Origin of the sequence: Flavobacterium sp. (assembly GCF_047602195.1) — a bacterium.
In the GTDB taxonomy this organism is placed as follows: Bacteria; Bacteroidota; Bacteroidia; order Flavobacteriales; family Flavobacteriaceae; genus Flavobacterium.
The window spans coordinates 115,344-230,686 of sequence record NZ_JASGHW010000002.1 but is presented as its reverse complement, the minus strand read 5'-3'; the positions used below and the strand labels follow the sequence as shown (position 1 = coordinate 230,686).

The following is a 115,343-nucleotide window of genomic DNA, read 5'->3' as shown; positions in this document are numbered from 1 at the left end:
CTACCAGAAGTCATGGCAAAGTTAAGTGTAAACATCAATAAAATAGCCACTTTGCGCAACGCCCGCGGCGGCAATGTGCCCGATTTGCTGCAGGTTGCCAAAGACATTGAGCGCTTCGGTGCCCAAGGCATCACGATCCATCCGCGTCCCGATGAACGCCACATCCGGTACCAGGACGCGCGCGATCTCAAACCAATCGTCACCACCGAATTCAACATCGAAGGCAATCCGCAGCACAATTTCATCGATTTGGTCCTCGAAACCAAACCCGATCAAGTCACGCTCGTTCCCGATGCCATCGGCGCGTTGACCTCGAATGCTGGTTGGGACACGATCCAACACCAGGATTACCTGATTGATGTGATTGCCGAATTCAAACGCCACGGCATCCGCACCTCGATTTTTGTCGACCCTGTAATCGAAATGGTCGAAGGCGCCAAAGCTACTGGAACGGATCGCATCGAACTCTACACCGAAGCATTCGCGCACCAGTACGGCCTGGGCAATAAAAATGCGATCGAACCTTACGTCAAGGCCGCCGAAAAAGCCAACGAACTCGGGCTCGGCATCAACGCCGGACACGATTTGAGCCTCGACAACATCCAGTTTTTCAAGCAGAATATTCCGGGATTGCTCGAAGTTTCAATTGGCCACGCGCTTATTTCCGAGGCGCTGTATCTCGGGCTCGAGAATGTCGTGAGTATGTATTTGAATAAATTGAAATAGTTGGGCGTGCCCCTGCGGGTCGCGCTCTCCGCGGTGCACGGCACCTTGCTGCGATCGCTCACGCGAAAGTCCTTCAATATTCGATATTCGTTGTTCATTATTCGAACTTCAAAAAAAAAAATTAAATGTCGAATGTTGATTAACGAACAATGAATGTCGAAAGTAATAACACCAACAACCATGTTATATTCCAAAATAGAAGGCCAAGGCCAACCGCTCTTAATCCTGCACGGCTATCTCGGCATGTCCGACAACTGGAAAACGCTCGCCGGGCAATACGTGAATGCCGGTTATCAGGTACACGCACTCGATTTGCGCAACCACGGCCGCAGTTTTCATTCCGACGAGTTTACCTATGAGGCCATGGTACAGGACGTTTACGACTATTGTCTCGAACACAACCTGACCAACATCGACCTGATCGGGCATTCGATGGGCGGCAAGGTCGGGATGTTTTTCGCGATGACGCATCCGGAAATGTTGCAGAAATTAGTCGTCGCCGACATCGCGCCCAAATACTATGCACCACACCACCAGGACATCATGGCCGCGCTCAAGGCCGTCGATTTTTCGAAAAAGCCGTCGCGCACCGAGGTCGACCACATCATGGAACCGTTCGTCCCCGATTTTGGTACGCGCCAATTCCTGATGAAAAATCTGTACTGGAAGGAACCGGACCAACTCGCCTTTCGATTCAATTACCCGGTTTTTGAAAAGGTGATCGACAACATCGGGCAGGAATTGCCTCCGGCTTCTGTTTTTGAAAAACCGACTTTGTTCTTGCGTGGCTCAAACTCCAATTACATCAAGGATTCGGATTACGGCAACATCAAAAAACATTTTCCCGATTCGGCGATAGAAGTGATTTCGAATGCGGGACATTGGCTGCATGCCGAAAACCCAAAGGAATTTTTTGACAAAACCATCGCTTTCCTAAAATAGAAAAGGCCCTCCCCATGACAAGAAGGCCCTTTCAAGAAAAAAACAATACTTACTCTTTAATGATTTTTACCGATGCGGTTGTGCCATCGGACGAAGTGATTTTGGCCAGGTAAAGCCCATTTTGCCAAGTACTCACATCGACCGTTATTTCGCGTTGGTTATGGTAGTCTTGAACCAATATTTGCTTTCCGCCCAAGTCGAAAATTGCAACCTGATCGATATCGCTGCCGGATAATTTAATGATGTCTTTTGATGGATTGGGCATCGCGTGGAAGACCTTTTCGGCGAGGAAGCTTTCTTTTTTGAGTAATCGGCTCATCTCATCGGTCAGGCGGAAAAATCGTCGGTAGTCGCTGCCATTATAGCCTGAGCAATAACCCACCGACGGGCTGTAGAATTTCGCGATGACCGGAAAGACCACATGATCGATTTCGTTGAGGCTGTTCCAGTTGTTGCCGCCATCGGTGCTGTAAGCGGAACCTCTTTCTTGCTCGCCGTCAAAATTTCTTCCGAGCGAAAAATAGGTGTTGGTGGTTTGCGGAACACGATAAGTACTTCTGTTCCAGGCAACGCCGTTTGCAGTTGTCATTTCAGTCCATGTCAAACCGCTGTCGGAAGTGCTGTACAGCGAACCGTCCTTCAGGGTCAGTATGCCGTCGTTGTGGTTTTGGAATGCAAAAGGCGTAATGGCGCCGATGCTGTCAAAATAAAGCGCAGGCTGGTTTTCGGGCATTTGCGAAACAACCCAAGTGTATCCGTAATTGTCTGAACGGAAAAGCCTGTCCTTGTTGGTGCCAAACCATAAAGTGTTTCCAACGGCGGTGAATTGGCCGACATTGACATATTCGCCATCAAGCGGTTGCGGGATGTTCGATGACGGCACGCGGATCCAATTGGTTCCCGCATTGGACGTCATATAAATTTCAAAATAACCGCCTGCCGCATCGCCGATCACTACACCAGTATTCTGGTCAAACATATGGATGGCGCCTGGAAAAGATTCAGTCCCATTGGAATAAATGGCCGGTTGTTGCTGTGTCCATGTCGCTCCCGAATCAAAGGTAACCCAGATCCCGCCTTGGACTGTACTGGTGTTGGGATAAAAAAGCACATAAGCCGTCGTGGCCGAAACCGCAGCGATGTTGCACACCTGCAGGTCTTCGCTAACAGGCAAATAACCGGTCGTCCAGGTTTGTCCACCATCGATCGAAATGCCCCAGGTGCTTGGGCCATTTCCGGTTTCGTCGTAATTGGTGCCGGTAACCCAGACCGCATTTTCATCGACAATTGAAATGGAATTTACATAATAGCCCGAAAGCGGATTGAACGGAACACTTTCTGTCCAGAAATCCTGTGCGTTCAAGGTCGTAGAAACAACCAAAATAAAGTAAAGCAATAGTTTTTTCATAGGGTTATTTCTTGATGATTTTTGCAATTGAAGTCGCTCCATCGCCGGTGCTGACTTTGGCCAGGTACATTCCATTGTGCAAAGCCGATAAATCCAGAACTGCTTCATGGACGGCATTGTAGTTTTGTTTCAAGACGACTTTGCCCGAAAGGTCGCAAACCATTACCGACTCGATGTTGGCACCGGTCAATCGGATCAATCCCGAAGTAGGATTTGGCAGGACAACCAAGGATGGGCTTGTCGCAAACGAATCGTTTTGGAGCAATCGATCCAATGGGTCGGTCAGCCTGAAAAATTTAAGCTGGCCGGGATTGACGTTGTAGTATCCGGTGCAATAGCCCACCTGCGCGCTGTAAAATTTGGCGGTAATCGAAGGCGAGACCTCGCTGATGATTTCGTTCCAGTCCATACCGCCGTTGACCGAATAGGAGGCGCCGGTATTGTTCTCCAAAATATCCATGCCCCAGCCAAAATAGGTGTTGGTGGTTTGTGGGACAAAGACCAAGTTGTAGTTGCGCAACAGGCCGTTGTAAAAATCGGTTTCGTTGTTCCAGAAGCCGCCGCCGTTGCCGGAGCGCCAAAGCTCCCAGGTGTTGCTTACCATCAGGCCGTCAAACGGATTCCTGAAGGCGAAATGGGCAGATTCAGAAGCGCCGCCAAAATCGGGATAGGGTGATTGGAATTTGCCCCAGGTGTACCCATTGTCAAACGATTGGTAAATATTTCCTTTGTTGGTGCCGAACCAGACCGCGTCGAGTTTGGCGTCGTAATGCCGTGCTTCATAGATGTATTCGCCGTCAGCAGGTGGCTGTATATTTGACGATGGCACACGGATCCAATTGGTGCCGGCGTTTGAAGTCGTATAGATTTCGAAATAACCGCCGGCCACATCACCAACCACAACACCGTCATTGGCGTTGAAGAAATGCAGAAAACCGACATTGGAGTCTGTTCCGGTGTTGTATAAAGCAGAAGATTGCTTGGTCCAGGTTGCCCCTGAATTTTCCGTAACCCAAACACCTCCTTGAACCGTTGGGGTATCGGCATAAATAGCAAGGTATGCTTTATTGGCGGAGATTGCATGAATATTGCTGCCGACATGCGAAGCCGATGCACCCCCGGTCGAAATTGGCCCGTCTGCCCAAGTCAATCCACCGTCGAGAGAAAAGGCGTAACGTTTCCAGTTGTTCGTATTGTTTACCCCGAGCACCCAAACCGTATTGGCATCCACAATCGAAATGCTTTTGACGTAATAATCCGGATTGTTCGGGAACGGCGTGGTCTCGGTCCAGAAGTCTTGCGCATCCGCAAATGACCAAGTCAAAATGATTAGTAATAAGTAGCGTAATTTCTTTTTCATAGCGGTTATTTTTTGACAATTTTTACAGAGGATGATGCGCCGTGTTCGCCTGAAATTTTGGCCAGGTACATTCCATGCGGCAAAGTAGACACATCCAAAACGGCTTCATTTACCAAACCATAATCTTGGGTCGAAATGACTTTTCCGGACAAGTCGCAAACGACGACTTGGGTAATGTTGGCTCCCGAAAGTTTGACAACATCGGTCGTCGGATTGGGTGCTGCTTCGAATTTTGAGGCGGCGATGAATGGCTCGTTCTTGAGCAATCGGAACAACGGATCGGTGAGTTTGAAAAAGCGCGCACCGCTTGGGCCATTTTGATATTGGCCGATGCAAAACCCAACGGTTCCACTTTGGAATTCGGCGTCGAATGGAATCACGGGATTGGTGTCTTCGGTGTTGAGGTCGATCCAATTGTCGCCACCGTCGGTGGTGTAAGTTGCGCCGTAGATGCCATCAACAACTCCTTCTCCCCAAGAAAAGTAAGCGTTGTTGGTTTCAGGCACATAAACAACATGGTGATTTCTTGGTGCATTGAAAAAAGGGACGGAAATCAGTGACCAAGTCAGGCCGCCATCGGTAGTTTCACCCCATGACCAATCGCGATAAACCACCATTCCTTCCTGGTCGTTTTTAAAAGCAAAACTGGCACCCAAGTCCGAGTCCCCAAAATCTTGACAAGGCGACTGATTAACACTCCAATGCAAGCCCAAGTCTTCGGAATGGTAAATTCTACCCCTGTTGGTTCCGAACCAAAAATGGTTGCCGCGTGCTTCAAATATGGCAGTGTAGCCGTATTCCGCTATGGATATAGGCGCAGGAATATCGGTTTGCGGTACCTGAACCCAGTTCGTACCGCCATTAGATGTTGTGTAAATCTGAAAACCACCATTGACAGGATCGCCCACCGCAACACCATTGTTGAGGTCAAAAAAATACACAATGTTGGCAAAAGATGTGGTCGAATTGAACGCAGTCGTTTGCTGTGTCCAGGTCGCGCCTGCGTCATCGGTCATCCAGATGCCGCCGATGGTGCCAGGCGTGTTTGGAAATCCGGCAACATACGCCCGGGTTGCAGAAACGGCATGCAGCCACGCCACGCCCAGTGAAGTGCTGCCGAGGTTGATGTCACCGCTGGCCCAAGTGATGCCGCCATCGGTTGAAATGCTGTATTGGTTGTAAGCCGGTCCGGCGTTCGGTAAGGCTCTTGCCCAAACCACATCGGCATCTACAATCGAGATTTGACCGGGATGGTAATTGGAATTGTTTCCAAATGGCGCGACTTCTGTCCAAAAGTCCTGTGCGTTCACAGTGGCCGAAGCCGCAAAAAGTAAAGTGAGTAAAAGTTTTTTCATAAGCAAAAGTTTTGGGTTGGTTGTGTTGTTAATGTTATTGAGTTGTAAACACCCATTGTGAATTAATCTGTGCGAAGCATCTCTAAAAAACAAGGCTATTTTGTTAACTTTGTCTTACACTAAACACACGATCATGAATCTACTCATCCGCATTTTAGTCACCGCCGTTTTGGTAATGATCATCGCTTATTTCATGCCCGGCGTGGTTGTAGACAGTTTCAAGACTTCTGTTATTGTAGCCATCGTACTCGGTTTGCTCAATGTTTTCATTAAACCGTTACTGGTGTTGTTTACCCTACCTGTCACGATATTCACCTTCGGACTTTTTTTGCTGGTCATCAACGCGATCATCATCATGCTGTGTACCGAAATCGTCACGGGCTTTGAAGTCAAGACATTTTGGACGGCTTTGATTTTCAGTATCATCCTTTCGATTTCGCAATCGGTCATGTTCTCTTTGTCGGGCAGCAAGGATTAATTTTTACGTCTTTTATACAATAGGTTAAAAACTTTGTTGGGTGGTAAAAAAATACTAATTTTGCCACCCAATTTTAGTATGTAAAAAGATGAATATCACAAGAAAGAATACCGATGCGCTCAATGCGGTGGTCACCGTGGCGGTTTCCAAAGCCGATTACGCGCCTCAAGTTGAAAAAGTGTTGAAGAATTACGCCAAAAATGCGACCATTCCAGGATTCAGAAAAGGTGCTGTGCCGATGAGCCTCGTCAAGAAGCAATACGGCAAAGCGGCTTTGCTCGAAGAAGTCAACAAAGTATTGCAGGAAAACCTGAACAAATACTTGCAGGACGAGAAACTCGACATCCTTGGAAACCCGCTGCCAAAAATCGACGAGAACTTCAACTGGGATTCTGAAGACTATACATTTGAATTCGAATTGGGGATGGCGCCAACTTTCGACGTGAACCTCGAAGGCGTCAAAAACCTGACCCAATACAAAGTGTTCGCCGACGACAAAATGCTCGACGATCAAGTGTTGCGCATCCGCAAACAATACGGCAAGATGAGCGCGAAAGACACCGTTGAAAAAGACGATGACATTTCGGGAACGTTCATCAATGAGGAAAAAGGCATCAACAGCCCGTCTCATTTTACACTAGATGTTTTCAAGGCCAAGAAAGAAGCCGATAAATTCGTCGGTAAAAAAATAGGCGATGTTGTGACGCTCAAGACCAAAGGTTTGTTCGACGACGACCACAAACTGATGGATTACCTCAAACTCGGACACGATGAAGTACACGGACTCGACATCGAGGTCGATTTCAAGATCGAGGAAATCAACCAAACCGAACCGGCTGAACTCAACCAAGAATTGTTCGACAAATTGTTCGGGCCTGGAAACGTTAGCTCTGTAGAGGAAATCAAGGAAAAAATCAAGGAAGATGCCGAGCGACAGTTCGCTTCGCAGGCCGACCAGAAATTCCTCAACGACGTCACCGAATCGTTGTTGGGCAGCACCAAATTCGACCTTCCGGCGGAATTCCTCAAGAAATGGATCCAAACCGTAGGCGAGACGCCATTGACGCCAGAGCAAGCCGAAGAAGAATACGCACGTTCAGAAAATGGATTGCGTTACCAGCTCATCGAAGGCAAGATCATGAAGGACAACAACCTGCAGATCACTTTCGACGACTTGAAGAACTACACCGCGCAAATGATCCGCAAGCAAATGGCGCAATTCGGGCAAACCAACCCGACGGACGCCGATGTAGACGGAATCGTGGCGCGCGTGCTCCAAAACCAAGACGAGATCAAACGTTTGTCTGACCAAGTCATGAGCGAAAAAATGCTCAACCTGTTCAAGGAAAAAGTCAAGGCAAAAACCAAAGAGGTTTCCTACGAGGATTTCATCGCGGCCTCTTACGGGCACTGATTTTTCAAAAATAATTAGTATATTTACGGCGTCAAAACAATATTGACGCCGTTCCTATTTTACTAATGCTTAAAAAATTCCATAAAAAACCATGAACTACGGTAAAGAATTTAAAAAGTTTGCTACAAAACACCACGGCGTGAACTCGATGTACTACGACAAGATCGTGGGCGCGATGAACCCAACCGGAATGACTCCTTACATCATCGAAGAAAGACAACTCAACATCTCGCAACTCGACGTGTTTTCGCGTCTGATGATGGACCGGATCATCTTCCTCGGGACCGGAATCGACGACCAAATCGCCAACATCGTACAGGCGCAATTGCTTTTCCTCGAAAGCGCCGATGCCTCAAAAGACATCCAAATCTACATCAACTCACCGGGCGGAAGCGTTTACGCGGGTCTCGGAATCTACGACACCATGCAATACATCAAGCCTGATGTGGCAACCATCTGCACCGGAATGGCTGCTTCAATGGGCGCCGTTTTATTGTGTGCCGGTCAAGCCGGAAAACGTTCGGCCTTGCCGCATTCGCGTGTGATGATCCACCAGCCATCTGGCGGCGCGCAAGGCGTGGCTACCGATATGGAAATCAACCTGCGCGAAATGCTCAAACTGAAGGAAGAATTGTACAAGATCATCGCCCAGCATTCGGGTCAATCTTACGACAAGGTCCACAAAGACAGCGAGCGCGACTACTGGATGAAAGCTGATGAAGCCAAGGAATACGGAATGATTGATGAAGTTTTAAGAAGAAGCTAAATTCAGTTTGACGCTTTTGGAAGATTCGGAATTCACAACCAAAAGCCGGGACTGCTAACTACTCAAAATATGGCAAAAGAAATATTGGATTGCTCGTTTTGCGGACGTAAAAAACCCGAAACCAATCTGCTCATAGCCGGAATCAATGCACACATCTGTGACAAATGCATTGAGCAGGCGCATGGAATTGTCCTAGAGGAACTCAAGACCAACGGGAATTCCAAGATGGTCGCCGACCTGATCCTCAAGAAACCGAAGGAAATCAGGGGCTTCCTGGACCAATACGTTATCGGGCAGGACCAAACCAAAAAGGTCATGGCCGTTGCCGTCTACAACCACTACAAACGTCTGATGCAGCAACAGCTCAATGATGACGTCGAAATCGAAAAGAGCAACATCATCATGGTGGGCCAAACCGGTACCGGAAAAACTTTGGTTGCCAAAACCATTGCCAAAATGCTCGACGTGCCATTGGCCATAGTCGATGCAACGGTACTCACCGAAGCGGGTTATGTGGGCGAAGACGTCGAAAGCATCCTGACGCGTTTGCTCCAGGCCGCCGATTACGACGTGACCAAAGCCGAACGCGGTATCGTGTTCATCGACGAGATCGACAAGATTGCGCGCAAGAGCGACAATCCATCGATTACGCGCGATGTATCGGGTGAAGGCGTACAGCAGGCGCTTTTGAAATTGCTCGAAGGAACGGTGGTCAATGTGCCGCCAAAAGGTGGCAGGAAGCATCCGGACCAAAAATTTGTAGAAGTCAATACCAAGGACATTTTGTTCATTGCCGGTGGCGCATTCGATGGCATCGAAAGAATCATCTCGAAACGTTTGAACCGTCAGGCCGTGGGTTACAGCACGTCCAAAAATGCCGACCAGATCGACAAGGACAATCTGTTGCAGTACATCATCCCGAAAGACATCAAGGATTTTGGTTTGATTCCCGAGATCATCGGCCGTTTGCCGGTTCTGACGCATATGGATCCGCTGGATCGCGAGACTTTGCGCGCGATCTTGACCGAACCGAAAAATGCCTTGATCAAGCAATACCAGAAATTGTTCTCGATGGACAACGTCGATTTCAACATCACCGAGGAGGCGCTCGATTTCATCGTAGACAAGGCGCTCGAGTACAAACTCGGCGCGCGTGGTTTGCGTTCGTTGTGCGAGGCCATCCTGACCGATGCGATGTACGATTTGCCGGGAACCGATGATTCGGTGCTCCGGATCGATAAAAATTATGCGAAAGACGCGTTGACCAAAAACTTGCTCAAGCGTTTGGAAATCGCTTCTTAAAAACATTCAGATTCTACAATAGAAAAGTCCCGTCAAAGCGGGACTTTTTTTGTGGCAGTTGTCTAAAAGACCGATCTTAACTACCGGCCTTGCTTCATTAATCTCATTTCAACAGACCGCCACCTTGTTTCATCTTTTCGGTATCGATGTTCGTATTGTCCTGTTGCAGTTTGGAGTTCCCAAAATTCCATGTCAACGAAACGCGGAAGTGGCGCGAATCGTTTTTCTGGCGGTAATTGGTATTGAGGTTCTGGCCCGCAATCAGCGCGTTGACTTCATTGGCATTGAACACATCGAAACAGTGCAGTCCGATCTTGAGGTTCTTGTTCATAAAGTCGCGGTTGAACGAGACGTCGAATTGCTGGATCGGTTTGCTGATGCCGTAAATTTCCCAGGTTCCTTTGGGCAGGATGAAATAGGACATCGTATTGGTGATTTCCCAAGGCAACATCAATTGCGACTGGAAACTGTAGTTGACAACCGGTTGCACGTCGAACGGGAAGCTCAAACCTTCGATTTCCGATTTCACATAATTGACATTGACGAAAATGTAATTCATCTTGTCCATCGTGTTGATGCGCTTGAGGAATTCGTCTTTGCCCTTGAAGATATAATCGAGCGGAATCGGGAACGACAGATACGCGCTGAAAATATTGAGTTTGTCGAACTGCTGCGCGCTCGCATTGCTGACCAATTCGCCGGGTTCGGCATTGAATACAAAACGGTTGTTGTCCTTGGAAACCGTATAATTGGCGCCGACCGACACAAACTGGAACGCGGTGTATTTCAATTCGTAATTGTCGAAAAAGGTCGGGTCGAGCGACAAATTCCCCTGCGAGGAATTGTAGCGGTCAAAAGCCGAGTTGTTGTTCGGGTCGAGCACGTTGTAATCGGGCTGGGCAATTTTGCGCGAATAGTTGCCGCTCACGTTCATGTTGTCATTGATTTCATACATCAGGCTCGCATTCGGGAACAAATTGGTGTTGCTGTATTTGATGCGTTCGATGGGTTCCCCGAAACTTCTCGTGGCATTTCTTTCGACCTGGAAATCCTCAAAACGCAAACCGGCCGTAAAATGGAATTTCTTGATCTTCTTGCGCGCCTCGATATAAAACGCGAGGTTATTCTCGGAATAGTCAAAGTCGATGCGGTCGCCATAGATTCCCGAATCGAAAATCGCCGCACTGCCGCTGTTGAAATTGTACTGCCCGTTGTTCTGGACCTCGATGATGTTGTATTTTCCACCCGTGTTGAGCGTAAAATCCCATTTCTGGAACGGGAAAGACAAATCGTATTTGAGGTAATAATTCTGCAACCCGAAATTGATCTTGCCATTGTTGAAATTGTAGCTCTGGTCGGTCCAATCGTGTCCCGTGGAACGCGTGGTCGGCGTTTTGTCGAACAGGTTCATGTAAGCCGTCACATCGAGCGTACGGCCCAAAGTGTCGAGCTTGGTCTTGTACTGCAAACTGAGTTCGTGCACATTGTTCTTGTCTTTGGACAAACTGTTGCTGCTGAAATTATTGTTGCCGCCGATCACGCTTCCGTCGGTGGTCGTGCGGTTATTGGCCAGGTTGACGTTGTAGTTGAGCAAAAGGTTCGAGTTGTCGGTCAGCTTGTAATTGGTCCCGGCGCGGAAATAAAAATTGCGCCAGATGTTGTTGTTGAAGTTGTTTTGGACGATGTGCTGCTCGGGGTTGAACGAAGTAAACACCTGGTCGTTGGTGTTCTTGGTTTCGCCTTCGATGTAATTGTAACCCGTCATCGTTTGCCAGCTTAGCCTTTTTTCTTTTCCGTTGACGAGGATTTGCGGGCTCGGTTTCTGGTATTTGTTGAAATTGTAATTGATGTTGAAACTGGCATTAACACCTTTCATGCGCTTGGTCGTCGTGACGATGTTGATTACCGAACCGCTCGAATTCGCATCGTAGGCCGCACCAGGATTGTAAATCAACTCGACTTTTTCAATGGCACTTGCGGGAAGGCTCGAGAGGTAATTCTGCAAATCGGTACCACTCATTGTGCTTGGCGCGCCGTCGATGTAAATCGCCACACCTTTTCCGTTCAAGGTCAATCCGCCGGTGGGCGAGGCGACGATTCCGGGCAATTTCTTGACAGCGTCATAGGTGCTGCCGGTACTCAGCATCGGGTTTTCCTTGACCGATACGATGGTTTTGTCGGCTTCGACTTTGATAAATTGCCGTTTGTTGCCATAGACCATGACTTCCGAAATGTTGTTGGTTTTTTCGGACAAGGTGACCGGGTTGAGGATGATTTTTCCCGGATGGTCGGGCCGGACTTCAAATTCTACCTTTCGGTCTTCATAACCCAAAGTAGAAACGGTCAAAGCATATTTTCCCGCCGGAAGCGTCTGCGACAATACAAACAAACAACCGATGCTGCGGTAAGTGCCTATTTTTTGAAGGGAATTGTTAGTGATTTCTTCCAAAAAAACTGTTCGCTCGTTGAGGTCGTTTTCACACGGAAGATTGGGAATACTGTTGTTCAATTCGAGGAAAGGTGGGTTTCCTTGGGCAAAGAGTTGGCTGGTTACAAGAAAGGCCAAGGCCAGTAAGACTGATTTACGACCAAAAAATGATTTTTTTTGGAAGTCGTGACCCGAGCCTGAAAGGCGAACGGATGAAATATTCTTAGAATTCATTGATTGGATGATTTTTTCCGTTGCGCGCCGAACAGTTCGGCGGTGCTTCGGTTGATTGATGATGACAGCCATTAAGACTGGTTTTGCCGCCAAACGTTACAGCAATGAAAGGTTAATTTATTGATAGTAATGAAAAAACACCGTTAAACGGTCTTTTCGGAAGAAGCGGACGGTTTGTCGCAAATGCCGCGAGCACCACATTTCATGCGGTGTGGCCCGCAAGAGGCGAGCAGTGTCAGCGACAATAATAGGAAGAATATTTTTTTCATCTTATTTTTGGAACACCTGCAGATTTTTGAGCTGTTCGAGGTAATCGCGCTGGTTCGACAACCGCGGAATTTTATGCTGTCCGCCGAGTTTTTTATTTTCCTTGAGCCAATCGTAGAACAAGTTTGGCCTCGCGATATTTAATATTAACGGATTCAGCGTCATGTTATTGTATCGTTTGGCCTCGTAATCGGAGTTGAGCGTCTGCAGGGTTTCGTCTAGTGTTTTTCGAAACACTTCCGGATTTTCGGGATTGTTCTTGAATTCGATCATCCATTCGTGTGCGCCTTTTTCCTTGTCTTTCATAAAAACGGGTGCTACGGTATAATCGACGACTTCGGTTTGCGTAAGCTGGCAGGCTTTGGCGATGGCCATATCGGTATTCTCGACCATGAGTTCCTCGCCAAAAACATTGATGTGGTGCTTGGTCCTTCCCGTCACGCGGATGCGGTACGGACTCAGCGAGGTAAACCGAACCGTGTCGCCAATCAGGTAACGCCACAAACCGCCGTTGGTCGTAATGACGATCGCGTAATTTTTGTTGAGTTCCACATCGGCCAAACGGATCGCTTTCTGCTCGGGCGTCCCGAAAATATCCATCGGGATGAATTCGTAAAAGATTCCATAGTCGAGCATCAATAACAAATCATTCGAATAATTCAAGTCCTGGATCGCAAAAAAACCTTCCGAGGCGTTGTAAATTTCATAGTACTGGAAATCCTTCTTCGGGACGATTTTTTGGTATTGTTCGCGGTACGGGTCAAAACTCACCCCGCCGTGGAAATACACTTCGAGGTTCGGCCAGATTTCAAGCAGGTTGTCTTTGCCGGTTTCGGCCAGCACGCGGTTCATCAGCACCAGCATCCATGACGGGACGCCTGCAAAACTGGTTACATTTTCGTTGCGTGTTTCGTTAATAATGGCCGCCAATTTCGATTCCCATTCGCTCATCAACGATACCTTGTTGCTCGGCGTGCTGCTGAATTCGGCCCAAATCGGCATGTTCTCGATCAGGATCGCCGAAAGGTCGCCGAAATAGGTATTGTTGTCTTCGTAAATCTGCGAACTGCCACCAAGCCTTAAACTTTTACCAATAAACAATTCCGAATTTTCATTGTTGTTCAGGTACAGGCACAACAAGTCTTTACTGCCCTTGTAATGGCAATCCTCGAGCGCCTCGTTGCTGACCGGAATGTACTTGCTTTTGGCGTTGGTCGTGCCGCTAGATTTGGCGAACCATTTGATCGGCGTATGCCAAAAAATATTTTGCTCGCCTTTGCGTGTGCGCTCAATCAAGGGTTCGAGGTCTTCGTAGCTCGATATCGGGACGCGCTCGGTAAAAGTTTGGTAGGATTTAATCGAGGTGAATTCGTATTCTTTCCCAATGACCGTTCCTTCAGAGCCGCGCAGCAGGTTCATGAGCAATTCTTCCTGGACCTCGTTCGGGTATTTGAGGAACAATTCAATCTGGTGGATCCTTTGCTTGAGGAACCAAGAGGCGATCGAATTGATGATTGGGAATGGCATTTTTTAAAATTGATTTGCGATAATGACCGATGAATTCTAACTTTACCAAAATTAGCAAAATTTGGCTGATTTCCTAACCCATAATCAAATTCCCCCGATGCAATACCAAGGCACACTCTCGAAAATGGAAACCGAATTCGGCAACCCGATCCAATATTATTTGGTTTTCGAGACCAGTTTTTTGAATGTCAACCAATTGCTCAACAAGAAAATCGAAATCAATTTCGAAGGATACCAATGCCTCAATTGCAAAAAGAACAAAAAAATTTACCGCCAGGGATTTTGCTACGATTGTTTCTACAGCAGCCCAGCCGTGGGAGATTGGATCATGCGCCCCGAATTGAGCACGGCGCACCTTGGCATCGCCGACCGCGACCTCGATTATGAAACGCGCGTGCAGGTGCAACCGCACATTGTTTATTTGGCGTTATCGAGCGAAGTCAAAGTCGGGGTGACGCGCAAAACACAGGTGCCGACGCGGTGGATCGATCAAGGTGCCTGCCAGGCGGTTTCGATTCTCGAGGTCCCGAACCGCTATCTAGCCGGAATCACCGAAGTCGAACTTAAAAAGCATTACACCGACAAAACCAATTGGCGCAAGATGCTCCAGAACGACGTGCTCGATCTCGATTTATTGATCGAGAAAACCAAAATCTTCGATTTCCTGCCCGAAGAAGTCAAGCCGTATTTCAACGCAGATCTCGACGAACATGTCGTGTTGCATTATCCCGTATTGCAGCGTCCGGCCAAAGTCACCGGACTCAACCTGGACAAGTCGCCCCATTATGGCGGGAAACTCGTCGGCATCCAGGGGCAATACCTCATTTTTGAGGACGGGACGGTGTTCAATATCCGCAGTTTCAAAGGCTACATCGTCAGTATCGCGATAGTGTAAAAAAGAAGCCCGACTTATCGCCGGGCTTTGCTTATTTCTTTTCCTCTTTCTTCTTTTTGCCGAATAGGCCGTTCAGCACTTGGTTGGCCGCGTTTTTGACGTCTTCGTTTTTCGTCGGCGTTTTGGTCTTGGTCGTGTCGGTCGATTTCTTGCCGCCGCCGCTCAAAATATTGCCGAGCGCATCGGTGCCTTGGTTGACGAGTTTGTCTTTTTGCTGTTTCACCAATTGGGCCGTCAAATTCGTCATCGCCTGTTTCATATCGGTGGTGATTTTCGGATTTTTGAAATTGCCCGACAGCACCGCATTGACCGGAATATTTTCGAGTTTTTTCGATTCGGCCGGCGTCAATTTGGCAATCAATTTATTGGCTTCGGTACCGAGGTATTTGGCCGGGACGTCAAACTTCAAATTGTAATTCATCGACTGGTCGAAACCATGCGCCCCGACAATATTGACCTTGATGTCCTGGTATTTGAGTTCAATCGGTTTCAAGCTCACTTTTCCGTTCTGGAACGTCAGCGCTGCCTTCAAATCGTTGAGGTTTAATTTGTTCAAGTCGATAAAGCCCACGCTTTCGTCCAGTTTGCTCAGCAAAGGCGAGGTTTTTTCATTGACCGTAGTTGAGAGCAATTGCCCGATCAAATCACCCGAAAGCGTATTCAAATCCGGCGTCATTTCTTTGGCATCGAGGTTTCCGTTGACCTTGATCGTCGTGTTCAATTTCCCGTTGATGACGCCTGCAATCGGTGCGATGTTTTTCATCATGTCGAGCTGCGTAAACGTTTGTTGGATGTCGACGCCGTTCATCTTGAGGTTCATGTTGAAATTCGGGACTTTTTCCTTGGTAGACACCGCACCGTCCACACCAATCTGTCCGCCGAAAATCGAGGTCTTGACATTTTCCAGCGTTGCTTTTTGGTCTTTGATGATGACTTTACCCGACACATTTTTGAGTACGAGATTGTCATACAAAACCGTATTGGCCTTGGCGTTGAGCGTGCAATTGAGGAAAGCCGGAATCTTGACCGCTTCGCTCGATTTCTTCGCCTCTGCGGCTTTGGGTTGGTCGGCGGTCATGAAATCGGAAACCGCAAACTGGTTCGACTCCATATTGAAATTGCCTTTCAATTCCTGGTTTTTGAGCATGAAGCCGTAGAAGTTTTCGAGTGTCCCGCTCGCGCGCAAATCGGTTTTTCCGGTCGTCGCATCGAGTTGCTGCAGGTTGATTTTGGTATTGGTAAAATCGAGTGCGGCCTTGTTGATGTTGATCGTTTTGTTTTCCTCGTCCACATATTTGAATCCGGTCAGCACCAAATTCCCCGAATTCTGCATGTTTTGGTATTGGTTGGTCTCGACCGATTTCATGTCGAATTTGGTATCGATATCGGCGACCAAAATCCCCGAAAGCGGCTTGTCGAGTTTGATCGGGTAGGCTTTTGACAGGTTTCCAAGGTTGATCGTTCCTTTCAAAGCCGCATCCACGAGTGCATTTTCGCTGATGTTTTTGATGTTCGCTTTCGCATTGAATACATCCTGGTCGATGCGGAAAGACAATTGGTCGAGGTTGACATAAGTGTCGTTCATCACACCAGTTTCATTGATGATCTTGGTGTCGATGACAATGCTTTGCACCGATTTTGGCAAATCAGGATATTGGAACGACGCGTTGTTCGATGCAATGGCGATATTGAATTTCGGAACCGTCGTATCCGATAAAATCCCTTTGGCAAAACCCGCAATCGTAAAATCGCCCGTGGTCTTGATCTTGTCGAGGCTTCCGGCATACGCGCCCGGAATCAATCCGAGGAAATTTTGGAAACTCGATGTAGGCGTCTTAAATGTCAAATCATATTGCTGGCCATTTTCCAATAATTGGATAAAACCGTCAAATTCGAGCGGTAACTTATTGATGAGCGCCTTGTTCTGCTTGAATTCGTATTTGCTCTTGTCGAGGTCGATCCCGAGCACCGCGTCCAAGGTCAGCGCCACGTTGTTCATGTAGTTCATTTGGTCCATGTCGAGCGATACTTTCGCGGTCGATTTGGTGACAAGGTCCAATTTAGAAGCCGCAAAATCGCCCGTGCCTTCATGGTTCAGGCTGTCGATGACCATCTTGATTTTGGAACGCTCGTCGTAGTATTTGAAACGCAGGTTTTCGAATTTGTATTCCTTGACCTTGAGCGACAACGGATCGCTTTTGCCATCGGAAGGCTTGTCGTCCTTGAGCGCGATGTCGAAATTGCCCACGCCGTCCTTGTTGAACAAGATGTTGACCTTGGCATCTTTGGATGAAAATGCCTCGATGTTCATCGGCTCGTCCTTGCCCTTGAACAATTCCTTGATCGACATGGTCAGGTTGATTTCGCCCATCGAAACCAAGGTATCGCCTTCAAACGGCGCCTTGTTGATGATGAGCAGTTTTTCTACATTGACGCTGGCTTGCGGGAAATTGCGGAACAAACTCAAATCGGCGTCGGCAAACGAAACCTTCGCATCGACTTTCTCGTTGATCGCATCGGCAATCTTGGCCTTGATCGCATCCTGGAAGAAAAATGGGATGGCAAACAGTGAAAGGATGAGCAGTAAAAGGACAATTCCGGTGATCTTTAAAATTTTCTTGACCATGATTTTGGGCTTTGGTTATTGGATTCGGCGGCAAAGGTACCGCAAATTTTAACAGATTCAAATGTAACGACAAAGTGCGGTAAATCTTGAAATTCACCGCACTTTTATCAAAAATTTAGCACCTGCTTTACCGGATGTTAATTTCAAAAGGCAAAGCCGCTTGTATGCCCACTTTTGCAGTAAGGCGTTTGATTTTTTCGAGTGTTTGGTAGTTTTCTTCACCGATTTCCTCGCGCAACAGATCGGCTGTCGATCGAACAAACGGAACGCCCATGTTCGACAGGAAATCCCTGAAATTCTTTTCGTATTCTGGGAAATCTTCGGTGCGGTATTCCTTGATCTTGGCCAGTTTCGCGGCATGCGCAATGGCAGCATCCATTCCGCCGATCTCATCGACCAATCCGATTTTAAGCGCTTCCGAACCCGACCACACACGGCCTTGTGCAATCGAATCGACGGCGGCAAAATTCATTTTTCTGCCCGCGGCAACACGATTCACAAATGTATTGTAGATGTGCTCGACATCTTCCTGGGTGAATTTCCTGAAGTTTTCATCCAACGGTTTGAAAGCACTGTAGCCGGCGGCATTGGCGTGCGTCGAAACCTGTTCGGTATTGATTCCGATTTTGGTGGCCAATGGGCTAAAGTTGGGCAGTACGCCAAAAACCCCGATCGAACCCGTAATCGTATTGGCTTCGGCAAAAATGCGGCTGCCGTTGCAGGCGATGTAATAACCACCCGAAGCGGCGAGATTGCCCATCGAAACCACGACCGGCTTGACTTTCTTGGTCAGTTCGATTTCACGCCAGATCAGATCGGAGGTCAGCGCGTTTCCACCCGGCGAATCGATACGCAAAACAATGGCCTTGACATCGTCGTCTTTTCTGGCCTGTTGCAACGAACGGCGCATCGCACCTTCACCGATGACATCGACATCGCCTTCGCCGCTCTGGATTTCGCCCTGGGCGTAAATGATCGCGATGCGGTTTTGGGTCGTATAATCGGCCGAAGTGATTGCTACATTTTCGGCATAATCGAGGATGTTGATTTTATTGTAATCCTCATCTTTCGGAACGTCGAGCATTTTGCGGATGTCGTCGTGGTAAATGTCCTCGTAGGCGATTTTGTCCACGAGTTTTTCGGCTTTGGCCATTTCGGGCGTACGCGCCAAGAGTCCGTTGGCGATGGCATTGAGGCGTTCCACCGTAACCTTTCGGCTTTTGGCGATATCGGTTACGGTCGCGTTCCAAACCGAATGCAACAAGGCCGAAATCTGTTCGCGGTTGGCCTCGCTCATCTTGTTTTCGAGGAACGGCTCGACGGCGCTCTTGTATTTGCCGTGACGGATGACTTCCATCTTGATACCTGATTTTTCCTGTAAATCCTTGAAGAACATCAATTCAGAAGAAAGTCCCTTGAAGTCCATCTGGCCGACCGGATTGAGGTAAACGACATTGGCCACCGAATTGAGGTAATATTCTTTTTGCGTGTAATAATTGGCATAGGCATAGACGAATTTGCCCGAATTCTTGAAATCCTCGAGCGCGTCGCGAAGTGCCTTGCTTTGCGCCATGCCGAGTTGGGAATTGTCGTTGAGGATTGAGATTCCTTGGATGTTGCTGTCGGTTTTGGCTACTTCGATTGCGTGGATCACATCCGAAAGCCCGTCGTGGTTGTCCTCGAAATAATCGAAATCCTTGTAATTGAATTTTCCTCCGTAATCGTTCGTGACTTTCGAAAGATCGAGTTCGATGACCGAATTGTCGTTGACGCGCACCGTTTCCGAATCACTTCCGGCAATCGCGGCAATAAAAACAAATCCGAAGAAAAATAGCATCATGAAGATAAAAAGACCCACGATGGTCGCCAATACATTTCCTAAAAACCGCATAATTTATTCTTTGTGAATGAGTTCAAATACGGCCGTCAATGTTACAGGATTGCCCCGAAATAAATTTATCAACAGCCGCAGCAAATATAAGCTGTTTCTAAAATTCTTTTAGTTAATTTGTCATTAATATGAGTCAACATCAAGTCATTTTATCCATAGGCAGTAACCAAGGCGACCGTCTGCAACACATCCAATCGGCAATCGCGTCGGTCCACCGCAAAGCAGGAACCGTGGTCAAGGTCTCGAGATTGTATGAAACACCTTCCTGGGGTTTTGAAAGTGACTCCTTCTACAATTGCGCACTGCTTTTGCACACGACCCAATCCGCGCAACACATCCTTTCCAAGGTGCTCGAAATCGAGGCCGAAATCGGGCGGGTGAGAAGCCAGGGCGATGGATACGAGCCGCGCATCATCGACATCGATGTCATTGCCTATGACGAGGAAATCATCCTGACCGAACAATTGCAGGTACCGCATCCGCAGATGCAAGCGCGCATGTTCGTTTTGTTGCCGATGCGCGATTTGAACCTCGATTGGCGCCATCCGGTGTTGCAGAAATATTTGCCCGAATTGTTGCAGGCTTCTGAAGACAAGAGCCATTGCAAAGTCATCGGGAAATTGGAGGCACCATTGGCACAGATCCAGTTGGAACATTTCAATTACATCGCGATTGAGGGAAATATCGGCGCCGGAAAAACCACGCTGACCAACAAGATTGCAGAAGATTTCAATGCCAAGACGGTGTTGGAGCGTTTTGCCGACAACCCGTTTCTGCCCAAATTTTACGAAGACCAAAGCCGTTACGCCTTTCCGCTCGAGATGTCGTTCTTGGCCGACCGTTACCAGCAGATTTCGGATGATTTGGCACAGTTCGATTTGTTCAAGGATTTCATCGTGGCCGATTACCACATTTTCAAGTCGCTTATTTTTGCCAAGGTGACGCTGACCGAAGACGAATACCGTTTGTACCGCAAGCTGTTCGAAATCATCTACCGCGAAATGCCCAAACCCGACCTGTATGTGTATTTGTACCAGAATACCGAGCGTTTGCTGGCCAATATCAAATTGCGCGGACGCAGTTACGAACAGGAAATTCCGGCGGATTATCTGGACCGCATCAACCGCGGTTACCTCGATTACATCAAATCGCAAACCGACTTGAATGTATTGATCATTGACGTCTCCGACCGCGATTTTGTCAAGAACCAGCAGGATTACGTATTCATCCTAGAAGAAATCCAGAAAAAAACGGGCTGATTATTTCGCGCCCATTTTCTGGAACAAATCCCAAACGACAATCCCGGCACTGACCGAAATGTTTAAGGAATGTTTGCTGCCGAGCTGTGGAATTTCGATGCAACCATCGCTGGCCGCCACGGCATTTTGATTGACCCCGAACACTTCGTTGCCAAAAACCAACGCATATTTTTTACCCGTTTCGGGTTTGAAATCCTGTAGGAAAATGGAGTTCTCCACTTGTTCGACGGCAAAAACGGAAACGTTTTCTTTTTGCAAATCCGCAATCACTTCCAAAACGTCTTTGGCGTGTTCCCAGGCCACGGTTTCGGTGGCACCCAAGGCCGTTTTGTGGATTTCTTTGTTGGGCGGAGTGGCGGTGATGCCGCACAAATAAATCTTTTCGATCAAAAAAGCATCGGCGGTACGGAACACCGATCCGATGTTGTGCAAACTGCGGATGTCGTCAAGCACCAAAATCAATGGTGTTTTTTCGGCAGATTTAAAATCTTCAACCGATTTGCGGTCGAGTTCACTGTTGTCAAGCTTTCGCATAAAATAAGGGGATAAAAAAAAGCTCCCTGGAACCAGGAAGCCTTTTCAATATGTTTTTCAAATATTATCCTTTCGGAGCATCGTCACCCAAAACGGTTCCTTTGATGGTCAAGACTTTAGAAGCCTGCCCTTCGGCGTTTGAAGTGATGGTTACGGTTTTGGTGAAAGCACCGACACGGTCAGTGGCATATTTCACACCGATTACCGCTTTAGCACCTGGCGCGATTGGCTCTTTTGGGTAAGTCGGAACGGTACATCCGCAAGATCCGGTAGCGTTGGTGATGATCAACGGCTTGTTTCCGTTGTTGGTGAAAACGAATTCACGTTTTCCGTCGGCGTTGTGCGGGATGGTTCCGTAATCGATGGTCTCGTTTTCGAATAACATTCCAGCGCCTTCTACTTTTGGTGCTTCAGTAGCTTTGGCAGCAGGGGCTGCAGCTTCTTTTTTGGCAGGTTGTTTTTTGTTCTTTTTTGCCGTCTGTGCATTGGCAAAAGTCGCACTAAAAACGGTCAGTACAGCTACTAATAATATTTTTTTCATTGTTGTTTTAATTAGAATTAAAGGACAAATCTATTGAAAAAAATTATACATGGATGCAATTGTGTCTTAAAATTAAATTAATTTTTGGATTGCCATTTATTCGTGTCAAAATTTTTAAATTCGCCCAATTAATTTTTTCACCATTTAAATACCAAAAAGTCTTGGCAGCCAAAGAAAAAGAAGCGAAGGAAACCCCGTTGATGAAGCAGTATAACGAGATCAAAAGGAAGTATCCCGATGCTTGCCTGCTGTTCCGTGTGGGTGACTTTTACGAGACTTTTGGGGAAGATGCGATTCGGGCTTCCAAAATCCTCGGCATCGTATTGACCAAACGCGGTGCGGGCTCGGAAACCGAAACGGCTTTGGCAGGATTTCCACACCACTCTTTGAATACTTATCTGCCTAAATTGGTCAAGGCCGGATTGCGCGTGGCGATTTGCGACCAGCTCGAAGACCCGAAAATGACCAAAACCATCGTCAAGCGTGGCGTGACCGAACTCGTGACGCCCGGTGTTTCGATGAACGACGAAGTATTGCAATCGAAATCGAATAATTTTTTGGCTTCGGTTTATTTTGGCAAGAAAACAATTGGGGTTTCATTCCTCGATGTTTCCACAGGAGAATTCCTCACGGCACAGGGCAATGATGAATACATCGATAAATTGCTGCAGAATTTCAGGCCGAGCGAGGTATTGGTCCCGAAGCACAACAAAAAAGAATTCGCCGAGATTTTCGGCGACGATTTCCATACATTTTACCTCGAAGACTGGATTTATAAGGCAGATTACGCGCTGGAAACGTTGACCGGACATTTCCAGACGAACTCGCTCAAAGGCTTTGGAATCGAGGAATTGGCCGAAGGCATCATTTCTTCAGGGGCCATTTTGTATTACCTGTCGGAAACTCAGCACAACAAACTCCAGCACATTTCTGCCATCCAAAGAATTGCCGAGGATGCCTATGTTTGGATGGACCGTTTTACGATCCGCAACCTCGAATTGTACCACAGCTACAACCCGAATGCGGTCACGTTATTGGATGTCATCGACCGTACGCTTTCGCCCATGGGCGGACGTTTGCTCAAACGCTGGCTCGCCTTGCCGCTCAAGGACGCCCAAAAAATCAAGGAGCGCCATGAAGTCGTGGCTTATCTGAAAGAAAACAAAGACGTACTCAAGAATATCCAGCAACAAATCAAGCTCATTTCCGATCTCGAGCGTTTGATTTCCAAAATCGCCACAGGGAAAGTGAGTCCGCGCGAAGTGGTGTATCTCAAAGACTCGCTCGACGCCATCATTCCGATCAAGAAGCTCGCGCTCGAAAGCGATAATGAAGCGGTCAAAACCATCGGTGACGATTTGCATGCCTGCGATTTGCTGCGCGAGAAAATCCAGACGATGCTCAATCCCGACGCGCCGGTGGCGATTGCCAAAGGAAATGCAATTGCCCAAGGCGTACATGCCGAACTCGACGATTTGCGCGCGATTTCGACTTCTGGCAAAAATTACCTCGAAGGCATCGAAAAAGCAGAGTCGGAGCGTACGGGCATTTCGTCGCTCAAGATTTCATTCAATAATGTCTTCGGTTATTACATCGAAGTCCGAAATACGCACAAAGACAAGGTTCCGGCCGAATGGATCCGCAAGCAGACTTTGGTCAACGCCGAGCGTTACATCACCGAAGAACTCAAGGAATACGAAAGCAAAATCCTCGGTGCAGAGGAAAAAATCTACAAGCTCGAAGTCGAATTGTTCGAGCAATTGGTGCATTGGATGGCGACCTATATCAAGCAGGTGCAACGCAATGCGAACCTGGTTGCGCAGCTCGATTGCCTGACCTCGTTTGCACAACTTGCGATCGAAAACAAATACGTTTGCCCGGAACTCACCGACGATTTTGCGCTCGACATCAAAAACGGACGCCATCCGGTGATCGAAAAACAATTGCCCGTCGGCACGCCGTACATCGCCAACGATGTGTTTCTCGACCGCGAAACCCAGCAAATCATCATGATCACCGGGCCGAACATGTCGGGTAAATCAGCCATTTTGCGGCAAACCGCGCTCATTGTCTTATTGGCGCAGATGGGCAGTTTCGTCCCGGCGGAAAGCGTCAGGATGGGCGTAATCGATAAGATTTTTACACGGGTCGGTGCTTCGGACAACATTTCGATGGGCGAATCGACTTTTATGGTCGAGATGAACGAAACCGCATCGATCCTGAACAATATTTCGGACAGAAGCCTGGTGCTGCTTGACGAAATCGGGCGCGGAACCAGTACCTACGACGGGATTTCGATTGCATGGGCGATAGCCGAATTTTTACACGAACATCCCGCCAAACCCAAAACGCTGTTTGCGACACATTACCACGAGCTCAACGAAATGACCGATATTTTCGACCGCATCCAAAATTTCAATGTGTCGGTCAAGGAAATGAAGGACACTGTTTTGTTTATCCGCAAATTGGTGCAGGGCGGCAGCGCACACAGTTTTGGGATCCATGTGGCCAAGATGGCCGGCATGCCGCAAACGGTGATTGCCAAGGCGCAGAAGCTACTCAAGAAATTGGAAAAAGACCATTCGGGGGAAGCGCTCAACGGTGTCAAACAGGAGAAACAGGAGATGCAGATGAGTTTTTTCAACCTCGACGATCCGTTGCTCGAGGAAATCAAGGACGAAATCCTGAATCTGGACCTCAATACGCTGACACCGATCGAGGCCATGATGAAGCTCAATGAAATCAAAAGAATGCTGACCAAAAAATAATTGGGCAATTACCGATTCGTTATCAATAGATTAAACTTTTTAGGTTTAATTTTTATAAAAAACGTTTGCAATATTGAATTAATGTTTTAAATTTGCCCTCGCAATACAGCAATGTAGCGCAGTTCTTTAAATAATGACATGCGAAAATAGCTCAGTTGGTAGAGCGCGACCTTGCCAAGGTCGAGGTCGCGGGTTCGAGCCCCGTTTTTCGCTCCAGTGATGCTCGGATGGTGAAATTGGTAGACACGCTGGACTTAAAATCCAGTGAACAGTAATGTTCGTGCGGGTTCAAGTCCCGCTCTGAGTACAAAAAAACAGAACCGCAAAGTTTTTCTTTGCGGTTTTTTTATTGCCTTTTGTTTTCCGTCTTGGATAAACTTTCTTCCCAATTCAAATTTCATTCAAAATTGGATTGCTAAATTGCAGCATGAAAATTCTAATCATCGAGGACGAGCCTGAAATCGCATCGGGCATTGTGGACTATTTCAAGCCCAACGGGGTGCAATGCGAAACATCGGCCAATGCCAAAAGCGCGCTCGAGAAAATCGGCTTGTACGACTACGACTGTATCTTGCTCGATCTGATGCTGCCCGACGGCGATGGTTTTGACATCCTCAGGGAACTCAAAAAACGCGACAAGACCGAGGGTGTGATCATCATCTCTGCCAAGGAAAATCTCGAAACCCGGCTCGAAGGATTTAACCTCGGCGCCGATGATTATTTGACCAAACCTTTCCATCTGGCCGAATTGCTGGTCAGGATCCAGGCGTTGATCCGCAGGAAGAATTTCAAGGGCAACAATACGGTGGTCTTCAATGAAATCACCGTCGATGTGATGGCCAAAACCGTCAGTGTCAACGGAAACAAACTCGATATTACCAAAAAAGAGATAGATTTGTTGTTGTTTTTGATCGGCAACGAAAACAAGGTGCTGTCGAAATCGGCGATTGCCGAACATCTGTCGGGCGATATGGCCGACATGCTCGACAACCACGATTTTGTGTACGCCCACATCAAGAACCTCAAGAAGAAATTGACCAAGGCCGGGGGCGAGGACTACATCAAAACCGTCTATGGGCTTGGCTATAAATGGCAAAATGACTAAGAAACTGCTTCATAAAACCACGCGGAGCTTTTTGCTGCTCGCCGTCATCATCTTGGTGATTTCGGCACCGTTGTTTTATTTCGCTACCCATTTTTTGTACATCTACGAAACCGATGAGGTACTTATTTTTCACAAAGAAGATTTTGTCAGAAAGAGCAAGAGGAACCATTTTACCGAGGCCGATATCGCCACCTGGAACAAATACAACCGCAATGTCGACATTATTCCCGATATGGGAATCCGACACGATTCTATCGTAGACAAGGATTACCTCGACAGTACTTCACACGAATACGAACCGCTAAGGGAATTGTGGTCGCCTATCGAGGTAAACGGCAAAAAATACACCTATACCGAACAGGCCAACTTGGTCGTCATGGAAGGCATGGTCATCAGTATTGCGGTGATGTTCTTGCTCGTGATTGCTTTTTTGATGACCGGAATCATTTGGTTGTCGAAGCGGTCGGCGGCTAAGTTATGGGCGCCGTTTTACAATACTTTGGCGCAAATCCAGAACTTTGAGCTCGACAAAAGCAACCTGCCCAATTTCCCGCATACCGATATCGAGGAATTCTCACGACTCAACAGAAGCCTGGAGAAACTCATCGAAAAGAACGTGGCCATTTACAAAAGCCAGCGCGAATTCGTGGAAAATGCCGCGCATGAGCTGCAAACGCCATTGGCTTTGTTCCAGACCAAAATCGATTCGCTGTCGCAACTCGAAATGACGCAGGAACAATCGCAGCTTTTGGCGTCGCTCAACAACGATGTCGCGCGGCTCAACCGGTTGAATAAAAACTTGCTGTTGCTTTCCAAAATCGAAAACGACACTTATTTTGAGGTCGAGCAAATCGTGCTCAATGAATACCTGCACAAACACTTCGAGTTTTTTGCCGAACAGGCGTCTTCCAAAAACATCACCATTATTACCGACCTGACCGAAACGATCAAGGTACAATCGAATCCGACGCTGCTCGATGTGCTGGTCAACAATCTGTTCCTGAACGCGATTCGGCACAACGTAGAAAAAGGGCGTATCGTCATTACGATTGCCAATGGGTCGCTGTCGTTTGCCAATACGGGAAACAAATCGGGGCTCGATGCCGAACGCATGTTCAGCCGTTTTGCCAAGATTAATCCGTCGGGCAAAGGCAACGGGCTTGGATTGGCCATCGTCAGGAAAGTTGTGGAAGTCAACCAGTGGCAAATCGAATACAGTTATTCGAACAACCTTCATTTTTTTGACGTGAAATTCTAAAATTCAAATTTCCTGCAAAATCCAATCCCAGATTTGTCTTTCTAAATTACAAGACCGATGGGATTCAGATGGAAGGCATTCCTTTTTTTAGTATCATTTTATTGTCTCCAAGCACAAGCGCAAGACCGGCACGTTACGGTGTCGGGCGGCGTCAAGGACCGGCATACCAAAATGTTTGTCCCGTATGTAAATGTTGTGCTTCAATCGGGGGACGGTGTTTTTATGCAAGGCACTGTAACGCAAGACAACGGCCGGTTTGTCTTGGCTGGAATCATTCCCGGGAATTACCATCTGCAATTCAGTTTTATTGGTTACAAAACCATTGCGCAGAAACTTTTTGTGGGTTCGATGACCGATTTTTTGGATCTCGGAACCATCGAAATCGAAGAAGAAGCCAATGCACTGGATGAAGTTACGGTTGCTGCAAAAACAGAGACGAGCGTTGTGAAAATGGACAAGAAAACATTTGCTGTCGCGGACAATATTGCGCAAAGCGGCGGATCGGTGTTGCAGGTTGTACAGAATTTGCCTGGTGTCACGGTTCAGGACGGAAAAGTGCAACTGCGCGGCAACGATAAGGTGACCATCCTGGTAGACGGTAAACAGACGGCCATGACGGGTTTCGGAAACCAATCGGGGCTCGACAACATGGCTTCATCGGCCATTGAAAGGATTGAAATCATCAACAATCCGTCGGCTAAATATGAGGCCAATGGAAATGCGGGAATCATCAACATCATTTACAAGAAAAACAAACAGGAAGGCTGGAACGGAAAAGCCGGATTGGCTTCTGGATTGGGTGCATTGTGGGAAAGGAAGTCCAATCTGCCGACCATCCGGCCGCAGTACCGCATGACACCCAAAATCAATCCGACGCTGTCGCTCAATTACAGAAAAAACAAGATCAATGCTTTTTTCCAGGGCGATTACCTTTACACCGAAACGCTCAATAAAAACGAGTTTACGACCCGGACCTACAATGACGGTACGGTGGTCAACCAACAATTGAAACGCAACCGCGATACGCATTTTACGACCGTCAAAGCGGGTTTGGACTGGAATCCCAGCGAGACCAACACCATTACGTTGTCGGGGATGTTTGGCAGCGAAAAAATCATCGACCATGGTGACCAGCCTTTTTTCAATGCCGATTATTCGCAGCGATTGCGGTTGTGGCAGTTTCTCGAAGACGAACTCAAGACGACGCGCATGGCTTCGGCAACCTGGCGGCACCAATTCTCGGAGCCGGGCCACTTGTTTCAGGCCGGGGTCAATTATACCTTCCATCGCGAAGACGAGAAATATTTTTTTACCAACGTTGTGCCGGCATTTACGGGCGAGGATTCCTTCAAGCTGTTGTCGGATGAGCGTGTAATCGATTTCAATTTTGATTATGTCAAGCCGCTTAAATATGGGCGCGTTGAGGCCGGGGTCAAGTTCAGGAACCGTGAAATCCCGACCAATATGCAATTTTTTCCGGGCCTTCAGTCGCCGTTGGATTCGGAGGCTGGCGGCAAGGCGACCTACAAGGAAATCATTCCGGCCCTTTATGGAAATTACATTTACGAGAACCAAACCATCGAAGCAGAATTGGGTCTGCGCATGGAATACATCCGGTTGCGCTATGACGTCAATCCGAACCATCCGGTGTACAGCAGCGACGGCTATGATTATTCAGAGCCGTTTCCCAATGTGCGATTTGCCTATAAATTCGATGACAAGAACAAGCTTTCGGTTTTCTACAACCGGCGTGTAGACCGGCCCAATGAGGTCGACATCCGGATTTTTCCCAAATACGACGATGCCGAAATCATCAAGGTAGGAAACCCCGCGCTGCTGCCGCAATTCACCAATTCATTCGAGTTGGGTTTTCGCAGGACGCTCCGAAATGGTTATTTGTTCGTGTCGATTTATAATAAATCGGTCGATGGAACCATCTGCAGGATTGCCACAACGGCACCGGGAAGCCATTTGATTTATGCCGTTTTTCAAAATGCCGATGAGAGTTACAGCACCGGGGTGGAGCTTGCTTATTCGAAAGAATGGACCTCTTGGTACACGATGAACTTCAATGGCAATTTTTACCACAGTGTGATCGATCGTTTTACGGTCAAGAACCGTTATCCGGTCGCGGTGGAATTTGATGTGGCCAAGCAGGAGTCTTTTTCTGGAAACCTCAAAAGCAACAATACGCTGCGTTTTTCCAAAACACTCAGCGCGCAATTGTCGGGCGTATGGCTTGCCCCCGACATCGTTCCGCAGGGAAAGACGGGCGCGCGTTTCTCGATAGACCTTGGGGTTAAAAAAACAATCCAGGACGGCAAGGGTGAGTTTTTCATCAATGCTTCCGATGTGCTCAATTCGTTGGTGGTCCGCAAAGAAATTTCGGGCAATGATTTTCGGTACACCAGCAAGGATTATTATGAAACACAGGCAGTTCGCTTGGGTTACAGTTATAAATTTTAACACCGAATCGAATTCAAATTAAATTCAAAATTGTGTTTGAAACTTGCCACAAATTGAGATTAATATGTTGACTAGAATTTCATTTCCCCAAAGATTTTCACTGCTATTCCATTTCATCGGCTGGTTCCTGATTGTTTCCTTGCTGCTGCGGATCGTTTTTTTCGCCTGGCAGTACGATGAAGTGTCCTGGAATATTCTGGACGTGGCAAGGACGCTGGTGACGGGTTTGTTTTTTGATGTGGGAACGATTGTTTTGATTTGTTTTCCGGGGATTGTTTATTTTTCGGTTTTTCCCAATCGATGGATCGGATCTTGGACCGACAGGGTTTTGGTCTGGGTTTTTACCACACTGACCACCTTCATTTTGGTATTCACCTTTTTTGCCGAACTGACTTTTTGGGAAGAATTCAAGACGCGGTTCAATTTTATCGCGGTCGATTACTTGATTTACACCCATGAGGTCGTCTCGAATATACGGGAATCTTATCCGTTGCCGTTGTTGATCGGCGGCATATTGTTGCTTACCGTACTCGTACTGTTTTTGTTTTACAAAAGAAACGCTTTTACTGTAGCTTTTTTGCAGCCTGCGACAAGGAAAAGTCGGATCGTCCTACTGGGTTCGGCTTTATTCCTGTCGCTATTTTACATCGGATGTGTGGACAATCATGAGGCGGAATGGTCTGCCAATCGCTACAATTCCGAGATTTCAAAGTCGGGGATTTATTCCTTTTTTGCCGCATTTCGCAACAACCAGATGAAGTATACCGAGTTTTATACTTCCATCGAAAATAAAAAAGCCTTTGGTTTGGTCAGGAAAAAACTCGAAGCTTCGAATGTAAAGTTCCAAAACGATGGTTTTTCGATCCGCCGAAGTATAACCGACAGTTCACCATCGGATGAGAAGAAAAATGTGGTTTTCATTTTGGTGGAAAGCCTTAGTGCGAGTTTTTTGAAGGAATTCGGGAGTACGCAAAACAACACGCCTTTTTTGGACAGCCTCGCGCAGAAAAGTATTTCGTTTCAAAACCTGTATGCTACCGGAACCCGGACTGTTCGCGGTATGGAAGCTGTAACCTTGTGCATTCCGCCGACACCGGGACAAAGCATCGTAAAACGGCCCGACAACCAAAACCTCTATACCGTTTGCAGTGTTTTTAAAAGCAAACAATACGATTGCAATTTCTTTTATGGAGGCGATGGCTATTTTGACAACATGAATGCGTATTTCGGCGGCAACGGTTTCAACATCTATGATCGCGGTCGGGGCAGTGTGCTCAGCGATGCCATCAAAACCACGCGAAACAATATCGAAGACGATGAAGTTACGTTTGAAAATGCTTGGGGAATTTGCGACGAAGACCTGTTTGACAAAATGATCAAGGTAGCCGATGAAAAGTACGCGGGCAACCAACCGTTTTTCAATTTTATCATGACCACTTCCAATCACAGGCCGTATACCTATCCGTCGGGCAAGATTGACATTCCTTCGGGCATCAGCCGTGAAGGCGCCGTAAAATACACCGATTATGCGTTGAAGCAATTGTTTCAAAAGGCCAAAAGCAAGCCCTGGTTCAAAAATACCGTATTTGTTATTATAGCCGACCACTGTGCCAAAAGCGCGGGCAAAGACGAAGTCGATGTGGCCAATTACCATATTCCGGCTTTTATTGTCAATTCGGGGGAAGCGCATCAAAAAATAGACAAACTTTGTTCGCAGATCGATCTTTGGCCTACCATGTTTTCGTTGTTCCATTGGAGTTATGAGTCCAATTTTTTCGGCAAGGATGTGCTTGATCCCAATTTTGAGCAAAGGGCATTGCTGGGTACTTATCGCAAATTGGCATTGGTGAAAAACAAAAAGGCGATGGTGCTTTCGGATCAGAAAAAACAAGCATTTTATCTATGGAACAACCATTTGGAGCCGATTGTCATGGAAAAATTCTTTTTGGAGGAGACGATTTCCTGGTACCAAACCGCCGATTATTTGTTTACCAATAAACTGTTGAAGCAATGATTCGGATTCATTTTATCGTCAATCCCATTTCCGGAAACGGCAAGCACAATTTGACTGCCTCGATGATCCGCGATTTTTTTCCGCGGTCGGAGTTTGACATCGCCATTGACTATACCAAACACAAAGGGCACGCCATCGAACTGGCCCAAATGGCCAAGACACAAAAACCGGATTACATCATCGCTTGCGGCGGCGACGGTACGATCAATGAAGTGGCGTCGAGCTTGGTCAACAGCAACATCAAGCTCGGGATTGTGCCGGTAGGATCGGGCAACGGCTTGGCTTCCAATTTGGCCATCCCCAGGGATATGGAAAAAGCATTCGGTATCATCAAGAAAGGGAATGTCAATTTTATTGATGTGGGGACGGTGAACGACCGTTATTTTTTTAGCAACATGGGTATTGGCATTGATGCGACCATCATCAAGCACTATGAACACAACGGCAAACGTACACTGACCGCCTATATCAAGGCGGCTTTGGCTTCAAGCCTTCAATACCAGCCCAGACGCACGATGCATACCTATGGCAATCAGGTCAGCAGCAGCGAGCCGTTTTTGTTGTTTGTTTCCAATTCCAATGAGATGGGGTACAACATGAGCCTGACGCCCAAGGCAAGCCTTCAGGACGGATGGTTGAATTTGTTCCTGGTTCCTAAAATACCATTGATTCAAAAACTGGTTTTGGGTTATTATGTCTTAAGGAACCAAGTCGAAAAGTTCAAATACGGGAAACATTTCTTGATCCAGGACCTTTACCTCGAACAACCGGATACCATTTTCATGGATGTGCAGATCGACGGGGAGTTCCACAACTTCAAAACCAATACCCTCAAGGTATCGATAGCCAGGAAAGGGTTGAAGGTGTTGGTGCCTTAAGGGCTAACTAAAAATGCGGATTATGGGTTTGGTGTGCAGATGTTTTCTTTTCAATGCGGTACTACTTGCTTTCTCTGGTTTTAGTTTGCAGGCGCAGCAGGTTTCGAACGACAGTTTGCAACACCGTCTTTACGACCTAACCCCTGACCATTATTATGCCTATGCCAAGCCACGGTTTTGGCAAAAAATCAAATACATACCGGCAGATATTTACGCGTTCGGAAAGTTTACCATTCAAAAGGAAAACCTGGTTTTGGATGCTGCTGTGATCGGGAGTACTGCGTTGCTGTTGCCTTTCGACCAACAAATTCAAGATGAATCGCAACGCTTTGGCGACCGGCTTGGCGGTTGGGATGAAGACCATGCGTATAGCAAATTCCTCGGATTGAATATCGTACCCCAAAACATCAACTCAGCGGTGTATTATGTGGGCAACGGCGGCACGACCATTTTGTTGAGCGGTATGTTTTACACGATCTCGCTTCTGGATCCAGAAGATTACCGCGCCCGCCACACTTCATCGGAGCTGATCGAATGTTTGATTGCCACGGGCATCGCCACACAGACGATCAAACGAATCACGGGCAGGCAAAGTCCGGTTCGTGCCAATCCACAAGGAAACGATGGAGGCGCATGGCATTTTTTCCCAAGTTTTTCGGATTACCAAAGAGACACGCCCAATTATGATGCGATGCCTTCCGGGCATTTGGCGACTTATGTAGCCGCGCTGATGGTAATCGCGATCAATTATCCCGAAATCACCTGGATAAAGCCGGTCGGGTATACTTTGGGTGCCTTGTTGGCCTTGAATATGGTCAGTACCAAGGTGCATTGGATTTCAGATTATCCGCTGGGTATTCTTACCGGTTATGTCATCGGGAAAACGATAGCCGAGAGACGAATTACTAAAATCAGTAAAAATGGAATCGGAGCCCAGCCAACCACTTTCAAATGGAATTACAGCATGAGCCGGTTGGCCAGTACATCGGTTTTTGGGGCCAGCGTCACTTTTTAAGTCCGATTCAAAATTAATTCAGATTCCCATTTTAGGTTTGCTTACAATTTAAAAACAAATCCACACGAATGATCTAAAACTACTTCATTGTAAATCATTCCAAAATGAAGAAATTTGTTGTATGTTTTTGTTTGCTGGCGGGCAGTAAAAGCCTGTGCCTGGCACAATCGGTAGTTGAAAATGACAGTATCCGCACCGATACGATTGCTAAACGTAAATTCAATTACAAACCGTTAATTATTCCGGCCGTATTGATCGGCTATGGTGTCATCGGTATCGAGAGCGATCAGCTCAAGACCTTCAATTCGGAAATCCGCGAAGAAGTCACCGAAGACATTGACGAAAAACTCACCCTCGATGATTTTGCCCAATATGCCCCGGCGGCCTCTGTTTTTGCGCTCGATGCTGCCGGGATAAAAGCCAAGCACAGTTTCCGTGACCGCGCAGTGATTATGGCGACTTCTTACCTGATTTTGTCCTCGACCGTGCTGGGATTGAAATCAATGACCAAAATCGAGCGGCCCGACGGCACTTCACGCAATTCCTTTCCTTCAGGGCATACAGCCACCGCTTTTGCGGGCGCCGAAATGATGATGCAGGAATACAAGAACCAATCGGTTTGGTATGGCATTGCAGGTTATGCGGTGGCCACGGGAACGGGCTTGTTCCGCATGTACAACAACCGGCATTGGTTGACCGATGTCGCCGCGGGTGCAGGAATAGGGATTTTGAGTGCCAAGATTGCCTACTGGGTCAATCCCTATCTGACACGCAAAATTTTTGGCGACAAGGATAAAAAATCGACGACGGCGATGAGTCCTTTTTACGACGGCCAGCATGTGGGAATTGGATTAGTTAAAGTTTTTTAAGCTATAGAAAGTTAAGTAAAACTTTACATTAACTTTACAATTCAGAAAGAATTCAAAATTCAAAAATAAGTTAGCCCCCCAAATCAATGGCTCGCGAAAGTGAACCCTCTAATCTATCTTATGATGCGTAAATTACAGTTTTTAAGACCGGTTTTGCATTTTCTTTTGATCGGACTGTTGCTCACTACTTTGAGTCGTTTTTGTCTTTTCATCTTGTTCAATGACAGGGTGCTGGAGACAGAAAATTACTGGTACATTTTTCCGATAGGATTGCGAATGGATTTGATCCTGATGAGCTACCTGCTTGTGCTTCCCGTACTGCTATCGGTTTTGTTGCCCGATGCCCTGTTGCAAAAATGCCAACGTTTTTTAAACGGTTATTTTATTGTCTTCTTGGCTTTGCTGTTGTTGATGGAGTTGGCCACACCCGATTTCATCCACGAATACGATACGCGCCCCAACAAATTATTCCTCGATTACCTGATTTATCCGAAAGAAGTTTTGGGGACATTGTTCAAAAGTTACCTGATGTCGATTGTATTGACGGTATTGGTCCTTGGCGGTTTTGTCTACGGATTGTTGAAAAAGCGAAGGTTCCTTTTTGCCGTTCGCCCGACGGCTTATAAAATCAAACTGCTGTGGTTTCCCATCGTCGCGTTCCTGCTCTTTTGGGGCGCACGCTCGAGCTTGACTTCCAAACGGCCGATCAATGCGAGCAACGCGGTATTTTCGATGGACCAACTGACCAATTCGATGGCACTCAATTCGCTGTATACGGTGGCTTTTGCGGCTTATTCCATCAAGAATGAAAGCAATTCAGAAAAAATGTACGGCAAGATGGATTACAACGAGGCCATTGCCCGCGTAAAAAAATACATGGCGGTGGACCCGGCCGATTTTACCGACAAGGAAATCCCTTTTTTGCATGTGCAGAAACCAGATTCCATTGCTGCAAAGCCGTATAACGTGGTGATTATACTCGAAGAAAGCCTTGGGGCCGAATATGTGGGCGCATTGGGAGGTTTGCCTTTAACGCCCGAATTCGACAAACTGACCAAAGAAGGAACATTGTTTACCAACCTTTATGCTACTGGAACCCGCAGTGTCCGTGGTATCGAAGCGGTCGTTACCGGGTTTTTGCCCTCGCCGTCCGAAAGCGTGGTCAAGCTCAGCAATTCGCAAAAGGATTTCTATACGATTGCGGCCCTGCTCAAGCAGAAAGGATACGATACCAGTTTTATTTACGGAGGCATGGCCAATTTCGATAATATGGCTTCGTTTTTCAACGGAAATGGCTTTGGCAAGATCATCGATGAAAACGATTTTGACACGGCAAAAAGTGCGTTTCACGGTACTTGGGGTTGGTCGGATGAGGATGTGATGACCAGGGCCAATGATTATTTTAAATCTTTGAGCGAAAAGCCTTTTGTGTCGCTTATTTTTTCATCGTCGAACCACGAACCTTTCGAATATCCGGAAGGCCGCATCAAACCTTATGACAGTCCCAAAAATTCGGTACACAACGCGATGAAATATGCCGACTATGCCATCGGGAAATTCTTTGACTTGGCCCAAAAAGAAAGCTATTACAAAAATACCATCTTCGTAATTGTCGCCGACCACAATACACGCACTTACGGCAAACACCTTGTGCCGATCCACAAATTCCACATTCCGGCCTTGATGATTGGGCCCGGAATTTCAAAAAACACCCGATACGACAAGCTGTGCAGCCAAATCGATATCCAGCCTACCTTGCTCGGAAAAATGAGGATGCCACTGCAAACGCCAATGCCGGGCAGGGATTTGTTCCGGCTTCCTGATGCTGTTCCAGGTCGGGCCATCATGCAGTTTCATGACATCAATGCTTTCCGGGTCGGAAATGAGGTCGTGGTCATGCAGCCCAATAAAGAGCCGCTGCAGTTCAAAGTGCAAAACGATACTGTGTTTACCGCTGTCAAATTGAATCACGAAATGGCCAAGGATGCGTTGGCCCATGTGGTGGCTGCTTTCCAATTGTATCAAAAACGCGCCTATCGACTACCGAAATAGGTTTCGGGCATGGGCTGTTTATAAATTCTGTGAATAAGATTTTTGAGAAGTCTATTATCAGTCGAAATTTTGTTTGATTTTCGCGTACGAAACGACTTCAAATAATATGGGTGCATTTGTCATCAGCAAAAGGCTGAACGGGGATTACAAGTTTATTTTTGCATCCAGGAAAGGGAAAACCATTTTCACGAGCATTGGCTGCAAATTCAAATCGGATAGCGAACGGATCATCGAAGAAATCAAGACCAATACGGCGGCCTTTACGTTTACCAAAGTAAGGAATGCGGGCGGGAAATATTTTTTCAGGATTTCGAGGGAAGGGTTGGTGTTGGCCAACAGCCGCAAGTTTACCACCGAATTATTACTCCAAAAAGGGATCGATGAAATCCTTAAATACGTAGCGCAAGCCGAAACGCTGGACTTCTCCGAAGAAAGCCTCGCCTTTCCCGATGCCGATTTGGTATTCGCAGACGAATAAACCAACCAACATTGCCATAAAACAAAAGCCGACGGAGTTCCATCGGCTTTTGTTTTTGAAATAGATACCAATAAAAAAGCCACGTTAAACGTGGCTTTTAAATAAATTAGGAGTTCCTAATTATTTTTTTACTTCTTCTTTAGCAGTAGCAGCAGCATCAGTAGCAGTTGCAGCAGCGTCAGTAGCAGTAGCAGCAGCGTCAGTAGCTACAGCAGCAGCTGAATCAGCTACAGCAGCAGTTTCCTCAACAGCAGGAGCAACTTCTTCAGTTACTGGAGCCTCTTCTGCAGGAGCTTCAGCTTGTTTACAAGATACAACAGTCAATGCAGCGATAGCAGCCAAACTTAAAAATACTTTTTTCATCTTACTTAATTATAAAAGGTTAATTATTAATTCGAGGCAAAGATATAAATTTTTTAATACTTAAAATTATTTTCGAATTTTTTTTTCAAAAAACGCAATCTGTCACCACTGGTTTTTCGCTACCAAGTACCGTGCCAAAAAACAACATTGAGCAAAATATTTCTGAATTGAATCGAAAAATATTTAAAAATCTAATAATCAATTTGTTATTTGGCTTTTGGGTGAACCAATTTCATTTCCTGGATCAAATTTTTGGCGCCGGCGTACTTGTCGATGATGAATAAAACGTAACGTATGTCTACCATAACGTTCCTGCAGATGGCCGGATCGTAATAAATATCGCTCATCGTTCCTTCCCAAACACGGTCAAAATTGAGGCCGATCAAGTTGCCTTTGGCATCAATGGCCGGGCTGCCCGAATTGCCTCCCGTGGTATGGTTGGTCCCGATAAAACACACCGGCATTTTTCCATTTTCGCCATACGGCCCGTAATCTTTCTTATTGTAAAGTTCAATGAGTTTCGCTGGAACATCGAATTCATAATCGCCCGGAATATACTTTTCCATCACGCCGTCGAGGTAAGTCGTCGGGGTATAAATCGTCGCGTCTTTTGGGGCGTAGCCTTTGACCTTGCCATACGTCACGCGCAAGGTGCTGTTGGCATCCGGGAAGATGCGTGCCTCTTTGTTGAGTTCCAACTGCGCTTTCATATAGGTGCGTTGCAAAGCCGTAATCTTGAGGTTGAGCTCGTCGTATTTAGGTGCGACCTCCTTGACGAATTTATCGGCCATGTCCTTGACCAGTTTAAACGCGGGGTCGTTGTTGAGGTTGGCCAAAACCGTTTTGCTGTCTCCGGTGAGCAACTGCTTGACGCCATCGTAACTCGTCATTTTCGATTGGCTGTAGAGGTCGGCGCTCAGTTTTTTCGCATCGATATTGGCCAAGCTTGCCGGTAAAAATGGCTTCGGATATTTTTTCGAATAAATGTCAATCAGTTGTTCAAACACCTTCTCGTCCACAGTTTTGTTGAAATCTTTGTAGAAATCCCCCAATCCGTCGGCCAAATTCTTGCGACGGTCGTTGAACGATTGTTCGCCCTTGGTGTTGTAGATTTGTTCGAGCTGGTACATTTTGTAGGTCACGCTGAGCAATTCGGTGTTGCGCAACACGACTTCTAGGAAATATTCGCGCGCCAAGGTGTAAGGCGCGATTTCTTTGTAAGCCTTGTCGAAATCGGCCAATAAGTTTCCATATTCGGCTTGCTTGCCGGCTTTGTTGACCTTGTTCGTAAATTCGACCTCCTGTTTTTTCTTGACCGCCACTGCATTCGATTTTTTCAAACCTTGCGATTCGCCGATCCATTTCTTCCAATAGTTGGCGATGCTCGCATACTTCGACGCATATTGGATTTTGATCGCGTTGTCTTTTCTCATAAAACCATCCTCGACTTTGAGGGCCGCATCGCGCACCTCGATTCGCGCCGGGTTGACTTCATTGAGGATTTGCTCAACGGCTACCGCTGGCAAATACTCGGTCGTCCTGCCCGGATAACCGAACACGAGTGTAAAATCGTTTTCTTTGACCCCGTCCAGTGAAATCGGGAAATAATGTTTCGGTGTATACGGAACATTGTCTTTCGAATAATCGGCGGGACGGTTGTTTTTGTCGGCATAGATGCGGAACAACGAAAAGTCGCCCGTATGTCTCGGCCAAACCCAGTTGTCGGTATCGCTTCCGAATTTTCCAACCGAGGAAGGCGGCGCGCCCACCAAACGAACATCCTTGAACGTTTCGGTCACGAACAAAATGTACTGGTTGCCTTCATAAAATGTACGGATCCGGTTTTCCTGCCAGCTTTCCTTGGGCAGCGAAGTGCTCAAGGATTGGATGTTTTCCTGGATTTTTTTCTGCTTATCGGCTTCGGTCAACGATTGCGTGCCATCCAAAACTTTGGCCGTCACGTCTTCGATGCGAACGATGAAGGTCACCACCAAATCCTTGTTCGGCAATTCGTCTTCCATCTTGTAGGCCCAAAATCCGTTCGTGATGTAATCGTGTTCGACCGAGGAATGCGACTGGATTTCATCGAAACCGCAATGGTGGTTGGTCAGCAAAAGCCCTTTGGGCGAAATCACTTCCGAGGTACAGCCGCCATTGAAATGCGGAACGGCGTCCTTCAAACTCGATTTGTTGACGTCGTAAATATCAGCAACAGACATTTTCATGCCGAGGTTTTTCATTTCCTTCTCGTTCATGCCCGAAAGCAAATTCGGGAGCCACATGCCGCCTTGCTGCGCCTGCGTTTGGATGACGAACAATAAAAGAAGCAGTCTTAAAAATTTCATAGTATGGTGTTTAATTAGGTGTTTTATAATACATGAGCTTTCGTTTGTGCTCCGAAAATCCGGCCGAAAGATATAATTTTTGTGCGTTCGAATTGTGGTGCTCGACTTCGAGGTACAACAATTTGAGTTCTAATTTTTGGGCTTCGGCCTTCATGAATTCGATGCTCGATTTGCCCAAACCTTTGCCGCGCGCACGTTCTGAAATGTACAGTTCGTCCACGAATGCAATCAATCCGCCGTATTCGAAACTAAAAACGAAGGTCAGGATAATGTAGCCAACAATTTCATTTTCATCCCAAATGAGCCAAGCTTTTCCGAGTTTTTCATCTGCGATAAACCGTTCAAATAACTTTTTCGATTGTTCGATATCGATCGGATAATCGTCGATCGCGTAAAATTCCTGCATCATCGAAACCGCAATCCCGATGTCGTTTTTCGAAACCGGTCTATACGTCGCTGCCATCGGAAATTTGTTTCAAAATGATTTGCGTCGCATTCTTGTTCATCTGGACAAAGGTGCTGCAGATGTTGCCTTTTTCGTGTCTGATGTCTTCGTTTCGGATTAAATTTTCGAATGCTTCGTCAAGCTCATTTTGATTGGCGATTGAAATGCAACCGCCGTTTCCAACGAGCGCCGTCGCTTCGGCGAAATGCGAAAAATTGGGACCAATCACAATCGGGACGCCGAAAGTGGCGGGCTCCAAAATGTTGTGTACGCCCGGATTGCCAAAGCCGCCGCCCACATAAGCGATGTCGGCATAGCTGTAAATTTTGGTCAAAATGCCGATTGTGTCAATGAGAAAGACATCGAAATCGGAAAGATTTTTTCCTTCTTTTTCCGAAAACAACACGACTTTTTTGGAAATCGAATTCCGCAATTGCTGGATTTGTTCACTCTTGATGTTGTGCGGCGCGATGATGAATTTAACGGAATGCGGTGTTGAATTGATGTAATTCACGAGCAAACTTTCGTCCTTCGGCCACGAACTTCCAACGACGATTGCGAGCGTGTCATTTTTAAATTCGGAGATAAAATCGAGTGTATTGTCCTTTTCCAAAATCGCCGCGACACGGTCGAATCGCGTATCGCCCGAAACCGTCACATTGGTTTTGCCCAATTGCAAAAGCAGTTCTTTCGAGTGCATATTCTGCACAAAAAAGTGTTCGAATGTGTCGAGTGCTTTTCGGTAAAATCCGCCGTACCATTTGAAAAACAGTTGCTTTTCGCGGAAAATGCCCGAAATCAGATAGGTCTTGATTTGGCGTTTTTTCAATTCATCCAAATAATTCGGCCAATATTCGTATTTGATGAAAAATGCCAAATCGGGACGCGCCTCATCGAGAAATTTCCGCGCATTCGATTTCGTATCCAATGGCAAATAAACTGTCACATCGGCCACCGCATTGTTCTTCCGGACCTCATAACCCGAAGGCGAAAAAAACGTCAACACGATTTTGTGGTTCGGGTGTTTCTCCTTGATTTTTTCAATCACGGGCAAGCCTTGTTCGTATTCGCCCAAAGACGCGGCATGGAACCAAATCGTTTGGTCGGAAGGCTTGATTTTATCGGATAAAGTGCCGAAAACCGTTTTTCTTCCTTCGACAAAAAGTTTCATCTTCGGACTGAACAATGCGATGATTTTGAGGGCCAGCCCTGCCGTTGAAACCAACAAATCGTAGATGAAAAACATAGTGCGTGAATTGTGTCGCTAAAATACACCACTTTATAGAAATTTCATTGCCGTCCGTCATTTAATTAGTAGTTTTGCCTAGTTTAATTTTAGCATACCATGAAAAAAATCCAGATGGTTGACCTCAAGGGGCAATACGAACAGATCAAAAATACCGTCAACGCTTCGATCCAGGAAGTACTCGATACCAACACTTACATCAACGGACCGCAGGTGCATTCGTTCCAGAAAAACCTCGAAGATTATTTGGGATGCAAGCACGTGATTCCATGTGCCAATGGTACCGATGCCCTCCAAATTGCGATGATGGGACTCGGTTTGCAACCCGGAGACGAAGTCATCACTGCCGATTTTACGTTTGCCGCCACCGTCGAGGTGATTGCGCTTTTGCAATTGACCCCGGTTCTCGTCGATGTAGATATGGACACGTTCAACATCTCGATCGAGGCAATCAAAAAGGCGATTACGCCCAAAACCAAAGCGATTGTTCCCGTACATTTGTTCGGGCAGGCGGCCAATATGGATGAAATCATGGCTTTGGCCAAGCAACATAATTTGTATGTGATTGAAGACAACGCACAGGCCATCGGTGCCAATTATAAATCGGCTGATGGTTCGAAGCAAAAAGTAGGCGTGATCGGTCACGTGGCATCCACTTCGTTCTTCCCGTCTAAAAACCTCGGTTGTTACGGCGACGGTGGTGCGATTTTTACCAACGACGATGCACTCGCCCATACGTTGCGCGGTATCGTCAACCACGGCATGTACGTGCGTTACCACCACGATGTAGTCGGTGTGAATTCAAGATTAGACAGTATTCAAGCTGCGGTTTTGAACGCGAAATTGCCGCTTTTGGACCAATACAACGACGCACGTCAATTGGCGGCAGCCAAATATTCTGCGGCTTTGGCCAATCATAAAAACATCGTTACGCCAGTGATTACCGGCGATAAAGACAGCCATGTGTTCCACCAATACACCTTGCGCATCATCGACGCCGACCGAAATGCGTTGATGCAGCATTTGCTCGACAAAGGCATCCCGTGTGCGATTTATTATCCGATTCCGCTGCATGCCCAGAAAGCATATCTCGATCCGAGATACAGGGAAGAAGACTTTCCGGTGACCAACCAATTGGTCAAGGAAGTGATTTCGTTGCCGATGCACACCGAACTCGATGACGAACAAATCGGTTTTATTACCAACAGCATCCTGGAATTTTTGGGCTAACATGGAACAACCCAAAAAACCAATCGGCAAACAGCTCCTCATTTTTGTGGTGACATTCGGGCTTGCATTTTTCGGAACCAAATATGTGCTGCCGTCCATTTTGCCCAAACAAACGCATCAGGAAAAAATGATGCGGACCCAAATCGACGAGTTCAACAAGAAATTTCCAATGGAGATTGAACCGGGCGTCAGGGCAGAAAACATCGAATTCATTGATGTAAGAACGGTCCAATACAACATGACTTTGATGGAAATCGATAAGAATTCGCCCAAAGTCCTCGTGGAATCACTAAAAAAACTGGCCATGTCCAATACCCAAAAGTATTACAACGAAAACCCCACGATGAAAGCCTTCCGGGACAATAAAATCACGGTGCGGTATTTTGTCATGGATGCCGATGGGAAGCAGCTTTTCCAATTTGACATCAACAATTCTAAATAAGACTCAAATTATATCGATATGAAAGTATTAGTTACAGGAGGTTTAGGTTTTATCGGCTCGCATACCGTAGTCGAATTGCAGAATGAAGGTTTCGAGGTGGTCATCATCGACAACCTTTCCAACTCATCAGAAAAAGTACTCGATGGCATCGTGGCCGTTACGGGCAAAAAACCGTTGTTCGAGAAAATGGATTTGCGCGAAAAGGCGGCTGTACAGGATTTCTTCGCCCGTCATTCGGATTTGGCCGGTGTGATTCATTTCGCGGCTTCGAAAGCGGTCAATGAAAGCGTCGAAAATCCGCTCTTGTACTACGAAAACAACATCAATACGCTCGTTTATATTCTGCAGGAATTGCAGAAAATGGAATCGGCGAATTTCATCTTCAGCTCATCGTGCACCGTTTATGGCGAGGCCGATGTCATGCCGATTACTGAAAGTGCGCCCGTAAAACCGGCTTTGTCGCCTTACGGGAATACCAAGCAGATCGGCGAGGAAATCATCACCGAAACCTGCAAGGTCAGCCGCATCAATTCGATATTGTTGCGTTATTTCAACCCGATCGGGGCCCATCCATCGGCACACATCGGGGAATTGCCGATTGGCGTTCCACAAAATCTCGTGCCGTTCATTACGCAAACCGGAATCGGTATCCGCGAACAATTGTCGGTCTATGGCGATGATTATCCAACGACTGACGGAACTTGCATTCGCGATTATATTCACGTAGTCGATTTGGCCAAAGCCCACGTGGTCGCGTTGCAAAGATTGATCAATAAGAAAAATGTAGATAAGGTCGAGACGTTCAACCTTGGCACCGGCACCGGAAGTTCGGTCCTGGAAGTCATCACGACCTTCGAAAAAGTCAGCGGTAAACCGTTGCCTTACCAAATTGTCGGACGACGTGAAGGCGACATTATCACGGCCTACGCCAATACCGACAAAGCGAACAACGTCTTGGGTTGGAAAGCCAAATCGACCTTGGAAGATGGTTTGACTAGCGCCTGGAAATGGGAGCAGAAAATCAGAAGTTAGATTTTCAGATACTCAGATTTTCAGATCATCAGAATAAAAAACTCCCGACATAATTCGGGAGTTTTTATTTATATGGTATTTCTAAAAATCTAAAAATCCGATAATCTGGAAATCAAGCACTCGCTACTTCCGCGGTATTGTCAATCTTCTTGACCAATCCCTGCAACACGTTGCCTGGTCCGACTTCGGTAAACAAAGTCGCGCCGTCCTTGATCATCTGTTGCACCGATTGTGTCCATTTGACCGGAGCCGTGAGTTGGATGATCAAATTTTTCTTGATTTCCGCCGGATCCGAAACGGCATTGGCAGGGACATTTTGGTACACCGGGCAGATCGGTTGGGAGAAATGCGTCGCTTCGATTGCGGCAGCCAATTCCTCGCGTGCGGGTTCCATCATCGGCGAATGGAACGCACCGCCGACGGGTAAAATCAATGCTCTTTTCGCACCAGCGGCTTTCATTGCTTCGCAGGCCCTTTCCACCGCACCGGTTTCACCCGAAATCACGAGTTGTCCCGGGCAGTTGTAATTGGCCGGAACGACCACGCCATCAATCGAGGCGCAGACTTCTTCGACTTTCGCATCATCGAGTCCCAAAACCGCAGCCATGGTCGAAGGCGTAATTTCACACGCTTTCTGCATCGCCATCGCACGTTGGGAAACGAGTTTGAGTCCGTCTTCGAATGACAGGGCACCGTTGGCCACCAAGGCAGAAAATTCACCCAAGGAATGACCCGCCACCATTTCTGGCTTGAAGGTTTCGTTCATCGTTTTGGCCAAAATCACCGAATGCAGGAAAATCGCAGGCTGCGTCACTTTCGTCTGTTTAAGCTCGTCGGCCGAGCCTTCAAACATGATGTCGGTGATGCGGAAACCGAGGATTTCATTGGCACGCTCGAAAAGTTCTTTCGCCAAATCGGATTGTTCGTATAGGTCCTTGCCCATGCCTGTGAATTGGGCGCCTTGTCCTGGGAAAACGTATGCTTTCATAGTCTGTTCTTTTGTTTAGAGTGAACAAAAATAAAACTTTTTGGTATACGTTTCCGAGACAAATGAACAAAACTATAAAACGAAATAAGCATTCTGTAACGGTTCGATGTGGGGTGTTTTGGTTTTGCTTTCAGGCATTTGGTGTTCGTATTCCTCGCGGAATTCATTGACCATCTGCAGCAAATTGTTCTCGATGTTGTTCGAAATGGCGGTCATCGGCGTATCGGTCGGACGGCTCTCGAACGGATCCTGTAAATGGATGGCCATCTTCTCGATCAGGAAAAAAGCCGCACCCAAGGTAACGACCACCGGAATCTGTAGCCAGCCCAAATGCTGTGCGACACCAAACGGCAACAAGATGATGAACAAACACAAGGTGAATCTAATGTACATGCTGTAGGTCGTCGGGAAAATCGTGTTCTTGATGCGTTCGCATTTGCCCATTGAATCGCAAAGCCGCGTCAGTGTGTTGTCGATTTCCACCTGTTGGAACGTATTGAATTTGTCGTCCTGTGTGGCCTGTGTCAACGCTTTGGCGTGCAGCATCAGGATGGCATTGGGCACGTGTTTGTGGCGCTGTACGAACTGCATTTCTTCTTCATTGAGCAGTTGGCGTGCCGCCTTGATCGGGTCTTTGCCGCGCAACGATTGCGAAAGGCTGTGGCACCAGGCCGCTTGTCTTTTGGCGAAACTTTCTTTAAAGTGATTGGCCTCGTCCGAAAAATCTGGGTCTTTGTAAAACGCGATCACTTGTCGCAGCAACGTACGCGAATCGTTGACCACCGCGCCCCAAATGATGCGTGCTTCCCACCAACGGTCATACGCTTGGTTCGATTTGAACGCCAGCAATAATGAAATCACCGTACCGACAATCGTCGGAATCGCAATCGGGATTTCGAGCGCAATCGATCCATAAAAATGATGGACGATCGAAAACGCCGCGGCGTATAAAAAAACAAGGATCAATTCGGTCCTGATTTTTCCCAGGACATATTTCATAGGTATTTTTTTCTTGAGGAGCATAAGGATGAATTTTGGTTAGTAAGCCGATTCACAAACCGACAATACTGGCAGTCCGAAATGGTCGTTGAGCGCAGGTTTGTTTTTTTGGGAGGTTCTTATTTTTTTGGGTTTTCGTGTTTCGATCAACAAATCGATGCCATTTTTGTGGATCGTATTGTAGACCGGCGTCATTTCCTGTTGGTTGTTGAGATCGAAAATCTTCGCCTGGCTGATGATTCGGAACGAGAAATGTCCGCCCGCCATTTTGGGCAAATCCGCCACAGGCACGTTCGATTCTTCATTTTCAAGATAGAGCGCTTTTGAAAACCGGCTTTCCTCAAGCTCGGCGGGCAATTGTAAAATGGGCGTGTGTCCTTTTTTGAGTAATTGCAGGCAATACTTGTTTTGCGATTTGGTCGATTTGAGGAACGACTGCGGCACGATGATCAACCCGATTTCGAACGTTTCCATCAAATGGCGCAGCAACGGTCCTGATAACGAAAACTGTTGTTGGATGCGCAATTTGCAGTTCGGATGAAATGAAGCCATCTGTTGGCATTGTGCGAGGATGCTTTCTTCAAATGGTGTAAAGTTGCTTTGCATCTTGCGCAGCCAAAACGCGGCCGAAACGTCATTGGGTGTTTCGTGCAGCAGCATCAAAACGATGGTCAGCGGTTGGTCTTCGGCTTGTGCCAACGCAGTCTTGAGTGCATTGAGCGTATCTTCTTGCAGGGTCGAAAGGAGGAGGATGTTTTTCATGACAAGTGTTTTTGATTACACTTGCAAAACAACAACCTGCGTTTTAGAGACAGCTTAAAGTAAAATTAGAATGCCGTTAGAATCTACATTAGAAATTCTAATCTTTACGAAACACGATGGTCACAATGGTGCCCTGTTCGGGTTGCGACTGGATTTTGATCTCGCCGTTGTGCATGCGGATGATTTTCATCGCAAGCGGCAAACCGAGTCCGTAGCCGTTGTAACGCGAAGCTTCCTTGCCACGGAAGAATGGTTCGTACAAATGCGGAATGTCTTCGGGCGGGATGCCGATTCCGATATCGGAAATCGTAACCATCAGTTGATTTTCCTGCACCGACAACGTCACAAAAACCGTCTCATTGTTGCTGTATTTGACCCCGTTCGAAATGATGTTCGACAACGCGAGCTCAATGAGCGGACGGTTGCACGGCAATAACAATTGTGCTTCGTCATCGGGTAAATCCTCGAGCCTGACGATGATGCGGTTGTCGGGCAACAATTTGTCGAGTTCGGCCTTGACATCGAACAACAATTCGTCAAGACGCGCCACATCCTTGACCTGTTTCTGTCCGTCGTAACCCGTTTGCGTGAGCTTGAGCAGGCTTTCGGTCAGGTTGCCGAGTCGCGTGGCCTGGTGGTAAATGACGGTCAGCGCTTCCTGATAGGCTTCGGGTTCGCGCGTTTTCGAGAGCATGATCTCGGCTTCGGCCACAATCGTCGCAATCGGGGTCTTGAGTTCGTGCGAGGCATTGTTGATGAAATTGGCCTGGATTTCAAAAGAGGTTTCGAGGCGGTCGAGCATGTCGTTGAACGTCAAAGTCAAATCGGACATTTCATCCTGGTTTTCGGGTTGCGGCAAACGGTTGTGCAGATTCGATGCGCTGATGCGTTTGACTTCGCGTGTAATCTGCGATACCGGATGCACGACGCGACGTGCGAGAAACCGTCCGAGGAAATACGCCAAAATGATGAAAGCGACCCCGCCGATGAACAAAATCCGGATGATGTAGAGCGTACTCAAATCGCCCCTTCGGTCCTTGGCCGTAATGATGACGATGTATTTTTGTCCCGATTCGTCGAAAATCTGTCCGTAATAATAACGGTGGTTGTCCTCGACCCAACCCGATTGGTTGCGCAGCACATCGGTGTAGAATTCGACGGGCAATTCCAGTTCGGTGTTCAATTCGAAGGAGTTTTCCCCATTGACCTTGAGCACAAAATCTTTCTCGTCGATCAATTCCTCGAGTCCTTCGCTTTTGAGCTTGCGGTAGTATTCGGCTTTCTTCGGGTCGTTCTGGTAATGGATCGAAGCGACGATCTTGGCGCGGTCCTGCAAACGCTTGATGAAATAATAACGGTTGTTCTGGCGAAACAAGACCAACACGGCCAGGCACAGCAGCAAAGTACTGAGCACCGATAAAGTCACATAAGTAATGGTGATGCGTTTGCGGATCTGCATAAATTAAGGTTTGAGCACATAACCCAGACCCTTGATCGTGTGGATGAGTTTGTTGTTGTACGGTTTGTCGATTTTCTTGCGCAGGTAATTGATGTAGACGTCGACCACGTTCGTGCCCATGTCAAAATTGATGTCCCACACATTGTCGAGGATTTGTTCGCGCGACACAATCGTGTGGCTGTTGCGCGCCAAATAGTGCAGCAACCCAAACTCCTTGGCCGTGAGCTGGATCGAATCGTCGCCGCGCTTGACCGATTTGGCCCTGAGGTCAATCTCAAGGTCGTCGATTTCAATCGTGTCGGGCTGCTTGTGCTCCTGTCCCGCGCGACGCAGCAAGGCCATGATGCGGGCTTCGAGTTCAGAGAATTTAAACGGTTTGCCGAGGTAATCGTCGGCGCCGGCCTGCAAACCGGTCACGATGTTTTCGGTACTGGAAAGTGCGGTCAGCATTAGGATTGGCGTGAAATTTCCGGCAGCACGCAGTCGGCGGCAGATTTCGAGTCCGTTGATGTCGGGCAGCATCAAATCGAGGATCACCGCATCGAAATGGTGGTTTTCGAGCATCGTGAGTGCGGTCGTGCCATCCATTGCGGCGCTCACCTCATGGCCTTTTTCCGAAAATCCTCTCCGGATTACCGATAACAGTTGCGGCTCGTCTTCCACCAAAAGTAATTTCATGCGCTTGCTTTAAATCGTTGGGGGACAAAAATAAAGACCGATTTCTAAAACTTTTGCTAAAATGCATTATTCGTAAGCCGATTTGCCGGATGCTGATTTATTTGCATTGTTTATTGCTGATATCCGAATGATTTTGTTGATTTATTGCGAAGACGGCATCCGGTTTAGGTCGCGTAATTCTTGAAGATGTAAATCCACAGCAGACGCGCCACGCGGATGTTGAAGAACGTCAGCAAAACCAATACGCCTGCGATGATCGGGAAAATCCGCAAATCGAAAGTCTCCGTGAAGAAAGGCCGTGCGATGAAATACACCGCGATGCCCTGTGCGACATTGAGCATGTAATTCATGTACATCGCGCCAAAAAAATAGCCCGGTTCTTTATTGAAACTCGTGTGGCAATGGCTGCATTCCTTGTTCATTTTGGGAAATCCAAACGCGAAAAGACTTTCGTTGAAGACTTTTCCTTTGTGACAATTCGGACATTTGTTGCCTAGTATGTTGAAAATTGCGTAAGACATGATGAAAGTGTTTATTGTTGATTCAAAGGTACGGATGAACAACGCAATCTTTATTTTCATACCTTCGCCAATACTAGCACAATTCAGACATGGTTAAGTATCCGATATACGAAGTCCATAATTTCAAATGCAATTCCATCCACGAGGATTTGTATGTCAATACGTTTCAGGAACACCTGAAAAATCATGCTTTTGTGGAAGAACCGCACCGACACAATTCACATTTGCTGCTGTTTTTTACGCAGGGCACCGGAACACATGAAGTCGATTTTGATGTCTACCAAATCCGACGCGGCAGCCTGTTCGTATTGCAGCCCGGGCAATTGCACCACTGGAATTTATCCGAAGACATCGACGGATTTGTCGTCATTTATTCGGGCGAATTGTACAACCTGTACTTCGGGAATAAAAACCTGACCGATTACCCGTTTTACGGTTCGGCCAAAACCCAACCCGAAATGGTCCTAAACGAAAATGAAATCGAATCGGTGTTGCACTATTTCAACCTCATGATGGCGCAACCAGCCGGAATGCGACAGCAGGACAGAATGCTCAACCTGCTCGATTGCATTCACATTGAAATTACCCATTCCTACGCTAAATTCGATGCGCACCAAACGCATCCTTACAACCTTAAAATCCAACAATTTGAAAGGCTGCTCGAACAGTATTTTCGCCGCGAAAAAGGACCTTCGTTTTACGCCGACCGACTCAGCATTACCTTGAAACATTTGAACCGCATCTGCAACGAAATCTTGGGCAAGACCGCCACCGAAGTCATCGCCGAACGCGTCGTGCTCGAAATCAAACGCATGCTCGCCGACCGGCAGCTTTCGGTCAATGAAATCGCCGATGCGCTCGGCTTCGAGGATTATTCCTATTTCTCGCGCTTCTTTAAAAAGCAAACCGGAACTTCACCGACCGATTTCAGGAAGAAAAAATTATCGATTTAAAACTTTGCAATCTTTGCGAAAGACTTCGCGACCTTTGCAGTAAAACAAGCAAGATGACCGAAAAAGAAAAAATGCTCGCCGGCCAAAGCTATTTCGCCAACGACAAAGAACTCACCGCAGAGCGCACCAGGGCCAAGAAATTGCTGCACCAACTCAACGTCACCGAATACCTGATGAATGGCAAGGCGCGACAGATTTTGCGCCAGCTTTTGCCCAACGCGCACAAACGCACCTACATCGAGCCGCCGTTCCATTGTGATTACGGCTACAACATCGAGTCGGGCGAGAATGTCTATTTCAATGTCAATTGCGTCGTGCTCGACACGATGAAAATCAAAATCGGGAACAACGTATTTTTCGGACCCGGTGCGCATATTTATGCCGCTTCGCATCCGCTTGATGCAATCGAAAGGCGAACCATCGAATTCTCGAAACCGGTTTCCATCGGCGACGATTGCTGGATTGGCGGCAATGCAGTCATTTGTCCAGGCGTAACCATCGGCAACCGATGCGTGATCGGCGCGGGCGCGGTCGTGACCAAGGACATTCCCGACGATTCGCTCGCGGTGGGCAATCCGGCGAAAGTGATCAGAAGTTTAAAGGAATAAAAAAAGCAAACCGAAGTCCGCTTTTGTTTAGTGTTGGTGTCCGTCGTGCGCGTCGTGTTTGTGGCCCGTAACCGGAAGCACTTTGAAACTGCTCGCGATGAATTTGTCGCCTTTGATTTCGCCGCTGACTTCGGCTTTACGTACGGTGTTGCACATGCCGTCGTGGCCGTGTGCGTCGCCAAATTGGTCCATTTTTGCACCTTCGACGAAATAAGTCTGGTTGTCGATGCGGACGGCCAAATCACAGCCTTTTTTGCTTTTCATGCCAAACTTGCATTGGCCGCAGGAAGCGTCGACGGTTTGTTTTTCAATTTTTTTGTCTTGTGCCTGAGCGGCCAATGCGCACAGGAAAAATACGATAGGGATTATTTTTTTCATTGTTTAAAGATTTACGGTTACCATTTTGGCGGCGACTTTCGCGCGCTCGACTACTTCTTGGGCCGGTGTTTCCAGCGTGTCGCTCATCAGTGCGACACCCATTCTGCGGTAAGGTCTTGAAGTCGGTTTCCCAAAGATACGGAAATCGGTTTTGGGTAAGGCCGCCAATTCTTCGATTCCGGAATAAGTTGGGTTTTGGGAATCCCCCGAAGCCAAGATCACGGCACTTGCCCCGGTTTTTTCCAATTTGATTTCAAAAATCGGCAGGCTCAGGATGGCGCGCAAATGCAATTCGAATTCGTTGAAGTTTTGCGTCCCGGCCAAGGTTACCATGCCGGTGTCGTGTGGACGTGGGGACAATTCCGAGAAATACACGCCATCGTCGGCGAGGAAAAATTCGACGCCAAACAAACCGGCGCCACCCAAAGCCTCGGTGACTTTTTCGGCCATGTCCTGCGCTTCAAACAAGTCTTTGTCGGAAACGACCGCGGGTTGCCAGCTTTCCTGGTAATCGCCGCGTTCCTGGCGGTGCCCGATTGGGGCGCAGAATAAAGTAGGATTTCCGTTTTGGGTGACAGTCAATAAAGTGATTTCGGAGTTGAATTTGACAAATGCCTCGACGATGACTTCGACGACATCGCCACGCGAACCTTCCACCGCATAATTCCAGGCTTTTTCGATATCGCTTTCCGATTTGATTGTCGATTGGCCTTTGCCCGAAGACGACATCAGCGGCTTGACGACACACGGAATACCGACTTCGGAAACCGCTTGTTGCAATTCTTGGGCGGTCGTCGCGTAACGGTAATTGGCGGTCTTGAGCCCGAGTTCTTTGGCGGCCAAATCGCGGATGGCCTTTCGGTTCATCGTAAAGTTGGCGGCTTTTGCGGAAGGAACGACAGTAATGCCTTGTTTTTCGTAATCGTAAAAGCGCTCGGTGCGTATCGCTTCGATTTCGGGGACGATGAAGTCGGGTCGGTGTTTGGCGACGATGCGGTCGAGTTCTAGACCATCGAGCATGTTGATGACTTCAAAACCGTGCGCGACCTGCATGGCCGGGGCATTTTCGTAACTGTCGACCGCGATGACGGTTTGGCCGATGCGTTGGGCGGCGATGACGAATTCTTTGCCGAGTTCGCCGGAGCCGAGTAGGAGTATTTTCTTTTGCATTGTGTTGTTGTTTGTTATTTCATAATTCGTTAATCGACATTCAATATTCGGAGTTCGGTATTCTACATTTTTGAATTTCGAATGTTGATTAACGAACTCCGAATATTGAAGTGGACGTCCGCGTTAGCGATTCCTTCGGCAGTCGCTTCACTCGTGTACAGCAAAGTGCCATGCACTGTGGAAAACGCGGCCTGAAGGGAACGCCCGGATTAAAAAAAATAAGCCACGAATGCACGAATTTTTTGTTATTCGTGAATTCGTGGCCTTTCTTCATACTGTTACTTTTTAAGCCAAAGCTTCCTTGATTCTTCTGATGGCTTCGGTGAGCACGTCTTCGCTGGTCGCGTAAGAGATGCGGATGCAGTTCGCGTTGCCGAATGCGTCGCCGGTGACGGTTGCTACATTGGCGTGTGAGAGCAAATACATCGAGAAGTCGTCGGCGTTGTGGATTGTGGTTCCGTTGAGCGTTTTTCCGAAAAACGAAGAAACATCGGGAAACACGTAGAACGCGCCTTCCGGGACGTTGAGCTTGATGCCCGGGATGTCCTGCATCAACTTCACGACCAAATCGCGGCGGCTGTGGAATGCCTTGACCATGTCTTTCAAAACGCTTGGGTCGGCATCGACGGCGGCAATAGTCGCACGCTGTGCAATCGAATTGGCACCACTGGTGACCTGGCCTTGGATTTTGGTGCAGGCTTTGGCGATGAATTCGGGTGCGCCGATGTAGCCGATGCGCCAGCCAGTCATCGCAAATGCTTTGGCCACGCCGTTGACGGTAATCGTACGGTCAAATAATCCAGGGATGGAGGCGATGCTGCAGAAGGTTCCGGAGAAATTGATGTGTTCGTAGATCTCGTCGGAAACAATATAAATGTTCGGGTATTTTTCGAGGACTTTGCCGATGGCAGTCAGTTCTTCGCGGTTGTAAACCGAACCACTTGGGTTGCAAGGCGAAGAAAACCACATCATTTTGGTCTTGGGTGTGATCGCTTTTTCGAGTTGGTCGGCGGTGATTTTGAAATCGGTTTCTACCGTTGTCGGCACTTCAACCGGGACGCCGCCCGAGAGTTTGATCATTTCGTAATAGCTGACCCAAAACGGGGCCGGCAAAATGACTTCGTCGCCTTCATTGAGCATGACCTGTGCCACGTTGTACAACGATTGTTTGGCGCCGGTCGATACGACAATGTTCAAAGGTTTGTAATCGAGGTTGTTGTCGCGTTTGAATTTGCGGCAAATCGCTTCTTTGAGTTCGACGTAACCGTCAACGGGCGTGTAGGTGCTGTAGTTTTCGTCTATCGCTTTTTTGGCGGCTTCCTTGATGAAATCGGGGGTGTGGAAATCGGGTTCGCCAAGGCTCAGGGAAATGATGTCCTTGCCTTGTGCTTTCAGTTCCCTCGCCAATGCGGCCATCGCGAGTGTTTGCGAGGTCGACAAATTGTTGATTCTGTCCGAAAGGATGTGATTCATTGTGTGTTTTTGATTAATGCGGGTTTATGCGGTTAAAGCAGGTTTCATTCCCAGGTCGCGCAAATGCTTGAAATGGGCAATGACGGCGCTTCGTGTGGTTTTGAATTCGTGGTACGGCAAGTTGCACTCTTTGGCTGTTTGCTTGATGATATCGGCAATCTTTCCGTAGTGGATGTGGCTGATGTGCGGGAACAAATGGTGTTCGATCTGGTGGTTCAATCCGCCCGTGAACCAATTGACGATGGCATTTTTCGGGGCGAAATTGGCCGTGGTGTACAATTGGTGGATGGCCCAGGTGTTTTCGATTTCGCCTTCTGCATTCGGCACCGGATTGGTCGTTTCATCGACTACGTGCGCCAATTGGAACACGATGCTCAAAATGAGCCCGGCCGTGTAATGCATCACAAAAAATCCGATCAATACTTCCCACCAAGGCAATCCGATGACAATCGGCAAGACAATCCAAACCGAAATATAGATGATTTTGGTGATGATGAGTGTCGTCCACAGGATTTTCGGGCTTTTGGCCTCGCCGTAGGACAATTTTCTTTTGAGGTAGCTGCGCATCTGGCGGAAATCGGTTGTGAGTGCCCAGTTGAAAGTCAGCAATCCGTAAAGGAAAACCGAGTAATAATGCTGGAATTTGTGGAAACGGCGCCATTCGGCATCTTGGGTGAAGCGGATGATTTTTCCGGCATCCAAATCTTCATCGTGCCCATGGATATTGGTGTAGGTGTGGTGCAAAACATTGTGCTGCACCTGCCAGTTGTAGACATTTCCGGCGAGGATGTAAATCGTCCCGCCCATGAATTTGTTGACCCAGGATTTGGTCGAATACGAACCGTGGTTGCCGTCGTGCATCACGTTCATGCCAAGTCCGGCCATTCCGATTCCGATTACGACCGACAACAACAACATTACCCAAAATGGCATGTCCAAGGTCAGGATCAAAAAGTACGGCGTCAGGAAAACGGTGAACAGGATTACGGCCTTGAGGTGCAATTTCCAGTTGCCCGTTTTTTTGATGTTGTTTTCCTTGAAGTAATTGTTGACGCGGGAATTCAGCGTGCGGAAGAATTTCATGCTGTCGTTTTTGGAAAACGTCGGGATGGTGGTATTCATATAATGATTCTAAATTGAGTCCCCAAAGGTATAGATTAATCCCAATGCAAACATGTTAATTGGGAAAATATTTCAACACAAAAATGTTTACTTTTGGGAAAATTTTTGAAATGGAAGAAATCCTCAGCCAATTCCCGAATCTGACTGATTTACAGATAGAACAATTCCAAAAACTCGAAGCGTTGTACCACGATTGGAACGCCAAAATCAATGTCATTTCGCGCAAGGATATCGACGAGTTGTACACCAAGCACGTTTTGCATTCGCTGGCCATTGCCAAAGTGCAGCCTTTTGAACCTGGAACGTACATTTTGGATGTGGGGACGGGCGGCGGATTCCCCGGAATTCCATTGGCGATCTTATTTCCCGAAACCCGTTTTTACCTGATCGATGTGATCGCGAAAAAAATCAAGGTCGTCCAGGCCGTGGCCGAAGGAATCGGACTCAAAAACGTAAAGGCCGAACAAATGCGCGCCGAAAATGTCAAAGGTGACTTCGATTTTGTCGTGAGCCGCGCCGTGACGAACATGCCCGATTTTGTGGCTTGGGTCAAAGGCAAAACCAAAAAACAGAACAAGCACGAATTGCCCAACGGGATTCTGTATCTCAAAGGCGGCGACTTGACCGAAGAATTAAAAGATTTTCCCAAAGCGACCCAATACAATATCTCCGAATTCTTCAACGATGAATTTTTTGAGACGAAGAAAGTGGTGCATTTGCCACTGAAGTTTATGGCGAAGTAAGATTCAAAGATTCAAAGATTCAAAGATTCAAAGATTCAAAGATTCAAAGATTCAAAGATTCAAAGATTCAAAGATTCAAAGATTCAAAGATTCAAAGATTCAAAGATTCAAAGATTCAAAGATTCAAAGATTCAAAGATTCAAAGATTCAAAGATTCAAAGATTCAAAGATTCAAAGATTCAAAGATTCAAAGATTCAAAGATTCAAAGATTCAAAGATTCAAAGATTCAAAGATTCAAAGATTCAAAGATTCAAAGATTCAAAGATTCAAAGATTCAAAGATTCAAAGATTCAAAGATTTTTTTTGCCCATTAAGTTAGTCAAAATTTGTATAAAAAGAAAGTCGCGAAGTTTCTGCTAAACAAAAACTTTGCGACTTTGCATCTTTGCGACTTTGAAACTATTTCTTGACAAATTTCTTCGTAGTCGAACCCGAATCGGTGGCAATCGTAGCAAAGTAAATTCCTTTTTGCAGACGGCTGACTTCGATGGTGCTGTTTTGTGAATAATCGCTCAAAACGATTTTTCCAGTCACATCGGTCAAGGTCACCGATTGGATTTTTTGGTCCGTTGCCAAAACTTGAAGCCTATTTTCTACTGGATTCGGTGCAAGAACTACCGTTTGTGCATTTCGTTGCATTTGATCCACAGCCAAAGGTGCCGATTTGAAAACCTCAAATTGCGAAAAGCTTTGGTTCAGCGAAAGCAAAGGCACGACAACTGTTGTTACGGTCGAACGGAATCTCGGGATGTTCGGCAAATCGGCGTTGTAATAACCGTAAGTCGTTACGGTTACGGTTCCAACATTGGTAAAAATCCCATAATTGAGTGAAATATTTTGTACTGTTTTGAGTCGGGTCACTGGGCCGGTAAAATCGGTCATGCCCGGGTCGCCTTGGATGGTCAACGTTCCCCAGGCGTCCACCGAAGTGTTGATGGTTCCGGTAAAAGTACCCTGATACGTGCCGTTGTCGTAGTTTCCGGCGATGTTGTCGGTGTTGGTGAAACCGTAATTCATCGGGAAAAGTCCGAGTGCCGCGTTGTTCGTACTGTAATTGAGCAGCAAATCGGCATTCTGGATTCCGGTCAGCGACAATACATTGCCCGGATGTTTTGAATAGATTTTAAACTCAGAATCGACGCCTGCAATCGTGCTCGTGGTCGTCACCACATTGGTCGTTCCGGGAAAATCCGTCAGTTCGCCCGCGGTCGGCGTAGTCTCGTCGTCGATAGAAGTTCCTATTTCGCCCACATTGACCATGTTCCAGGTCACGTTCGCCCCGGCAGGAACCATATCGATTCCCATATCGTCAAAAATAATCGAGAATTCGACGCCGTCGGTGCCGTAATACGAATTGATCGGCGCTTGCGCGAATGTGCAAAAAGAGGCAAAAGAAAAAAGCAAAAGTAATTTTGTCTTCATTAGCGTGTTTTTTAAGGTTGACCAAATATAACAAAAAAAGCCCGAACATCGCCGGGCTTTTATCTGATTGAAATGTGATTATTTCTCTTGCAAAAACGGATAGCGGTAATCCGTAGGCGTCACGAAAGTTTCCTTGATCGTGCGCGGCGAAACCCAACGCAACAGGTTCAACGCCGAACCCGCTTTGTCATTCGTTCCCGAACCTCTCGCACCGCCAAACGGTTGCATGCCTACGACCGCTCCGGTCGGTTTGTCGTTGATGTAGAAGTTCCCGGCTGCATTTTTCAAGGCTTCGGTGGCTTGTTCGATTGCGTAACGGTCTTGGCTGAACACGGCTCCGGTCAATGCATATTCTGAAGTTTGGTCAACAAGCTTCAAGGTTTCTTCCCATTTCGCGTCTTCGTATACATAAATTGTCATGACCGGGCCGAACAATTCGGTTTCCATGGTCGTGTATTTTGGATCGGTCGTTACGATCACGGTCGGCTCGATGAACCAGCCTTTCGATTTGTCGTAGTTTCCGCCGACGATGATTTCGGCATTCGCATCTTTTTTGGCTTGGTCGATGTACGAAGCCAATTTGTCGAATGAACCTTCATGGATCACCGCGGTGATGAAGTTGGTAAAATCTTCAGGCGAACCCATTTTGAACGATTGGACATCGGCGATCAATTGTTCTTTGACCGCTGGCCACAAACTCGCCGGAATGTAACCGCGTGAAGCCGCCGAACATTTCTGTCCCTGGAATTCGAATGCGCCGCGAACGATTCCGGTAACGACTTGTTTCACATTCGCGCTTGGGTGCGCAATGATGAAATCTTTTCCGCCGGTTTCACCCACGATTCTTGGATAAGTCTTGTATTTATTGATGTTGGCGCCAATCTGCGTCCAAATGCTCTTGAACACCTGCGTCGACCCTGTAAAGTGGATTCCTGCGAAATCAGCGTGCTCATAAATCGTGTTGCTGATCATCGCCGCGTCTCCAAAAACGACGTTGATGACACCGTCCGGAACACCGGCTTCCTTGAACACATCGATGATGACTTTCGCCGAAAATACCTGGCTGTCGCTTGGTTTCCAAATCACCACGTTGCCCATCATCGCCGCACTCGCAGGCAAGTTTCCGGCAATCGCGGTAAAGTTGAACGGCGTCACGGCATACACAAAACCTTCGAGCGGACGGTATTCCAAACGGTTCCACATGTCCGAAGTCGACTTGGGTTGGTCGTTGTAAATTTGCGTCATGAATTCGACGTTGAAACGCAAAAAGTCGATCAATTCGCAAGCCGAGTCGATTTCTGCCTGGAAAATCGTCTTCGATTGCGCAATCATCGTTGCGGCATTCATTTTCGCACGGTAAGGTCCGGCTATGAGTTCGGCTGCTTTGAGGAAAATCGCCGCGCGTTGTTCCCAAGCCATGTTTGCCCAGGCGTCTTTGGCTGCCAATGCATTGGCGATTGCTTTTTCTACGTGTTGTTTTTCGGCCAAATGATAGGTTCCCACCACGTGTTGGTGGTCGTGCGGCGCCGTCATGTTTTTGGTGTTTCCGGTGCGGATTTCCTCGCTGCCGATGTACAACGGCACATCGATTTTCGAATTCCACATTTCGGTATAGGCTGCCTTGACCGCCAATTTCTCGGGGCTGTTGGGCAGATAAGTTTTTACGGGTTCGTTGACCGCTTTGGGTACATGGAAAAATCCTTTGAGCATAACGTATGTTGTTTTAAGAATTATCAAAAAAATGTCGTGCAAAGATAAGAAATACTATTCGTTTTGGATTCATTTTACGAATTTGATAACAAGGTGTTTTTTGGGGAGCTTTTTCCCGCTTTCGCCTTTATCTTTTGTTTCGTAAACTCCACAAAAGGATACCGGCTTTATCGGGGCTATGCTGCCGCGAGGGCTTTCTTTTGTAGGGCAACAAAAGAAACAAAAATGCCTGGCGCGCAATCGTTCGGCGACCTGCTATTTTCTCAATTCGGAAATGAAATGAACTCGCTTCGCTCAAACAGCATTTCATTTCTACGAATTTTCGAAAAGCAGGTGCCCGCCTGCCACGATTCAAGCGCGCGGGCTCACGAAGAACGTGTGTTGACAATTGAAAATATTGATTACGCTTGGAACGAGAAGTCGTTCATTCCTGAAAAAGTTATAAAAAAACCTATTCCAAATATAAACCACAGCGCGTAACTTTATACAAATCCAAAAAATGAAAACACCGCTTCTAGCCTTCAACGACAAAGGCATCTACTGCCAGCAAGCCGATGTCTATCTCGATCCGTGGCGGCCCGTCGACAAGGCCATCATCACGCACGGTCACGCTGATCATTCGCGCTGGGGGCACAAGCATTACATCACGCACCATTGGAATGTGCCGATCATCAAACACCGTTTGGGCGACATCAATGTGACGGGCAAGGATTGGAACGAGACGTTTACAATCAATGGCGTAAAATTTTCGTTGCATCCGGCCGGACACATCATCGGTTCGGCGCAGATTCGCGTCGAATACAAAGGCGAAATCTGGGTGTTTACGGGCGATTACAAAGTCGAGGACGACGGCATCTCGACACCTTACGAAACCGTCAAATGCCATACCTTCATCACCGAAAACACGTTCGGTTTGCCTGCGTTCAATTGGCTGCCGCAACAGGAAGTCTTTACCGACATCAACAATTGGTGGGCAACGAATAAAGCCGAAGGCAAAACCTCCATTTTATTCGGCTATACTTTGGGTAAAGCCCAACGGTTGCTCAAATACCTCGACACCGACATCGGGAAAATCTACACGCACGGTGCCGTCGAAAACATGACGAACGTCCTGCGTCCGATGGTCGATTTTCCGCCCACGACACGCATCACATATGAAACCAAGAAAGAAGATTTGCTAGGAAATATAGTCTTGGCGCCACCTAGCGCACATGGCAGTACTTGGATTCGCCGCATGACGCCCTTTGTCACCGGCTCGGCTTCGGGTTGGATGGCATTTCGTGGCGCCAGAAGACGGCGCGCGATTGACAAGGGTTTTGTGCTCAGCGACCATTGCGATTGGTACAGCCTGCTCGACAGCATCAAATCGACGGGGGCCGAAAAAATCATCTGCACACACGGCTATTCGGATATCTTCTCGCGATACCTGCGCGAATTGGGTTATGATGCCCGCACCGAACAAACCCAATACGAAGGCGATGAAGGCGATTTGGCCGAAGCCAACGACAAAGATGAATCTGAAAACGCCGCATGAAAAACTTCGCCCAGCTTATCAAAACGCTAGACGGTTCCAACAAAACCTCGGACAAGGTCAATGCACTGACCGAATATTTCCGCGTGGCTTCGGACCAAGACAAGGTTTGGACGATTGCAATTTTGTCGCACCGCCGGCCGCCGCGTCCGGTCAATACCACTTTGTTGCGCATCTGGGCCAACGAACTGGCGAACATTCCGCTGTGGTTGTTCGAGGAAAGCTACCATATTGTGGGCGATTTGGCCGAGACGATTGCGCTCATTATTCCGCCCACCGATGAACATTCGGATAAAAGTTTGACAGAATTCCTACGCGAAATGATTGCACTCAAATCCAAAACCGACGAAGAAAAACGCAATTACCTGCACCAAAATTGGCTGTCCTTGAGTTATTACGAACGTTTCGTTTTTACCAAATTGATTACGGGCAGTTTCCGCATCGGCGTGAGCCAAAAACTCATGACGCGCGCCTTGTCGAAAGCCACCGGTGTCGATGAAGACGTTTTGGCCTACAAACTTATGGGGAATTGGAACCCGAATGCGGTTACATTCCAGCAGTTGGTTTTGGATGAGAAAAGCTCCGATTACCAATCCAAACCGTATCCGTTTTACCTGGCTTATCCGATTGAAGGCGAAATAGCCGATCTCGGGAAACCTGATGCGTGGGCGATTGAACACAAATGGGACGGCATCCGCTCGCAGACGATTATCCGCGAAGGCGAAATCTATATCTGGAGCCGTGGCGAGGAATTGGTCACCGATAAATACCCCGAATTTCAAAAATTGCTCGAATTGATTCCCGATGGAACTGTCATCGACGGCGAGATTTTGCCCTTTCCCGACGGACAAATCGGAACGTTTAATGATTTACAAACGCGCATCGGACGCAAAACCGTTTCGGCCGATTTGCTCCAAAAAACGCCTGTTATTATTAAGGCTTATGATTTATTGGAATGGAATGGGGAAGACATTCGAAATGAATCATATTCGAAAAGACGGCAATTGCTCGAAGATTTGTATCAACAAATTAAAGACAAAAACCTGCCGCTGCTGTTGTCGGAAACCGTAGCGCTTGATTCTTGGGAAGCGGTAACCGAAGAACGGATGCGCGCACGCGAACTGCATTCCGAAGGTTTGATGCTCAAAAGGAAAGATTCGGTTTACGGTGTCGGACGCAAGAAAGGCGACTGGTGGAAATGGAAAATCGAACCGCTCACGATTGATGCGGTGTTGACCTATGCGATGCGAGGATCGGGGCGACGTGCCAACCTGTTTACCGATTATACGTTTGCGTTGTGGCAAGAAACCGAAAGCGGCCGCGAACTCGTGACCTTCGCCAAAGCCTACTCGGGTTTGACCGATGCCGAGTTCAGGAAAGTGGACGACTGGATCAAAAAAAATACGCTCGAACGTTTCGGGCCGGTGCGCAGCGTGACGCCACAATTGGTTTTTGAGATTGGGTTTGAAGGGATTGCGTTGTCGAAGCGGCACAAGAGCGGCGTGGCGACACGATTTCCGAGGATTTTGCGGTGGCGGCACGACAAGAAAATCGAAGACGCGAATTCGATTGAAGATTTGAAAAGTTTGATTAGTTAACAATATATTCGACTTGGCCAACGCGCCGCCTCGCCCCTTCGCTAACCCGAGGCGGAGCCGAACTGAGCGAAGCTAAACCGTCCACTGGACTGTTTATTAACGCTCGGTCGCGTGAAGGATGGAAGCGGCATCCTTTTTCGCGCGTCTTTGGCGCGGAAAAGATAGAGCGGACAGCCTGACGGCGGCCATAAAATTAAAATAAAAGGAGATGTCGAACCACCGGCACGCCCAAAAAATGAACAGAAAAGAATTATTTGATATCGCCGATAATTGGTTCAAAAGCCAGAACTGGAAACCGTTCCCGTTTCAAAAGGAGACATGGACGGCTTTTCTGCAAGGCAAAAATGGACTGCTCAACGCGCCGACGGGCAGCGGGAAAACCTATGCGCTCTGGATTCCGATTGTACTCGATTATTTGCAAACGCAGGAAAAAACCCGATACAATCCGGGGCTCAAAGCGGTTTGGATCACGCCCTTGCGCGCGCTTTCGGTCGAAATCAAACAGGCCGCCGAGCGCATCATTGCCGATTTGGATTTGCCGTTGACCGTCGGCATCCGATCGGGCGATACGACCACGGCCGAACGCGCCAAACAGAAAGGCAAAATGCCCGATTTGCTCATTACAACACCTGAAAGTCTGCATTTGTTGCTCGCTTCGAAAGGGTATGCCAAGACGTTTGAAAATTGCGGTGCGATCGTGATTGACGAATGGCACGAATTGCTCGGAACCAAACGCGGCGTACAGATCGAACTGGCATTGTCGCGGCTCAAGACGGTAGCGCCGAAGATGCGCATCTGGGGCATTTCGGCGACGATCGGCAATTTGGAACAGGCGCGCGAAGTACTGCTGGGCAATGATTCCAAAACCTTGGAGAATGCGGTATTGATCCGGGCCAACATCGATAAGAAAATCAAGGTGCTGTCGGTGCTTCCCGACAAAATGGAGGCTTATCCTTGGCGCGGTCACATGGGTTTGCATTTGGTGGATGAAGTCGCCGACATCATCAAGCGCAGCCGAACGACTTTGGTGTTTACCAACGTGCGTTCGGCCTGCGAAATCTGGTTCCAACGGATGCTCGAAAAGTATCCCGAATTCGCAGGGGAAATGGCCATGCACCACGGTTCGATCAACCGCGATACACGGCTTTGGGTCGAACAGGCGATCCGCAATGAGGAATTGAAAGTCGTGGTCTGTACCTCGAGTTTGGATCTCGGGGTCGATTTTGCGCCGGTTGAATCGATCGTGCAAATCGGTGGGCCGAAAGGCGTGGCGCGTTTCATGCAGCGCGCGGGCAGGAGCGGACACCAACCCGGAAAAGAAAGCGTGATTTATTTTCTGGCGACACATGCGATGGAACTCATCGAGGCGTCGGCCTTGCGCAAGGCGGTCGCGCAAACGGTGGTCGAAGACCGGATTCCGTATTTGAATTCGTGGGATGTTTTGGTGCAATACCTCAATACTTTGGCGGTTTCTGATGGATTTTTTCCGGATGAAATAGTTGAAGAAGTCAAATCGACTTTTTGTTATCAGGCGATGAGCGAAGAACATTGGCAATGGATTTTGAATTTCATCACCAAAGGCAGCCAAAGTTTGTTGGCCTACGACGAGTACAAAAAAGTCGAAATCGAACCCAATGGTTTGTACAAAATCAACAGCCGTATGGTTGCGATGCACCACCGCATGCAGCTCGGGACGATTGTGGGCGATGCGGTTTTGAACGTCAAATTCTTGGGCGGCGGTTTTATCGGGACGATTGAGGAATGGTTCATTTCGAAGCTCAAACCGGGCGATGTATTTACGTTTGCAGGGCGAAAACTCGAATTGTATAAGGTCAAACAAATGCAGGTGTTGGTCAAAAGTGCCGAAAATGCCAAAAGTTCGAAACTCGTCAGTTGGATGGGCGGCCGTCTGTCGTTCTCGGCACAGATGAGCGAAATGCTGCGGCAGGAATTGTATTCGGCCAACGAAGATCAATTGTCGGTCGAATTGCAGGCGCTCGCCCCGGTTTTTAAACGCCAACGCAAGGAATCGATTGTCCCGAACGGAGGCGAATTCCTGATTGAAACATTCAAGACGCGCGAAGGCTATCATGCGATTTTCTATCCGTTCGAAGGGCGGTTCGTGCACGAGGCGTTGGCCAGTTTGCTCGCGTATCGCATCAGTTTGCTGTCGCCGATCTCGTTTTCTTTGGCGTATAACGATTACGGATTCGAATTGCTGTCGGATCAGGAAATCGACATGCAAAATGTACTCGACAACGATTTGTTTTCGCCGGCCCATGTGCACCATGATTTGCAGAAAAGCCTCAACGCGACCGAAATGGCGCGCCGGAAATTTCGCGATATTGCGGTCATTTCGGGATTGGTTTTTACTGGTTTTCCGGGAAAATTGGTCAAGACCAAACATTTGCAGGGCAGTTCCCAGTTGTTGTTTGAGGTGTTCCGCGATTATGAACCCGATAATTTGCTGTTCCAACAGGCATACCGCGAAGTTTTCGAACACCAATTGGAAGAAGGCCGTGTCATCCAAGCCTTGGAACGTATTGGCTTACAAGAAATCGTTTGGAGAAGATGCGAAAAACCCACGCCGTTCAGCTTCCCGATCATCACCGACCGCCTGCGCGAGAAACTGAGCAGTGAAACTCTGGCCGAGCGTATCAAGAAGATGACGGCCGCTTATATGAAAGAAAAATGACCCAGAGCATTTCGATACAAGGGCAAACTTTTGTGATGCATCCGAGCGGCGCGCTGTATTGGCTTGAACAGCAATTGTTGCTCATCTCGGATGTACATCTCGGAAAAGTAATGCATTTCAGGAAACATGGCGTTGCGGTGCCGATGCACCCGATTGCTAAAAACTTCCTGCAGCTTGATGCGGCAGTCGATTATTTCCGGCCGGAAAGCATTGTCTTTTTGGGCGATTTGTTCCACAGCAAGAAAAATGCGGAATGGGAAATGTTTGCCGATTGGGTTTCGCAAACCGATGCGCGGATTATTTTGGTGGCGGGCAACCACGACATCATCGATCAAAAGCACTATGAAGATTTGGGAATAGCAGTAGGCAACGAATGGTTGATCGGTGTTTTTTTGTTGACGCATCATCCCGAGGAAAGGGAAGGCTTTTTTAATTTTTCCGGACACCTCCATCCCGGAATTGAATTGCGTGGTTCGGGCAGGCAATCGCTCAAATTGCCTTGTTTTTTTCGGAAACCCAATCAGATGATTTTACCGGCATTCGGGACCTTTACAGGAAGATATTATCTTGTTCCTACAGAACACGATTGTGTATTTGCGATTGCAAATGCAGAAGTTGTGGTGGTTTGTTAGCCACGAATCCCCGAATTTTTAGTGCAAATGATTTGAAGGATAAAGTGTCAAATTCACTTTGTCGTCCAAGACTTTTACAAATTATCGTTCTAAAAATAATTCGTGCATTCGTGGCAAAAAAAAGGAATATCAATTCAACGCAAAAGGAGCGCTGAGTCGGAAACTCGGAACGATTACTTTAAAAGTACGCGTCGATGTGAAGTTGACCATATTGAACCAACCGCGCATCGCACCGAAAGGAGAGGAGAGCAAGCAGCCCGAATTGTAGGTGTGCGATTCACCAGGTTTAAGGACCGGTTTTTTCCCGATTACGCCTTCGCCATCTACGGTTTCCAAATCGTTGAGCGAGTCGAAGATTTCCCAGTGGCGCGAGGTCAGTTGCACCGAATCCTTGCTGTGGTTTTCTATGGTAATCTCATAACTAAAGGCAAAATGAATCTTGTGATTTTTGAAGTATGTGCCTTCAAAAGTCGTCAAGACCGAGATTTTTATACCTCTAGTGATTTGTGAAACCATAGCTATTTTATTGAAAATCACGTCAAATTTACAAAAAATTGAAATCGATACGTGTTTTTAAGGTTAAATTTATCAATTTATTATGTCTTCTGAACTGGCCACGCCTTTTCCGATCACACGGTCGTAGCGTTGGTTGTTTTCGCGGTAATACACCAAGGCGAAATAATCGCTGATGGTTTGGTAGAAATTTCCATCGACTGCATTGGCATTGTCGATTTTCCCGGTTTTGTCGGCAATCACATATTGGTAATTGGTAAAACCCTGTTTGATCATGATGGCCTTTTCATAAATGCCTTTCTCTTTGTTGTAATCCATTTTGTTTTCGGGCGTCAAGACATAATTGTTGAACATCCCGTTGATGTAGATGTCGCCTTTGCCGTAATAGGCCGGGGCCGAAAGCGAGAAAAACACCCAGGCATAATCGGCTTCGATTTCGTTGTTTTCGGCATTGACGTTCTTGATGATGAAGTTTCCGTTGTAATCGGGATAATTGGTGTATGGATTGCCGCCACGCGCGTTGTTGGTATACAGATAAGCATTGTACAATCCGCTGCCGGCATCAATTCTTGCCACAAAATTGTTGGCGCCGCGGATGTCCTTGTTTTCAAAATACATGAATTCGTTTCCGCCCCAGAACTGCGTCTCGGCGTCGTATTTGTAAATCAGGTCGTTGCCGATGGTGTACATCGGTTTGATGTTGGTGATTCCCGTATTCAATTGCCCGTTCTGCAGCAACAGCACTTTGATGTTCTTGAGCGGATTCTGGAATTGGATGTTGGCCGATTTGATCGCGAAATCGAGGTTGTGCTTGAAATTGATGTCGGCGACGTTGCGCGCGCGTTTGACCTGCATCGGTACGCTGACCAAATCTTCGTAAAGAATAAATTTGCGCGAAAAAACCACTTCCCGGTCTTCATTGAGGATTTTGAGCATGTAATTGCCGCTGACCAAAAAACGCGTCATCCTTTGGTTGGGGAACGACACCCTGTAATGCGAATAAATCTGTAAGGTATTGAAAGAATTCTGGTAATCCTGGATGCGTTGTTCGTCAAATCCTTGGATGTATTCTGCCTTGACAAGCTGCGATGGTTTCCAGTCGTAATCGCAATGCTGGATCACATAATAATAATTGGCCTCGTTGCCAAACAAATCGTCAAACTGGAACTGGAATGAGTCACCCAACCGGAACAACGGCACCATATTGATTCCATTTTGTACAAAAGTTACCGTTTTGATGTTGTAAGGCGGCGCCACTTCTTTTTCAACCTGTGCCGAGGTAAACGGAATTGCCAAGAGGAAAAGCAATCCGGCAAGAAACTGTTTGGTCATAATTGTTACTTTCAGAATTGTAAATATAACAAATTATGTTTACGGAAATTGTGTGGGAGACGCGCGAAATGTTAATTATCGGCTATTTGAAGCAAACCGGAATGATTTCGCCTGGGGCCAGGCAATACTTTTGGACGAGTTCAGGACTGATTTTTTGGGTGTAATCTTCTTCAATGACTTTGAACCCGATGCTGCGCAATTTGTCGAAATAATCACGGCCGTACACACGCACATGATCGTATTGCCCAAAGATTTTGGCGCGCTCCTTTGGATCGGTAATCGAATCATCGGCAAACGTCTTTTCGCGTTTCAAATCCTGCGGAATCTGAAAAATACCCATACCGCCTGGTTTGAGTACGCGGTAGAGTTCCTGCATCGCTTTGGTGTCATCGGGGATGTGTTCGAGTACGTGGTTGCACAGGATTACATCGTATTGGTTGTCGGCAAACGGCAGGTTGCAGATGTCTGCCTTGACATCGGCCAAGGGCGAAAACAGATCGGTGGTCGTGTAATCGAGGTTCTTCTGCTCGCGGAACAATATATAGAAAGCCTGTTCGGGGGCGAAGTGCAGGACCTTTTTGGGTGCGGTGAAGAAATCGGTTTCATTCTTCAAATACAGCCAAAGCAAACGATGGCGTTCGAGCGAAAGTGTGCTCGGAGATAACACATTGTTGCGCTGTGTACCGTATCCGTAGGGCAAGAACATGCGGAAGCTTTTGCCATCGATCGGGTCTGTGAATGTATTTCCTTTTAAAAGCAATGCCAAAACGGGCCTGGCCACATAGCTCAAACGGATGAGCAGCGGCCTCGGAATGGTATTTAATATGAACTTGAAGATTTTCTTCATTTATAGGGCAACATTCTTGAGTGGCGAGAACAACTTCGGGCAAACTCAAATTTGGAATTAAAAATTAACAAAATGTACAGGATTTCTGTTTTTGAGTAATTTGGAGATTTTGTAGGGAATACCTTCATTGCCCCCTTCCCTAAAGCGAAAATAAAAATTATCCAAAAACACTCCTTACAGAAAAACTATACTTTTTTCATTACGGTTGTTAAACCGCCAAAGGCACTTTCCTGAATTCATTTTCCTCATCGCTCTCGATGCCCAAAGCCTTATAAATATAAGCGAAAGTCGACAGCAATTCCGGCTTTCCATCGATCATGGCTACATCGTGTTCGAAATGCGCGCTCGGTTTTTTATCGGCGGTCACGATCGTCCAGCCGTCCTTAAGGTGCTTGATGTTTTTGGTCCCGAGGTTGATCATCGGTTCGATCGCGACAACCATGCCTTCGATGAACAATTTGCCGCGGCCGCGTTTACCATAATTCGGCATTTCGGGATCTTCGTGCATTTTCTTGCCGAGTCCGTGTCCCACGAGTTCACGCACGACGCCATAACCCTGCGCCTCGGTGTATTTTTGGATGGCATTGCCCACATCTTCCACGCGGTTGCCCATGCGGAATTCGCGGATGCCGACATACAGTGATTCTTTGGTAACCTGCAGCAATTTTTTGGTTTCTGGCGCGACTTCCCCAATCTCGAAAGTATAGGCGTGGTCGCCGTAAAATTCGTTTTTCAACACACCGCAGTCCACCGAAACGATGTCGCCTTCCTCAATCGGTCGGGCGGTTGGCAAACCGTGTACGACCTGCTCGTTGACACTGGTCAGAAGTGTCGAAGGACAGCCGTACAATCCGAGGAACCCCGGAATGGCATGGTGGTCGCGGATGAATTGCTCCGCCATTTTATCGAGTTGCAATGTGGTGATGCCGGGTTTGATTTCGCCCGCAATCATGCCCAATGTCTTGGAAACCAACAAGGCGCTTTCGCGCATGAGTTCGATTTCTTCCCTTGTTTTTTGAATGATCATACTGTCAGATTTAACTAGATTCCGTTCGACCTAGCGGTCTCGGATCAGTTTGCAAAAGTAAGCAATCTTTATTAATTCTTAACCGCAAAGGGAGAAACAGATTTGCAAAGTTCCCCAAGTGCAAGGTGCCTAATTTTTCCACAAGCTAATTTGCGAATGTCCTTCCTAAAGAGTCAAAATCTTTGCGGCATTTTGCTTTACTTTAGAATACTGCGGTAAAAAACTATTGTTTCTGCACATCTTGCTGGTACAAATCGAAATTGAACAGGGCCGAAACGATGAAACCATTGTTGTGCTGGAATACATTTTTGTTGTTGACTTCACGCCCGAGTTGTACCGTCTGGTTCAGGTAACCGCCTTCGAGCTTGAAATTTTTGGTAAGCGGATAACCGATGAGCGCACCAAAACGGTTCTGGTCAAAAATATTCTCGCCGATGTTTCCACCAAATCCGATGAACAATTCGTCGTACACTGCGGCATATAATTTCTTATAAACAGGCAATTGGAAACGCACCATATACCGCAAACGGTTCAGGTACAAATAATCGTCTTCCTTGTCGAGACTGGCCTTGGTGTAACGGCCCACCCAACGCTGTTCGAGCATGAACCGGTGGCTGATGCCGAGTTGGGAAATCTTATTGTTGAATTGCACCATTTCAAAGATTCGGTGTTCGGTAAAATCCTTGCCCATGCCGTTGATCGGGATGTCACCATACGGATAAGTCTCGGCCCAACCATAACCCACGCGCAGCAGCGTCTCGGGCGTCAGTTTGTAATTGACCCCGACGCGCAACAAACCCTGTTGCCAATTTTCGCCATAATCGACACGGCGCCAATGGTATTCGGTCTGCAAACCCCAGCGCTCGGAAAGATTCCACGAAATGTTGGCATTATACCAACCGATGTTATTCTTGTCGGTGATTCGGTTTTGTGCAGTCACGGCGCTCACTGCAAACAGCAGCAGGAAGAAAAAATATTTGGTTTTCAAATCATTAATAAATCAAAAGTGAAAGCCACGAATTGCACGAATTGGCACAGATGGAGTACTGAAAATTCATGTGATTCGTGGCCAAAAACTACAAAAGGGAATGTTGGGTCATGGCTGCCGGTTGCGGGACGCCCATCAAATCAAGAATGGTCGGGGCAATGTCGCCCAGAATTCCGCTGTGGATGTGCTTCAATTCGACATCCACGAGAATGATCGGTACCGGATTGGTCGTGTGCGCCGTATTCGGGCTGCCGTCCGGATTGACCATCGTTTCGCAATTGCCATGGTCGGCGATGACGATGGTCGTGTAACCATTTTTCAACGCAGCAGTGATTACTTTTTGGGCGCATTGGTCCACGGCTTCGCAGGCTTTGACCGCGGCCTCGAAAACGCCGGTATGGCCTACCATGTCGCCATTGGCAAAATTGAGGCACACAAAATCGACTTCGTTTTTATCGAGTTCCGGGACCAACGCATCGGCGAGTTCGAACGCACTCATCTCGGGTTGCAAATCATAGGTCGCGACTTTAGGAGAGTTGCGCAGGATCCGTGTTTCGCCTTCAAAGGGTTCTTCGCGCCCGCCCGAAAAGAAAAACGTCACATGCGGGTATTTTTCGGTTTCGGCGATGCGGATTTGCTTTTTACCATGCTTCGACAGCACTTCGCCCAAGGTTTCGGTGATGTTGTCCTTGTCAAAAATACGGTAAATGTTGTTGAACGTATCGTCGTAGTTGGTCATCGTCACATAATACAAATTCATCTTGTGCATGTGGTGCTCCGGGTGGTCTTTTTGCGACAGTACTTCGGTCAATTGGCGCCCGCGGTCGGTGCGGAAGTTGAAGAAAATCACGACATCGCCTTCCTTGATCGTCACGAGCGGTTCGTCGCGCTCGTTGGTCATTACGATGGGTTCGATGAATTCGTCGGTAATGTTACTGGCGTAACTTTGTTCGATGCTTTGAACGGCATCTTTGGAATGCGTTCCGGTTCCGTGTACCAATAAATCATAGGCTTTTTGGACACGTTCCCAACGTTTGTCGCGGTCCATCGCATAATAACGTCCGACAACCGAAGCCAGTTTTGCCGAAGTGCCTTTGACATGGTCGACGATTTCTCCAATGAAACCCGCACCCGATTTCGGGTCGACGTCGCGCCCATCGGTAAACGCATGGACATATACTTTTTCCAATCCGTAATCGTGCGAGGCATCGATGAGTCCTTTCAAATGGCTGATGTGTGAGTGCACGCCACCGTTCGAAACCAAACCTAAAAAATGCACATCTTTATCATATTCCTTGGCATAATGAAACGCATCGGCAATCGCTTTTTCCTTGTTGAACGTCTTGTTTTCGACCGCAAGATTGATCTTGACCAGATCCTGGTAGATGATGCGGCCCGCGCCGAGGTTCATGTGGCCGACTTCGGAATTGCCCATTTGGCCGTCGGGCAAACCTACGTTGAGTCCGTCGGTGCGCAGTTCGGCGTTCGGATACTTTTCGAAAAGACTTTTGATGAAAGGAATTTGGGCATTATCAGGGGCGGAAACTTTCGGGTCGGGCGATTTTCCCCAGCCGTCCAGGATCATGAGGATGACTTTTTTGTTCATGGAAGTGGTTTTACGTTGTCGGTTCGGCCTTCGGCCTTGTGTGAACAAAGATAGCCAAAATGTCAACAGCAGAAAATCAGGCTTCGGTTAAAAATAATTTAAAACCAGTTTTTGGCCTTGTTGTAATCGATATAATAGCGGATGCTGACCGAGAATACATTGGTCAAATCGTCCTTGAGCAGTCGGCTGAAGTTGTCGCCGAAATTCTTGTCGATGTAGTTGAGGTTGCGCGTATCCGACAAGGCATTGTTGCGGTACAGGAACGACAATTGGCTGCCCGGGGCAAACCACCACGAATACGACAAATCGAAATTCCAGGTGTTGAAGTTGACGTTTTTGTCTACATTATAAGTCGAAGGCGCCAAAGTGCCATCGGCCTGCAAATTTTCAAAGGCCGTGTTTTTGGCATACGACCAATAATACCGCGCCAGTAACTTGACCGTCATGTTGTTGTTGATCGCAAACTTTGACTCGAGCGTGTGCGTATGCGTATCGCGGTCGCGTTTGGCAAAAACGATGTCATCGCCCGAAAACGCAATGAGTCCGCGGTTATTTTTGTTGTAGAGGTAATCGTAGCTGTAAATGAGCAGGATGCTGTTGCTGACCCGGTAGCGCGGACTTACAAAAAACTCGAAATTGTAGCGGTCTTTTTCACTCGTCATCTGGATCGACGGTTCGATGTCGAGCGCCAGACGGTTGTTGTAATTGGAAGAAAAATAAATCCAGCCGCGGTAATTTTCTGGGATTTCGACAAAACGTCCTTCGGTTTGCGGCTCATAGAAATCATAGGTCTTGAACGGCCGGATGTTGACCCCATAACCCAAATAGTGGTTCTTGCGGCTCGTAGAATTCACATACATATTGAGCGTTCCCTGTTGCATGCGGCCCGTGGAGTTCTGGAATTCAGAATACAACTCGGTGTAAAATACAAACGTGTTGTAATGTTTGGTCGGATTCAGGATGCGGTAGTTGCCATAAGCCTCGACCGTATGGTAATTCGTCAGGAAATTGATGCCAAGGTCGTTGTTGTCGTAGTCCTTTGAGACATAACTTCCGGCCACGCGGTAACGGTATTTGCCACTGGTTTCCCCCAAATTCAAATAAGTGCTGAAGCCTTTGCGGTCGTTGCCGATGCCGTTTTCGTTGATGTAGCTGTATTTGAAATTGCCCGAAGCGTTGTAGGTGTTCTTGCGTGTATTGAGGTCAAAAACGCCCGCTGTCACATTGGCATCGCGGTACTGGCCGTTCCGCGTCACATTGGTATTGACAAGCGAAACCGATGAATTTTGGTTGAAACGCTGGTCGACAACGACCACATTGTAATTGGCCAACGGCTCAACTTCTACTTTTCGGCGTTCACCCGAAACCTGGTCCACCACGATGGCGTCGGTCTTTTCGGTCACCGCGTTGAGTACGCCAATTCCTAGCCCGCCTTTGGTGCGGCCCGAAACCTTGAGCGCATTGATCAAGTTCACCGCCGATGGATATTCGGTTACTTTTTCATTTGCGTTGGTGACCGGATAGGTCGAGGGTTCGCCTCCTATGCGCCGTGTATACAATAGGTTTCCTTTGTTGAACAATTCGGTACCTTCGGTAAAGAAAGGCCGGTTTTCGTTGAACTGCTGCTCGAACGGGCCGAGGTTGAGCACGACATTGTCAAACCGCGTCTGCCCAAAATCGGGAACGAGAATCGCGTCGAGCGTAAAGGCGTCACTGATGCCGTATTTGATGTCCATGCCGAGCTTGAATTTGTCTTCCGAACCGGCGTTGTTCGATTCATAATAATAAGAAGAATAGGGAATGAAGAACAAACGCGTCGGCGGCTTGATGTATTGGATGCCCTCGAGATAACCCGATTGCAGGCTTTCGTTGGCAATTTTCGCATCGATGAAATTCCAGGTGTATTTTTGACGATCGCGGCGAAACTCACGATAGAAATTGATGCCCCAGGTTTGGATCGGGTCCTTGGAGAAACGCAGCCAGGCATACGGAATCTTCATTTCGACAACCCAACCGTAATCGGTGATCTTGACCTTGCTTTCCCAAATTGCATCCCAGGTAAAATCTTCGCCGCCTTGGTCGGTGAACACGCAATCCATCTGTACGTTGGCCGAACTGACAAAAAATCGAAAATCCTGCTGGCCGTCGTTGTAGCCGTTGATGAACACCCCAAAGTGTTCCGAGGTCCCAAAAAGATCGCGTTGCGTGACTTCCTTGAGCATTTTTTGCGGCTCGTTGTCATACATCGTCGCGGCGATGTACACCGCATCGTCATTGTAAACGACCTGCACATTGGTTTTTCGGGATTCGTCGACAAGTTTGCCGTTGTCGGGTTCGAACATCACGAAATCGGAACCGATGGGTGCGGTTTTCCAGATTTCTTCGTTCAGGACGCCGTCTACTGTAATATTTTCAGTAACAGAAATTGCCTGCAAAGACTTGCGCTGCGCATACGAAACGCTCATGGTCAAGAGTAGGAATGCTGTCAGAAAGCACAGTTTTTTCGTCATACAACTTGGGGTTGGTCAAACAAAAATAATTATTTTACTCAAAATCACAATCTTTTTACAATAATTCGCAAACTCTTGCGTTTTACCCTTCCAAGTTTTCCTCAATCATTCTAATTATGTAGTTTGTCGGTAATTTTTGCATTTCGACGATTATTTTAATGTTAAAAAATTTTTTTAATTGATCGAAGTTTCTATTTTTGCCGTCCCCAATCTATGTCTAACATAAACAAAAAGAATGATTTATAGAATTTTACCGATGATGGCGTTGCTGCTGATGTCATTCTCAACCAACCAAACCCGTTCGGAAAAACCAACCCGTATTGCCACGACTACCGCTTCGGCGATTGAAACCAAAGCGGCTGCTGTTTACGGCCAACTCCATTCCGCTACCATTTCCGCTTTACCCAAGATGGAAAGCTTCTCCAAAGCGCTCCAAGGTTTTTATGCCTTGAAAGCCGAAGGCAAAGTCACCAAGGATATTTTGACTTTGGTCGATTTCAGCTTGTCGTCGAATACCAAAAGGCTTTGGGTCATCGATTTGTCTACCAATACCATTTTGTTCCACTCGCTCGTGGCGCATGGCAAAAACTCAGGCGAGGAATTCGCGAACCGTTTTTCGAATGTTTCGGAATCGTTCAAGAGCAGCCTCGGATTTTATATCACCGGCGAAATCTACAACGGCAAACACGGCAAGTCACTCAAATTAGACGGACAGGAGCGTGGCGTCAATGACAATGCCCGAAACCGCGCCGTCGTGATGCATGGCGCCGATTATGTGTCGGAATCGTTCATCAAAAACCACAAACGCTTGGGAAGAAGTCAAGGTTGTCCGGCCATTCCGGTAGAACTGACCGATGACATCATCGATGCGATCCAAGGCAAATCTTGTTTGTACATCTACCATCCGGCCAGAAAAGCGCCGTGCAAGTTACTTTCGTAATTTCTGGTACAAATCCTCATCGAGGTTGTAAATATCGGGACGGAATTCCAAATCGCCGTTCCTTTCCCTCCAGGCTGTCCAATACAATTGGTGCAGCCTTATTTTTTGCTTCAGATTGATCGTCGTCGTTTTTTTGGTCGCGACCAAAGTATCGATTTTGGCGCGGTTCCACTTGATCGAATCATTGAGCATATACTCGGCCATCGGCAGCGGATCTTCGACACGCACACAACCCGAGCTCAAACTGCGGTAGTTTTTCCCGAAATAATCGCGGTGGTTCGTATCGTGCAAATACACGGTGTAATGGTTCGGGAAATTGAACTTGACCACGCCCAAGGAATTGTAATAACCCGGCGCCTGGACATAGCGGTAAGCCCGTGGATTTTTGGGATTCCATTTTTGTGGATCAACGACCGCACCTTTCGAATTATAGATCGTAATGCTGCGGTTGGCGAAATAACTGCGGTTGTTCGTCGCGTCGGGCACGAGATCTTCGCGAATGATGGTCGGCGGCACCGTCCAGGTTGGATTAAAGACAATGTTGTTGAAAGTCGAAGACAAAATCGGTGTCTTGCGTTCGGCTTTGCCTACTACGATGCGTTTGCGTTCGATCGTATCGCCGTCTTTGATGATCCGCAAATAATACCCCGGAATATTCACGATAATATAATGATCGCCGAAATCACGCGGGAACCAGCGCCAACGCTCGAGATTCGCCATGACCTGTTGCTTGCGCCGGATCGGTGAAAAATTGAGCGCCTCGACCGTGCCTTTCCCGATTACGCCATCGGTCGCGAGCCCGTGCCGGCGTTGGAAATTCTTGATCGCTTTCCAGGTTTTCTTGTCGTAGATTTTGGTGATGGTGTCCATCGGTGCCAGTTCTTTCCAGATGATCAAACGTCTTTTGATCGAGGGAATGATCGAACTGGTGTCGCCGCGCACGATCTTTTCGGTAAAAGTCATCGTCTTGACCGTGTCTTTCGGATAGTTGTCCAATTCCACCAAAGCCTGTTTGAGACTTTGATAAATCACGTGTTGGGGTTTGATGCTTTCGAGCGACTGGGCCAGCGAATCGCCTTCGATGCCATTGTGCAGCAACGCATTGATGTCGATCGGGTTCTTTTTCAAGTCCCAGTCGCGGTAGATTTTCTTCGGGTCGAGCTTGCCGTTGCTGAGGTGCCAGATGTATTTTTGGATCGAGGCCGTGAGCAGGAAATCATAAGACACCATTTCGGCATCGGATAGTTTGTTGACTTTGGCTTCGAGTTTTTCGATTTTTTTGACGTTGTAATCGTTCGGGAAAAGTCCTTCCTTTTCGGAAGATTGTAGCAATTCGAGCAGTTTTTTGCGCTCCGCGGGCGCAATCCAAACCGTAGCAAAACCATAGGAACGGTAGAATGCCGTCAAAGTCGCATCGTCTTTTTTGGTGACCACGGTCGAATCAAACGCAATGCTGGTCGAGTCGCGCCTGAGGTCGATTTCCTTCGGTTTGGGCTCGGCAACCGGATTTTCCTTTTTGCAACCGATCAAGAGTAAAGACAATATGACAAGAATAAGCTTCTGCATGGGGCGAATTTAAAAACAAGATAACCAATTCCGGCATGCGTTGGCCGACAAGTGTCAGAATCTTTTGAACATAATATAGTGCGGCCCGATATCGGCAATCTCAAACGGTTTCCCAAAGATTTCATAACCCAATTTCTGGTAAAAGCCCACGGCGATTTCGCGCGCGTTGAACCAAATCAAATCGGCATTTCGCTTTTTGGCGTCGTTTTCGGCATAAGCCACCAATTGCTCGCCGATGCCTTTTTTCTGGTGGTTCGGCAGCACCGCCATGCCGCGCAGTTGGAACTGGTTTGCCGAATCGAAAGCCGTATTCGGGATGGCAAACATCGACGCGATACCGATCAAATTTCCATTTTCAAAATAGCCAAAATGTTTGGTCGAGTCGAGCTGGTCGCCATCAAAGTGGCAACTTTCGATTGGTTTTCCGGCCCTCAAAACCGGTTGGCGCACCGAAAAAGTCTCGGTGGCGCTGATTTCTTTTACCATTTTTATAAAATTTTATGACCCCAAAATCGGGCGGTAACGGTTTAAAAATAAAATATTTATCGTTTCAGTTTGCACCGCATGACCATCAAAAAACAATTTTTTACCTCCAAAAACTTGCAACAAAGCAAAATTGTTATTTATATTTGCACCGTTATGCGGAAGTAGCTCAGTTGGTAGAGCTCCAGCCTTCCAAGCTGGTTGTCGCGAGTTCGAGCCTCGTCTTCCGCTCTTAGAGCCTGAACATTTGTTCGGGCTTTTTTTATGGCGTTCCGGCTTGCTGCGCCGCCGTCGGGCTTTCCACTACAAGTCCTCGCTCGTTCCTCGCTGCGGGCTTTTCGCTCCAATCCCTAACGCGGACACGCTTCGCTTTCAGACTCGGCTGCGCCTTTCAGATTATCAGAAACGTCTTCGGCTGCAGACACGCTTCGCTTCGGATTGTTGGAGTCTGAAAATCCGACAATCTATCTCAAAAAAGACAAATCGCTTCCCGTTTCCAATTCCTCCGCTTCGTGGTTTTGCCTGAACAAACGCGCTTTCAAATCGCCTTTGAGGATAATCTGGTCGCCCAAAACTTCGAGCCAACTGCCTTCGCGCAATCCCAAAACCGGCACCGAATTGAATTGGTGGAATTCCTTGATTCTTGTCTCGCGCGTTTCGCCCATGTGCTTCGACTGCAGATCGGCATCCAAATAATGCGGATTCAAATTGAACGGAATCATACCCAAAGTCTGGAAACTCGGCGGGTAAATAATCGGCATGTCGTTGGTGGTTTGCATCGTCAGTCCGGTGATGTTGCTGCCGGCGCTGCTGCCCAGGTAGGGCGTTCCGTTCTTGATCGTTTCGGCCAGGGTTTCCATGACCTGGTTTTTGTACAATTGCGTGACCAGCAAAAAGGTATTGCCGCCACCGGTGAAAATCGCCTCGGCTTTCTTGATGGCTTGGTTTGGGTTGTCGTATTCGTGCAATCCGCTGACGTTTTTGTCGATCTGGGCAAAGGCCGATCGCACCTTGTCGGTATAGGCATCGTGCGAAATTCCGCCCGGGCGAGCATACGGGATGAACAGGATCGAACGGCAATCTTTAAAGAAAACCTCGAGTGTCGGCAAAAGGTATTCGAGGTATTCGCCGCCGTGCAAAGTTGAGGTGCTGGCGATAATCAATTTTTTCATGGCAACTGGGTTTGTTGTCGTAAAGGTAAAAAATCTGGCGCAATCGATTCGCCTCAAAAAAATGCCGCTTTACCTCAATTAACAGAAATTTAAAAATCCGTTGGCAATTAATTGGCAGCCGTGCCGAATACTTTTACGCTACCCAACCTTAACGCTAACAAGATGAACAAATTCCTGTTTGTATTCGTCGCCATTTCATTTGTGCCGCAAAAAACACTGGCACAGGAAAACCGTAAAAACCTGAAGGGGAAAATTTCGGCCTATGCCGGAAGCCTCGAAAGGCGTGTATGTCATCAACAAACAAACCGAACACCACGAATTGACGCAAGAAAATGGCTATTTCTCGATCGTCGCCGCGGTAGGTGATACGCTGATGTTTTCATCGACTTTGTTCAAGGGCAAAATGCTGCCACTGGAAACGGAAGATTTCGAAAAGGAATTGCTGATTGTCAAACTCGATCCCGTGATGCAACAAATCGCCGATGTCACGGTGATGCAATACAAAAACATCAATGCGGTCGATCTCGGGATCATCCCAAGAGGGCAAAAAAGTTACACACCCGCCGAACGCAAGCTCAAGACGGCCAACGGTTACAATGCGCAGTTCGGGCTCGATACCAAGGTGACGCTCGATCCCATATTCAACATGCTCTCGGGCCGAACGGCAGAGTTGCGCAAAAATGTGGAAGTCGAGAAAAAGGAATTCCTGTTGGCCAAAATCGAGGACCAGTTCGAAAAAGAGTATTTCACCGAAAAACTGAACCTGCCCGAGGAACACGTCAAAGGTTTTCAATTTTATATCGTAGAAAACCCTAGATTTGTGGCAGCCCTGAATGAAAAAAATAAAACCATGGCGCAGTTCATCATGAGTGAAATGGCCGTACAATACCTCGAAATTCTTGCAAACGAAAAAAAATAATTGGCTTTTCCTGGTCTTTCTGTTGTTGGGCCAGACGGTATTTTCCCAAACGACGCCCCAATGGTTTTCGGGTAAAATCGTGGTCGACTCGACATCTGCCGAAAATATCAACATCCAGAATTCCCGTACACAGAAAGCGACGGTTTCCAATAAGAAAGGCGAATTCACGATTGAAGTCAAACTCGGGGATTTGCTCATTCTGTCCTCTTTCAACCTCGACACCAAGCGCAAGTTTATCCGCGAGGAAGACCTCAAGGGCGAGCTCGTCATCATCAAAATGACGCTCAGCGCGAATGCGATCGATGAGGTCAAGGTCAACGAGAATACCGAAATCAACGCTAAAAATCTTCGGATTCCCACCGCGCAAAAAACCTATACCCCGGCCGAACGCAAGGTAAGGACGGCCACGACGGGTTTGCTCGATCCGATACTCAATCGTTTGTCGGGCCGCACCAAAATGCTCAAGAAACAGGTGTTGGTCGAGCGCAACGAACGGTTGCTCCTCAAGCTTGATGGCTGGTACGAGGACGAATATTACATCAACGAGCTCAAGATTCCTGCGGATTACGTCGGTGGATTTCAATATTACATCGTCGAAGATCCCGATTTTGCGCGCGCACTCGAAGACAAAAACAAAACGTTGACGATGTTTTATGTCAAGAAATTGGCCGTCGAATACGTGAACCTAATCAAGCAGGAGCAGGCCGAAGAACAACAACTCAAACAAAAGCCATGAGAAAGGCGGTCGGTTTTTTGCTGCTCGCTTTGGTTTTGGTGTCGTTTTCGGTACACCAATTCTATGTCTCGATTTACCAGATCCAATACGCGCCCGAAAAAAAGAGGCTGCAAATTACTTCGCGTATTTTCATCGATGACCTCAATGCGGTGTTGGAAGCCAAAAACAAGCAAAAGGCTTTTTTGGGCGAGAAAAATGAATCGGCCGAAGATGTGTCGCGCATGAAAGATTACCTGCTCCAGCATTTTTCGATCAAGGTCAATGGGCAGCCGAAGCCGATTCAATTCCTGAGCCATGAATTTGAAAATAACGTCGTCATCTGTTACTTTACGGTCAAGGATGCGACTAAAATCAAAACGATGGAAATCCGCAACACGGCACTTTTTGAATTGCATCCCGAACAGCAAAACATCATCAATGCCAATGTTTCGGGGGACAAGGAGAGTCTTTTACTCACGACGGACGAACCGGTGGGTGTGTTAAAATTCAACTAGGTTTCTGTCGTTTTAGAAAAAAAGTTATTTTTAAAAACCCAAAAACTGCTTTATGAAAAGATTATTTTTCCTGTTGGCTGCCGGAATCTCGTTGGCTGCCGTCGCACAGGAATCGTCCCAAAATACTTCGCGCGAACGCAACGATAAATTCCGCCAAATGTATGATGTGCTGGCCACGCCCAATATGTACCGCACCGCTTCGGGTGCACCGGGTCCGGAATATTACCAGCAACGGGCCGATTACAAAATCGACATCGAACTCGACGACAAGAACACCAAGATTTTTGGCAACGAAACCATCACCTATCACAACAACGCCAAGGAATCGCTCGATTATCTTTGGATCCAGCTCGACCAGAACCAAAAGGCACGCAGCTCCAAAACCCCGTTGATCCAGGATGAAAAAGCATCGCCTTCGATTGGTGTGAACGATTTTTCGCGCAAATACCTCGAGGAAAAATTCGACGGCGGTTTCCGCATCGAATACGTCAAGGATGCCAACGGCAAACCGATGAAATACACGATCAACGAAACGATGATGCGCATCGATCTCGACCGGCCATTAAAGCACGGCGAGCAGATTTCGCTGTCGATCAAATGGTGGTTCAACGTGATCAATTATTTGGTGGAAGGCAGCCGTTCGGGTTACGAACATTTCGACAAGGACGGCAACAACCTGTACATCATCGCGCAGTTTTACCCAAGAATGGCGGTGTACAACGACGTCGAAGGCTGGCAGAACATGCAGTTCTGGGGCAGCGGCGAATTTGCATTGCCGTTCGGGAATTTCGAGGTCAACATCACCGTGCCCGCCGACCACGTCATGGAAGCGACCGGAACCTTGCAAAACCGCCAGGAAGTCTTTACCGCCGAACAACTCAAACGTTATGCATTGGCCGAGAAGTCATTCGACCAACCCGTGATTGTCGTGACGCAGGCCGAAGCCGAAGCCGCCGAAAAAGGATTTTCTGCCAAGAAAAAGACCTGGAAATTCAAGGCTGAAAACGTACGCGATTTTGGAATTGCAACTTCCAGAAAATTCATTTACGATGCGATGGCCGTGAAATTGGGAGGCAAAAATGTCATGGCCGTTTCGGTCTATCCGAAGGAAGGCAACCCGTTGTGGGAACAATATTCTACGAGAGTCGTTGCGCATACACTCAAAACCTATTCGGCGCATACCTTCGATTATCCGTATCCGAAAGCCGTTTCGGTGCACGCACAGGACCAAGGCATGGAATATCCGATGATTTGTTGGAACTGGGGGCGTCCCGACGAAGACGGAAAATATACCGACCGCGTGAAGTATGGGATGATGACCGTCGTGATGCACGAAGTGGGGCACAATTTCTTTCCGATGATTGTCAATTCCGACGAACGCCAATGGACCTGGATGGACGAAGGACTCAATACTTTCCTGCAATATTTGACCGAAAAAGCCTGGGATCCGGATTATCCATCAGGACGGGGACCGGCCACGAGCATCGTGCCTTACATGAGCGGCGACCCGAAAACCCTCGAACCGATCATGTCGAATTCGGAAAGCATCCGTCAATTTGGCAACAACGCTTATGCAAAACCGGCAGCCGCATTCAATATATTGCGCGAAACAATCATGGGCCGTGAATTGTTCGACTACGCGTTCAAGACCTATGCGAACCGCTGGAAATTCAAGCATCCGACACCAGAGGATTTTTTCAGGACGATGGAAGACGCTTCGGCGGTAGACCTCGATTGGTTCTGGCGTGGCTGGTTTTATACGACCGATTTCAACGACATCGGCATCAAGGAAGTCAAGCGTTTTTTTGTGAGCAACGATCCGCCGGCCAGTTTCCAAAAAAAGGAAGCAGGACGCAAACGCAATACAGAACCTGCACCGATGGTCTATCAAATTGCCGAAGGCAGCGCCGATTTCAAACCCGAAATGGATCAGGCATTCGATGCCAAAAACATCAAGACGCTCGACGATTACCTGCAATCCAAATTTACTGCGGAAGAACGCGCCAAACTCGACACGCCCAAATATTTTTACGAAGTCACGTTCAACAAACCGGGCGGACTCGTGATGCCGATCCTGGTCGATATTACTTTTGAAGATGGGTCGAAGCAAAGCCATACGTTCCCGGCGCAAATCTGGAAATTCAACGATTCACAAGTCTCGCGTACGTTTGCGGTCAAAAAAGCGATTGCCAAAATTGAAATCGACCCGAAACAGGAAACCGCCGATATCGATTTGACCAACAACACTTGGCCCAAGCAAGAAGTGAAATCGAAATTCGACTAAACAAATTATTGTTAATATCAGCTTGGGAAGGCTTTAACTTTGTAAATTTGTGGCCTTATCACAAATGAATCAGCTATGTTTGGAATTGGCGGCGGAGAATTGGTCTTCATCCTTTTTATCGTTTTGATGCTTTTCGGTTCGGATAAAATCCCCGAGATTGCGCGTACCATGGGCAAGGCGATGGCACAGCTCAAGAATGCGACCAACGACATCAAGAGCGAAATCCACAAAGGCATGGAGGAAAACGGCATCAACCAATCGGTGGCCGATATTACTGGAAACATCAATGCCGAAATCAACAAGGCCAAGCAAAACCTCATTGGCGATGCGCCCGACCAACTGACCAAGATCCAAAACGACATCGTGGGCGATTTGCCTGGACAGGTCGCACAATCCAAAGAAGAACTCGACGAATTGACCGGACCGATTAAACGCCAGCGTTAATGATAGACCAAATCCTGGAGCTCGACCGCAGACTTTTTGTTTTCCTGAATTCGTTGGGAAGCGAGCGGTTTGACGGGTTTTGGTTGCTCATTACGAGCCAGGCGAACTGGATCCCGATTTTTTTGATTTTTGCCTATCTGGTTTTCAAAAACCTCGGTTGGAAACATTCGCTGTTGGTATTGGTCATGATTGCCTTGCTCATTTTGATTACCGACCAAACGACGAATCTGTTCAAGAATGGTTTCCAAAGGCTGCGGCCGGGCAGCGATCCTGATTTGGCGCATTTGATCCGTGCGATTGTCAAGCGAAAATCATTCAGTTTTATTTCGGGCCATGCTTCGAATTCGATGGCGGCGGCCATGTTTTTGTTCCTTGTGATGCGCCGACACGTCAAATACACCGGATTCATTTTCCTGTGGCCGCTTATTTTCGCCTACAGCCGTATTTACCTCGGATTGCATTACCCGCTCGATATTTTGTGCGGTTACATTTGGGGAATCGGGATGGCTTTTATCGTTTGGGAAATCTACAAACACACGCACCAACGGTTTTTTCCCGACGAAAAAGAGTTTCTAGATGACACGGCTCATGGTGAGTCCGTCGCGGATCGGCAATAAAACCGTTTCTACACGCGGATCGTTTTTGAGCAGTTCGTTGTATTCCAATAAGACTTTGGTGCTTTTGTCATTCGCTTTGACTTCGCCCAAAATTTTCCCGCTCCACAACACATTGTCCGACAAGATGATGCCGCCCGGGTTCATCATCGGGATGATGGCGTGGAAATAATGGATGTAATTTTCCTTATCGGCGTCTATAAAAACGAGGTCGAATTTTTTGCCAAGCGTCGGAATAATTTCCAAGGCATTGCCCAAATGCTGGTGGATTTGGTTCTTCCACGGCGACAGATCGAAGTATTTGCGTTGGAAATCGTACAATTCTTCGTTGTTGTCGAGCGTGTCGATTGTCCCGTCCTTGGCCAAACCTTCGGCCATGCATAAAGTCGCATAACCCGTATACGTCCCGATTTCGAGGATGTTTTTGGGATGGATGATTTTGGACAGCATGCTCAAAACGCGTCCCTGAAAATGACCGCTGAGCATTCTGGGCTGCAGGATTTTCTGGTGTGTTTCGCGGTTCAATTTCGCGAGTAATTCGGGTTCGTTCTCGGAATGGTTGGCCACGTAATTTTCTAACTGCTCGGAAATGAAGTGCATAATCGTCAAATTTTTCCCAAAGTTATAAAATCGAAATCTACAAAATCGGCAAATAGTCATACTTTTGCAGCATGGAAATCGAAAAGAAAGACATCCGAGCCCTGACCAAAGACCAATTGCGTGATTTTTTCAAGGCAAACGGCGACCAGGCATTCCGTGGCAACCAAGTCTACGAATGGCTGTGGAACAAGGGCGCGCACAGTTTTGACGACATGACCAATGTGGCCAAATCGACGCGCGAGATGCTCGACAAAAACTTCGTGATCAACCACATTAAAGTCGATCAGATGCAGCGCAGCTCGGACGGAACGGTCAAGAATGCGGTGCGACTGCACGATGGTCTGGTCGTCGAATCGGTTTTGATTCCTACCGAAACGCGGACCACGGCTTGTGTTTCCAGTCAAGTCGGGTGCAGTCTCGATTGTAATTTCTGTGCGACGGCGCGACTCAAAAGAATGCGCAACCTCAATCCAGATGAAATCTACGACCAAGTGATTGCCATTGACAAGGAAAGCCGACTCTACCACGGGCATCCCTTGTCGAACATCGTGTTCATGGGCATGGGTGAACCGCTGATGAATTATAACAATGTCATCAAGGCGATCGACAAAATCACGTCGCCCGAAGGTTTGGGCATGTCGCCCAAACGCATCACGGTTTCCACTTCGGGCATCCCGAAAATGATCAAGAAAATGGCCGATGACGAGGTCAAATTCAAACTCGCCGTTTCGTTGCATTCGGCCATTGATGAGATTCGGTCGAAGATCATGCCGTTCAGCGAAAACTTTCCGCTCAAGGATTTGAAGGAAGCCTTGCAATATTGGTACGCGAAAACCAAAAGCAAAATCACCTACGAATATGTCGTTTGGAAGGACATCAATGACAACAAAGCTTCGATTGATGCGCTCGTGAAATTCTGCAAATTTGCGCCGTGCAAGGTCAACCTGATCGAGTACAACCCGATCGATGACGGCGAATTCCAACAAGCCTCCGAAGAATCGATCAATGCCTACATCAGGGCGCTCGAAGCCAACGATATTGTGGTCAAGGTACGCCGCAGCCGGGGCAAGGACATCGATGCCGCCTGCGGGCAATTGGCCAACAAAGAAGCATAAAAAAACCGTCTGCTGGGGACGGTTTTCCATTTCTTAAATTTCAATTTTTTTAGAAGGTAAACGGAAAGACGATCCCGTTGATCGTGACCGTTGCTTCATCGTCACATGCTCCATCGCCATAATCGAGGATGGCCGTGGCGTTGTCGCTGCTGCGGTTATAGGTAACCGTTCCGCTGACAATCCAGTGCAGGCAATTCCATTTGACAATGACCGGACTGTTGACGGTCGCCGTATGGGTGATTCCGGTGGTTGAATTCGAGGTGGTCCAGCTTCCGGTGTAGGCGAAAACATTATCGCTTAGGTTGAGCCAAGTGTCGTATCCATCGGTGAATTCGCGGATGCGTTCGCCATTTCGGGTCAAGACGGTTCCGTTTGGCACAGTGACGGTCAACGCCAAACTGATGGTTGCCTGTGGATGACCGTTTTCGAGAATCCGTTTCACGACGGTACGGTTGCCTTCTACATGACGGTCGTTGTGGTAGAAATTGTCGAACGCATAGGCGATGGTGCGCGTGTCGTTGGCAAAATCATTGGTAAAGGTCAGGATGATTTTTCCGCGGACGCGGTTGCCGTTCCACAAGATGCAGTTGGTGGCTCCAAAATCAATGGTCCTGATCCAGGTATTTCCTTCGACAGTGGTAGTGATGTTTCCGCCGCAAGGTCCTAAGAAACCGGGTTCTGCGCCACGGCCTGAAATCGATTCGTTCGATTGCGATTCGGTGATCTGCAAAACGTCGTCCGATATGTTGTCCATTTCCGAATTGGCCTTTACATCGCTCTGTGTCATCGGTACGGAGACCGCGTTGTTGTCGTCATCGCGGTTGCAGCCGATGGCCAATACCGACAAGACGATTCCGAGTGCTAAAATTTTTGTTTTCATCTATTTATAAGTTTAAAGTTGGCCTAAGACCAATCTTAAAGTTAGATGGTTTAATGCGAAAACGGAAAAAGTTTAAACTGCTTTTAACTTTTGAAATTTTAAATGTTCGGCGTATCTTTGAATGCCGATGAACATTACTTCACAAATAAAACAGCCCATTCGCCAGGAGATGGAACTTTTCGAAAAGAAGTTCTACCAATCGATGACTTCTCAGGTGGCGCTGCTCAACCGAATTACCTATTACATCGTCAACCGCAAGGGCAAACAAATGCGCCCGATGTTCGTGTTCCTGACCGCCAAGATGGTGTCGGGCGGAACGGTCAACGAGCGCACGTACCGCGGGGCTTCGGTAATCGAATTGATCCATACGGCAACATTGGTACATGACGATGTGGTCGATGACAGCAACCGCCGCCGTGGCTTTTTCTCGATCAATGCGTTGTGGAAAAACAAGATTGCGGTATTGGTGGGCGATTATTTGCTCTCGAAAGGTTTGCTGCTTTCGATCGATCACGGCGATTTCGATTTGCTGCGGATCATTTCGGTGGCGGTCCGTGAAATGAGCGAAGGCGAATTGTTGCAGATCGAAAAGGCGAGAAGGCTCGACATTACCGAAGAAGTGTATTACGACATCATCCGTAAAAAAACCGCGACACTCATTGCGGCCTGTTGCGCTTTGGGTGCCAAGTCGGTGATTGAAGACGAAGCCGCGGTGGAAAATATGCGTCATTTTGGTGAACTGATCGGGATGGCGTTCCAGATCAAGGACGATTTGTTCGATTATACCGAGGAAGCCATCGGCAAACCCACCGGAATCGACATCAAGGAGCAAAAAATGACCTTGCCGCTCATTCATGTGCTCAACAATTGTACGCCCAAGGAAAAGACCTGGCTCATCAATTCGATCAAGAACCACAACAAGGACAAGAAACGCGTCAAGGAAGTGATCGCTTTTGTCAAAGAAAGAAACGGTTTGGCTTATGCCGAACAAAAGATGGTCGAATTCCAATACGCCGCGCTCCAATTGATCCAAAATTACCCCGAATCGGAGTTCAAGGAAGCACTGATATTGATGGTGAACTACGTCATTGAAAGAAAAAAATAAAAAAATATTTTTCTCTTAAGCCTTACTGTTGTTGGTCTTTGCAATTTTGAATCATTTAATTTTTAAATTTTTCGATTCCCCATGCAACCATTTTTAGACGCTTTCCGTCTATGCCAATAGAAACACTAACCAATCATTTTGAAGGTAATCAACTTACATCAGGAAGAACACGAAATCATCGCGATGGCCGTCGAAAACAACCGACACGCCCAGCAGAAGATTTATTCCAAGTATGCTTCCAAAATGTTAAGCGTTTGCCGGACGTACACCAAAGATGTACACCACGCCGAAGATTTGATGATTACTGCTTTCATGAAAGTGTTTGCCCACCTCAAGAATTTCGAGCACAAAGGCAGTTTTGAAGGTTGGATCCGCCGAATCATGGTCAACGAATGCATTTCCTATTTGCGGGCACAGAAGAAAGTGAGTTTCCTAGAGGATGAATATTACCAGGAAGACGCGTTCAACAACATTGAAAGCAATTTGAGCGTAGACGATTTGCAAACGCTAATCGATTCGCTGCCAGATGGTTACAAAATGGTGTTCAACCTCTATGCAATCGAGGGCTACAAACACCAGGAAATAGGCCAGATGCTGGGCATCAGCGAAGGCACTTCCAAATCGCAATTGTGCCATGCCCGACGGATGTTGCAGGAACAGGTATTAAGACAAAAAAACTACAGTAATGGAACGGAATCAATTTGAAAAGGAGCTGAAAAATAAAATGGATGCACGCGAGATCATGCCGAGCGACAAGGCTTGGGACCGATTGGATGCGATGCTGGCCGTAGCCGAACAAGAAAAGCCAAAACGCTCTTTTGGTTGGCTCTACATCGCTGCGGGCATTGTCGGTTTTTTGTTCATCGCGACGATTTTTTTCAGCCAAACCGAGGAAGTAGTTGACAAAGGCATACAAAACCAAGTGGTTTTCGAAAGCCCAGTCGATAAAACAGATAAAAAGGCACAAGAACAAATCATCATTCGCGCTACAGATTCTGAGGCGATTGCATCGGCAGCATCAACAAATTCAAAATACAATCATCAATCAAAATCAAATCCAATCAATCACAATCAAAACATCCAAACTGTTGAAGCGATTAACGCCTCTCCTGGCAACGAAAAGTTAATCGCTTCGAACAGTAATCAATCGACAAATTTTGCCAGCAATCAAGTCAAAGAAGAATTGGCAACGGGCAATCAAAAAACGGAACAGCCTGTAACTGCCGCCAAAGTTGACGAACTTTTGGCATCGGTTGCACAAACTCCAGGCGCGAAACCCAAAACCTCGGTCAAGGTCAACGCCAAAAACCTGCTTTCGGAAGTCGATCACCAGGTCAACCTTTCGTTCCGAGAAAAAATGCTGCGCCGCGCCGGTGAAGTCGCCGAGGCGGTCGTCAACAGAAACAACGACTAAATCATTAATCACCTTACTTAATCCTAACAATCATGAGAAATTTTACAATTTACTTATCGTCACTGCTGTGCCTTTTCCTAACGAAATCTTTCGGTCAGGAAACCTTTGAGGACAAGGCCAAAGCCATCGCCGACAAGATCGAAACGATCACCAAAGAAGAAAAAGAGACGCTCAAGCTCGAAATCGAAGCGGTCAATGCCCAACTCGAAAACGGCTCGATCACCAATGCCCAGGCCGATGACAAAAAACTCCAATTGGCCGAATCGCGTGCCAAAAGCATCGAATACCGTGTAGCGGCCGCCAAGAAAGAACTCGACGATCTCGTACAGGAAAAAGTCGACGGCAAAATCGCCGCCAAGGAAACCGAAAAAGAACATACGATTTCGATTCCGGGCGGCTACAAAAACCGCGAATGGGAAAAATGGGAGAAGGAAAACGGCGAAAAACGCACCACATCCCAACTCGTGCTGGCCTTCGGATTCAATAACCTCGTGACCGACGGCGCGGTGGCCAACTCCGATTTCGGTTACGGTCGTTCGCACTTCTTCGAATGGGGTTTGACGTTGAACACCCGCATCTTGCCCAACAACAACCTGCTCCACTTTAAATACGGACTGTCGTTCATGTACAACACGCTCCATGCGACCGACAACCGTTATTTTGTCGACGCGGGCAAGCAAACCGTCATGATGGAATACCCGCTCGGATTGCGCGCCAAAGACACTTATTTCAAGAACGTCTTCCTGACTTTGCCGTTGCACCTCGAATTCGATTTCAGCAAACCCGAAGAAAAAGACGGTAAAAGATTGTTCCGTTCGCACGACGGCTTCCGTTTCGGTCTCGGTGGTTTTGTGGGTTACAATACCAATTCGAAACAATTCCTGTCGTATAAAGTCGACGGCTACCGCATCAAGGAAGAACAAAAAGGCAGTTGGAATGTCGATGACTGGAACTATGGTTTGAGCGCGTATGTCGGTTATGGCCAGGCGAGTTTGTACGTCAAATACGACCTCAATCCGATGTTCAAGGACAATGCGGTCGACCAGCACAACATCTCGGCAGGCATGCGTTTCGACTTCAATTAGTTTGTTATAGAGTTAGTTACATATTTTGGAAGAAGCACTTCGCAAGAGGTGCTTTTTTGTTGGTAGCTATTCCTGCTGTCCGCTCCACCCGAGGCCATAGGCCGAACTGACCGAAGGTAATCTTTTGCCGGCTAAAGAAACCAGCAAAAGGATGCCGCTACCATCAGGGCTAAAAAATGCTTCATAATATGAAGTAAGTTTGTAACTTTGAAACCTGTCAAAAAAGCGCAGGCACTCCAAAATGATCTCAAAATCAACCATCGATACCGTTTTCGAAGTCACCCGCGTCGAGGAAGTGATCGGTGATTTTGTACAGCTCAAACGCGCAGGTAGTAATTTCAAGGGGCTGAGCCCGTTTACCGATGAGCGTTCGCCTTCGTTTATGGTGTCGCCTGTCAAGCAAATCTGGAAAGATTTCTCGTCTGGGAAAGGCGGCAACGCGATTGCCTTTTTGATGGAACACGAACATTTCACTTATCCTGAAGCGATTCGCTATCTCGCCAAGAAATACAACATCGAGATCGAGGAAACCGAACAATCAGCCGAGGAAAAAGCCAACACCGACCTGCGTGAAAGCATGTATTTGGTTTCGGAGTTCGCCAAAGAATATTTCCACAATGTCTTGCTCCACACCGAAGAAGGCAAAGCCATCGGGTATTCCTATTTCAAGGAGCGCGGTTTTACCAATGAAACGATCAAAAAGTTCGGGCTCGGTTATTCGCCCGAAACCTGGGATGCATTTTCCAAGGAAGCGCTCGGCAAAGGTTACAAACTGGAATTTCTTGAAAGTACCGGATTGACGATCAACAAAGAAGAACGTTTGATCGATCGTTTTCGCGGCCGCGTCATGTTCCCGATCCAAAGCATGTCAGGACGTACGCTCGGTTTCGGTGGAAGGATTTTGACCAACGACAAGAAAGCCGCCAAGTACCTGAACTCTCCAGAAAGCGATATTTACCACAAGAGTAAAGTCCTTTATGGGATTTACCACGCCAAACAGGCGATTGCCAAACAAAATAATTGTTATTTGGTGGAAGGTTACACCGATGTGATCCAGTTCAACCAGGCCGGCGTGGAAAACGTCGTGGCTTCCTCTGGAACGGCTTTGACACCGGACCAGATTCGGCTCATCAACCGATTGACCAAAAATATCACGGTGCTTTTCGACGGCGATGCAGCCGGTTTGCGCGCGTCGATTCGAGGCATCGACCTGATTCTCGAGGAAGGCATGAACGTCAAGGTTTGTACGTTCCCGGATGGGGAAGACCCGGACAGTTTTGCCAAGAAATCGTCGTATGAGGAATTGCTCGCTTATCTCGAGCACAACGCCAAGGATTTTATCCAGTTCAAGGCGTCTTTGCTCATGGATGAAGCCAAGAACGACCCGGTCAAGAAAGCCGACCTGATCCGCGATATGGTGGTCAGTATTTCCAAGATCAAGGACCGCATCCAGCGTGAAATCTACATCCAGGAAACCTCGCGCATCATGGATATTTCCGAACAGGTCTTGCTCAATACGTTGGCCCAACTCGTCCAGAAAGACCTCAAGGAAGCCGGTAAAAATCTCAAGGAAGAACAGCAGAAAGCATTCGAGGTGGTCAAGAATGACGAACCGCTACCGCAGGAAAAAATCGATGTGCAATACGAACTCGAGCGCAGAATCATCGAAATTTTATTGCTTTACGGACATAAAAGCGAAGATTTCGAGGATGTGATCCTCAAAACCAATGAAGAAGGCGAAATCGAAATGGCTTCCGAAACCAAGGAGTACAAAGTCTACCAACGCATTTATTTGAGCTTGCAGGAAGATGAGGTTGAATTGGCCAATCCGTTGTTCCGGGCTATTTACAACGATTTGATCAATTATTTCCACCAGAACGAGACGTTCAGCATCGAACAGTATTTGGCGCAATTGCCGCCTGAATTCTCCGCCGAGGTGACCGATATCTTGATGAACGAGGAACAGCAGGCGCTACACAATTGGGAAGGCCAGCAGATCATCGTCAAGCTCAAGGACCAAACCATCGGGCAATACGTATCGGAAACCATCCTGACCTTGCGGTGGTTTCTCGTGAGTAAAATCATTGAAGAACTCAAAGGGGAAATCTCAAACGAGCCCGATGCCGACAATACCGAACCCTTGTCGATGGCCATGGATTACCACAAACTGATCAATACTTTTTCGAAAAAATTGGGGAGAGTAATGTCGCGCTATAATTAAACGATTTCGAGGGTTTTTGCTTTATTGACCAGGTCTACGAGGTTGGTGACGTTCAGTTTGGTAAGCAAACGCAGTTTGTACGTACTGATTGTTTTCTCATTGAGGCCCAAAATGGCCGAAATCTCATTGTTCTTTTTGCCGTTGCTCAAATAACGCAGCACCTCGATTTCGCGGTTCGACAATTTGCGGTACAAACGCTCGCTCTTGTTCTGTTTGGCGATCAAGGCTAGGTTTTTCTTGATGGTTTCGTTCAGGATGACATTGCCCTGGTGTACTTTCATGATCGCAATCCCGAGGCTTTCGAGTTTGGAGGTCTTGTGTACATAACCGGCAACACCAGCTTTAATTGCGTTGGGGGCATATATCTGTTCCGAAAAACTACTGAAGACGATGATCTTGGTTTTCGTGTAATTTTTAATGATTGCCTTTAACTCATATATACTGGAGAGTCCGTCCAAATCTAAATCCAGAACCAGGACATCAATCTCTTTCGTATACAGAACGTCTTTCACCATAGAAAAATTCCCTACATTGGCTACAATGCTGATGTCTATGTGATCCTTAAAGTACGATTTGACTCCAAAATGGACAACAGGATAATTGTCTGCTAAACAAACTCTAATCATATCTATTGCTTTTAATTAATTTGTTAGAAATCAGTTGCTAATTTAGTTAAAAAAAACATAAAGTTTCTAATATTTTAGATAAAATGCCATTAATCCCGATTAACTAAACAAATCGGTATCGCATTCATTTTGTGTTGGTTAGATTTGTTTAGGCGTTTGTATATCTCGAACACCGACTTTTCACGTCCTGTGAAATCGTCAATCGTTTTCCCGGTTTCGCTCTGTAGCATCGCCCATTCGAGTTCGTCGTAGCTTGCGCCGAGCTGGTCTTCATCGGTACGGTCGTCGCCGAATAAGCCATCGGTAGGGGCCGCTTTCTGGATGGATTCGGGTACGTTGAGGTATTTTGCCAAGGCATACACATCCGATTTCATCAAATCGGCAATCGGACTCAAATCGACGCCGCCGTCGCCGTATTTGGTAAAGAATCCGACACCAAAATCCTCGACTTTATTACCGGTGCCGGCCACGAGCAAGCCATAGATCCCGGCGTAATAATACAAAGTGGTCATGCGCAGGCGCGCGCGTGTGTTGGCCAAAGAAAGATTCAATTTAACGCTATCGGTATCTTCGGGCACCACTTGTTTGAAATGTTCGAACACCTGGGTAAGTTCGGTTTCGGCTCGGTCCACATTCGGAAAACGCTGCATCAACTGCTCGATGTGCTGGCGTCCGCGGCTCACTTGACTCTGCGCCTGGTGGATTGGCATCTCGACGCACAAGACCTTGAGTCCCGTCTGCGCGCAAAGCGTAGAAGTAACCGCCGAATCGATTCCGCCCGAAATCCCCACAACAAATCCGTTCACTTTGGCATTTGTCGCATATTCCTTGAGCCAATTCACGATTTGACCATTGACTTTCTCGGCATTGATGGGCGCTAATTTTTGCATAGTATTTAGAAATTTTAAAAGATGTCCGTGTATATTTGCAAACTTAAATAATATTACCGCACTGACAGAATCCTAAGGCTAATTTACGTTAAGAAATGAAGAAAATATTTACATTATTCGCATTGGTTGTTGCCTTATATTCGTGTAATCAGAAGTCGCAGGTCGAAAAAGCGGTCGAAGAAATCCCGATGAGCCTCAAGGTGGAGCGTTTCGACAAGGCTTTCTTTGAGACCAAACCCGAGGATCTAGGCCAACTCAAAAGCGAATATCCGTATTTCTTTCCGCAAGGAACCGACGATAAAATCTGGATTGACAAGATGCAAAACCCGCAGTGGCGCGAATTGTATGGCGAAGTACAGAAAAAGTTCGGCAATTTCAACACCCAAACCGAACAAATCGAAGAACTTTTCAAACACATCGAATACTATTTCCCAAAGACCAAAAAGCCCAAGGTGATTACCATGATTGCCGATATGGATTACAACACCAAAGCGATTTATGCCGACAGCCTCGTGATCGTTTCCCTTGAGTTGTATCTCGGTAAAACCCACCGTTTCTATCAATTCCCGGAATATTTGAAACAGAATTTCGAGCCAAACCAAATCCTGCCCGATATCGTGAGCAGTTTTACCGCGCGCAAGATTCCGCCGCCGACCGACAACACCTTGCTGTCGTACATGGTTTACGCCGGAAAGGAATTGTACCTCAAAGACATCCTATTGCCCGAATACAGCGATGCCGACAAGATGGGCTACAAACCCCAGCAAATCACCTGGTGCCAGGAGAACGAAGGCTATATGTGGCGTTATTTTATCGACGACCAATTGTTGTACAGCACCGACCAGAAATTGTTGCCGCGTTTCATCAACCCTGCGCCGTTTTCCAAATTCTATCTCGAGATCGACAATGAATCACCGGGCCGTGTAGGGGCGTGGCTCGGTTGGCAGATTGTACGCGCCTACATGGAAAACAACAAGGTTTCGATCCAACAAATGCTCATGACCGACAGTAAAGAACTGTTCGAAAAATCCAAATACAAACCCAAGAAAAATGCCGAATAAAATCACTTCCGAAATCAAATTCAACATCGAACTCGACGAAAATCGCGTGCCCGAAAAACTGAGCTGGACTGCCAAAGATGGTGGGGTCAACAACGAAGAAGCCAAGGCGATTTTGCTTTCCATCTGGGACAGCAAGGCGCAGGAGACACTGCGCATCGATTTGTGGACCAAGGACATGCCGGTCGACGAAATGAAGAAGTTCTTCCACCAGACTTTGGTGGCCATGTCAGACACTTTTAAACGCGCCACCGACGATGAAAAGATGGCCGATACGATGAAAGATTTCTGCGATTATTTTGCGGAAAAGATGGATTTGATGAAGTAAATCCTAGAATTCGTTGGCGTTCTTGAAAATCTCCTGATTCAATTCGTCGATGTATTCCAAAACCGAATCCCTGCCGGTGGCTTCGAGCGATGAAGTCACAAAATACTGCGGCATTTCTTCCCAACCGTCGGCATGCATCGATTTGCGGTAAGCGGCGATGTGCGAATCGATCTTGGTCTTGCTGATTTTATCGGCCTTGGTGAAGATGATGCAAAACGGGATTTCGCTTTCGCCCATGTACGCCATGAATTCCAAATCGATTTTTTGCGCCTCGTGGCGGATGTCGATCAATACAAAGCCGCAAACAAGCTGCTCGCGTCGCTCGAAGTAATCGGTGATGAATTGCTGGAACACCGATTTCGTTTTCTTTGAAAACCTTCGCATAACCATAACCCGGCAAATCCACCAAAAACCAATTGCTGTTGATCTTGAAGTGGTTGATGAGCTGTGTTTTCCCCGGTTTTCCTGAAGTCTTGGCCAAATTCTTATGATTCGTCAGCATGTTGATCAGCGACGATTTTCCCACATTCGACCGCCCGATAAAAGCATATTCGGGAAGCATTTCTGCGGGGCATTTGCTTGCGTCGGAGTTGCTGACGATAAATTCGGCACTGTTGATTTTCATATCCAAAAATTTAAAAGCAAAGGTAAAAAGAAACCGCTGAGGTGCAGCGGTTTTATGATTTAAAGATGAGCGGCGCCTTGTCGGTGAGCCATTCGTGCATGATTTTGTTGAATTCGTCCGGATGTTCCATCATCGCGGCGTGTCCGCATTTGTCGATCCAGTACAGCCAGGAATGCGGCAGCAATTCATGGAATTCTTCGGCCACTTCTGGCGGAGTCACTTTATCGTTCCGGCCCCAGATAATGCAAGTCGGGACGTGCATTTTGGGCAAATCCTTGGCCATGTTGTGACGGATAGCGCTTTTGGCGATCGTGAGCGTCTTGATCAATTTCATGCGGTCGTTGGCCATGGTGTAGACTTCTTCCACGATTTCGGGCGTCGCTACTTTCGGGTCGTAAAACACGTCCTCGGCTTTTTTCTGGATGTAATCGCGGTCGCCACGGCGTGGATAACTGTCGCCCATCGCGCTTTCGTACAGTCCGGAACTTCCGGTGATGATCAGGCCAAGCATCTTCTCGGGATACATTTTCGCATGGTACAACGCGATGTGTCCGCCCAATGAATTGCCGAGCAAAATCACACGGTCAAATTTTTTGTAGGTAATGAAATCCTTAACGAATTTGGCAAAAGCCTTGACGTTGGTTTTGAGGATGTTCTGCGTGTAAATCGGCAATTCGGGAATCACGACTTTGTAGCCTTGCTGCGGGAAATAGTTGGCTACGCCATCAAAATTACTCAAACCGCCCATGAGGCCGTGCAAGATGATGATGGGCGTGCCTTCGCCGGCTTCGAAATACTTGTATTTTCCGTCTTTAATTAAGTTTTCCATGGATGCTTGTTGGCTTTTTTGCCAATACTTGGGCGGGACAAATATAAGATTTTATACCTAAATGTTAACGTCGCAGTGCATTATTTGGATTTTTTAAACAGAACCCGGCAGAAATAACATCCTGATAAACAAATCTTCCAAAATTTTAAATTTTTGTCAAGATTTTGCCTCAAACAAATTCATTTCCGAACGCATCATTTCCAATATTCTTAATTTCTTAACAATTTGTTAAACGTCTGACTATGACTGAAAAAGCCATTGGGTTTGTTTTAGGGTCAGAAGTGGTAAAACTTATCAACAAAGTGGTAGATTGTGGTAAATTGTGGTAAAATATTTTTATTTTTGCTGATAATCATTTAAAGCCAAATCGTGAATTCCATCGTTGGAACATATGAATGTAAGGTCGATGCCAAAGGGAGGCTGCTGTTGCCGGCGCCGCTCAAGAAGCAATTGTCGGCCGGTTTGCAGGACGGTTTCGTCCTCAAGCGTTCGGTGTTCCAGCCCTGTCTCGAACTCTATCCGATGTCAGAATGGAATCTGATGATGCAAAAAATCAACAAGCTCAACCGTTTCGTCAAGAAGAACAATGATTTCATCCGTCGCTTCACCGCCGGGGTCAAAATCATTGAAGTCGATGATCTCGGTCGGATCCTGATTGCCAAGGATTTGGCGGTTTTTGCAAACATCAGCAAAGATGTGGTGTTGTCTTCCGCTGTGAATATTGTCGAGATATGGGATAAGGATATGTATGAAAAAGCAATCGATGATTCTGTAATCGACTTCGCTGACCTGGCCGAAGACGTAATGGGAAATGTAAATGATGACGATAATGGACTATCATAATCCGGTATTGCTCCACCCGACCGTGGATGGACTCGGCATCAAGCCCGATGGGATTTATGTCGACGTCACTTTCGGCGGTGGCGGCCACTCCAAAGAGATTTTAAAACGTTTGGGTCCGAACGGGAAACTGTTCGCCTTCGACCAAGACGAGGATGCTTTGGAAAATGCCATTGCGGACGACCGTTTCACTTTGATCAACGAAAATTTCCGATTCATCAAACGATTCCTGCGCTTTCATGGCGTGAAGGAAGTGGATGGGATTTTGGCTGATTTGGGCGTTTCCTCGCATCAATTCGATGTGGCCGAGCGCGGATTTTCGACGCGTTTCGATGCCGAACTCGACATGCGCATGAACCAGAAAAGTGAACTCAGCGCCTACCATGTCATCAACGAATACGACCACGCTGGTCTGACCCGATTGTTTGTCGACTACGGCGAACTCAAGAACGGTCCGGCCATCGCGCGTGTCATTATAGAAGCCCGGGAATCGCACCCGATCAAAAATACCGAACAACTGAAATCCGTGTTAAGCCGCTTTTTGCCCCAGCACAAAAGCAACAAGATTCTCGCCCAGATCTACCAGGCTATCCGAATTGAGGTCAACCAGGAAATGGATGTGCTCAAGGAATTTCTCGAACAATCGCTTGAGATTCTCAAGCCCGGCGGCCGGCTCAGTGTGATTTCGTATCATTCTTTGGAAGATCGTTTGGTGAAAAGATTTGTCAAAAACGGAATGTTCGAGGGTGAACCCGAACGCGATTTCTTCGGGAATTTCTCGGTGCCGTTCAAGACCATCGAAAAACTGATTGTGCCAAATGAGGCCGAAATCCAAGTGAACAACCGCGCGAGAAGCGCCAAACTGAGGGTGGCAGAAAAAATATAGGCGATGGCAGAAGAAAAGAAAATGAAGCACGGCGTCTACAGCATTTTAAAGGCGCGCTACCTGATCAACGAAGACGCAAACGCGGCCAAGAACTGGCGTTTCATCGTATTCCTGATTTTGCTTGCCATTTTGATGATTGCCAACACCCAGCGTTACGAACAAAAAGTATTTAAAATCATAGCCTTGACCAGCGAAGTAAAGGAATTGCGTTCCGAATTCGTCGACAGGCGCTCCGAATTGATGAAACTAAAAATGGAATCGACGGTTTCGGCCCAAATGGAGGCCAAGGAAATCTTCCCGTCCTCGGTTCCGCCTACAAAGATCAAAGTCAAAAAAGAAGAAGAAAAAGGATTTTTCAGCAAGCTATGGTAGCAGAAGACAAGCACATATCTTACCGCATGTATCTCGTGGCTTTCGGGATGTTTCTCGTAGCGATTGCCATTGCGATCAAGCTGTCGAACATCCAGTGGGTCGAGGGCGATTACTACCGCAATTTGGCGAAGGAACGCACCGTGCGCAATTTTGTCATTCCGGCCAATAAAGGAAACGTCTATTCTTCCGATGGCAGTTTGCTCGCGACTTCGATCCCGAATTACGACATCCGTTTCGATGCGGTCGCGCCCAAAGCCGAACATTTCGAGAAAAACGTCAAGCCATTGGCTGATTCGCTGTCGATGCTGCTCGGCAAACCCTCGTCTTTTTACCAATCTGAATTAAGGAAAGCGCGCTCGAATAAAAACCGCTACTACCTCATTGCGCGCGGTCTGAGCTATACGCAGTACATTCAGATGAAAAGCTTTCCGCTGTTCAACCTCGGTGCCTACAAAGGCGGTATCATCACCGAGCAGGAAACCGTGCGCGAATACCCGATCGGAAAAATCGCGTGGAGAACTATCGGTTACGAACGCATCAACGAAAAAGGACAGCACGTCGGCAAAGGCATCGAATGGGCGTACCGCAAATACCTGAACGGCAAGGACGGCAAAATCCTCAAGCAGAAAATCGCCAAAGGCCAATGGAAACCGATCCGCGATGTCAATGAAGTCGAGCCGCAGGACGGTTACGACGTGACTTCGACCATCGACGTCTACATCCAGGACATTGCGCACCATGCGCTCCTGAAGCAATTGCAGAAATACAAAGCCGACCACGGTTGTGTCGTCGTGATGGAAACCAAAACGGGCTACGTCAAGGCGATTGCCAACCTCGGCCGCGACAATAAAACCGACAGTACTTATTACGAAACCGAAAATTACGCAATCCGTGAATCGCACGAACCCGGTTCGACCTACAAGCTCGCCGATTTGATGGCGCTTCTCGAAGACAAAAAAGCCGATACGAGCGATGTGTATGACAGCCAAGGGGGAACGGTGATTTACCGCGGCAAAAAAGTGCGCGATTCGCACGAAGGCGGTTACGGCAAGATTTCGCTCGGGCGCGGATTCGAAGTATCGTCGAACACCGTTTTGGTACAGGCCGTTTACAATGCGTACAAGGACGACCCGAAACAATTTGTCGATCACCTCAATGATTTCGGACTCAACAAATCACTCGGACTGCCATTCGAAGGCGAGGGCAAACCGTACATTCCGCAGCCGGGCGACAAACATTGGAGTGCCATTTCACTGCCGTGGATGGCATTTGGCTACGGGGTTTCGATTACGCCTTTGCAAACGCTGACGTATTACAATGCGGTGGCCAACAATGGCGAAATGGTCAAGCCGCAATTCGTTTCGGAAATCAAGGAATGGAACAAGACCATCAAGAAATTCGACAAGGAAGTCATCAACCCGAAAATCTGCTCGGACGAGACGCTCAAGAAATTGCACGACGTGCTCGAACGCGTCGTCAAGTTCGGAACCGGTTCGAAATTGTATTCGAAAGATTTCTCGATGGCCGGAAAAACGGGAACCGCGCAGGCGAACTACAACCGCAAGGACGGCACAGAGAAACATTACATTTCCTCCTTCGTGGGTTATTTCCCGGCCGAAAATCCGAAATATTCTTGCATCGTGGTCGTTCACGAACCCAATACTTCGGGCAACAATTACTATGGTGCCGATGTAGCCGGTCCTGTGTTTAAAAGAATCGCGCAGAAAATTTTCACCGACGCGCCTTCGATGAACGAGATCAAAAACCTGAACAAAAAAGACGGCAAGACCGAAAAATTATACGCCGAATATTACAACAAAGCCGCAGAAAAACACGCGACTGTGCCGAATTTAAAAGGGATGTCCGGAATGGATGCCGTGGCCTTGCTCGGAAACCTCGGCATGAAAGTAAAAGTCATTGGCATCGGGAAAGTCAAAAGACAATCGATTTTGCCGGGACAAAATTTAGACAAAAACGCAACCATCATACTCGAATTATCGTGATCCTGCTCAAAGACATATTATATAAGGTTTCGATTGAGGCGGTCAAAGGCTCGACCGAAATCGCCATTGGCAAACTCGATTTCGATTCGAGGAAAATAGCCAACAACGACGTGTTCATTGCAATCCGCGGTTCGGTTTCGGATGGACATGAATACATCGAAAAGGCCATTTCGCTCGGTGCTACGGCTGTTGTTTGCGACATCTTGCCGGCCGATGCGCACGACCATGTGACCTACATTCTGGTCAAGGACACCAACAAGGCGTTGGCACACATGGCAGCGAATTATTTCGACAATCCGTCGCAGCATTTGAAATTGGTCGGGATTACGGGTACGAATGGCAAAACGACGATTGCGTCCTTGCTCTATCAATTGTTCAAGAAAGCGGGTTATAAGGTCGGATTGATTTCGACGGTCAAAATTTTGGTCGACGAACTCGAATTCAAGGCCACGCATACGACCCCTGATTCGATCACGATCAACAATTTCCTGCGCGACATGGTCGATGCGGGCGTCGATTATTGTTTCATGGAAGTGTCGTCTCACGGCATCCATCAAAAAAGGACCGAAGGTTTGCAATTTGCCGGAGGCGTGTTTACGAATCTGTCGCACGATCACCTCGATTACCATCCGACGTTTGCCGATTACCGCGATGTCAAGAAATCGTTTTTCGACGGATTACCGAAACAGGCATTCGCACTGACCAACACCGACGACAAGAACGGCCCGGTCATGTTGCAAAATACGTCCGCGAGAAAGTTGACCTACGCCTTGAAATCGTATGCCGATTACCGTGCGCAGATTCTCGAAAACCAATTGTCGGGTTTGTTGCTCAAAGTCAATGACAATGAAGTTTGGGTGCGACTCATCGGAACATTCAACGCCTACAACCTGCTTGCGATTTACGGAACGGCAGTCGAACTCGGACTCGATTCGCTCGAAGTTTTAAGATTGTTGTCGGAACTCGAAAGTGTTTCGGGAAGATTCCAGTTCATCATCTCGACCGAAAAAATCACTGCGATTGTCGATTACGCCCACACGCCCGATGCTTTGGAAAATGTGCTCAAGACCATCAACGACATCCGCACCAAAAACGAACAATTGATTACGGTGGTAGGTTGTGGCGGCGACCGCGACAAGACCAAGCGCCCGATCATGGCCAACATCGGTTCGACGATGAGCGATAAACTCATCATCACCTCGGACAATCCACGCACCGAAGATCCGCAAGTGATCATCGCCGAAATGGAAGCCGGTGTCGAACCACAGAATTACAAAAAAACGATCTCGATTGTCGACCGCAAGCAAGCGATTAAAACCGCCTGCCAGCTCGCCAATCCGAACGATATCATCCTCATTGCAGGAAAAGGACACGAGACCTATCAGGAAATCAACGGTGTGCGCCATGATTTTGACGATATGAAGATTGTAAAGGAATTGCTTGAAAGAACTCCATAAATAGAAAATTATGCTGTACTACTTGTTTGAATATCTGTACAAAGAGCACAATGTGCCGGGAACCGGGGTGTTTCAATACATCACGTTCCGTTCGGGATTGGCGGTGATTCTGTCGTTGCTGATTTCGACGATTTATGGAAAGAAGATTATCGGGTTCCTCAGAAGGCAACAAGTAGGCGAGACCGTGCGCGAACTCGGCTTGGCCGGACAGAATGAAAAAGCGGGAACGCCAACGATGGGTGGACTCATCATCATCATCGCGACGTTGATTCCGGTTTTGCTGTTTACCAAACTCAACAACATTTACATCATTTTATTGATCGTGACGACTTTGTGGATGGGGACCATCGGTTTCATCGACGATTACATCAAGATTTTCAAGAAGGACAAACAAGGACTCAAAGGGATTTTTAAAGTCGTCGGACAGGTCGGATTGGGAATTATAGTAGGAACGGTTTTGTACCTGCATCCCGGCGTGACGGTGCGCAAAGAAACGCCATCGACTATCGCCATCCACCAAACCCAGAATACGATCGCGCCGATGCCGATCGAGGAAAAATCGACCGCCACGACGATTCCGTTCTTCAAGAACAACGAACTCGATTATGCCGATTTGCTCCAATGGATGGGCGACGGCTACGAGCAATGGGCCTGGCTCGTGTTCATCCCGATCGTGATTTTCATCATCACGGCGGTGTCAAACGGCGCCAACTTAACCGATGGCATCGACGGACTCGCAGCGGGAACCTCGGCCATATCGGTGCTCGCGCTCGGTATTTTCACGTTCGTTTCGGGTAACATCATTTTCTCGAGTTACCTGAACATCATGTACATACCGAATTCGGGTGAAATGACGGTGTTCATTGCGGCCTTTGCCGGAGCATTGATTGGATTCCTGTGGTACAATTCGTATCCGGCGGCCGTGTTCATGGGCGATACGGGCAGTTTGACCATCGGTGGGATCATTGCGGTTTTGGCGATTGCGGTGCGCAAGGAATTGCTCATTCCGTTGTTGTGTGGGATTTTCATCGTCGAAAATGCCTCAGTTGTCATTCAAGTGTTCTATTTCAAATACACGAAGAAAAAATACGGCGAGGGCCGACGCATTTTCCTGATGTCGCCTTTGCACCACCATTACCAGAAGAAAGGCTACCACGAAAGCAAGATCGTGACGCGCTTCTGGATTACGGGAATCATCCTGGCGATTCTCTCCATCGTAACCTTAAAGTTAAGATAGATGAAGCGATTGGTGATATTAGGCGGTGGCGAAAGCGGTGTCGGCACAGCGATTTTAGGCAAGAAAAAAGGATACGACGTTTTTGTATCCGATTTTGGGAAGATCAAAAACAACTACCGCGAAGTTCTTACGATTAATGGCATCAAATGGGAAGACGAAACCCATACGGAAAAGAAAATCCTGAACGCCGACCTGGTTATGAAAAGCCCCGGCATTCCCGATAAATCCGACATCGTCAAGAAGTTGCACAAGGCCAAAATCCCGGTGATTTCAGAAATCGAGTTCGCCTGCAAACACACCGAGGCCAAAACCATCGGCATCACCGGAAGCAACGGCAAGACGACCACGACCATGCTCACGTACCACCTGCTCAAATCGGCAGGATTGAACGTCGGGCTTGGCGGCAACATCGGAAAGAGTTTTGCGTGGCAGGTCGCCGAGGACAAATACGATTGGTATGTGCTCGAACTCTCGAGTTTCCAGCTCGACGGCATCATCGATTACAAACCCGAAATCGCGATCATCACCAACATCAGCCCGGACCATCTCGACCGCTACGAATACAAATACGAAAAATACATCGATTCGAAATTTCGGATCACGATGAATCAGACCAAAGACGATTATCTGATTTACGACGCAGACGACGAAGCCATCGGAAACTGGCTCCAAAATAATAAAGTAAAAGCCCAACTGATCCCTTTTTCAATTACACAACAGTTTGAGAAAGGCGCCTACTTAAAAGACAACAAAATGGAAGTAAACATCAACGAAGAAGAATTCATCATGGAAACGGAATATATTGCGCTTGAAGGCAAGCACAATATGAAAAACGCAATGGCGGCGACGTCGGTGGCCAAACTGATGCAAATCAGGAAAGCCACGATCCGCGAAAGCCTGTCCAACTTCCAGGGCGTTGAACACCGTTTGGAGAAAGTCCTCAAGATAGGAAATGTGCAATACATCAACGATTCGAAGGCGACCAATGTCAATGCAACCTTTTTTGCGCTCGACAGCATGAACACGCCAACCGTGTGGATCGTCGGTGGGGTCGATAAAGGAAACGATTATGCCGAACTGATGCCGCTCGTACGCGAGAAAGTCAAGGCAATCGTTTGCCTCGGGGTCGACAACAAAAAGATCATCGATGCGTTCGGAGCCGTCGTAGACGTGATGGTCGAGGTCGACAACATGGTCGATGCGGTGCGCATGAGCCAGCGTTTGTCCGAGAAAGGCGACTCGGTGTTGCTGTCACCGGCCTGCGCGAGTTTCGACTTGTTTGAGAATTACGAGGACCGAGGCCGTCAATTTAAACAGGCGGTTCAGAATTTATAAGAGAGCCAAGAGTCAAGAACCAAGATTCAAGGCTCAGGTTAAAGGAAAGGTGAGAAAAATAGGAGAACAGAATTTCGAGTGAGCAGATCTTGGCTCTTGGTTCTAGGCTCTACAAATCTAAAATAAAATGAAACAACTACTGCAAAGCCTCAAAGGAGACAAAGTCATCTGGACTTTCGTTGCGCTGCTCGCGTTGTTTTCGTTCATGCCTGTATTCAGCGCGAGTTCGAACCTGGCCTACATGGGCCACGGTACCGGCAATACGTTGGGTTATTTGCTCAAGCACTTGATCCACATCTGCATCGGACTCACGATTATTTATTGGATCCACAAAGTGCCGTACCATTATTTCCGCGCGATTTCAAAGGTTGCCTTGCCGGTCGTCTGGATTTTATTGGCGTACACTTTAGTTAAAGGAACCGTCATCGCCGGAGCCAACGCGAGCCGTTGGATTCAGGTGCCATTTATTGGGATTACGTTCCAGACCTCGACTTTGGCGTCGATCGTGTTGATGATTTTCGTCGCGCGCTACCTGTCCAAAAAACGAGAAACCCCGCTGACTTTTAAAAACTCGTTGTGGGAATTGTGGGCACCGGTTTTCATGACGTTGATTTTCATCCTTCCGGCCAACTTTTCGACGGCCGCGTTGATGTTCTCGATGGTCATGATGCTGACGTTCATTGGAAAATACCCATTAAAATATATCGGAATAATCATCGGGGCCGGCGTTGCCGCACTCGTATTGTTTGTATTGTTGAGCAAGGCATTCCCCGATGCCAAGTTCTTTAATCGTGTACATACCTGGGAAAGCCGTCTCGAAAATTTCACGACCGACAAACCCGATGAAGACGATTACCAGATCGAAAAAGCCAAAATCGCCATCGCCTCAGGCGGCATTCAAGGTTTAGGCCCGGGCAAATCGGTGCAGAAGAATTTCCTGCCGCAATCTTCGTCGGATTTTATCTATGCGATCATCGTCGAAGAATACGGCTTGATTGGCGGATTGACCGTTCTGGCATTGTACATGTTGTTGTTTTTTCGATTCATCGTTGCGGCGCACAAAGCCAATACCTTGTTCGGCAAACTCGTCGTCGTAGGTCTCGGATTTCCGATTGTCTTTCAGGCGCTGATCAATATGGCCGTTGCGGTTGAATTGCTTCCGGTCACGGGACAAACGCTGCCGCTCATTTCATCGGGTGGTAGTTCGATCTGGATGACCTGCATCGCGCTCGGCATCATCATCGGCGTGACCAAGAAAGAGGAAGAAATCGCCGCCGAAAAAGAAGAAAAAGAAAAACGCGAAGAAACGCTCGCACGCATGATCGATGCGCAAATCAAACGCGAGGAAGAAGCCGAAGCGGCATTGCGTGAACAAGAAGAATTAGAAAAAACCGGAAGTTATTCCATAGAAGACAAAACCAATCCGATGAACGCCGTTCTCGGAAAATAGAAAATCAAAGAACCAAGAATCAAGAGCCAAGAATCAAGATAAATCTGCGATCCTCTGTGAAAATCAGTTTTGATCCGCGTTCCAAAAATAAAAATGAAAAAACTCAAATTCATATTAAGCGGCGGCGGCACCGGCGGGCACATTTACCCAGCGGTGGCGATTGCCAATGAATTGAAGTCGCGTTTTCCCGACGCCGAGTTTTTGTTCGTGGGTGCCAAGGACAAGATGGAAATGCAGAAAGTGCCGCAGGCAGGCTACAAAATCCGCGGCTTGTGGATTGCGGGTCTGCAACGCAGGTTGACGTTCGACAACACCTTGTTTCCCGTAAAACTGATCACGAGTTTGCTCAAGGCACGCCGCATCATCGCCGAATTCAAACCCGATGTCGTCATCGGAACAGGCGGTTTCGCGAGCGGACCGTTGTTGCAGGTCGCGTCGTTTGCCGGCATTCCGAGTGTGATTCAGGAACAGAACTCGTATCCGGGAATCACGAATAAATTATTGAGCAAGAAAGCAAACAAGATTTGTGTGGCTTACGAAGGGCTCGAGCGGTTTTTTCCCAAAGACAAAATGGTGCTGACGGGCAATCCGGTGCGCCAGGATCTGATCGACATCGACAGCAAAAGGGCAGAAGCCTTGGACTATTTCAAACTCGACCCGAACAAGAAAACCTTGCTCGTTTTGGGCGGCAGTTTGGGGGCCAGAAGAATCAACCAATTGATCGCCAAAGAAGTCGTTGGTTTTACCGCGCAGGATGTTCAGGTCATCTGGCAGTGCGGTAAATTGTATTTCGACGAATACGAATCGTTCAATGAAAAGGAAAACATCCAGGTGTTGGCATTCATCGACCGTATGGATTTGGTCTACGCAGCAGCCGATGTCGTGATTTCACGCGCCGGCGCATCCTCGGTTTCGGAATTGTGCATCGTGGGCAAACCGACGATTTTTATTCCGTCGCCCAATGTGGCCGAAGACCATCAGACCAAAAATGCGCAGGCGATTGTCGATAAAGGCGGTGCGATCCTGATCCGCGAAAGCGAACTCGATACCCAATTTACGGGTGTTTTCAACAAGCTCGTTTCGGATGAAAACCTGCAAAGAAATTTATCCGAAAACATCAAGAAGCTCGCAAAAGTCAATGCGACCAAAGACATCGTAGAAGAAATAATTAAACTCATTAAATAACTCAGGTACTCAGGCGCTCAGCTACTCAGGAACTATGAACTTGAATCAAATCCATAACGTCTATTTCATCGGCATCGGAGGCATCGGAATGAGCGCACTCGCCCGTTATTTCAAGAATATCGGCAAGAACGTCTGCGGTTACGACAAAACCCCGACGATGCTCACCGACGAATTGATGGCCGATGGCATCGACATTCATTTCGAAGACGCAATCGATTTGATTCCGAAAGATTATTACGTAGAAAATACATTGGTTGTCGTGACGCCGGCTGTTCCGATCACGCATTCCGAGTGGAATTATTTCATCGAAAGGCAATACCTGGTCAAGAAACGTGCGGCGGTTTTGGGATTGATTACCAAAGACACATTTTGTTTCGCCGTAGCGGGAACGCATGGAAAGACGACGACTTCGAGCATTCTCGGACACATTTTGTACGAGAGCGGTGCCGATGTAACGGCTTTTTTGGGCGGCATTGTTGAGAATTACAATTCGAACCTGATCGGCAGCGGAAAAACAGTCACCGTCGTGGAAGCCGATGAATTCGACCGTTCGTTCCTGCATTTGCATCCCGATATCGCCTGTGTGACTTCGATGGATGCCGATCATTTGGACATTTACGGCGATTCGGCTTCAATCGAGGCTTCATTCCGTGAATTCGCCGACAAGACCCAAGACAAAAATCAATTGTTCGTCGCCAAAGGATTGCCGCTTGACGGAATGACGGTGGCGGTCAATGAAGACGCACAATACAAAGCATTCAACGTCAGGATCCAAAATTCACAATATGTTTTCGATGTGCAGACGCCCACGGAAACCATCAAAGATTTACAGTTCGGCTTGCCCGGCAAACACAATTTAACGAATGCACTGATGGCTTTGGCCATGGCCAGGACTTTCGGCACCCCGACCGACAGTATCGCCAAAGCCTTGGTGACATTTAAAGGAATCAAGCGAAGATTTTCGTATCAGATCAAGACCGACGATTTGGTGTACATCGATGATTATGCGCACCATCCGACCGAAATCAATGCGGTGCATCAAGCGGTTTCGGAGTTGTATCCGGACAAGGAAGTGCTCGCGATTTTCCAGCCGCATTTGTTCAGCCGCACCAAAGATTTTGCCGATGATTTTGCGAAAAGTCTGTCGGTTTTTGATCAGGTGATTTTGCTCGATATTTATCCGGCACGCGAACTGCCGATGGAAGGCATTACCTCGCAATGGCTCCTGGGTAAAATGACGAATCCGAACCGCAAATTGGTGGGCAAGAACGACTTGATTTCCGAAATCAAAAACAGCGGAAAAAAAGTAATCGTGACCATCGGTGCGGGCGATATAGGCGAAATGGTAAATGACATTAAAAAGGCGTTGTTATGAAAAGGATTTTTAACTGGACCAACATCAGATTGTTATTAATGTTTGCGTTAGTAATTGGGTTGTATTCGTTTACGGCGCAGCGCAACCAGCAAAGAAAGTTGACCAAATCGGTGGTCGTTTTTACGAACGATTCGGACCCGTTTATCAAACAGGAGGCGGTTAATAAATTGTTAATAGAAAATAGAACCGATGCCAAAAGCATCCGAAAAGATAAAGTAGATTTGAACAAGTTGGAAAAATCCATCAACGGCAACCCGATGATTGAAAAATCGGAGGTTTTTGTCAGCATTGATGGTGTCCTCAAAGCGGTGGTCAAACAAAAAACACCTATCGCCAGGGTATTCGACGAAAACGGTTCATTTTACATTGATTATCAGGGAAATGAAATGCCGTTGTCGCCGGAATTCACCGCAAGGGTTCCAATCATTTCGGGGGAAATTAACAAGGCAAACAGAGACGAATTAAACAAATTGTTGCGATTTGTTTACGACGATGAATTTTTGAAAAAGAATATCATTGGTGTGCAAGTTTTGTCCAATGGCAGCTTAAAAATGTTGAACAGGGATTTTGATTACGCCATCGATTTTGGCAAAACGATCAACATCGAAAGAAAATTCAGCAATTACAAAGCGTTTTTTCAAAAAGCCGTGACCGACAGTTCATTGTACAAGTATAAACAAATCAACCTGAAATTTACGCAGCAGGTCGTATGTACCAAATAAAAGAGAGTATGGAAAAAGAGAACATTGCAGTAGGTTTAGACATCGGGACGACCAAGATCGTTGCGATGATCGGCAAGAAAAATGAGTACGGCAAACTGGAAATCCTGGGTGTCGGAAAATCGAAAAGCCTTGGTGTGGCGCGCGGTGTCGTGAACAACATCACGCAAACCATCCAATCGATCCAGCTCGCGATTGCCGAAGCAGAGAATAAGTCGGGTTACAAAATCAAGGACGTCGTGGTCGGTATCGCCGGACAACACATCCGCAGCATCCAGCATTCAGATTACATCAGCCGCAACAATGCCGAGGAAGTGATCGGTGGCAAGGATATCGATTTGCTCATCAATCAGGTTCACAAACTGGCGATGTTGCCGGGCGAGGAAATCATCCACGTCTTGCCGCAGGAATTCAAGATCGACGGACAATCCGACATCAAAGAACCGATCGGCATGTACGGCGGTCGTTTGGAGTCGAGTTTCCACGTGGTCGTAGGACAGGCGTCTTCGATCAGAAACGTGGGTCGTTGCATCCAAAGTTCGGGCATCGAATTGTCGGGCTTGACGTTGGAACCGTTGGCTTCTGCCGATGCGGTGCTTTCTCAGGAAGAAAAAGAAGCCGGTGTGGCACTCATCGATATCGGTGGTGGAACAACAGACTTGGCTATTTTCAAGGACGGCATCATCCGTCACACGGCCGTGATTCCTTTCGGAGGCAACGTCATTACCGACGACATCAAGGAAGGTTGCTCGATCATCGAGAAACAAGCCGAACTCTTGAAAGTCAAATTCGGATCGGCCTGGCCAGGCGAAAACAAAGACAATGAAATCGTTTCGATTCCGGGATTGCGCGGAAGAGAGCCGAAAGAAATATCATTAAAAAACCTCTCGAAAATCATCCATGCACGTGTCGTGGAAATCATCGAGCAAGTGTTCGCCGAAATCAAGTCGTACGGACACGAAGACCCGCGCAAGAAATTGATCGCAGGAATCGTCCTGACCGGTGGCGGCGCGAATTTGAAACACATCAAGCAATTGGTGGAATACATCACCGGAATGGATACGCGTATCGGTTACCCGAACGAGCATTTGGCCGGCAATTCCGATGAGGAAATATCGAGCCCGTTGTATGCTACGGCGGTCGGTCTGGTGATGAACAGCATCGAAAACAAGACGCAGAGCGCCGTGAAAATCGAAACGACGGTGGTTCCGGAAAAAGTCACTTTCCAGAAGGACTACCAATTCGAAACCGTCACGCGCGGCAACACCGAAGTGCGCATTCCCAAAGCCCCAGAACCAACACCCACATACGAAGCCCCACAACCTACTGAGCCCAAACCGGAGCCGGTGGCCGTGTACCACGAGACCGCCGAACCGAAACAGGAGTCTACCGAGGTCAAGATCCGCAAGTCGTTTTTTGACAAATACGTAGACAAGATTAAAGATTTTTTGGATAACGCAGAATAAATGAGATATAGAGGAGCAAGCCCGGTGGGCTTGAGGTAAGTTCGCTTCAGCGAACCAAAAAACTTCGTAATTAATAAAAAAGAATAAACAATAAACCAAAATATTATGACAAGCAACTCAGATTTTGGCAGCATTTCATTCGATTTACCAAAAAACCAATCGAATGTCATCAAAGTAATCGGTGTTGGCGGTGGCGGAAGTAACGCCATCAACCACATGTTCAAGCAGGGCATCAAAGGGGTAGACTTTATCGTTTGCAACACTGATTCACAAGCCTTGCAAAACAGCGCCGTACCAAACAAAATTCAACTCGGGGTGAACCTGACCGAAGGACTCGGTGCAGGGGCAAACCCAGAAGTCGGCCAGCAATCGGCCATCGAAAGCATCGCCGACATCGAAAAGATGCTCGATTCCAATACCAAGATGGTGTTCATCACTGCCGGTATGGGCGGTGGTACCGGAACCGGAGCTGCGCCAGTGATTGCGCAATTGGCCAAAGAACGCGACATTCTTACTGTTGGAATTGTAACGATTCCGTTCCAGTTTGAAGGAAAAGTGCGTTCGGACCAGGCGTTATTGGGTGTCGAAAAATTGCGCAAGCAAGTCGATTCACTGATCGTGATCAACAACAACAAATTGCGCGAAGTGTACGGAAACCTCGGATTCAAAGCCGGGTTTTCGAAAGCCGATGAAGTCTTGGCTACCGCCTCACGCGGTATTGCCGAAGTCATCACGCACCACTACACGCAAAACATCGACTTGAAAGATGCCAAGACCGTATTGTCGAACAGCGGCACTGCGATCATGGGTTCTGCCGTAGCGATCGGTGAAAACCGTGCGAAAGAAGCGATTGTTGCTGCGCTCGATTCGCCATTATTGAACGACAACAAAATCACCGGAGCCAAAAACGTATTGTTGCTTATCGTTTCTGGAACCAATGAAATCACGATTGACGAAATCGGTGAAATCAACGACCACATCCAAACCGAAGCCGGATTCAACGCCAACATCATCATGGGGGTCGGTGAAGACGAAACTTTGGGCGATTCCATCGCAGTGACGATTATCGCTACAGGATTTAATGTAGAACAACAAAACGAAATCGTCAATACCGAGCCCAAGAAAATCATCCATTCTTTGGACGGCGAACAAAAACTCACACAGGATTTGACCCAAAAGAACCTCGAATCCTTTACGACCAGCCCAAACGCCCCAGTGGCAAAGACGGAGGAGAAAATCGTCTTTGAACTCATCGAGGAAGAACCGGCGGCGGTCGTTGATGCTCCTGCGAGCTTCGAAATGCCGGTCATCAACGAAGTACAAGAACCCGAACTCGACCCAAACGAACTCATCGTCATCTCTGAATTCATCAAGAACCTCGATGTGACGTTTGAAATCGTTTCGCCCGAAAAGCCACTCGATTTTACGATCGATACGCCAGCGATGGACGTACGCGAGATCAAAGTCGTAGACCATAAAGTAGAAGAACCAGAATTTACGTTCTCATTCGATCTTCCAGTGGCCAAGCCGGAAGTGACCGAAGCCTTCATCGACGAGAACAAGATCCTGTTCGAATTGACTGAGGAAACCAAAGAAATCACCGTCAACCAACCGGTACAAGTGGTGCCGATGACCGAGCTCAACGAGAACGGCATCATCAAATATTCTCTCGAAGAATACATGGAAGTCGAAAACGACTTGCTCAACTCGAAACCGGTTGAAGCCAAAGAAGTGGCCGAACCGATCGCACCCGAACTCGACATCAAAATGACGAAAAAAGAAGAACTGCCATCGGCGTTCTCCCCAGCGTTCGAAGAAGTGTCGCCTATGGAAATGTCGATCGAGGAAACCTTGAAATTTCGCGCGGACGAGCGCAGAAGAAAGCTCAAGGAATTCAACTATAAATTCCACAACAATCCGTCGCGCATCGACGAGTTCGAAAAAGAACCGGCCTACAAACGCAGCGGCATCGATATCTCCGGGACACCGGAAAACAACAATCAATCGCGTACCTCGTTAGGAACCGACAGCAACGACGACATCCAGTTGCGTTCCAACAATTCGTTCCTGCACGACAACGTCGATTAAGCTAACTCAAACTCTAGCCGAATAACCCGAGATTCCATATGAATTTCGGGTTATTTTTTTTATCTTCGCACTCGTTTTGGAGCCAATCCGGCTTTGCACTACAAGCTTTTGTCAAAAAAGTTTTTTTGCTACGCTGCTTCCGGCTTCCGTTGGTCGCCGTCACCAACGGGCAAAAAATACCTTTTAATCCAAAAGGCTTTCCGTTTCAATCCGGGCTAAAACGATTACACGATTTAACAAAATCAACGATTAAACAAGACAATCATGAGTCTACAAACCCAAATCATGGACGAAATCAAAAACGCCATGAGAGCCAAAGATACTGTCGCACTCGAATCATTGCGTGCCGTCAAATCGGAACTGTTGCTGTTGCAAACCGCTTCGGGTTCGAAGGAAGAAGTTTCGGAAGAAGAAGGGATCAAACTGCTCCAGCGCCTTGTGAAAACGCGTAAGGAAAGCGCGCGCATTTTCACCGAACAGAACCGTCCCGACCTCGCCGAGCCAGAACTCGCGCAGGCCGCGGTCATCGAGAAATTCCTTCCGGCCCAGCTCAGCGAAGCCGAAGTCGAGGCCGTCGTTTCAAGAATCATCGCCGAGAGCGGTGCCTCCGGCATGGCCGCGATGGGCAAGGTGATGGGCTTGGTCTCGGCCGAACTCGCCGGCAAAGCCGATGGCAAGACGATTTCGACGATTGTCAAGAAGTTACTGTCTTAGATTTTCAGATCGTCAGATCATCGGAGTTTCTGAAAATCTGACAATCCAACAATCCCCAAATAGGTCCCGTAGTTCAACGGATAGAATGTCAGATTCCGGTTCTGATGATGGAGGTTCGAGTCCTCTCGGGATCACGAATAAAAAGGAATGCCCAGAAAATGTCCAAGCTCGCTTGAGCATTTTCTGGGCATTCCTTTTTTCAGGGCGGAGCCCTGTGAGGAAGCGCGGAGCGCAATCCTCTCGGGATCACATTTGCTTCGCCAGTTCGCGCTGGCGCTCGGGTGAAATTAAAAGAAGGACAGCCAGTGGCTGTCAGGTACTTTTGATTCATCAAAAGTAATCAAGGCCATGCGTTTTGACAGCTTTTCTTTTGGTCTAAACATCCTTTTTTCTCCTGCATTTTCATAGCTTTGAAGCATGGATGTTTTGCTCATACTGATTGCGCTTTTAATATTGGCCGCTCTTATTGTCTTTACGGTATGGATTGTCCAGGCCACTTTTTTTATTGTGATCGAAGAAATCTACATGCATATTTTCAAAAAGCCACTGTACATTCATTTTTACCCAAGAAAAAAAAGACCCACCGAAATACAGGAATCGATACTGCGCCAGGAATTTCCCTTTTACAATACGCTTTCAGAAAAGCACAAAGGCTATTTCAAGCACCGTATGGCGCGTTTCATCGAGAAGCACGAATTCATCGGCAAGGAAGGCTTTGTCATCACCGACCAAGTAAAGGTGCTCATTTCGGCTACCGCAGTCATGCTTACTTTTGGGATGCGCAAATATTTGTTTGAGGTGGTACAGAAAATCATTGTCTATCCCGGCATTTATCTGTCTACCATTACCGAACAGTACCACAAAGGCGAATTCAATCCGCGCGTTAAAGCCGTAGTGTTTTCATGGGAGGATTTTTTGAAAGGCTATGAAACCCACAACGACAATCTAAACCTCGGACTTCATGAGTTTTCGCATGTCGTGCATTACCATGGAACAAAAAACGAAGACCCAAGCGCTATTCTTTTTACCAGGATGTATAAACGCATTACAGAAGACCTGAAAGAACCCGGGAACTTGCAAAAATTGATTGACTCCAATTACTTCAGGATTTATGCCTATACCGACCATTTTGAGTTTTTGGCCGTTATCATCGAGCATTATTTTGAAACGCCACAGCAGTTCCATCAGGAATTTCCCGAATTGTATCGCAACGTCAGTATTATGCTCAACCACCGGCATGCCGAAAGCGAACGCCAATCGGGATTCTAAAAAATACATTGGGCGTATTCCTATAAAATGAGAAATACTACCCATAGGACGGATTATTCCTATTCGCTATCTTTGAAAGGATATGAAAAGATTTGTCTTGGGTTTGCTGTTTACTATGATTTCGGTGCCGGCTTCTGCGCAGGTAATCACTTTATCGGATACCGTTCAAAGGAACAGCATTTCGTATCCTTATTATCTGCAAGATCGACAGGCGTCTTTGCGTTTTGAACAAGTCAAAAAAGCAAAACATCATTTCGAAAAGGCCAAAGACAAAGTCCCTGATTTTTTGGGAAA

104 protein-coding genes and 4 tRNA genes (1 of these 108 only partly in view) are annotated in these 115,343 nt (G+C 47.4%); 64 read left to right on the top strand and 44 right to left on the bottom strand.

Annotated features, from left to right (window positions below; all coding sequences use genetic code 11):
• Positions 1-12 precede the first annotated feature (12 nt).
• Together QM717_RS02030 and QM717_RS02025 are read left to right on the top strand one after the other, a co-directional pair.
• The gene (locus tag QM717_RS02030) at positions 13-726 is read left to right on the top strand and encodes a pyridoxine 5'-phosphate synthase (RefSeq protein ID WP_415034324.1); all 714 of its coding nucleotides are present in this window, start codon (positions 13-15) and stop codon (positions 724-726) included.
• Between the two features lie 180 nt (positions 727-906).
• Positions 907-1,668: an alpha/beta fold hydrolase gene (locus QM717_RS02025; RefSeq protein ID WP_415034322.1), complete on the top strand. Its 762-nt coding sequence runs from the start codon at positions 907-909 to the stop codon at positions 1,666-1,668.
• A gap of 49 nt (positions 1,669-1,717) precedes the next feature.
• On the opposite strand, the gene QM717_RS02020 is transcribed toward QM717_RS02025, so the two are convergent.
• From QM717_RS02020 to QM717_RS02010, 3 genes are read right to left on the bottom strand one after another with little or no spacing between them, the layout of a single operon-like run.
• Positions 1,718-3,076 carry a VPS10 domain-containing protein gene (locus QM717_RS02020; RefSeq protein WP_415034320.1) on the bottom strand — a complete coding sequence of 453 codons (1,359 nt, stop codon included), beginning with the start codon at positions 3,074-3,076 and terminating at the stop codon, positions 1,718-1,720.
• 4 nt (positions 3,077-3,080) lie between these two features.
• Positions 3,081-4,436: a T9SS type A sorting domain-containing protein gene (locus QM717_RS02015; protein ID WP_415034318.1), complete on the bottom strand. Its 1,356-nt coding sequence runs from the start codon at positions 4,434-4,436 to the stop codon at positions 3,081-3,083.
• Between the two features lie 5 nt (positions 4,437-4,441).
• Complete coding sequence (locus QM717_RS02010) at positions 4,442-5,791, bottom strand: T9SS type A sorting domain-containing protein (RefSeq protein ID WP_415034315.1); 1,350 nt, start codon at positions 5,789-5,791, stop codon at positions 4,442-4,444.
• Positions 5,792-5,924: 133 nt separating this feature from the next.
• On the opposite strand from QM717_RS02010, the gene QM717_RS02005 reads away from it, so the two are divergent.
• The 4 genes from QM717_RS02005 to clpX all read left to right on the top strand — a co-directional run bounded on the left by QM717_RS02005 (position 5,925) and on the right by clpX (position 9,751).
• The gene (locus QM717_RS02005; RefSeq protein ID WP_415034313.1) at positions 5,925-6,269 is read left to right on the top strand and encodes a phage holin family protein; all 345 of its coding nucleotides are present in this window, start codon (positions 5,925-5,927) and stop codon (positions 6,267-6,269) included.
• Positions 6,270-6,357: 88 nt separating this feature from the next.
• A complete protein-coding gene (gene tig, locus QM717_RS02000; protein WP_415034311.1) occupies positions 6,358-7,683 on the top strand; it encodes a trigger factor in 1,326 nt (441 codons plus the stop codon).
• Between the two features lie 91 nt (positions 7,684-7,774).
• The gene (gene clpP / locus QM717_RS01995) at positions 7,775-8,449 is read left to right on the top strand and encodes an ATP-dependent Clp endopeptidase proteolytic subunit ClpP (RefSeq protein ID WP_415034310.1); all 675 of its coding nucleotides are present in this window, start codon (positions 7,775-7,777) and stop codon (positions 8,447-8,449) included.
• 69 nt (positions 8,450-8,518) lie between these two features.
• Positions 8,519-9,751, top strand: coding sequence for an ATP-dependent Clp protease ATP-binding subunit ClpX (clpX, locus tag QM717_RS01990; protein WP_415034308.1), 1,233 nt, complete (start codon positions 8,519-8,521; stop codon positions 9,749-9,751).
• A 103-nt stretch (positions 9,752-9,854) separates the two neighbouring features.
• Here the strand turns inward: clpX and QM717_RS01985 are convergent, their stop codons facing one another.
• The 3 genes from QM717_RS01985 to QM717_RS01975 form a co-directional block, all read right to left on the bottom strand.
• Positions 9,855-12,317, bottom strand: a complete 2,463-nt coding sequence (locus QM717_RS01985) for a TonB-dependent receptor domain-containing protein (RefSeq protein WP_415034306.1) — start codon at positions 12,315-12,317, stop codon at positions 9,855-9,857.
• Between the two features lie 239 nt (positions 12,318-12,556).
• On the bottom strand, positions 12,557-12,682 hold the full coding sequence (locus QM717_RS01980; protein WP_415034304.1) for a lipoprotein: 126 nt from the start codon (positions 12,680-12,682) through the stop codon (positions 12,557-12,559).
• 1 nt (position 12,683) lies between these two features.
• Entirely contained in the window at positions 12,684-14,207 is a 1,524-nt protein-coding gene (locus QM717_RS01975; protein WP_415034302.1) for a GH3 auxin-responsive promoter family protein, read from the bottom strand.
• Positions 14,208-14,304: 97 nt separating this feature from the next.
• On the opposite strand from QM717_RS01975, the gene QM717_RS01970 reads away from it, so the two are divergent.
• Positions 14,305-15,102, top strand: coding sequence for a DUF2797 domain-containing protein (locus QM717_RS01970; protein WP_415034300.1), 798 nt, complete (start codon positions 14,305-14,307; stop codon positions 15,100-15,102).
• A 31-nt stretch (positions 15,103-15,133) separates the two neighbouring features.
• Here QM717_RS01970 and QM717_RS01965 read toward each other — a convergent pair whose 3' ends face one another.
• Together QM717_RS01965 and sppA are read right to left on the bottom strand one after the other, a co-directional pair.
• A complete protein-coding gene (locus QM717_RS01965) occupies positions 15,134-17,728 on the bottom strand; it encodes an AsmA-like C-terminal region-containing protein (RefSeq protein ID WP_415034298.1) in 2,595 nt (864 codons plus the stop codon).
• 127 nt (positions 17,729-17,855) lie between these two features.
• Positions 17,856-19,619 (bottom strand): signal peptide peptidase SppA, encoded by a 1,764-nt coding sequence (sppA, locus tag QM717_RS01960; RefSeq protein ID WP_415034296.1) that lies wholly within the window; start codon positions 19,617-19,619, stop codon positions 17,856-17,858.
• A 128-nt stretch (positions 19,620-19,747) separates the two neighbouring features.
• On the opposite strand from sppA, the gene folK reads away from it, so the two are divergent.
• Positions 19,748-20,878 (top strand): 2-amino-4-hydroxy-6-hydroxymethyldihydropteridine diphosphokinase, encoded by a 1,131-nt coding sequence (folK, locus tag QM717_RS01955; protein WP_415034294.1) that lies wholly within the window; start codon positions 19,748-19,750, stop codon positions 20,876-20,878.
• Here folK and QM717_RS01950 read toward each other — a convergent pair whose 3' ends face one another.
• Positions 20,879-21,412: an RNA methyltransferase gene (locus QM717_RS01950; protein WP_415034292.1), complete on the bottom strand. Its 534-nt coding sequence runs from the start codon at positions 21,410-21,412 to the stop codon at positions 20,879-20,881.
• Between the two features lie 64 nt (positions 21,413-21,476).
• Positions 21,477-21,953, bottom strand: a complete 477-nt coding sequence (locus QM717_RS01945; protein ID WP_415034290.1) for a DUF1573 domain-containing protein — start codon at positions 21,951-21,953, stop codon at positions 21,477-21,479.
• A gap of 161 nt (positions 21,954-22,114) precedes the next feature.
• Between QM717_RS01945 and mutS the strand changes: the two genes are divergently transcribed.
• The 12 genes from mutS (at position 22,115) to QM717_RS01885 (ending at position 36,856) form a co-directional block, all read left to right on the top strand.
• On the top strand, positions 22,115-24,721 hold the full coding sequence (gene mutS / locus QM717_RS01940; RefSeq protein ID WP_415034288.1) for a DNA mismatch repair protein MutS: 2,607 nt from the start codon (positions 22,115-22,117) through the stop codon (positions 24,719-24,721).
• Between the two features lie 140 nt (positions 24,722-24,861).
• Positions 24,862-24,937, top strand: a tRNA-Gly gene (locus QM717_RS01935).
• A 5-nt stretch (positions 24,938-24,942) separates the two neighbouring features.
• A tRNA-Leu gene (locus QM717_RS01930) sits at positions 24,943-25,028 on the top strand.
• 120 nt (positions 25,029-25,148) lie between these two features.
• A complete protein-coding gene (locus tag QM717_RS01925; RefSeq protein ID WP_415034286.1) occupies positions 25,149-25,826 on the top strand; it encodes a response regulator transcription factor in 678 nt (225 codons plus the stop codon).
• A complete protein-coding gene (locus QM717_RS01920) occupies positions 25,819-27,084 on the top strand; it encodes a sensor histidine kinase (protein WP_415034284.1) in 1,266 nt (421 codons plus the stop codon). The genes QM717_RS01925 and QM717_RS01920 overlap by 8 nt, the downstream gene beginning before the upstream one ends.
• A gap of 57 nt (positions 27,085-27,141) precedes the next feature.
• Positions 27,142-29,550, top strand: a complete 2,409-nt coding sequence (locus QM717_RS01915) for an outer membrane beta-barrel protein (RefSeq protein WP_415034282.1) — start codon at positions 27,142-27,144, stop codon at positions 29,548-29,550.
• 64 nt (positions 29,551-29,614) lie between these two features.
• Complete coding sequence (locus tag QM717_RS01910; RefSeq protein ID WP_415034280.1) at positions 29,615-31,564, top strand: LTA synthase family protein; 1,950 nt, start codon at positions 29,615-29,617, stop codon at positions 31,562-31,564.
• Complete coding sequence (locus QM717_RS01905) at positions 31,561-32,442, top strand: diacylglycerol/lipid kinase family protein (protein WP_415034278.1); 882 nt, start codon at positions 31,561-31,563, stop codon at positions 32,440-32,442. Before QM717_RS01910 ends, QM717_RS01905 begins: the two co-directional genes overlap by 4 nt.
• A 22-nt stretch (positions 32,443-32,464) precedes the next feature.
• A complete protein-coding gene (locus QM717_RS01900; protein ID WP_415034276.1) occupies positions 32,465-33,457 on the top strand; it encodes a phosphatase PAP2 family protein in 993 nt (330 codons plus the stop codon).
• Between the two features lie 104 nt (positions 33,458-33,561).
• The gene (locus QM717_RS01895) at positions 33,562-34,326 is read left to right on the top strand and encodes a phosphatase PAP2 family protein (RefSeq protein ID WP_415034274.1); all 765 of its coding nucleotides are present in this window, start codon (positions 33,562-33,564) and stop codon (positions 34,324-34,326) included.
• A 120-nt stretch (positions 34,327-34,446) separates the two neighbouring features.
• Positions 34,447-36,378, top strand: coding sequence for an LTA synthase family protein (locus QM717_RS01890; RefSeq protein WP_415034272.1), 1,932 nt, complete (start codon positions 34,447-34,449; stop codon positions 36,376-36,378).
• 106 nt (positions 36,379-36,484) lie between these two features.
• Positions 36,485-36,856: a DUF1508 domain-containing protein gene (locus tag QM717_RS01885; RefSeq protein ID WP_415034270.1), complete on the top strand. Its 372-nt coding sequence runs from the start codon at positions 36,485-36,487 to the stop codon at positions 36,854-36,856.
• Between the two features lie 120 nt (positions 36,857-36,976).
• On the opposite strand, the gene QM717_RS01880 is transcribed toward QM717_RS01885, so the two are convergent.
• The 4 genes from QM717_RS01880 to QM717_RS01865 all read right to left on the bottom strand — a co-directional run bounded on the left by QM717_RS01880 (position 36,977) and on the right by QM717_RS01865 (position 41,255).
• Positions 36,977-37,219: a hypothetical protein gene (locus tag QM717_RS01880; protein WP_415034268.1), complete on the bottom strand. Its 243-nt coding sequence runs from the start codon at positions 37,217-37,219 to the stop codon at positions 36,977-36,979.
• Positions 37,220-37,425: 206 nt separating this feature from the next.
• The gene (locus QM717_RS01875) at positions 37,426-39,564 is read right to left on the bottom strand and encodes a S46 family peptidase (protein ID WP_415034266.1); all 2,139 of its coding nucleotides are present in this window, start codon (positions 39,562-39,564) and stop codon (positions 37,426-37,428) included.
• 10 nt (positions 39,565-39,574) lie between these two features.
• The gene (locus tag QM717_RS01870; protein ID WP_415034264.1) at positions 39,575-40,027 is read right to left on the bottom strand and encodes a GNAT family N-acetyltransferase; all 453 of its coding nucleotides are present in this window, start codon (positions 40,025-40,027) and stop codon (positions 39,575-39,577) included.
• On the bottom strand, positions 40,011-41,255 hold the full coding sequence (locus QM717_RS01865; protein WP_415034262.1) for a 3-deoxy-D-manno-octulosonic acid transferase: 1,245 nt from the start codon (positions 41,253-41,255) through the stop codon (positions 40,011-40,013). Before QM717_RS01865 ends, QM717_RS01870 begins: the two co-directional genes overlap by 17 nt.
• A gap of 99 nt (positions 41,256-41,354) precedes the next feature.
• Between QM717_RS01865 and QM717_RS01860 the strand changes: the two genes are divergently transcribed.
• From QM717_RS01860 to galE, 3 genes are read left to right on the top strand one after another with little or no spacing between them, the layout of a single operon-like run.
• Positions 41,355-42,485: a DegT/DnrJ/EryC1/StrS family aminotransferase gene (locus QM717_RS01860; RefSeq protein ID WP_415034260.1), complete on the top strand. Its 1,131-nt coding sequence runs from the start codon at positions 41,355-41,357 to the stop codon at positions 42,483-42,485.
• A 1-nt stretch (position 42,486) separates the two neighbouring features.
• On the top strand, positions 42,487-42,927 hold the full coding sequence (locus QM717_RS01855; protein ID WP_415034258.1) for a hypothetical protein: 441 nt from the start codon (positions 42,487-42,489) through the stop codon (positions 42,925-42,927).
• Positions 42,928-42,945: 18 nt separating this feature from the next.
• The gene (gene galE / locus QM717_RS01850; RefSeq protein WP_415034256.1) at positions 42,946-43,959 is read left to right on the top strand and encodes a UDP-glucose 4-epimerase GalE; all 1,014 of its coding nucleotides are present in this window, start codon (positions 42,946-42,948) and stop codon (positions 43,957-43,959) included.
• Positions 43,960-44,071: 112 nt separating this feature from the next.
• Here galE and fabD read toward each other — a convergent pair whose 3' ends face one another.
• The 6 genes from fabD to QM717_RS01820 form a co-directional block, all read right to left on the bottom strand.
• A complete protein-coding gene (fabD, locus tag QM717_RS01845; RefSeq protein ID WP_415034254.1) occupies positions 44,072-44,947 on the bottom strand; it encodes an ACP S-malonyltransferase in 876 nt (291 codons plus the stop codon).
• Positions 44,948-45,019: 72 nt separating this feature from the next.
• Positions 45,020-45,946 carry a bestrophin family protein gene (locus QM717_RS01840; RefSeq protein WP_415034252.1) on the bottom strand — a complete coding sequence of 309 codons (927 nt, stop codon included), beginning with the start codon at positions 45,944-45,946 and terminating at the stop codon, positions 45,020-45,022.
• Positions 45,947-45,985: 39 nt separating this feature from the next.
• A complete protein-coding gene (locus QM717_RS01835) occupies positions 45,986-46,708 on the bottom strand; it encodes a hypothetical protein (RefSeq protein ID WP_415034250.1) in 723 nt (240 codons plus the stop codon).
• Positions 46,709-46,805: 97 nt separating this feature from the next.
• Positions 46,806-48,167 carry an ATP-binding protein gene (locus QM717_RS01830; RefSeq protein ID WP_415034248.1) on the bottom strand — a complete coding sequence of 454 codons (1,362 nt, stop codon included), beginning with the start codon at positions 48,165-48,167 and terminating at the stop codon, positions 46,806-46,808.
• Positions 48,168-48,170: 3 nt separating this feature from the next.
• Entirely contained in the window at positions 48,171-48,845 is a 675-nt protein-coding gene (locus QM717_RS01825; protein ID WP_415034246.1) for a response regulator transcription factor, read from the bottom strand.
• A gap of 164 nt (positions 48,846-49,009) precedes the next feature.
• On the bottom strand, positions 49,010-49,366 hold the full coding sequence (locus QM717_RS01820) for a DUF983 domain-containing protein (RefSeq protein WP_415034244.1): 357 nt from the start codon (positions 49,364-49,366) through the stop codon (positions 49,010-49,012).
• A gap of 89 nt (positions 49,367-49,455) precedes the next feature.
• Here QM717_RS01820 and QM717_RS01815 point away from each other — a divergent pair, with 89 nt between their 5' ends.
• Positions 49,456-50,319: a helix-turn-helix domain-containing protein gene (locus QM717_RS01815; RefSeq protein WP_415034242.1), complete on the top strand. Its 864-nt coding sequence runs from the start codon at positions 49,456-49,458 to the stop codon at positions 50,317-50,319.
• Between the two features lie 53 nt (positions 50,320-50,372).
• On the top strand, positions 50,373-50,927 hold the full coding sequence (locus QM717_RS01810; RefSeq protein WP_415034240.1) for a sugar O-acetyltransferase: 555 nt from the start codon (positions 50,373-50,375) through the stop codon (positions 50,925-50,927).
• A 27-nt stretch (positions 50,928-50,954) separates the two neighbouring features.
• On the opposite strand, the gene QM717_RS01805 is transcribed toward QM717_RS01810, so the two are convergent.
• From QM717_RS01805 to QM717_RS01790, 4 genes are all read right to left on the bottom strand, one after another.
• Positions 50,955-51,305 (bottom strand): DUF6370 family protein, encoded by a 351-nt coding sequence (locus tag QM717_RS01805; RefSeq protein ID WP_415034238.1) that lies wholly within the window; start codon positions 51,303-51,305, stop codon positions 50,955-50,957.
• A 3-nt stretch (positions 51,306-51,308) separates the two neighbouring features.
• Positions 51,309-52,493, bottom strand: coding sequence for a formate-dependent phosphoribosylglycinamide formyltransferase (gene purT, locus QM717_RS01800; RefSeq protein ID WP_415034912.1), 1,185 nt, complete (start codon positions 52,491-52,493; stop codon positions 51,309-51,311).
• 267 nt (positions 52,494-52,760) lie between these two features.
• On the bottom strand, positions 52,761-53,948 hold the full coding sequence (locus tag QM717_RS01795) for a pyridoxal phosphate-dependent aminotransferase (protein ID WP_415034236.1): 1,188 nt from the start codon (positions 53,946-53,948) through the stop codon (positions 52,761-52,763).
• Positions 53,949-53,972: 24 nt separating this feature from the next.
• Positions 53,973-55,070, bottom strand: a complete 1,098-nt coding sequence (locus QM717_RS01790) for a fatty acid desaturase family protein (RefSeq protein ID WP_415034234.1) — start codon at positions 55,068-55,070, stop codon at positions 53,973-53,975.
• Positions 55,071-55,180: 110 nt separating this feature from the next.
• On the opposite strand from QM717_RS01790, the gene rsmG reads away from it, so the two are divergent.
• Positions 55,181-55,813: a 16S rRNA (guanine(527)-N(7))-methyltransferase RsmG gene (gene rsmG, locus QM717_RS01785; protein WP_415034232.1), complete on the top strand. Its 633-nt coding sequence runs from the start codon at positions 55,181-55,183 to the stop codon at positions 55,811-55,813.
• A 400-nt stretch (positions 55,814-56,213) separates the two neighbouring features.
• On the opposite strand, the gene QM717_RS01780 is transcribed toward rsmG, so the two are convergent.
• Both QM717_RS01780 and pruA read right to left on the bottom strand, forming a co-directional pair.
• A complete protein-coding gene (locus QM717_RS01780) occupies positions 56,214-57,236 on the bottom strand; it encodes a T9SS type A sorting domain-containing protein (protein WP_415034230.1) in 1,023 nt (340 codons plus the stop codon).
• 78 nt (positions 57,237-57,314) lie between these two features.
• The gene (gene pruA / locus QM717_RS01775; RefSeq protein ID WP_415034228.1) at positions 57,315-58,946 is read right to left on the bottom strand and encodes an L-glutamate gamma-semialdehyde dehydrogenase; all 1,632 of its coding nucleotides are present in this window, start codon (positions 58,944-58,946) and stop codon (positions 57,315-57,317) included.
• Between the two features lie 63 nt (positions 58,947-59,009).
• Here pruA and QM717_RS01770 point away from each other — a divergent pair, with 63 nt between their 5' ends.
• The 5 genes from QM717_RS01770 (at position 59,010) to pdeM (ending at position 65,402) form a co-directional block, all read left to right on the top strand.
• Complete coding sequence (locus QM717_RS01770; protein ID WP_415034226.1) at positions 59,010-59,426, top strand: hypothetical protein; 417 nt, start codon at positions 59,010-59,012, stop codon at positions 59,424-59,426.
• A gap of 19 nt (positions 59,427-59,445) precedes the next feature.
• Positions 59,446-60,480 (top strand): ligase-associated DNA damage response exonuclease, encoded by a 1,035-nt coding sequence (locus QM717_RS01765; RefSeq protein ID WP_415034224.1) that lies wholly within the window; start codon positions 59,446-59,448, stop codon positions 60,478-60,480.
• Positions 60,477-62,075 (top strand): ATP-dependent DNA ligase, encoded by a 1,599-nt coding sequence (locus QM717_RS01760; protein ID WP_415034222.1) that lies wholly within the window; start codon positions 60,477-60,479, stop codon positions 62,073-62,075. Before QM717_RS01765 ends, QM717_RS01760 begins: the two co-directional genes overlap by 4 nt.
• A 235-nt stretch (positions 62,076-62,310) precedes the next feature.
• The gene (locus QM717_RS01755; RefSeq protein WP_415034220.1) at positions 62,311-64,770 is read left to right on the top strand and encodes a ligase-associated DNA damage response DEXH box helicase; all 2,460 of its coding nucleotides are present in this window, start codon (positions 62,311-62,313) and stop codon (positions 64,768-64,770) included.
• Complete coding sequence (gene pdeM, locus QM717_RS01750; protein ID WP_415034218.1) at positions 64,767-65,402, top strand: ligase-associated DNA damage response endonuclease PdeM; 636 nt, start codon at positions 64,767-64,769, stop codon at positions 65,400-65,402. The genes QM717_RS01755 and pdeM overlap by 4 nt, the downstream gene beginning before the upstream one ends.
• Before the next feature lie 129 nt (positions 65,403-65,531).
• On the opposite strand, the gene apaG is transcribed toward pdeM, so the two are convergent.
• The 7 genes from apaG to QM717_RS01715 all read right to left on the bottom strand — a co-directional run bounded on the left by apaG (position 65,532) and on the right by QM717_RS01715 (position 74,225).
• Complete coding sequence (gene apaG, locus QM717_RS01745) at positions 65,532-65,918, bottom strand: Co2+/Mg2+ efflux protein ApaG (protein WP_415034216.1); 387 nt, start codon at positions 65,916-65,918, stop codon at positions 65,532-65,534.
• A 72-nt stretch (positions 65,919-65,990) separates the two neighbouring features.
• Positions 65,991-67,247 (bottom strand): DUF5103 domain-containing protein, encoded by a 1,257-nt coding sequence (locus tag QM717_RS01740; protein WP_415034214.1) that lies wholly within the window; start codon positions 67,245-67,247, stop codon positions 65,991-65,993.
• Positions 67,248-67,329: 82 nt separating this feature from the next.
• Positions 67,330-68,094 (bottom strand): class I SAM-dependent methyltransferase, encoded by a 765-nt coding sequence (locus tag QM717_RS01735; protein ID WP_415034212.1) that lies wholly within the window; start codon positions 68,092-68,094, stop codon positions 67,330-67,332.
• 208 nt (positions 68,095-68,302) lie between these two features.
• On the bottom strand, positions 68,303-69,121 hold the full coding sequence (gene map, locus QM717_RS01730; RefSeq protein WP_415034210.1) for a type I methionyl aminopeptidase: 819 nt from the start codon (positions 69,119-69,121) through the stop codon (positions 68,303-68,305).
• A 223-nt stretch (positions 69,122-69,344) separates the two neighbouring features.
• Positions 69,345-70,109 carry a DUF2490 domain-containing protein gene (locus QM717_RS01725; RefSeq protein ID WP_415034208.1) on the bottom strand — a complete coding sequence of 255 codons (765 nt, stop codon included), beginning with the start codon at positions 70,107-70,109 and terminating at the stop codon, positions 69,345-69,347.
• An 88-nt stretch (positions 70,110-70,197) separates the two neighbouring features.
• Positions 70,198-71,715 carry a 2,3-bisphosphoglycerate-independent phosphoglycerate mutase gene (gpmI, locus tag QM717_RS01720; protein ID WP_415034206.1) on the bottom strand — a complete coding sequence of 506 codons (1,518 nt, stop codon included), beginning with the start codon at positions 71,713-71,715 and terminating at the stop codon, positions 70,198-70,200.
• A 98-nt stretch (positions 71,716-71,813) separates the two neighbouring features.
• Positions 71,814-74,225 carry a DUF5916 domain-containing protein gene (locus tag QM717_RS01715; protein WP_415034204.1) on the bottom strand — a complete coding sequence of 804 codons (2,412 nt, stop codon included), beginning with the start codon at positions 74,223-74,225 and terminating at the stop codon, positions 71,814-71,816.
• Between the two features lie 235 nt (positions 74,226-74,460).
• Here QM717_RS01715 and QM717_RS01710 point away from each other — a divergent pair, with 235 nt between their 5' ends.
• The gene (locus QM717_RS01710) at positions 74,461-75,165 is read left to right on the top strand and encodes a murein L,D-transpeptidase catalytic domain family protein (RefSeq protein WP_415034202.1); all 705 of its coding nucleotides are present in this window, start codon (positions 74,461-74,463) and stop codon (positions 75,163-75,165) included.
• On the opposite strand, the gene QM717_RS01705 is transcribed toward QM717_RS01710, so the two are convergent.
• Entirely contained in the window at positions 75,154-76,731 is a 1,578-nt protein-coding gene (locus tag QM717_RS01705) for a L,D-transpeptidase family protein (RefSeq protein ID WP_415034200.1), read from the bottom strand. The two genes, QM717_RS01710 and QM717_RS01705, sit on opposite strands and share 12 nt — an antisense overlap.
• A 54-nt stretch (positions 76,732-76,785) precedes the next feature.
• Positions 76,786-77,217 (bottom strand): GNAT family N-acetyltransferase, encoded by a 432-nt coding sequence (locus QM717_RS01700; protein WP_415034198.1) that lies wholly within the window; start codon positions 77,215-77,217, stop codon positions 76,786-76,788.
• A gap of 155 nt (positions 77,218-77,372) precedes the next feature.
• On the opposite strand from QM717_RS01700, the gene QM717_RS01695 reads away from it, so the two are divergent.
• A tRNA-Gly gene (locus tag QM717_RS01695) sits at positions 77,373-77,445 on the top strand.
• Positions 77,446-77,678: 233 nt separating this feature from the next.
• On the opposite strand, the gene pepE is transcribed toward QM717_RS01695, so the two are convergent.
• Complete coding sequence (gene pepE, locus QM717_RS01690; protein ID WP_415034196.1) at positions 77,679-78,386, bottom strand: dipeptidase PepE; 708 nt, start codon at positions 78,384-78,386, stop codon at positions 77,679-77,681.
• 262 nt (positions 78,387-78,648) lie between these two features.
• Between pepE and QM717_RS01685 the strand changes: the two genes are divergently transcribed.
• The 6 genes from QM717_RS01685 (at position 78,649) to QM717_RS01660 (ending at position 83,880) form a co-directional block, all read left to right on the top strand.
• Positions 78,649-79,305 carry a hypothetical protein gene (locus QM717_RS01685; protein ID WP_415034194.1) on the top strand — a complete coding sequence of 219 codons (657 nt, stop codon included), beginning with the start codon at positions 78,649-78,651 and terminating at the stop codon, positions 79,303-79,305.
• Complete coding sequence (locus QM717_RS01680) at positions 79,286-80,041, top strand: hypothetical protein (protein ID WP_415034192.1); 756 nt, start codon at positions 79,286-79,288, stop codon at positions 80,039-80,041. The genes QM717_RS01685 and QM717_RS01680 overlap by 20 nt, the downstream gene beginning before the upstream one ends.
• Positions 80,038-80,535 (top strand): DUF6702 family protein, encoded by a 498-nt coding sequence (locus QM717_RS01675; RefSeq protein ID WP_415034190.1) that lies wholly within the window; start codon positions 80,038-80,040, stop codon positions 80,533-80,535. Before QM717_RS01680 ends, QM717_RS01675 begins: the two co-directional genes overlap by 4 nt.
• A gap of 52 nt (positions 80,536-80,587) precedes the next feature.
• Positions 80,588-82,819, top strand: coding sequence for a M1 family metallopeptidase (locus QM717_RS01670; RefSeq protein WP_415034188.1), 2,232 nt, complete (start codon positions 80,588-80,590; stop codon positions 82,817-82,819).
• A gap of 75 nt (positions 82,820-82,894) precedes the next feature.
• Positions 82,895-83,263: a twin-arginine translocase TatA/TatE family subunit gene (locus QM717_RS01665; RefSeq protein WP_415034186.1), complete on the top strand. Its 369-nt coding sequence runs from the start codon at positions 82,895-82,897 to the stop codon at positions 83,261-83,263.
• Positions 83,263-83,880 carry a phosphatase PAP2 family protein gene (locus QM717_RS01660; RefSeq protein WP_415034184.1) on the top strand — a complete coding sequence of 206 codons (618 nt, stop codon included), beginning with the start codon at positions 83,263-83,265 and terminating at the stop codon, positions 83,878-83,880. Before QM717_RS01665 ends, QM717_RS01660 begins: the two co-directional genes overlap by 1 nt.
• Here the strand turns inward: QM717_RS01660 and QM717_RS01655 are convergent.
• A complete protein-coding gene (locus tag QM717_RS01655; protein WP_415034182.1) occupies positions 83,836-84,477 on the bottom strand; it encodes an O-methyltransferase in 642 nt (213 codons plus the stop codon). The genes QM717_RS01660 and QM717_RS01655 overlap by 45 nt on opposite strands.
• Positions 84,478-84,548: 71 nt before the next feature.
• Between QM717_RS01655 and rlmN the strand changes: the two genes are divergently transcribed.
• The gene (rlmN, locus tag QM717_RS01650; RefSeq protein WP_415034180.1) at positions 84,549-85,592 is read left to right on the top strand and encodes a 23S rRNA (adenine(2503)-C(2))-methyltransferase RlmN; all 1,044 of its coding nucleotides are present in this window, start codon (positions 84,549-84,551) and stop codon (positions 85,590-85,592) included.
• 49 nt (positions 85,593-85,641) lie between these two features.
• Here rlmN and QM717_RS01645 read toward each other — a convergent pair whose 3' ends face one another.
• Positions 85,642-86,472 carry a hypothetical protein gene (locus tag QM717_RS01645; protein ID WP_415034178.1) on the bottom strand — a complete coding sequence of 277 codons (831 nt, stop codon included), beginning with the start codon at positions 86,470-86,472 and terminating at the stop codon, positions 85,642-85,644.
• A 127-nt stretch (positions 86,473-86,599) separates the two neighbouring features.
• Here QM717_RS01645 and QM717_RS01640 point away from each other — a divergent pair, with 127 nt between their 5' ends.
• The 5 genes from QM717_RS01640 to dnaG all read left to right on the top strand — a co-directional run bounded on the left by QM717_RS01640 (position 86,600) and on the right by dnaG (position 92,297).
• Positions 86,600-87,577, top strand: coding sequence for a polyprenyl synthetase family protein (locus QM717_RS01640; RefSeq protein WP_415034176.1), 978 nt, complete (start codon positions 86,600-86,602; stop codon positions 87,575-87,577).
• Positions 87,578-87,715: 138 nt separating this feature from the next.
• Complete coding sequence (locus tag QM717_RS01635) at positions 87,716-88,282, top strand: RNA polymerase sigma factor (protein ID WP_415034174.1); 567 nt, start codon at positions 87,716-87,718, stop codon at positions 88,280-88,282.
• Positions 88,263-88,991 carry a hypothetical protein gene (locus tag QM717_RS01630; protein ID WP_415034173.1) on the top strand — a complete coding sequence of 243 codons (729 nt, stop codon included), beginning with the start codon at positions 88,263-88,265 and terminating at the stop codon, positions 88,989-88,991. Before QM717_RS01635 ends, QM717_RS01630 begins: the two co-directional genes overlap by 20 nt.
• A gap of 32 nt (positions 88,992-89,023) precedes the next feature.
• Entirely contained in the window at positions 89,024-90,076 is a 1,053-nt protein-coding gene (locus tag QM717_RS01625) for a hypothetical protein (RefSeq protein WP_415034171.1), read from the top strand.
• A 241-nt stretch (positions 90,077-90,317) separates the two neighbouring features.
• Positions 90,318-92,297 (top strand): DNA primase, encoded by a 1,980-nt coding sequence (dnaG, locus tag QM717_RS01620; protein ID WP_415034169.1) that lies wholly within the window; start codon positions 90,318-90,320, stop codon positions 92,295-92,297.
• On the opposite strand, the gene QM717_RS01615 is transcribed toward dnaG, so the two are convergent.
• The gene (locus QM717_RS01615; RefSeq protein WP_415034167.1) at positions 92,294-92,923 is read right to left on the bottom strand and encodes a LuxR C-terminal-related transcriptional regulator; all 630 of its coding nucleotides are present in this window, start codon (positions 92,921-92,923) and stop codon (positions 92,294-92,296) included. The genes dnaG and QM717_RS01615 overlap by 4 nt on opposite strands.
• 89 nt (positions 92,924-93,012) lie before the next feature.
• The gene (gene nadE, locus QM717_RS01610) at positions 93,013-93,813 is read right to left on the bottom strand and encodes an NAD(+) synthase (protein WP_415034165.1); all 801 of its coding nucleotides are present in this window, start codon (positions 93,811-93,813) and stop codon (positions 93,013-93,015) included.
• 95 nt (positions 93,814-93,908) lie between these two features.
• On the opposite strand from nadE, the gene gldB reads away from it, so the two are divergent.
• Positions 93,909-94,874 (top strand): gliding motility lipoprotein GldB, encoded by a 966-nt coding sequence (gene gldB, locus QM717_RS01605; RefSeq protein WP_415034163.1) that lies wholly within the window; start codon positions 93,909-93,911, stop codon positions 94,872-94,874.
• Entirely contained in the window at positions 94,864-95,199 is a 336-nt protein-coding gene (gldC, locus tag QM717_RS01600) for a gliding motility protein GldC (RefSeq protein WP_415034161.1), read from the top strand. The genes gldB and gldC overlap by 11 nt, the downstream gene beginning before the upstream one ends.
• A gap of 3 nt (positions 95,200-95,202) precedes the next feature.
• On the opposite strand, the gene QM717_RS01595 is transcribed toward gldC, so the two are convergent.
• The 3 genes from QM717_RS01595 to QM717_RS01585 all read right to left on the bottom strand — a co-directional run bounded on the left by QM717_RS01595 (position 95,203) and on the right by QM717_RS01585 (position 96,653).
• Positions 95,203-95,445, bottom strand: a complete 243-nt coding sequence (locus QM717_RS01595) for a hypothetical protein (protein ID WP_415034159.1) — start codon at positions 95,443-95,445, stop codon at positions 95,203-95,205.
• Positions 95,387-95,761: a GTP-binding protein gene (locus QM717_RS01590; RefSeq protein ID WP_415034910.1), complete on the bottom strand. Its 375-nt coding sequence runs from the start codon at positions 95,759-95,761 to the stop codon at positions 95,387-95,389. The genes QM717_RS01595 and QM717_RS01590 overlap by 59 nt, the downstream gene beginning before the upstream one ends.
• A gap of 115 nt (positions 95,762-95,876) precedes the next feature.
• Complete coding sequence (locus tag QM717_RS01585; RefSeq protein WP_415034157.1) at positions 95,877-96,653, bottom strand: alpha/beta fold hydrolase; 777 nt, start codon at positions 96,651-96,653, stop codon at positions 95,877-95,879.
• A gap of 369 nt (positions 96,654-97,022) precedes the next feature.
• Between QM717_RS01585 and mraZ the strand changes: the two genes are divergently transcribed.
• The 15 genes from mraZ (at position 97,023) to QM717_RS01510 (ending at position 113,914) form a co-directional block, all read left to right on the top strand.
• The gene (gene mraZ, locus QM717_RS01580) at positions 97,023-97,496 is read left to right on the top strand and encodes a division/cell wall cluster transcriptional repressor MraZ (protein ID WP_415034155.1); all 474 of its coding nucleotides are present in this window, start codon (positions 97,023-97,025) and stop codon (positions 97,494-97,496) included.
• Complete coding sequence (gene rsmH, locus QM717_RS01575; RefSeq protein WP_415034153.1) at positions 97,471-98,379, top strand: 16S rRNA (cytosine(1402)-N(4))-methyltransferase RsmH; 909 nt, start codon at positions 97,471-97,473, stop codon at positions 98,377-98,379. The genes mraZ and rsmH overlap by 26 nt, the downstream gene beginning before the upstream one ends.
• A gap of 21 nt (positions 98,380-98,400) precedes the next feature.
• Positions 98,401-98,751 (top strand): FtsL-like putative cell division protein, encoded by a 351-nt coding sequence (locus QM717_RS01570; RefSeq protein ID WP_415034908.1) that lies wholly within the window; start codon positions 98,401-98,403, stop codon positions 98,749-98,751.
• The gene (locus tag QM717_RS01565) at positions 98,745-100,754 is read left to right on the top strand and encodes a penicillin-binding protein (RefSeq protein ID WP_415034151.1); all 2,010 of its coding nucleotides are present in this window, start codon (positions 98,745-98,747) and stop codon (positions 100,752-100,754) included. The genes QM717_RS01570 and QM717_RS01565 overlap by 7 nt, the downstream gene beginning before the upstream one ends.
• A complete protein-coding gene (locus QM717_RS01560; RefSeq protein ID WP_415034149.1) occupies positions 100,751-102,211 on the top strand; it encodes a UDP-N-acetylmuramoyl-L-alanyl-D-glutamate--2,6-diaminopimelate ligase in 1,461 nt (486 codons plus the stop codon). The genes QM717_RS01565 and QM717_RS01560 overlap by 4 nt, the downstream gene beginning before the upstream one ends.
• A gap of 10 nt (positions 102,212-102,221) precedes the next feature.
• Positions 102,222-103,448, top strand: a complete 1,227-nt coding sequence (gene mraY / locus QM717_RS01555; RefSeq protein WP_415034147.1) for a phospho-N-acetylmuramoyl-pentapeptide-transferase — start codon at positions 102,222-102,224, stop codon at positions 103,446-103,448.
• A complete protein-coding gene (murD, locus tag QM717_RS01550; protein WP_415034145.1) occupies positions 103,449-104,783 on the top strand; it encodes a UDP-N-acetylmuramoyl-L-alanine--D-glutamate ligase in 1,335 nt (444 codons plus the stop codon). It begins immediately after the preceding gene.
• Positions 104,784-104,910: 127 nt separating this feature from the next.
• Positions 104,911-106,233 carry an FtsW/RodA/SpoVE family cell cycle protein gene (locus tag QM717_RS01545; protein WP_415034143.1) on the top strand — a complete coding sequence of 441 codons (1,323 nt, stop codon included), beginning with the start codon at positions 104,911-104,913 and terminating at the stop codon, positions 106,231-106,233.
• 93 nt (positions 106,234-106,326) lie between these two features.
• Entirely contained in the window at positions 106,327-107,418 is a 1,092-nt protein-coding gene (murG, locus tag QM717_RS01540; RefSeq protein WP_415034141.1) for an undecaprenyldiphospho-muramoylpentapeptide beta-N-acetylglucosaminyltransferase, read from the top strand.
• Between the two features lie 34 nt (positions 107,419-107,452).
• Positions 107,453-108,793, top strand: coding sequence for a UDP-N-acetylmuramate--L-alanine ligase (gene murC / locus QM717_RS01535; protein WP_415034139.1), 1,341 nt, complete (start codon positions 107,453-107,455; stop codon positions 108,791-108,793).
• The gene (locus QM717_RS01530) at positions 108,790-109,515 is read left to right on the top strand and encodes a cell division protein FtsQ/DivIB (RefSeq protein WP_415034137.1); all 726 of its coding nucleotides are present in this window, start codon (positions 108,790-108,792) and stop codon (positions 109,513-109,515) included. Before murC ends, QM717_RS01530 begins: the two co-directional genes overlap by 4 nt.
• An 8-nt stretch (positions 109,516-109,523) precedes the next feature.
• Positions 109,524-110,978 carry a cell division protein FtsA gene (gene ftsA / locus QM717_RS01525; RefSeq protein WP_415034135.1) on the top strand — a complete coding sequence of 485 codons (1,455 nt, stop codon included), beginning with the start codon at positions 109,524-109,526 and terminating at the stop codon, positions 110,976-110,978.
• Between the two features lie 105 nt (positions 110,979-111,083).
• On the top strand, positions 111,084-113,066 hold the full coding sequence (ftsZ, locus tag QM717_RS01520) for a cell division protein FtsZ (RefSeq protein WP_415034133.1): 1,983 nt from the start codon (positions 111,084-111,086) through the stop codon (positions 113,064-113,066).
• 264 nt (positions 113,067-113,330) lie between these two features.
• A complete protein-coding gene (locus QM717_RS01515; protein ID WP_415034131.1) occupies positions 113,331-113,780 on the top strand; it encodes a GatB/YqeY domain-containing protein in 450 nt (149 codons plus the stop codon).
• Positions 113,781-113,842: 62 nt separating this feature from the next.
• Positions 113,843-113,914, top strand: a tRNA-Arg gene (locus QM717_RS01510).
• A 153-nt stretch (positions 113,915-114,067) separates the two neighbouring features.
• On the opposite strand, the gene QM717_RS01505 is transcribed toward QM717_RS01510, so the two are convergent.
• Positions 114,068-114,214, bottom strand: coding sequence for a hypothetical protein (locus QM717_RS01505; RefSeq protein ID WP_415034129.1), 147 nt, complete (start codon positions 114,212-114,214; stop codon positions 114,068-114,070).
• Between the two features lie 19 nt (positions 114,215-114,233).
• Between QM717_RS01505 and QM717_RS01500 the strand changes: the two genes are divergently transcribed.
• Complete coding sequence (locus QM717_RS01500; RefSeq protein WP_415034127.1) at positions 114,234-115,049, top strand: zinc-dependent peptidase; 816 nt, start codon at positions 114,234-114,236, stop codon at positions 115,047-115,049.
• Between the two features lie 82 nt (positions 115,050-115,131).
• Positions 115,132-115,343, top strand: partial view of a 7TM diverse intracellular signaling domain-containing protein gene (locus QM717_RS01495; RefSeq protein ID WP_415034125.1) — the start only. The gene runs 1,603 nt beyond the window's last position; only the first 212 of its 1,815 coding nucleotides appear in the window; its start codon is at positions 115,132-115,134; its stop codon lies off the right edge, out of view.

Excerpts from the sequence above, each read along its gene's own strand:
- QM717_RS02030 (WP_415034324.1), top strand. The coding sequence starts at position 13 with ATGGCAAAGTTAAGTGTAAACATCAATAAAATAGCCACTTTGCGCAAC.
- QM717_RS02025 (WP_415034322.1), top strand. The coding sequence starts at position 907 with ATGTTATATTCCAAAATAGAAGGCCAAGGCCAACCGCTCTTAATCCTG.
- QM717_RS02020 (WP_415034320.1), bottom strand. The coding sequence starts at position 3,076 with ATGAAAAAACTATTGCTTTACTTTATTTTGGTTGTTTCTACGACCTTG.
- QM717_RS02015 (WP_415034318.1), bottom strand. The coding sequence starts at position 4,436 with ATGAAAAAGAAATTACGCTACTTATTACTAATCATTTTGACTTGGTCA.
- QM717_RS02010 (WP_415034315.1), bottom strand. The coding sequence starts at position 5,791 with ATGAAAAAACTTTTACTCACTTTACTTTTTGCGGCTTCGGCCACTGTG.
- QM717_RS02005 (WP_415034313.1), top strand. The coding sequence starts at position 5,925 with ATGAATCTACTCATCCGCATTTTAGTCACCGCCGTTTTGGTAATGATC.
- tig (WP_415034311.1), top strand. The coding sequence starts at position 6,358 with ATGAATATCACAAGAAAGAATACCGATGCGCTCAATGCGGTGGTCACC.
- clpP (WP_415034310.1), top strand. The coding sequence starts at position 7,775 with ATGAACTACGGTAAAGAATTTAAAAAGTTTGCTACAAAACACCACGGC.
- clpX (WP_415034308.1), top strand. The coding sequence starts at position 8,519 with ATGGCAAAAGAAATATTGGATTGCTCGTTTTGCGGACGTAAAAAACCC.
- QM717_RS01980 (WP_415034304.1), bottom strand. The coding sequence starts at position 12,682 with ATGAAAAAAATATTCTTCCTATTATTGTCGCTGACACTGCTCGCCTCT.
- QM717_RS01975 (WP_415034302.1), bottom strand. The coding sequence starts at position 14,207 with ATGCCATTCCCAATCATCAATTCGATCGCCTCTTGGTTCCTCAAGCAA.
- QM717_RS01970 (WP_415034300.1), top strand. The coding sequence starts at position 14,305 with ATGCAATACCAAGGCACACTCTCGAAAATGGAAACCGAATTCGGCAAC.
- QM717_RS01965 (WP_415034298.1), bottom strand. The coding sequence starts at position 17,728 with ATGGTCAAGAAAATTTTAAAGATCACCGGAATTGTCCTTTTACTGCTC.
- sppA (WP_415034296.1), bottom strand. The coding sequence starts at position 19,619 with ATGCGGTTTTTAGGAAATGTATTGGCGACCATCGTGGGTCTTTTTATC.
- folK (WP_415034294.1), top strand. The coding sequence starts at position 19,748 with ATGAGTCAACATCAAGTCATTTTATCCATAGGCAGTAACCAAGGCGAC.
- QM717_RS01950 (WP_415034292.1), bottom strand. The coding sequence starts at position 21,412 with ATGCGAAAGCTTGACAACAGTGAACTCGACCGCAAATCGGTTGAAGAT.
- QM717_RS01945 (WP_415034290.1), bottom strand. The coding sequence starts at position 21,953 with ATGAAAAAAATATTATTAGTAGCTGTACTGACCGTTTTTAGTGCGACT.
- QM717_RS01925 (WP_415034286.1), top strand. The coding sequence starts at position 25,149 with ATGAAAATTCTAATCATCGAGGACGAGCCTGAAATCGCATCGGGCATT.
- QM717_RS01920 (WP_415034284.1), top strand. The coding sequence starts at position 25,819 with ATGACTAAGAAACTGCTTCATAAAACCACGCGGAGCTTTTTGCTGCTC.
- QM717_RS01915 (WP_415034282.1), top strand. The coding sequence starts at position 27,142 with ATGGGATTCAGATGGAAGGCATTCCTTTTTTTAGTATCATTTTATTGT.
- QM717_RS01910 (WP_415034280.1), top strand. The coding sequence starts at position 29,615 with ATGTTGACTAGAATTTCATTTCCCCAAAGATTTTCACTGCTATTCCAT.
- QM717_RS01905 (WP_415034278.1), top strand. The coding sequence starts at position 31,561 with ATGATTCGGATTCATTTTATCGTCAATCCCATTTCCGGAAACGGCAAG.
- QM717_RS01900 (WP_415034276.1), top strand. The coding sequence starts at position 32,465 with ATGGGTTTGGTGTGCAGATGTTTTCTTTTCAATGCGGTACTACTTGCT.
- QM717_RS01895 (WP_415034274.1), top strand. The coding sequence starts at position 33,562 with ATGAAGAAATTTGTTGTATGTTTTTGTTTGCTGGCGGGCAGTAAAAGC.
- QM717_RS01890 (WP_415034272.1), top strand. The coding sequence starts at position 34,447 with ATGATGCGTAAATTACAGTTTTTAAGACCGGTTTTGCATTTTCTTTTG.
- QM717_RS01885 (WP_415034270.1), top strand. The coding sequence starts at position 36,485 with ATGGGTGCATTTGTCATCAGCAAAAGGCTGAACGGGGATTACAAGTTT.
- QM717_RS01880 (WP_415034268.1), bottom strand. The coding sequence starts at position 37,219 with ATGAAAAAAGTATTTTTAAGTTTGGCTGCTATCGCTGCATTGACTGTT.
- QM717_RS01875 (WP_415034266.1), bottom strand. The coding sequence starts at position 39,564 with ATGAAATTTTTAAGACTGCTTCTTTTATTGTTCGTCATCCAAACGCAG.
- QM717_RS01870 (WP_415034264.1), bottom strand. The coding sequence starts at position 40,027 with ATGGCAGCGACGTATAGACCGGTTTCGAAAAACGACATCGGGATTGCG.
- QM717_RS01865 (WP_415034262.1), bottom strand. The coding sequence starts at position 41,255 with ATGTTTTTCATCTACGATTTGTTGGTTTCAACGGCAGGGCTGGCCCTC.
- QM717_RS01860 (WP_415034260.1), top strand. The coding sequence starts at position 41,355 with ATGAAAAAAATCCAGATGGTTGACCTCAAGGGGCAATACGAACAGATC.
- QM717_RS01855 (WP_415034258.1), top strand. The coding sequence starts at position 42,487 with ATGGAACAACCCAAAAAACCAATCGGCAAACAGCTCCTCATTTTTGTG.
- galE (WP_415034256.1), top strand. The coding sequence starts at position 42,946 with ATGAAAGTATTAGTTACAGGAGGTTTAGGTTTTATCGGCTCGCATACC.
- fabD (WP_415034254.1), bottom strand. The coding sequence starts at position 44,947 with ATGAAAGCATACGTTTTCCCAGGACAAGGCGCCCAATTCACAGGCATG.
- QM717_RS01840 (WP_415034252.1), bottom strand. The coding sequence starts at position 45,946 with ATGAAATATGTCCTGGGAAAAATCAGGACCGAATTGATCCTTGTTTTT.
- QM717_RS01835 (WP_415034250.1), bottom strand. The coding sequence starts at position 46,708 with ATGAAAAACATCCTCCTCCTTTCGACCCTGCAAGAAGATACGCTCAAT.
- QM717_RS01830 (WP_415034248.1), bottom strand. The coding sequence starts at position 48,167 with ATGCAGATCCGCAAACGCATCACCATTACTTATGTGACTTTATCGGTG.
- QM717_RS01825 (WP_415034246.1), bottom strand. The coding sequence starts at position 48,845 with ATGAAATTACTTTTGGTGGAAGACGAGCCGCAACTGTTATCGGTAATC.
- QM717_RS01820 (WP_415034244.1), bottom strand. The coding sequence starts at position 49,366 with ATGTCTTACGCAATTTTCAACATACTAGGCAACAAATGTCCGAATTGT.
- QM717_RS01815 (WP_415034242.1), top strand. The coding sequence starts at position 49,456 with ATGGTTAAGTATCCGATATACGAAGTCCATAATTTCAAATGCAATTCC.
- QM717_RS01810 (WP_415034240.1), top strand. The coding sequence starts at position 50,373 with ATGACCGAAAAAGAAAAAATGCTCGCCGGCCAAAGCTATTTCGCCAAC.
- QM717_RS01805 (WP_415034238.1), bottom strand. The coding sequence starts at position 51,305 with ATGAAAAAAATAATCCCTATCGTATTTTTCCTGTGCGCATTGGCCGCT.
- QM717_RS01795 (WP_415034236.1), bottom strand. The coding sequence starts at position 53,948 with ATGAATCACATCCTTTCGGACAGAATCAACAATTTGTCGACCTCGCAA.
- QM717_RS01790 (WP_415034234.1), bottom strand. The coding sequence starts at position 55,070 with ATGAATACCACCATCCCGACGTTTTCCAAAAACGACAGCATGAAATTC.
- rsmG (WP_415034232.1), top strand. The coding sequence starts at position 55,181 with ATGGAAGAAATCCTCAGCCAATTCCCGAATCTGACTGATTTACAGATA.
- QM717_RS01780 (WP_415034230.1), bottom strand. The coding sequence starts at position 57,236 with ATGAAGACAAAATTACTTTTGCTTTTTTCTTTTGCCTCTTTTTGCACA.
- pruA (WP_415034228.1), bottom strand. The coding sequence starts at position 58,946 with ATGCTCAAAGGATTTTTCCATGTACCCAAAGCGGTCAACGAACCCGTA.
- QM717_RS01765 (WP_415034224.1), top strand. The coding sequence starts at position 59,446 with ATGAAAACACCGCTTCTAGCCTTCAACGACAAAGGCATCTACTGCCAG.
- QM717_RS01760 (WP_415034222.1), top strand. The coding sequence starts at position 60,477 with ATGAAAAACTTCGCCCAGCTTATCAAAACGCTAGACGGTTCCAACAAA.
- QM717_RS01755 (WP_415034220.1), top strand. The coding sequence starts at position 62,311 with ATGAACAGAAAAGAATTATTTGATATCGCCGATAATTGGTTCAAAAGC.
- pdeM (WP_415034218.1), top strand. The coding sequence starts at position 64,767 with ATGACCCAGAGCATTTCGATACAAGGGCAAACTTTTGTGATGCATCCG.
- apaG (WP_415034216.1), bottom strand. The coding sequence starts at position 65,918 with ATGGTTTCACAAATCACTAGAGGTATAAAAATCTCGGTCTTGACGACT.
- QM717_RS01740 (WP_415034214.1), bottom strand. The coding sequence starts at position 67,247 with ATGACCAAACAGTTTCTTGCCGGATTGCTTTTCCTCTTGGCAATTCCG.
- QM717_RS01735 (WP_415034212.1), bottom strand. The coding sequence starts at position 68,094 with ATGAAGAAAATCTTCAAGTTCATATTAAATACCATTCCGAGGCCGCTG.
- map (WP_415034210.1), bottom strand. The coding sequence starts at position 69,121 with ATGATCATTCAAAAAACAAGGGAAGAAATCGAACTCATGCGCGAAAGC.
- gpmI (WP_415034206.1), bottom strand. The coding sequence starts at position 71,715 with ATGAACAAAAAAGTCATCCTCATGATCCTGGACGGCTGGGGAAAATCG.
- QM717_RS01715 (WP_415034204.1), bottom strand. The coding sequence starts at position 74,225 with ATGACGAAAAAACTGTGCTTTCTGACAGCATTCCTACTCTTGACCATG.
- QM717_RS01710 (WP_415034202.1), top strand. The coding sequence starts at position 74,461 with ATGATTTATAGAATTTTACCGATGATGGCGTTGCTGCTGATGTCATTC.
- QM717_RS01705 (WP_415034200.1), bottom strand. The coding sequence starts at position 76,731 with ATGCAGAAGCTTATTCTTGTCATATTGTCTTTACTCTTGATCGGTTGC.
- QM717_RS01700 (WP_415034198.1), bottom strand. The coding sequence starts at position 77,217 with ATGGTAAAAGAAATCAGCGCCACCGAGACTTTTTCGGTGCGCCAACCG.
- pepE (WP_415034196.1), bottom strand. The coding sequence starts at position 78,386 with ATGAAAAAATTGATTATCGCCAGCACCTCAACTTTGCACGGCGGCGAA.
- QM717_RS01685 (WP_415034194.1), top strand. The coding sequence starts at position 78,649 with ATGCCGGAAGCCTCGAAAGGCGTGTATGTCATCAACAAACAAACCGAA.
- QM717_RS01675 (WP_415034190.1), top strand. The coding sequence starts at position 80,038 with ATGAGAAAGGCGGTCGGTTTTTTGCTGCTCGCTTTGGTTTTGGTGTCG.
- QM717_RS01670 (WP_415034188.1), top strand. The coding sequence starts at position 80,588 with ATGAAAAGATTATTTTTCCTGTTGGCTGCCGGAATCTCGTTGGCTGCC.
- QM717_RS01665 (WP_415034186.1), top strand. The coding sequence starts at position 82,895 with ATGTTTGGAATTGGCGGCGGAGAATTGGTCTTCATCCTTTTTATCGTT.
- QM717_RS01660 (WP_415034184.1), top strand. The coding sequence starts at position 83,263 with ATGATAGACCAAATCCTGGAGCTCGACCGCAGACTTTTTGTTTTCCTG.
- QM717_RS01655 (WP_415034182.1), bottom strand. The coding sequence starts at position 84,477 with ATGCACTTCATTTCCGAGCAGTTAGAAAATTACGTGGCCAACCATTCC.
- rlmN (WP_415034180.1), top strand. The coding sequence starts at position 84,549 with ATGGAAATCGAAAAGAAAGACATCCGAGCCCTGACCAAAGACCAATTG.
- QM717_RS01645 (WP_415034178.1), bottom strand. The coding sequence starts at position 86,472 with ATGAAAACAAAAATTTTAGCACTCGGAATCGTCTTGTCGGTATTGGCC.
- QM717_RS01640 (WP_415034176.1), top strand. The coding sequence starts at position 86,600 with ATGAACATTACTTCACAAATAAAACAGCCCATTCGCCAGGAGATGGAA.
- QM717_RS01630 (WP_415034173.1), top strand. The coding sequence starts at position 88,263 with ATGGAACGGAATCAATTTGAAAAGGAGCTGAAAAATAAAATGGATGCA.
- QM717_RS01625 (WP_415034171.1), top strand. The coding sequence starts at position 89,024 with ATGAGAAATTTTACAATTTACTTATCGTCACTGCTGTGCCTTTTCCTA.
- dnaG (WP_415034169.1), top strand. The coding sequence starts at position 90,318 with ATGATCTCAAAATCAACCATCGATACCGTTTTCGAAGTCACCCGCGTC.
- QM717_RS01615 (WP_415034167.1), bottom strand. The coding sequence starts at position 92,923 with ATGATTAGAGTTTGTTTAGCAGACAATTATCCTGTTGTCCATTTTGGA.
- nadE (WP_415034165.1), bottom strand. The coding sequence starts at position 93,813 with ATGCAAAAATTAGCGCCCATCAATGCCGAGAAAGTCAATGGTCAAATC.
- gldB (WP_415034163.1), top strand. The coding sequence starts at position 93,909 with ATGAAGAAAATATTTACATTATTCGCATTGGTTGTTGCCTTATATTCG.
- gldC (WP_415034161.1), top strand. The coding sequence starts at position 94,864 with ATGCCGAATAAAATCACTTCCGAAATCAAATTCAACATCGAACTCGAC.
- QM717_RS01595 (WP_415034159.1), bottom strand. The coding sequence starts at position 95,445 with ATGGCGTACATGGGCGAAAGCGAAATCCCGTTTTGCATCATCTTCACC.
- QM717_RS01590 (WP_415034910.1), bottom strand. The coding sequence starts at position 95,761 with ATGCTTCCCGAATATGCTTTTATCGGGCGGTCGAATGTGGGAAAATCG.
- QM717_RS01585 (WP_415034157.1), bottom strand. The coding sequence starts at position 96,653 with ATGGAAAACTTAATTAAAGACGGAAAATACAAGTATTTCGAAGCCGGC.
- rsmH (WP_415034153.1), top strand. The coding sequence starts at position 97,471 with ATGATGACGATAATGGACTATCATAATCCGGTATTGCTCCACCCGACC.
- QM717_RS01570 (WP_415034908.1), top strand. The coding sequence starts at position 98,401 with ATGAAGCACGGCGTCTACAGCATTTTAAAGGCGCGCTACCTGATCAAC.
- QM717_RS01565 (WP_415034151.1), top strand. The coding sequence starts at position 98,745 with ATGGTAGCAGAAGACAAGCACATATCTTACCGCATGTATCTCGTGGCT.
- mraY (WP_415034147.1), top strand. The coding sequence starts at position 102,222 with ATGCTGTACTACTTGTTTGAATATCTGTACAAAGAGCACAATGTGCCG.
- murD (WP_415034145.1), top strand. The coding sequence starts at position 103,449 with ATGAAGCGATTGGTGATATTAGGCGGTGGCGAAAGCGGTGTCGGCACA.
- QM717_RS01545 (WP_415034143.1), top strand. The coding sequence starts at position 104,911 with ATGAAACAACTACTGCAAAGCCTCAAAGGAGACAAAGTCATCTGGACT.
- murG (WP_415034141.1), top strand. The coding sequence starts at position 106,327 with ATGAAAAAACTCAAATTCATATTAAGCGGCGGCGGCACCGGCGGGCAC.
- murC (WP_415034139.1), top strand. The coding sequence starts at position 107,453 with ATGAACTTGAATCAAATCCATAACGTCTATTTCATCGGCATCGGAGGC.
- QM717_RS01530 (WP_415034137.1), top strand. The coding sequence starts at position 108,790 with ATGAAAAGGATTTTTAACTGGACCAACATCAGATTGTTATTAATGTTT.
- ftsA (WP_415034135.1), top strand. The coding sequence starts at position 109,524 with ATGGAAAAAGAGAACATTGCAGTAGGTTTAGACATCGGGACGACCAAG.
- ftsZ (WP_415034133.1), top strand. The coding sequence starts at position 111,084 with ATGACAAGCAACTCAGATTTTGGCAGCATTTCATTCGATTTACCAAAA.
- QM717_RS01515 (WP_415034131.1), top strand. The coding sequence starts at position 113,331 with ATGAGTCTACAAACCCAAATCATGGACGAAATCAAAAACGCCATGAGA.
- QM717_RS01505 (WP_415034129.1), bottom strand. The coding sequence starts at position 114,214 with ATGAGCAAAACATCCATGCTTCAAAGCTATGAAAATGCAGGAGAAAAA.